Origin of the sequence: Terrabacter lapilli (assembly GCF_039531305.1) — a bacterium.
In the GTDB taxonomy this organism is placed as follows: domain Bacteria; phylum Actinomycetota; class Actinomycetes; order Actinomycetales; family Dermatophilaceae; genus Terrabacter; species Terrabacter lapilli.
The window spans coordinates 140439-251416 of record NZ_BAAAPU010000008.1 but is presented as its reverse complement, the minus strand read 5'-3'; the positions used below and the strand labels follow the sequence as shown (position 1 = coordinate 251416).

Sequence of the window (110978 nt, the reverse complement as noted above, 5' to 3'; positions counted from 1 at the left end):
GATCCACGCTGCTGGCGCGCTCGGCGGGCGCGGAGGCGGAGCGCGACGTGCTCCGCGAGCGGGTGGCCGACCTCGAGGCCGCACGCGAGGTGGACGACGCGACAGCGAGTCTCCTCGCTCCCCTGCGCGACACGATCGGGCGCGTGGAGCGACAGGTCGGGGCGCTCGAGCGCGACCGCTCGCTGCAGTTCGGCCAGCTCGGCGAGCGCCTGACCGAGGTGAGCCGCTCCACCGAGTCGCTGCGGTCCGAGACGGCCACTCTCGCGAGCGCCCTCAACGCCTCGACGGTGCGCGGCGCCTGGGGCGAGGTGCAGCTGCGACGGGTGCTCGAGCTGTCCGGGCTGCTGGCCCGCTGCGACTTCGACGAGCAGGTCAGCGGCGTGAGCCGTCACGGCGCCGGCGTGCGTCCCGACGCCGTCATCAATCTGCCCGGGGGGCGTCACGTCGTCGTCGACTCCAAGGCGCCGATGGCCCACTTCCTCCAGGCCCACGGCGACACGGTCTCCGAGCTCGAGCGGGCCGAGCTCCTCGCGGCGCACGCGACGTCGCTGCGCCGGCACGTCGAGGGCCTGGCCGCCAAGGCGTACTGGACTGCCTTCACCCGCTCCCCCGAGGTCGTCATCTGCTTCGTCCCGGGCGAGGCGATCCTCGCCACGGCACTGTCCGACGACCCGGGTCTCTACGAGCACGCCCTGTCCCGCAAGGTCGTCCTCGCCTCGCCGGGCACCCTCTTCGCGGTGCTCCGCACCATCGGCGCCGTCTGGCAGCAGGACGCCCTCGAGCAGAACGCGCGTGAGCTGCTCGCCATCGGCCAGGAGCTCTACGCCCGGCTCACCACGCTCGGCGGTCACGTGACCACGATGGGCCAGTCCCTGTCGCGCTCGGTGGAGCAGTACAACAAGTTCGTCGGCACCCTCGAGTCGCGGGTGCTCGTCACGGCGCGGCGCATGCACGAGCTGCAGTTGGCGAGCGAGCAGCCGGCGGCGCTCGTCCCGCTCGAGGTCGCCCCGCGGTCGCTGAGCGCCGCCGAGCTGACCGACGACCTGGGGCGCACGGCGCGGGACGAGGCCTACCTCGATCGCGAGGCGGCCCACCGGCTTCCCGGCGCCGGGGAGGCGTCCGCCTGACTCGGCGGGGGCCGCCGCACCGGACGAGGTGCGAGCGGGTCGAGGCTGGCCGAGGGTGCGCCACGGCGCGGTTACAGGCTCCCGCCGGCCCCCGACCCCGGCCGAAAGTGCGCCACGGCGCGGTTCCAGGTTCCTGCCGGCCCCGACCCCGGCCGAAAGTGCGCCACGGCGCGGTTCCGGTCGGGCCTGGCGGTCAGGTCAGTGGAGCGAGCCGGACTCCTCGAAGGCGGCGTCGTGCCGCACCGTCCCGGCGTCCGAGCCGTCACGGGCCTTGAGGTCGCGGCGCAGCTCGCGGGGCAGCGAGAACAGCAGCGACTCCTCCGCGGCGACCACGGGCTCGACCTCGCCGTAGCCGCGCTCGGCGAGCCAGGCCAGGACGTCGCGGACGAGCACCTCGGGCACGCTGGCGCCGGAGGTCACGCCCACCGTGGAGACGCCCTCGAGCCACTCGGGCTGGATCTCGTCGGCGAAGTCGACGAGATGTCCGGCGCGAGCGCCGTGCTCGAGCGCCACCTCGACGAGGCGTACGGAGTTGGAGCTGTTGCGCGAGCCGACGACGATCATCAGGTCGGTGTCCTTGGCCATCTGCTTGACCGCCAGCTGGCGGTTCTGCGTGGCGTAGCAGATGTCGTCGGACGGGGGGCTCTGCAGCGCCGGGAACTTCTCCTTCAGGCGCGCGACGGTCTCCATCGTCTCGTCCACCGACAGCGTGGTCTGCGACAGCCAGACGACCTTCTCCGGGTCGCGCACGGTGACGTTGTCGACGTCGTCCGGGCCGTCGACGAGCGTGATGTGCTCAGGCGCCTCACCGGAGGTGCCGACGACCTCCTCGTGCCCCTCGTGCCCGATGAGCAGGATGTCGAAGTCGTCGTCGGCGAAGCGGACGGCCTCGCGGTGCACCTTCGTGACCAGCGGGCACGTGGCGTCGATCGTCTTGAGGCTGCGGGCCCGCGCCTCGTCGTGCACGACGGGGGCCACACCATGAGCGGAGAAGATGACGGTCGCGCCCTCGGGCACCTCGTCGGTCTCGTCGACGAAGATGGCGCCGCGCTTCTCGAGCGTCGTCACGACGTGCTTGTTGTGCACGATCTGCTTGCGGACGTAGACGGGCGGCCCGTAGAGCTCCAAGGCCTTCTCGACCGTCACGACGGCCCGGTCCACGCCGGCGCAGTAGCCGCGTGGCGCCGCGAGGAGGACCTTCTTGGCGGACGTCTGGTCGGCGGTCTGGCTCATGCAGCCATCGTACGGGGAGTGTCCCCGCCTGCCCGATTCGCCGCCTGTCACCCCCCCGCGACGCGGTGGTCCGGCCCCGCCGTGGGCGCAGACCCTTAGGGTGGCGCGGGTGAGCATGACGAGCCCGCTGCCCGACAAGGCCGCCGACACCACGGCCGAGCAGCCGTGGCCGGTGCGGGTGCTCAGCCTGAAGATCTCCGACTACGTCGACCGCATGAGCCAGCTCTGGGTCGAGGGCCAGGTCGTGCAGTTCAACCCGCGCGGCGCCACCGCGTTCCTGACGCTGCGCGACCCCGACGTCGACATGTCCCTGTCGGTCTCCGTCCCGATGAACGCCGTCAACGCGATGCCCATCCCCCTGGCCCAGGGCGCGCGGGTCGTGCTGCAGGCCAAGCCGACCTTCTGGACCAAGCGCGGCACCCTCCAGCTCGAGGCGCGCCAGATCCGGCCCGTGGGCATCGGCGACCTGCTGGCCCGGGTCGAGATCCTCAAGCGGACACTCGCGGCCGAGGGCGTCTTCGATGCCGACCGGAAGCGGCCCATCCCCTTCCTCCCGCACCGCGTCGGGCTGATCACCGGCCGCAACTCGGCGGCGGAGAAGGACGTCGTCGAGAACGCGCGGCGGCGTTGGCCTGCCGTCGCGTTCGAGATCCGCGAGGTCGCGGTCCAGGGCACCACCGCCGTCACCGAGGTCGTCGAGGCCCTGCGGGAGCTCGACGCGATCACGGCCGTCGACGTCATCGTCATCGCGCGCGGCGGTGGGGCCCTCGAGGAGCTGCTCCCCTTCTCCAACGAGGCGATGATCCGCGCGGTCGCACAGGCCCGCACCCCGGTCATCAGCGCCATCGGCCACGACGTGGACCAGCCACTGCTCGACCTCGTCGCCGACTGGCGCGCCTCCACGCCGACCGACGCCGGCAAGAAGGTCGTCCCGGACGCGGCGCACGAGCGCGCCCTCGTCGAGACCGCCCGCGACCGCGTCCGCCGGGCCCTCGTCCGGCGCGTCGAGGCCGAACGCTCAGGCCTGCGGTCGCTGGTCTCCCGACCGGTCATGGCCGACCCCGTGGCGCTCGTCCGGGCGCGGCGCCAGGAGATCGCCGCCCTGCGCGGGCGGGCGACCACCCGCATGGAGGCACGCCTCCACCGTGCCGGCGACCAGGTCGAGCACCTGCGCCGCCAGGTCGTCGCCCTCTCCCCGCAGTCGACGCTCGAGCGGGGGTATGCCGTCGTGCAGCACCGCGACGGGCGGATCGTCATGGACCAGGACGACGTCGGCGTCGGCGAGCTCCTGCGGGTCCGCGTGGCCCGCGGTGACTTCGGGGTCCGGCCGGTCGGCGCCGGCACCGACGAGGCACCGGCCACGGCATCGAAGGCGACCGCATCGAAGGCAACCGCATCGAAGGCGACCGCATCGAGGGCGACCGCATCGAGGGCGACCGCATCGGAGCCCCGGAAGACCCGCGCGGCCGGCGGCTCGACGGCTGACACCGCTGACGGCGCGGGGTCATAGGGTGTCGCCCATGGCTGACGCGACGACGACCGACGGCTCGTTCCCCGACATCGCCGGGATGCGCTACGAGGACGCCCGCGAGGAGCTCATCGCCATCGTGGCCAAGCTCGAGGCCGGGCAGGCGCCGCTCGAGGACTCGATGCAGCTCTGGCGCCGCGGCGAGGCGCTCGCCGCGCACTGCGCCACCTGGCTCGACGGCGCGCAGGCCGAGATCGAGCGCGCCACGCGCCCGGCCCCCGGCGGCGGCGAGCTGCACGCCGACGACGAGATCTTCGACGAGGACGAGTCCTGACCCAGGACGACCCCTGACCGGAGTCGGGCTCAGCCCGCGGTCGTCGGTGCTGGCGCCGGCTTGACACCGGCTGCGGGCTTCACGGGCGCCAGCGCCGCCACGAAGGCCTTGAGCTCGTCCTCGGGCGCGGTGCCGCTCGCCACGACGGTGACCGCCTTGACCCCGGATCCCTTGGCCACGTAGGCGATCTGGTTCACGCTGCTCGCAACGTACTTGTCGAACGAGCGACCGGAGACCGTGACCCGACCCGCGGCCTGCCCGTCGTTGACGGACCGGCTGAGCCAGCCCTGGGTCGCGCCCGCCGCCTGCTTGAGGGCGATGTCGGCGCCGCTCGGCGTGGTCCATACGGTGGTGAAGGTCGCCACCTGGTCGGTACCCGGCGCATACGTCGCGACGGTGGGCACCCAGCCCTGACCGAGTCCCTGGGGAACGAGCACCGGCCACGAGGTCTGCGCGGCGACCTGGGCGGCCTTGCCGGCCGCGTCGACCGCCGGACGCTGGACCCCCGTGATGCGCGGGACGATCGCCACGAGGGCGAGCACGAAGAGGCCGATGACGACCATCGAGCGGATCATGTTCGGGAAGGTGCCGAGGGAGTAGCGGCTCCGCGGCGCTGCCGGTGCGGCTGCCTGCTCGCCGCCCCGCTCCTGCGGTCGTGCCGGCTCGACCGCCGCGGCCTGCTCCGCGGACGGGGCGGGAGCCGCGTCAGGGGTGGGAGGGGCGCTCTCGGACGACGGCGTCGACGGTGTCGACGGGGTGCTCATGTCTCTCATCGTCCCCGACTCCGCGACGCGGTCCAAACCGGGGCCTGCCCACCGATAGGCTGGCGCCGACTCGTTCTGCGCCGACGGAGGACCACCTGATGAAGCACAGCCAGCCCGATCGCAACCTCGCTCTCGAGCTGGTCAGGGTGACCGAGGCAGCAGCCATGGCCGGAGGCCGCTGGGTCGGCCGCGGCGAGAAGAACAAGGCCGACGGCGCCGCCGTCGAGGCGATGCGCGCGATGATCTCGACCGTCAGCATGCGCGGCGTCGTCGTCATCGGCGAGGGTGAGAAGGACAACGCACCGATGCTCTTCAACGGTGAGGAGGTCGGTGACGGGACGGGCCCCGAGGTGGACGTCGCCGTCGACCCGATCGACGGGACGACCCTGACGGCCAAGGGCATGAACAACGCCGTCGCCGTCATGGCGGTCGCCAACAGGGGTGCGATGTACGACCCCTCCGCCGTCTTCTACATGGACAAGATCGCGACCGGTCCCGAGGCCGCCGACGTCGTCGACATCCGCCTCCCGGTAGCCGAGAACATCCGCCGAATCGCCAAGGCCAAGAGGGAGACTCCGGCCGACGTCACGGTCGTGATGCTGGATCGCCCACGCCACCAGGGGCTCGCCGAGGAGATCCGCACCACGGGCGCGCGCATCCGTTACATCGTCGACGGCGACGTCGCGGGCGCAGTGATGGCGGCCCGGCCGGGCACCGGTGTCGACCTGCTCCTCGGCATCGGTGGCACCCCCGAGGGCATCATCGCGGCGTGCGCCATCAAGTGCACCGGCGGCGTCATCCAGGGCCGGCTGTGGCCGCGGGACGACGAGGAGCGCCAGAAGGCCATCGACGCCGGTCACGACCTCGATCGCGTGCTGTCCACCGACGACCTCGTGACCGGCGAGTGCTTCTTCGTCGCCACCGGCATCACCGACGGCGAGCTGCTGCGGGGCGTCCGCTACGGCGCGAAGTCGGCGCGCACCAACTCCCTCGTCATGCGCTCCCGCAGCGGCACGATCCGCACCATCCACAGCGAGCACCGTTTCGACCGGCCCGGCTGGTTCGGCAGCGCCGAGATGATCGACGCGTGAGCGGCCCGGCTGCGATGGAGTCCGTCGACCCCGTGCGCACGCTGGTCGTCGGGGAGGCCCTCGTCGACGCCGTGACCACCTCGGCCGGGGCGACCCTCGAGCACGTGGGCGGCAGCCCCGCCAACGTCGCCTTCGGGCTCGCGGCGCTCGACCACCCCGTCGACCTGGCGACGTGGATCGCCACCGACGAGCGGGGCCGACGGATCGAGGAGGTATGCCGTCAGCGGGGGGTCGCCCTCACCCCCGGATCGCAGGGAGCCGCGTTCACGTCGGTCGCCCACGCCACGCTCGACGCGGACGGCGCCGCGACGTACGTGTTCGACCTCGAGTGGCAGCTGGCGTCGGTCCCCGGGCTCGCGGCATACGGCCACGTCCACACCGGCAGCATCGGTGCGGTGCTGCCGCCCGGGGGCGAGCAGGTGCGCGAGATCCTCGCCGAGGCCCGCAGGTTCGGTGCGACCGTGTCGTACGACCCCAATGCGCGCCCGTCTCTCATGGGACGGCCCGAGCAGGCCCGACACACCGTCGAGAGCAACGTCGCCCTCTCCGACGTCGTCAAGCTGAGCGACGAGGACGTCGCCTGGCTGTGCCCCGGCGAGTCCCTCGACGAGGTCACTCGGGCGTGGGGTGAGCTCGGCCCCGCGCTGGTCGTCGTGACCCGCGGCGGTGAGGGCGCGGTCGTCCGGGTCACCCGCACCCGTGAGCAGCAGGCTCTGCCTGCCCCCGTGGTGCAGGTCGTCGACACGGTCGGGGCGGGCGACTCCTTCATGGCCGGCCTGGTGTCGGGGCTCATCGACGCAGGGCTGCTCGGTGGGCCGGACGCACGGGCTCGTCTGCGGCAGGCGACGATCGATGACGTCCTCCCCGCGGTGGAGCGCGCGCTGCGCACCGGAGCACTCACCGTCGAGCGCGCCGGCGCACACGCGCCGACGCGAATCGACTTGCCCTGAGGACAAATCGGGCATTCGACAGAAGGTCGATGCCTGGGGCACCATGCTGGGCGACCTGCCGGTGACATCGGCCGCAGGTCCGGCTGGCGCCCCAGAGTCGGGGCGCCCTCCAGTGAGGAACACCTCGTGCCCGACCCCACCCCTCCACAACGACGAATCGGTCCCTACGAGCAGAGCCTGATCGAGAGCCGCGCCAGACGCGAGGCCCGCCAGGCCCAGCTCGCCGAGCGGGCTGCTCGCCGGCGTAGTCGCGTCATCGCCACTGCCGTCGCGCTCCTGCTACTGGCAGCGGGAGTCGTCGGCGGCCTCGCCTGGCGCAACGCCCGCGGGGCCGACTCGCCGACCGGCGCCTCGCCGAGCGCGGCAGCGTGCCCCACTCGCTCCACCGTGTCCCTGTGGGTGTCGCAGGCGGCACAGCCCGCCCTCGCCGCTGTCGCCAAGGAGTACGAGGCCGAGCCCGCCTCCGGCTGCGTCCACTTCGCCGTCACCGCCAAGTCCCCGGTGGAGGCCATGATCGGGCTCGGTCCCGGGCAGCCCGGTCGCCCGGACGGCTGGGTGCCCGACTCGGAGCAGTGGGTGCAGCGCGCCAAGGCCACGGCCAAGCTCGCCGCCAAGCCGGCCGCCCCCTTCGCCAAGAGCCCTCTCGTCATCGCGATGGACCCCCAGCAGGCGGGTCGGCTCAGCGCCCAGCCCTCGTGGCGCGACCTCGTCGCCGGCGACGGCGCTCTTCGGATGAGCGACCCGCGGTCCACCACGGCGGGGATGCTGACCCTCGCCTCGGCCCTGCCGGGGCTCTCCCAGGAACAGGACCGCACTGCCCTCCCCGCGCTCGCGAGGACCACCGCCGCGTCGGTCGACGAGCTCTTCCGCGCGCACGACGCCGACCCGGCCCAGGCTCCGGCGTTCCCGGTGGCCGAGGCCGACCTCCTCCAGCACAACCGCGTGTCCCCCAGCCACCCCATGGTCTCCGTCACGCCGCGCGAGGGCACGCCGCCGTTCGAGTTCTCGCTCGTCGACGTCGCGACCGACCCGGCCCGGGCCCGGCTCGTCGAGCAGCTCCGGGCCCACCTCGCGACACCGGCGGCCGCCACGGTGCTCGCCCAGTACGGCCTGCGGTCCACCGCCCACCCGGTCGCCGTCGCGTCCCCGAAGGGCAGCGTCGGGACGGTGACCGTCGGCGCGAGCGTCGACCCGGCCTCCGTCACCGCAGCCACCGACGCGTGGCAGGCCGTCACCGCCGACTTCTCGCTCCTGTCGGTGTTCGACGTGTCGGGGTCGATGAAGCAGAAGGTGGGCGCGACCACCCGCATGGGCGTCACGCAGGAGGCCGCGGGCATCGCCTTGGCGACGCTGCCCCCCTCGACCAAGCTGGGACTGTGGATGTTCTCCACCGACCTCGGGGTCAACGGCGTCGACTACCGCGAGCTGGCCCCGATCGGTCGCCTCGACGACGCCCAGCACCGCCAGGCCGTGGCCCAGGCCCTCGGGAGCCTCTCGAGCCACATCGGAGGCGGCACCGGCCTCTACGACACCATCTGGGCCGCCTACCAGCAGGCGCAGCAGGACTACGACCCCGACCGCGTCAACGCCGTCGTCATCCTCACCGACGGTCGCAACGACGACCCCAACGGCATGACCCTGCAGCAGCTCGAGGCCAGGCTCCAGGCCGCGTGGGACCCGGAGCGTCCGGTCGCCGTCACCACCATCGGGGTCGGACCCGATGTCGACCCCGCCGCGCTGTCGCAGATCTCGACCATGACGCACTCGAAGTTCTACGCGGCGCCCTCCGCGGGCGACATGAAGACCGTGCTGGCGCGAGCCCTGTTCGACCACAGCTGCAAGAACGGCCGCTGCGTCTAGCTGCATCACCGACACGACGAAGGGTCGTGGCCCCGGGCGGGGCCACGACCCTTCGTCGTGCGGGAGGTCTCGGCGCGGACGTCAGCCCTTGACCGCACCCGAGGTCATGCCGCGGATGAAGTACCGCTGCAGCGACAGGAACACGATGATCGGCACGATGATCGTGATGTAGCCCGCGGCGGGGATGAGCTCACGACCCGCGCCGGTCTGGCCCTGCAGACCCTGCAGGGCCACGGTCGCGACGGTGTTGTCACCGCGGCCGAGGAAGATCAGCGCCACGAGCAGGTCGTTCCAGACCCAGAGGAACTGGAAGATCGCGAAGGACGCCAGGGCCGGCATCGACATCGGCATGATGAGCCGCCAGAACGTCGTGAAGTGGCTGGCTCCGTCGATCTTCGCCGACTCGATGACCGCCGTGGGCAGGCCGGACATGTAGGTGCGCAGGATGTAGATGGCGAGCGGCATGCCGAAGCCGATGTGGGCGAGCCAGACCGCGATGAAGGTGCCGTTGAGCCCGAGGGCCGAGTAGAGCTTGACCAGCGGGACGAACGCCACCGCATTCGGCACGACCAGTAGCCCGACGATGATGACGAAGACGACGTCGCGGCCCCGCCACTGCATGAACGTGAACGCGTAGGCGGCGAAGGCTGCGATGAGGATCGGGATCACCGTCGCCGGCACCGCAACGATGAGGCTGTTGAGGAACGCCTGTGCCATCGGGATGCCGGCCGCGTCGGACGTCAGCACGGTCGTGTAGTTCTGGAGCGTCCACGAGGATCCGAAGGGGTTGAAGAACGCCGTCCACCAGCCCGAGGCGAACTGCTCGTCACGCGGACGGAACGAGTTCACGAGCATGCCGAGCGCCGGGATCATCCACGTGATGCAGAGGATGATCAGCCCGATGCGCACCGGCCAGTTGGCCGATCCAGAGCCCGAACCGGGCCTGCTCTGCCGGATGATCTGCGGCTCTTCGGCCGGCGTGCCCGTGCCCGGCTGGACCGTGGTGGTCATCGTGCTGCCTCCTCGGCCTTGAAGTGGCGGACCTGGTAGATCAGGATCGGGATGACGGCGAGGAGCAGGATGACGACGATCGCGGACGCGATGCCGTTGTTGCCCTGCGTGTAGAGCTCGTCGTAGAAGCGGCGCACGATGACGTCGGTGTTGTAGGCGCCGTTGGTCGTGACGTAGACGACGTCGAAGACCTTCATGACGCCGATGAGGACGGTGATGAAGACCGTGATCACGGTCGGCCAGATCTGGGGAACGATGATGCTGAAGAAGATCCGCCGCTCACCGGCCCCGTCGATCCGACCCGCCTCCACGGTGTCCTCGGGAACGCCCTTGATCGCGGCCGACAGCAGCACCATCGAGTAGCCGACCTGCGTCCAGATCAGGATGATCATCAGGAGCAGGCTGTTGAGGTGCAGGGTGCTCTGGCCGTACCAGAAGACCGGGGCCTTCCCGAAGAAGCCGAGGATCGCGTTGAGGATGCCGGTCTGCGGGGCACCCTCGGGCTGGTAGTCGTAGACGGTGCGCCAGATCGTGGCGGCACCGACCATGCTGATCGCCATCGGCAGGAAGATGAAGGTCTTCGTCGTCTTCTCACCGCGGGCGCGGAGCCGGTCGGCGAGCACGGCGACGCCGAGACCCAGGACGACCGTCAGGGCCGGGACGATGATGATCCACAGGACGTTGTTGAAGATCACCTTCAGGAACGTGCTGTCGGTCAGGATGTCCACGTAGTTCTTGAAACCGACGTACGCCGTGGAGTCCTCGTTGGCGAAGCTGTACTGGATCGTCACGATGGCCGGGTAGATCAGGTAGACGGCGATAGCGAGGATCGCCGGCCCCGCGAACATCCACGGTTTGACCCGGTCCTCCCAACGGCCCTTGAGCGACTCGGCCAGCTTGTTGAGGATCCAGAAGATGATGATGGCGCCGCCGATGCCGCCGAGGATCGCGATCACTGCGTTGGCGATCTTGATGGCCATGGCACTTCCTCTCTCGAGTGGAGAATGCGCTGTCGACCGCGAGGGCGACCTACCGGTCACCCTCGCGGTCAGGCGGCGTCAGCTGCTGGACTTGGGGAAGCTGTCGTCGATGTTGTTGAGGGTGGTGTCGAGGTCCTGCTGACCCGAGAGCCACTTGACCGGCTCGGTCCAGAAGGTGCCGGCACCGACCTTGGCGGGCATGGCGTCGGAGCCGTCGAAGCGCGCCACCGACGCCTTGTAGAGAACCTCGCTGGCGATGGTCTGGAGCGTCTTGTTCGGGAGGAGCGACACGTCGGCCGTCTTGTGCGGCGAGAACGCACCGTTCTTCGCCTGCTGCGTGCCGTTCTCCTTGCTCGCGATGAAGTTGCGCAGCTTGATCGAGGTGGGGTCGTTGTTGAACGTCGACACCAGGTCACCGGCGACGAGCACCGCGTTGTTGCCCGCCGTCTTCGCGGGGAACGGCATCGGCTGGGTCTCGCTGTCGAGCTTGGAGATGATCGAGTCGGGGAAGCCGCCCTTGTTCGCGACGAACGTGGCCTGCTTGAACAGGTAGCAGCCGGGGGGCTGGGTGAACATGGCGTTGCCACCGGTCTGGAAGTTGGTCGCCGGGATGGACTTGGTGCCGCCGCGGACCCAGCCGTCGGTGAAGGCGATCTTCTGGAAGTACTCCCACGCGGGCTTGATCTCGGGGCTGTTGAACTTCAGCTGGCCCTTGACCCACTTGTCGTAGTTGTCCGGGCCCGCGATGCGCAGGACGAGGTCCTCGATCCAGTCGGTGATGGGCCAGCCGGTCGCCTGCCCGGACTCGGCCGCGATGCACCACGGGGTCTTGCCGTCGGCCTTGATCTTCGCCGAGAGAGCCAGCAGGTCGTCGAGGGTCCTGGGCACGGTGTAGCCGCCGGCCTTGAACGCCGGGGCGTCGGTCCAGATGATGCTCTTGACGCTCACCTCGTTGGGCAGGCCGTAGACCTTGCCGTCGGCGCACGTGCCGGCCTCGGCGAAGCCGGGGACGAGCGTCGCCTTGTCGGTGGTCACCGTGGCGTCGTCGAACGGCACGAGCTTCTTCTGCTTGGCCAGGTCGCACATGAGGCCCGGCTGCGGGAAGAGCCCGACGTCAGGCGGGTTGCCGCCCTGGACGCGGGTGCGGATCTCGGTGTCCCACGAGGCCGACTTCGTGAACTTGACGGTGATGCCGTTCTTCGCCGCCCACGCGGACACGTCGGCCTTGAAGCCCGGCTCGGTGTCCGGCCCCAGGCCGTACATGACCTCGACCGTGGTCTTGCCCGGCCCGCTGGCGGCCGAACCGTTGGAGGCGCTGCCACCAGAGTTGGACGACAGACACCCCGCTGCCAGACCGGCGACACCGATCCCCACCAACGCTGTCACGGTAGCCCTGCGATTGATCATGCCTGCTCCTCCTCGGAGGGTTGGGGGCTCCATCGGCCCCAAAGCTGACCGGTCACGTCTCATGCCGGTTCCAAACAGGTGTGCCCGGCGTCACCGCCGGACGGTGGTGCTGACGGTCGGCGCCGTCCATCTAGAGCAGAGTTCGCGTAGTCACACTGAACACCAACCAGAGTGACACTCGCCACACCCTCAACAGGGTTTTGCCATGCTGTTACTACCCGAATCGTGATGTGACCACGCGACGAGGCTCTCCCAGAGCCGGATTCCTCGCACTTCGGGCTCACCCCGGACGGTCGAGACCACCTGAGGCCCGGCGGGGGCGACCGATTAGGCTCGCAGACGGCGTCGTGCCTTGGGCGGCGCAGGAGCGCGAGCGACGAGGTCGGCTCCGAGGAACGACATCGAGGACACGTGAGTGATGGCTGAGTTCGCCTACGAGGACCTGCTGCCCATCGGCGCCGACGAGACGCCGTACCGACTGCTGACGACCGAGGGCGTGCGCGCCGTCGACGGGCCGGGAGGACGCACGTTCCTCGAGGTGGATCCCGAGGCCCTGCGGCTGCTCACCGAGACCGCGATGCACGACATCGCGCACTACCTGCGGCCTGGCCACCTGCAGCAGCTGCGCAACATCCTCGAGGACCCCGAGGCGAGCAACAACGACAAGTTCGTCGCCCTCGACCTGCTCAAGAACGCCAACATCGCCGCCGGCGGCGTGCTGCCCATGTGCCAGGACACCGGCACCGCCATCGTCATGGGCAAACGGGGCCAGCACGTGCTGACCCAGGGCACCGACGAGCGCGCGATCAGCCAAGGCGTCTACGACGCCTACACCCGGCTCAACCTGCGCTACTCCCAGATGGCACCGATCACGACGTGGGAGGAGAGGAACACCGGCTCCAACCTCCCCGCGCAGGTGGAGATCTACGCGGACACGGCGCCGGGCCACGAGGCGGCATACAAGTTCCTGTTCATGGCCAAGGGTGGCGGTTCGGCCAACAAGAGCTACCTCTACCAGGAGACGAAGGCGATCCTCAACGAGGAGGCGATGATGCGCTTCCTCGACGAGAAGCTGCGCTCGCTCGGCACGGCTGCGTGCCCGCCCTACCACCTGGCCATCGTGATCGGCGGCACGAGCGCCGAGTTCGCCCTGAAGACCGCGAAGTACGCGTCGGCGAAGTACCTCGACACGCTGCCCAAGTCGGGCGACCCGGTCACGGCCCACGGCTTCCGCGACACCGAGCTCGAGGAGCGGGTCCTCGAGCTGACCCGGCAGTTCGGCATCGGCGCCCAGTTCGGCGGCAAGTACTTCTGCCACGACGTGCGCGTCGTGCGCCTCCCCCGCCACGGCGCGAGCCTGCCGGTGGCCATTGCCGTCTCGTGCTCGGCCGACCGCCAGGTCCTCGGCAAGATCACCGCCGACGGCGTCTTTCTCGAGCAGCTCGAGACCGACCCGGCCCGCTTCCTGCCCGACACCGGTGCCGTCGACCTCGGCGAGCACGAGGACGACGCCATCGGCGTCAGCTCGACGAGCCGCAACGTCGTCGTCAAGGTCGACCTGACGCAGCCGATGGACGACATCCTCGCCGAGCTGTCCAGGCACCCGGTCAAGACGCGGCTCTCGCTGACCGGGCCGCTGGTCGTGGCCCGCGACATCGCGCACGCCAAGATCAAGGAACGCCTCGACGCCGGCGAGCCGATGCCGCAGTACCTCAAGGACCACCCGGTCTACTACGCCGGCCCCGCCAAGACGCCGGAGGGTATGCCGTCCGGCTCGTTCGGGCCGACCACCGCCGGACGCATGGACTCCTACGTCGACCAGTTCCAGGCCGCCGGCGGCAGCAAGGTGATGCTCGCGAAGGGCAACCGGAGCAAGCAGGTCACCGACGCCTGCGCCGCGCACGGCGGCTTCTACCTCGGCTCGATCGGCGGCCCCGCGGCACGCCTGGCCCAGGACTGCATCAAGCACGTCGAGGTCCTCGAGTACCCCGAGCTCGGCATGGAGGCGGTGTGGAAGATCGAGGTCGAGGACTTCCCGGCCTTCATCGTCGTCGACGACAAGGGCAACGACTTCTTCGCCGAGGTGAGCAAGCCGATGGCGTTCACCATCTCCAGGCGACCCGGTCTCCAGTAAGTCACGAGAGAGGACACAGATGAGCGAGAACGCTTCTGCCGGCAAGGGGTTCGACGACCTGCTCGCCGCCAACCGTGCCTATGCGGACGCCTTCGAGATGGCGGGGTTCGACGGCATCGCCCGCGCGGGCGTCGCGATCGTCACGTGCATGGACTCCCGCATCGACCCCCTCGGGCTGGTGGGCCTGAAGCCGGGCGACGCGAAGATCTTCCGCAACCCTGGCGGCCGCGTGGGCTCGTCGGCGCTCGAGGCGCTGGTCCTGGCGACGCACCTGCTGGGCGTCGAGCGCATCCTCGTCGTCCCGCACACCCGCTGCGCGATGGCCTCCAACAGCGAGGCCGAGCTGCGCGAGCGGGTGGGGACCAGTGCCGGCAAGGACGCGTCCTGGATGACGTTCCACGCGATCGAGGACCAGAAGCGCGCGCTGCGTGAGGACCTCGCCAAGGTGCGCAGCCACCCGCTCATCGCCGAGGGCACGCTGGTCGGGGGCTTCGTCTACGACGTCGACTCCGGTCTGCTCGAGCCCGTCGACTGACCGGCCTGCCGTGAGCCGGTGCCCACTCGACGTCACCACGTCGAGTGGGCACTTCTCCACGTCGGGTGGGCACCTTCAGGCGCCGGCCGGTCCACCCCGGACCGCGCGCCCCACACGTGGTGCGCCACCGCACCCGCCAGCAGCAGGCCCGCCGTCAGCACGGTGAGGCCGACCGGCGGTCCCGCGACCGCCACGAGCACCGCGAGGGCGCCCGTGGCGGCGCCGAACCGGGTCTGCGCCCGCGGCGCCCCTGCCATGGAGTGCATGAGGGTCACGCACCAGACGAACACCGCGACCGCGCCGGCGAGCGCGATGCCGATGGCGCGGGCCGAACCCTGCGCCTCGCCCTGCACGGCGTCGATGGCGGCCCCGAGCGCAGCGCCTGTCGCCGCCACCGACGCGAACACCAGGTAGTGCCCGTAGCCAGTCAGGAACGTGCTGCGGATGCCGCCCTCGAACAGCCCCGCGTGCTCCCGCTTGAAGTAGAGCCACCACATCGAGAAGACGATGAGCAGCCCCCCGACCACCAGCGGGAGCAGGCCCTTCTCGGCGCCCTGTCCCAGCGCCCCCTGCACGGCCTGGACGGAGGCGAGGATGACCTCGCCGAGGACGATCAGCGTCAGCAGGGCGTAGCGCTCGGCGATGTGGTGCGGGTGGAACGGGGTGATGCCACGACGCTCGGCGACCACGGGGACCATGAGCTCGAGGACGACGAGCAGGAAGAACGACGCGAGAAGCTGCGTGTGCCCTTCGAGGAGCAGCCGGGCGATCCACAGCACCTGCACGACGGCGATCCCGGCGGCATACGTCAGCGCGGTGCGCCGCCCCCGGGGGTCGCTGGCGGCTGCCCGCAACCACATGGCCACCATCGCGAAGCGCATGACCGCGTAGCCGCTCACGACGAGCGCCGACTGCCCGGTGTCGAACAGGTCGGGAATGCCGGCCGCGAGCATGAGCGAACCCGCCATGATCGTGAAGGTCAGCAGCCGGTAGGGCACGTCGTCGCAGTCGTAGGACGACGCGAACCACGTGTAGTTCATCCACGCCCACCAGATGGCGAAGAAGACCATGACGAAGTTGACGAGGTCACCGAGGTGTCCCCCGGCCAGGCCGTGGTGCCACTGGGCCGCAGCGCCGGCCACTGCGACGACGAAGACGAGGTCGAAGAACAGCTCGAGAGGGGTGGCGACGCGGTGCGCCTCGTGGGGGTCTCGAGGTCTCATCCGCCTCGGTCGGGACACGGCGTCGACGTGGCTCACGGACCAAGTGTGACAGCCACCTCCGGCCCCTCCCCTGCCTCGTCCTCAGGATCGGCGAGGGCGTATGCCGTCCGGCCGGCCCAGCCGGCGGGCGTCAGAGGGAGAGCTCGGCCTTGACGACCCCGACCAGCCGGTCGGCGAGGCTGCGGGCCTGGTCGCCGTCGGCGGCCTCGACCATGACGCGCACCACCGGCTCGGTGCCGGACTTGCGCAGCAGCACGCGCCCGTTGTGGCCGAGCTCGCCCTCGGCCAGCCGCACCGCGTCGGCCACGGCGGGGTTCGCCTCGAGGGCGGACTTGTCGACGTCCTTGACGTTGACGAGCACCTGCGGGAAGTGCGTCATGACGCCGGCGAGGTCGGCGAGCGTGCGGCCGGTGGCGGCCACGCGCGACGCCAGCATCAGGCCCGTCAGCGTCCCGTCGCCGGTCGTGCCGTGGTCGAGCATGACGACGTGGCCCGACTGCTCGCCACCGAGGGAGTAGCCGCCCGTCTTCATCTCCTCGAGCACGTAGCGGTCGCCGACGGCCGTGTGCACGACCTTGATGCCGGCGCCGGCGAGAGCCTGGGTCATGCCGAGGTTGGACATGACGGTGGCCACGAGCGTGTCGCCACGCAGGACGCCCTGCTCCTTCATCGCCAGGGCCAGGATCGCCATGATCTGGTCGCCGTCGACCTCCTGCCCGGCCGCGTCGACGGCGAGGCAGCGGTCGGCGTCCCCGTCGAGCGCGATGCCGAAGTCGGCGCCCTCGGCGACGACCGCCTCCTTGAGGTGCTGGAGGTGGGTCGAGCCATAGCCGTCGTTGATGTTCAGGCCGTCGGGCTCGCCACCGATCACCGTCACCCGGGCGCCGGCTTCGCGGAAGGCCCGGGGAGCCACCTCGAAGGCGGCCCCGTGGGCGGTGTCGATGACGACGTGCAGGCCGTCGAGACGGTGCGGCAGCACCGAGAGCAGGTGCGCGACGTAGCGGTCGGCGCCGTCGGCCAGCGGGACGATGCGCCCGACCTTCCCACCGGTCGGGCGGTCCCAGTCCTCCCGCAGGCGGGCCTCGATGCGGTCCTCGAGCTCGTCGGCGAGCTTGTGCCCGCCGCGGGCGAAGAACTTGATGCCGTTGTCGGGCATCGGGTTGTGCGAGGCCGAGAGCATCGCGCCGAGATCGGCGTCCTGCTCCGAGACGAGGTAGGCGATCGCCGGCGTCGGCAGCACGCCTGCGTCACGCACGTCGACCCCGGAGGACGCGAGCCCTGCCACGGTGGCGGCCGCCAGGAACTCGCCGGAGGCGCGAGGGTCACGGCCCACCACGGCGACGGGCCGGTGGCCGCTGAACGCGCCGACCTCCCCCAGGACGTGCGCCGCAGCGACGGAGAGGTCCACCGCCAGCTCTGCCGTGATGTCCTTGTTCGCCACACCACGGACGCCGTCCGTGCCGAAGAGTCGCCCCACTCGATCTGCCTTCCCGGTGCGTGGCCGGGTCGGCCACCTGATGCTGTGCTCGGACGACGATACCCCCACATCTTGTCGTCGCCCGCCTCGCGGCGGTCAGGCGCCTCCCGGCCGCAGGCGCGCCAACCACACGCCGTCATCATGACTGATGACATCGGTCAGCCGGGCCAAGTCCGGCGACACGGGGCCCGAGCGCTCGTCAGCCACGATCCACCGCACGCCCCGGGTGCGGTACGCCGCCTCGAGACCTGCCGCGTCGGGAGCCCGGACGAGCGCCAGCTCGGCCTCGAGGCGCGGCTGGTCCCAGAACGGGGCGGTCGCGTAGGACGCTCCCTTGGCCAGGCGCTCGAGCAGACGCGGCGCGTAGCCATACCCTCCGACGTCGGTGCGCAGCCCCGACAGGGCCGACACGGAGAAGTCGCGGTTGTCCGGGAACCCCGCCGGAGTGACGCCGTTCCACACTCGGTTGGTCGCCACGACGTCTCCGGGCGCGGCGTGGGCCCGGAGGTACTGACCCGCCGCGAAGAGTGCTGGTGTGACGGCGGGCCGGTGCTGGGGGTCCGTCGCCGTGGTGGCGCTGCGAGGGGTCCCCGGGTCAGTCGTCAGGTCGAGGGTGTGCACGAGGGGCCGGACCCCCGCCCCCGCCACGGCGAGCACGAGGAGGATCATCCAGGTGCCGCGGAGCAGGGAGCCGGGCGAGCGCCGGTCGGCGTACCGCACAAGGAACCAGGCCGCAGTGACGAGCACGGTGAGCAGGGCCAGGGCCACCAGGGACGGCGCCAGCCAGGCGCGGGCGACCGCGGCGTACGCCGTCACGTCGGCCGCGCCCTCGGGTCGCGCTCCCCCCGAGGGAAGCAGCCGCCGCACCGACAGCACGACGCCCACCCCTGCAGCAGCCGCTCCAACGAGGGCAAGCGCCGGTCCGCCGCGAGCAGCAGGCTGCAGCCGGGCGTCGGCCTCGAACCGGGCGGCGTCCTTGCCGCGACGAGCCAGCATGGCCTGCATGCCGGATGCGACCGCCGCCCCGGACAGCGCGTAGCCGATGGGCAGGGCCGCCACCGGGAAGTACAGCTGGCTGCCGCTGGGGTGTGTCAGCACGAGGGCGGCCAGGACCCCGGTGACCACCGCGCCGATGCCGATCCACCCCGCGGGGTCGGACGGTCGGCGTACGACGAGGACGAGGAGGCCCAGCGCCGGGAGCACGGTCGGGACCCACCGGTGCACGAGCGCGACGAGCATCGCCAGGATCTCCGCGCCCTGCGCCGGGACCGGGTGACCGTAGACCACACGGGTCTGGTCCGTCGGCCAGAAGCTCGGGTCGAGGCGGAGCCCGTAGGAACCCGGGTAGAGGAACAGCAGTGCCAGCACCATGACGACGAGGAGGATGCCGAGGCACGAGGCGTAGCGCAATGCCAACGCCCTCAGCGAGGCTGCGGCGCACCGCCGGCGACGCCACTCCGCGACGAGGACCGCGACCGCCGCGAGGGCCACTCCCGCGAAGATCACCGGTAGCTGCGCCGACTTGGCGCCCGCGGCACCGACGGCGAAAGCGGGAAGAAGCCGAGTCGGAGCGCGCGCATCGTCCGGATGGCGCCGCAGCACGCCGACCAGGCAGCCGACGACGGCCAGACCGAACACCCAGCCCAGGGTCGCCGTGGGACTCAGCTGCCAGTAGGACGGCAGCGGGCTCATTCCCGGCTCGACCCAGTTGTCGGCGAACAGCGGACGTACGAGGGCGATGCCGATGGCGGCCCCCAGGGCCCCACTCCAGTCACCGGTCACCTGCCGGCCCACCGCAGCGCCGAGCAGGAGCAGGATGACCACGAGAGTTGCCGGAAGCAGGCGCGCGACGACGTCCAGGTCGTCGGACCCCGTCCCGCTGAGCTGCGCCGCGACCGCGTGGAAGAACCAGTGGTAGCCGAGCGGCTCACCGTTGACCATCGGGTACTCGGGCACGAGGCTGCGGCGAGCCTCACCCGTCAGCGCGGTCTGGTACAGCAGGTCCTGGTAGTAGATCTGGAAGCCCGCGGTGGGGCGAGGCGCCACGTTCGCGAGACCGCCCACCCACATCAACCGCACGGCTGCCAGCACCGTGGTCGTGAGGGCGGCCCACCCCCACCAGGGACAGCGGTCACCGTCGTCCGGGGGACGGGCGAGAGCTCGACGGCGGGTGCTGGGGACCAGCAGCAGAACCGCTGCGACGACGGGGCCGACGACGAGGGTCGGCAGCGAGTGGCCGACGAGGTGCCCCACCAGCCAGGTGGCCAGGGTCAGGGCCAGACCGACGGGCCCGGACCAGCCGAGGTCAGTGGCGCTGACACCCCCCGCCCGCAGGCAGCGCGTCAGCACCCAGCCGGGTGTGAGCACGCCGAGGAGGACGACACAGAGCCACCAGAGCACGAGGCCCGGCTGCGATCCTGTGGAGATCCAGGCGGCTGACAGCGCCGCGCCCGCCAGGACCAGCAGGCACGCCTGGCGCAGGATCCCCTTGCGCATGGCGCAAGCGTGTCACGCGACGTTCGAGCTGGACTGGTATCCGCCTGAACGGACCCGGTCCGGCAAAGCGGCTCGGCGTAGGACGACCGACGCCCCCGAGCGATGCTCGGGGGCGTCGGTTGATCGCCGTCAGCGCGACTGGAGCCAAGCGGTGATGCTCGGCGCCAGCCGAAGCATCAGCGCGACTGGAGCCAAGCGGTGAGCCTGGCTTGCCAGGATCAGCGCTTGGAGTACTGCGGGGCCTTGCGGGCCTTCTTGAGACCGGCCTTCTTGCGCTCGGGAACGCGCGGGTCGCGCGTGAGGAAGCCGGCCTTCTTGAGGGCGGGACGGTTCAGCTCCTCGTCGACGCCGTTGAGCGAGCGGGCCACGCCGAGGCGCACCGCGCCGGCCTGGCCGGAGGGGCCACCGCCGTGCACGCGGACCAGCACGTCGTACGAGCCGTCGAGCTCGAGGAGCGTCAGCGGCTCCTTGACGATCTGCTGGTGCACCTTGTTGGGGAAGTACGCGTCGAGCGTGCGGCCGTTGATCTTCCACTCACCGGTGCCGGGGACGATGCGCACGCGGGCGATGGCCTGCTTGCGGCGGCCGGTGGCAGCGCCGGGGGTCGAGACCTGGCGGGCGCGGCGCGGCTCGCCGAGGGCAGAGTCGGTCGCCGAGGACTCGCTGGTGTACTCGGTCAGCTCGGGCTCGTCGGTGTCGAGGACGTCCTCGTTCACGATGTCAGTCACGTGTCTTGTCGCTTTCTACGCAGCAGCCGGGGGCTTACTGCGCAACCTGGGTGATCTCGAAGGGGACGGGCTGCTGGGCCGCGTGCGGGTGCTCGGCACCGCGGTAGACCTTGAGCTTGGAGAGCTGCTGGCGGGCCAGCGAGTTCTTCGGGAGCATGCCGCGGATGGCCTTCTCGACGGCCTTCTCGGGGCTCTTGGCGAGCAGCTCGGTGTAGGAGGTCGACCGCAGACCACCCGGGAAGCCGGAGTGGCGGTAGGCCTTCTTCTGCTCGAGCTTGGCGCCGGTGAGGGCGACCTTGTCGGCGTTGACGATGATGACGAAGTCACCGGTGTCGACGTGCGGCGCGAACTGCGGCTTGTGCTTGCCCCGGAGCAGGACAGCGGCCTGGCTCGCGAGACGGCCGAGCACGACGTCGGTCGCGTCGATGACGTGCCACGTGCGAGTGACCTCGCCGGGCTTCGGGGTGTACGTGCGCAATGGAGTCTGCCTTCGCTTGAAATGGTGGAGCAGTGTGAATGCCGCTGGGCTCGGTCCGCGTCGCCCGCTCGCCCCCTGAAGCGGTGAGCTGGGTTCGCCTGACGGCCCGGTGCACAACTTCATCCATGTTACGGGGTCGTGATCCCCTCCCCAAATCGCGGCAGAAAGCACCGTACATGCGGTCTGACCTGCGGAAACATGGTGCGCAGTGTCGCGTAGGCATCCGTTGTGCAAACAGATTGTGCAAAGGTAGTGTGCACACTATGGCTGCACCTGCACCTGCACCTGCACCCGCCAACCCGCCCCCTGACCACAACGGCGCGTTCACCCCGGAGAGCCTGCGCGTGCTCGCCCATCCCCTGCGTTCCCGCCTGCTGGGGCTCCTGCGGCGGCACGGCCCGTCGACGGCCACCCAGCTCGCAACCCTGCTCGGGACGAACTCCGGCGCCACGAGCTACCACCTGCGCAAGCTCGAGTCGGTCGGGCTCGTCTCGGACACGGGCGAGGGCGCGGGCAGGCGGCGGCTCTGGCAGGCGAGCGCGGAGTACCACCCCTGGCAGCCGAGCGATGTCGAGGGCGACGAGGACGCCGAGACTGCCCTCAACTGGCTGACCCGCGACTACGCCCGACACTTCGGCGAGCAGTACGACAGGTGGCTCGACGTCTCGACGACGTGGCCCACGGCCTGGCAGGACGCCTGCGGCTCGAGCGATGCCTCGGTCCTCGTCACGCCCGAGGTGCTCGAGGCCATGCGCGATGAGATGAGGGACCTGATCGAGCGCTACCGTCGTGTCGGCCAGGGCAACCCCCGTGCCCGTCGTGTCGCGGTCTACGCCTTCGCCTACCCCCTCGACCTCGACCGGCCACCGGCCGACAGCAGATCCCGCGGCCGACCTTGACGCACGCTGGGTTCCTGTCGCCACCGGGCACCGAGGCAAGCCGGCCATTTGCACTTTTCGATGGCATACGCGTCACTAGAATTCGACGGCCCCAACGACAAGAAGGCTGTCAGCAGATGCAGGACCACCGCGCTCCCGTCACCCCCCGGCGGCAGGCGAGCCACCCCCAACGCCGCGACATCCAGGGAATGCGTGCCATCGCGGTCCTGCTCGTCATCGCCTACCACCTGTGGCCGGATCTGGTGCCCGGGGGTTTCGTCGGGGTCGATGTGTTCTTCGTCATCTCCGGCTTCCTGATCATCGGGATGCTGGCCCGGGAGCTGCGGGCCACGGGCACGGTCAAGCTCTTCGCCTTCTACGCCAAACGCATCCGGCGACTCCTGCCGGCGGCGCTCCTCGTGCTGCTGGTGACGGCCGCCCTGACGCTGCTCGTGCTTCCGGTGGCCCAGTGGCCACAGGTCATGCGCGATGTCGTCGCCTCGGCGCTCGACGTCCAGAACTGGTCACAGGCCTACCTCGCGGGCGGCTACGCCGAGGCCACCGCAGACGTGTCGCCGCTGCAGCACTACTGGTCCCTCGCCGTCGAGGAGCAGTTCTACCTCGTCGTCCCGGTCGCGATGATCGTCGGCGGCCTGGTCGCTCGCCGCCGACGCTGGACCGAGGCCCACGGGGCGGTCGTCGTGATCACCGCCATCACGCTCTCGTCGTTGGCGTGCTCGGTCATCTGGAGCAACGTCAGCCCGTCGACGGCGTACTTCGTCACCCCGACCCGCATGTGGGAGCTCGGGGTCGGAGGGCTCGCGGCCCTCGGGGCTCCTCGGCTGCGGATGACCACACGACACCGAGTCTTCCTCGGCTGGGCAGGGGTGCTGGCGGTGGCGGTCGCCGCAGGCACCTTCTCCACGTCGATGGCCTTCCCGGGCTGGGTGGCCCTGCTTCCGGTGGCGGGCAGCGCCGCCATGCTGCTGGCGGGGGACCTCCCGAGCGGCACCGCGCCGGCTCGCGCGGAGACCGCCCACTGGCTCGCCCTGCGCCCGATGCGCTACGTCGGTGACATCTCCTACAGCCTCTACCTCTGGCACTGGCCGGTGCTCGTGTTCGTCCTGGCGCGCTCCGCGACCGGCGAGCTCGGGACCGTGGAGGCCGTGACGATGCTGGCGCTGTCGCTGGCGCTGGCGGCGCTGACGAAACGCTTCGTCGAGGACACCTTCCGCGCCCGCCGAAAGGTCGGCCGCCACTCCGTCCCGCGTGCGCCCCGTGCCGAGGCCCGCCCCGTCTTCCTCACCGCAGCCATCGCCATCGTGCTCACGTGTGGCGCGACCATCGTGCCCTGGCACATCGGCCAGGTCGAGGCTGACCAGCTGGTCGCCGCGGCGATCGATGCCAAGCACCCCGGCGCGATGGCCTTCGACGGGGCACACCCGATGAGGGTGGTCCCCGGCGTGGCGCTGCAGCCCGACCCGTCCATCGCGTTCAAGGACCGTTCCTTCACCGGCGGTCCCGGATGTGACGTCTACGACTACAAGAACCTGCCTCTCAGCGGGCCGGACTGCGTGCTCGGCAACCCCTCCGCGCCCCACACGATCGTGCTCCTCGGCGACTCGCATGCAGCGCAGTTCTCCACACCGCTGCAGCAGTGGGTGAGCACTCACCCCGAGTGGAAGGTCAAGGTCGCCGTGCGCTTCGGCTGCCCCTTCACCCTGGCCGCCCCGCGCAACTCCTCGGGACCGTTGACCATGTGCTCCGACCAGAACCGTGCCGTGCTCGACGAGGTCGTGGCTCTGCACCCGGACCTCGTGGTCACCTCCGCGATGTCGCCCGAGTCCTACGCCAGGGACCTCAAGTGGACCTGGAGCGACCGCGCTGCACTGGTGGCCGGCTATCGCGACGCCCTTGCGCCCTTGGCGCGCGCCGGTATTCGTACGGTGGTCCTGCGAGACGTGCCGCGGATGGCCCAGGCGGCGCCGGCTTGCCTGCGCAAGCACGAGGACGAGCGCGAGCAGTGCGACACGCCCTCCGACGTCGCGCTGCCCGCGGCCGGCGATCCTCTCGTCGAGGCAGCCGAGGACGTCGACGGCGTCGAGGTCCTGGACCTGACTCCCTGGCTGTGTCGGCACGGCAGCTGCCCGGCCGTCATCGGCAACGTCGTGGTCTATCGCGACAACCACCTGACCAACACGTTCGTGCGGACGCTGTCGCCCATTCTCATCGAGAAGCTGCGACTGGCCTGAGTCCGCCCCGCTCGGTCGGCCGGGTGCGGCTAGGAGGCGGCGACGGTGATGTCGTCGAGCTCGGCGAGGTCGTCGGCGCTCGGCTCCCACAGACCTGCCTGGACGTTCTCGACGACCTGCTCGGCACGCGTGGCACCGGCGATGACCGAGGCCACCGCCGGCTGCGCGGCCAGGCCGCCGATCGCCACGTCGATGGGACGCAGGTCGCGCTGGGCGGCATACGCCTCCAGGCGCTCGATGGTGTCCCAGTCGGCAGCGGCCAGCCGGTCGGCCATGCCCGCGAGCCGGGTGCCCGCGGGCGCCGCCTCGCCCCGGCGGTACTTCCCGGTGAGCAGGCCGGACGCGAGGGGGAAGAAGGGAAGCAGGCCGACCCCGACGTGCTCGCAGGCGGGCACGAGCTCGTCCTCGACGTCGCGCTCGAGCAGCGAGTACTCGTTCTGCGCCGAGATGAACCGCGACGTCCCCGCGGCGCGGGCGGTCCAGTCGGCGTCCACGACCTGCCAGCCGGTGAAGTTGCTGCTGCCGAGGTAGCGCACCTTGCCCTCGCGGACCAGCTCGTCGAGCGCGGCGAGCGTCTCCTCGATCGGCGTCTGCGGGTCGGGACGGTGCAGCTGGTAGAGGTCGATCCAGTCGGTGCCGAGGCGCCGCAGGCTCGCCTCGACCGCCTTGCGGATGTAGCGGCGCGACCCGCGAACTCCCCAGTCGGGGCCATTGGCGCCCTGCATGTCCATGCCGAACTTCGTTGCCACCACGACGTTCTCGCGCTCGGAGCCGAGCGCGAGACCCAGGATCTCCTCGCTCGCGCCCTGCCCGTAGATGTCCGCGGTGTCGAAGAGGGTGATGCCGCTGTCGAGCGCCTGTCGCACGACCGCGTTGGTCCCCTCCTGGTCGAGTCTCCGGCCGAAGTTGTTGCAGCCGAGCCCCACGGTCGAGACGGTCAGGCCACTGTCGCCGAGCTGGCGGTAGGTCATGTCAGGAGTCGTCGTCACCCGCCCAACGTATGCCGCCCTCCCGCCTCGCGACAGACCGGGTCGGACACAGACGAACGGCCGGTCCCCGCCGCTCGGGGACCGGCCGTTCGGGACGGCGTGTGTCAGTTCGGCTGGACGAAGACCGCCACCGTGCGCGCGGGCACCGAGAACGAGCCCGTGGCGCCGTCGTATGCCGCCTGCTTGACGACGCTGTCCGAGCCGTTGGCCTGCACCGGGCTCAGCTCCACCGGCCCCGTGATGCCAGGGACCTTCTGGCTGACGGCGCCTGGCGTCGCGTTGAAGACGACGACCGCTCCGCGCAGCGCCGGGTCGACGTCGGCGCCCACCGTGTCGTCGATGCGCATCACGATGACACCCTGCTTCGCGTCGGCCGTGCCGGACACCGGGAAAGTGACCTTGGCGTTGATGGCGTCGGCGCTGCCCAGACGGAACAGCTTGGTGCTGAAGCGAAGTCGCAGCAGGTCCTGCGCCATCGCGTCGGCGCTGTGCACGTCGGCGGCGGTCGGCTTGAGCGCCGGGTTGGCGAGCAGCGGCTTCATGTAGGGCCACTTGGCCGAGTTCTGCGCCTCGGGCGGCAGGCCGTGTCCGAAGCCGTTGTCGGCGCCCGTCCAGTCGAGCCGGTTGAACCAGTCCCCGCTGTCGTAGGAGTCGCGGTTCAGCGACTTGCTGCGCAGCAGGTCGGCGCCGGCGTGCCAGAACGAGGGCGTCTGCGCGAGCGCGGTGGTCGAAAGGGACAACGTGTTCATGCGCACCCGGTCCTGCATGGAGGTGGCAACCGGCAGCTTGTACGTCAGCGAGTCGAAGAGCGTCTCGTTGTCGTGCGCGTCGACGTAGCTGACGACCTCGTCCGGCTGGTCGGCGTATCCGGCCGGCGAGCCGTTGTAGTCGACCTGTGTCCCCTTGACGACGGCGCCGCTCCTCTGGCTGCGGAACGTGAACGACTTGAGGTTGCCGGCGAGGCCCAGCTCGACCAGGTCGGTGTCGCTCGCCAGGCGGCTCGCGGCGTCGGCGTTCACGGCTGCGCCGTTGGGGTCCGTCGCCTCGCCGGAGCCGAAGCCCTGGCGCCGCGGGTCCTCGTCGAAGGGGCCGCCACCGCGGACGGCGTCACGCAGCCGGTCGGAGAAGGTGCCGATGCCGGTACCGCCGAGCTGGCCCTGGGTCGCCTGGACGAACAGCTTGTTGTCGGCGACCTCCCCGAAGTTCCAGCCCTCGCCGTAGAGGTACATCGACTTGCCGTCGACGCCGTCCTTCTGCAGCGTCAGCGCGTCGAGGGCGGCACGCACGGCGAGCATGTTGGCGCGGCTGGCGTGACCCATGAGGTCGAAGCGGAAGCCGTCGACGTGGTAGTTCCGCGCCCACGACACGACCGAGTCCACCATCAGCTTCTCGGCCATCGCGTGCTCGGTGGCGACGTTCTGGCAGCACGTCGAGGTCTCGACGGCGCCACTGGCGTTGAGGCGCTGGTAGTAGCCGGGAACGATCTTGTCGAGCACCGACTTGTCGGCCTGTCCCGATGCCGCGGTGTGGTTGAACACCTGGTCGAGCACGACGCGCAGGCCGTCCTGGTGCAGCGCGCCCACCATGGTGCGGAACTCGGCCACTCGCGCGCCACCGTCAGCGGTCTTGGCGCTCGAGGCGTACGACCCGTCGGGGGCGCTCCAGTGGTAGGGGTCGTAGCCCCAGTTGAAGGCGTCCTTCGACGCGACCGCGGTGACGCACTTCTGCTGCTCCTCGCTGTCGGGTGCGTACGAGGCGAGGTCGCACCTGGGCGTCTCCTGCCTGGCAGGGTCCTCCTCGATGGAGGCGATGTCGAAGCTCGGGAGCAGGTGGACGGTGTTGAGGCCGGCCTTGGCGAGCGCCTTGAGGTGCGCGCGTCCGTCGCCGTCGGCGGCGAAGGCGAGGTAGCTGCCACGCAGGGCCGCCGGCAGCTTGGTGTCGGACATGGAGTAGTCGCGGATGTGCAGCTCGTAGATCGTCGAGTCGACGTCCTGGGCGAGCTTCGGCGTGGGCGTGGTGCGCCAGGCCGTCGGCATGAAGGCCGGGTCGCTCAGGTCGACGGCCACCGAGCGGGTCGAGTTCAGCGTCAGGGCCACGGAGCTCGGGTCGGTCACCACGTTGGTCTCGACCTTGCCGGTGGTCGGCGCCCAGACCTTCACCTCGTAGAGGTAGCGGGCCCCGCGCGCCGACGCGCCGAGCGAGGCGCTCCACGCCCCTGCTCCGTCCCGGGTCATCGTCGTGCGGCGAGCGGTGTCGACCGGCTGGTCGGCGCTGCCCGCCGGCCACGTCAGCAGGGTCACCTGCTGGGCGGTGGGCGCCCACAGGCGGAAGCCGACCTGGCCGGAGCCGGAGAAGCTGACGCCGTAGGAGCGGGTCCGCGCGGACGCGGCATACAGGGCGTCGAGGGCGATGGCCGTCTGCGCGCCGGTGGCGTCGAGCAGCGAGCCGGTGGAGTCGTACATCGCGACGGCGACCTGACCCTGGAGGATCTCGGGCATCTTCCTGGCCGTGGCCTTGTCCAGGCGCAGGGCGACGTAGCCCTTGAGCTCGGGATGGTCGGCCACGAGCGTGGCCGGCAGCCCGGCCGGGTCACGGGTGAGGCCGGCCACCGAGCCTCCGGTCACCGCCTCGGCGTCGAGCCCGAGGCCGCCGGTGGACGACCAGTGCAGACGCCACGAGAGGGTCGCCGGGTCGGTGCCGGCCGGCAGCGAGGAGGCCGGCCAGGCGACGAGGTCGGGGCCCACGACGTAGGCCTTGGACTTCGCCAGGTCGGGCGCTGCGCCGGCGCGGCTGGTCTTGACCGAGATCGCGTGCGTGGACAGCACGTAGGTGATCGTGGTCAGCACCCCGTCCGCGGGGACGCTGAAGGCCACGTTCGCACCGCCGGGAGCACCGCCGGCCCCGTAGTTCTCGTCCCAGCTCAGGCCGTGCGCGACCTTGAACTCGTAGTTGCCTGCAGGGATCCGGTCGGTGGTGAAGGTGTAGGTGCCGTCACCGTCGGGGTCCTCCAGCCAGGAGCGCATGCAGTCGGGCGCCCAGTCGCCGGGGCAGCCGAGCTTGCTCTGGAAGCTGCCGGGTGCCGTGATGATCGGGGCCTGGGCGTCGCTGGTGGCCCAGTGCGTGCGGTGGTCGTAGTAGAAGGTGACCCGCTTGCCCGCCGGGGCGGTGTAGGCGATGTTGCCGCCGCCCTTGGCGGCACCGGCGCCGTAGTTCTCGTCCCAGGACTTGTTGATCGCCGCCTTGTACTCGTAGTCACCCGCGGGGATGGAGTCGTAGGAGCCCTTCCAGATCTCGTCCTTGGGGTCGAGCGCCAGCTGCGCCTGCGTGCAGTCCGGCTGCCAGTCACCGGGGCAGCCCATCTCGGAGTTGTGGTTGCCCGGGACGCTGACGTTGGCGGGCTGCGTGACGGGACCGACCCCGCCCGTGCCGGCGCTGCTGCCGGAGCTCGCCGGCTGACCCACGATGCCGTAGGTGGAGGTGGCGGAGACGTGCCCGGCGATGTCCTTGGCCACCATGCGGTACTCGAGGAGCGTGCCCTTGGCGACGCCCGAGACGTCGTGGAAGACGCGGTAGGGGGCGTTGTCGTCGGTGCCGATCGGCGTCCAGGCCGACGTCCCGACCGGGCGCTGGAGGAAGGTCACCTCGGCGAAGGTGTTGCCGGGCAGGGCGGCGCCGATCTCGGCCCGGCCACCCACGACGCCGCCGGCGCTGGGGGACGTCGGGTAGATGGCGGGCGCCGACTTCGGCTGGGCCATGGTGTCGTTGGCGCGGTAGACCGCCACGGACAGCGGCGGCACCGTCACCGTGACGCGACCGTCGGCGGCGACGCGCAGGTCGGAGGTGGCGCCGAGGAGCGGCACGAGCTTCGAGCCGGCCGAGTAGGTGGAGAAGGTCGCCGTCCTGGCGGTCGTGGCGTTGTTGGCGACCACGACGTACTCGCGCTTGGAGGCCTTGTCGATGCGGCTGATGGCGTAGATGCCGGCCGCGTCGGAGGCGTAGCGGTGCACCTGCGCGCCGTCGGCGAGCGCCGGGTTGGCGGCCCTCAGGGCCGAGAGCTGCTGGATCTGGCGGTAGAGGGGGGCAGAGGTGTCGTAGTGCGCCGCCGTGCCCTCGGGCTTGTCGCTGCCGACGACGACGTCGTCCTGGTAGATCGGCGTCTGGGTGGCGAACATGTCCTGGCGCGCCCGCTTGTCGCCGAAGTCGCTCGTCGGCCCGGTGAAGCCCTGCTCGTCGCCGTAGTAGACGACCGGCTGGCCGCGGGTGAGGAACATCAGCGAGGTCGCGAGCTGGTCGCGGGCGAGCAGGTCGGTGCCCTTGGCGCCGCCGGCGAGGAGCATCGCCCCGATGCGGCCCATGTCGTGGTTGCCGAGGAAGGTGGGCAGCTCGTAGGCGTTGGAGTCGGTGTCGGTGTAGTAGTCGTCGCCGGCGAAGAGGTCGCGCATCCCGGTCGTCGCCTTGCCCTGGGCGAAGCCGAGCGCCGCGCCCTGGAAGCCGAAGTCGAGGGTGGCCGGCAGCTTGCCCTGCGTCGTGAACTGGCTCGTGTAGCTCGGGTTGCCGTCGTACACCTCGCCGAACATGAAGAAGTTCTTCTTGCCCGTCGCCGCCGCGTGGCTGAGGATCGCCGGCGAGAACGACTGCCAGAACTGCATGTTCACGTGCTTGACGGTGTCGATGCGGAAGCCGTCGACGCCGAAGTCGACCCAGGACTTGTAGATGTCCTCCATCCCGGAGACGACCTTGGGGTTCTCGGTGAAGAGGTCGTCGAGGCCGGAGAAGTCACCGTAGGTGGCGGACTCGCCGGCATACGTCGAGTCACCGCGGTTGTGGTAGAGCGTCGGGTCGTTGAGCCACGCCGGCACCTTGACGTCCTTGTCGGCGTCGGCGACCTTCGGGACGTAGGGGAACGACGTGGCGGCCGACATCGCCGGGAAGCAGTCGGGGACCGTGGCCAACCCGGTGCACGCGGGCTTGCCGGCGACCGCGGCGTCGTCGAACACGTTGCCCTGCGCGTCCTTGTACGGCTTCGTCGCCTTGCTGACGTAGGTGTAGGTGCCACCGTCGTAGGAGATGACGTCGGCGGTGTGGTTGGTGATGATGTCGAAGTAGACCTTCATCCCCTTGGCGTGCGCCGCCGCGATGAGCGCCTTCATGTCGCCGTTCGTGCCCAGGTGGGGGTCGATCTGCGTGAAGTCGGTGATCCAGTAGCCGTGGTAGCCGGCGCTGGCGTCCGAGCCGCTGCCCTGGACCGGGCGGTTCTTGAAGGAGGGCGTCAGCCAGATCGCCGTGGTGCCGAGGCCCTTGATGTAGTCGAGCTTGCCGGTCAGGCCCTTGAGGTCGCCGCCGTGGTAGAAGCCCTCGTTGGTCGGGTCGAACCCGGTCGTCATCGGTCCGCCGGTGAGGCCGCCGCGGTCGTTGGCCGTGTCGCCGTTGGCGAAGCGGTCGGCCATGACGAAGTAGAAGCGCTCCCGCGTCGAGAGGTTGCGCAGAGACGGCTCGGCGAGCTTGGCATCGGCCGCCGTCGCGGCGCCCGGGAGGTCGGTCGGTGCGACGCCGACGGCGTGCGTCGTGTCGTCGTAGGTGAAGCGGAGGGTGGCGGGACCGGCGAGCACGAGCGGCACGTTGCCGCCGTCCTGGCCGTAGCTCTCGCCCCACGAGTGGTTGATCGCGACCTTCAGCTCGTAGCTGCCCGCCGGCACTCGGAACTCGGCGGCATACGTCGTCGTGCCGGGCTGGAGCGTGAGGTCGGTCTTGGTGCAGTCGGGCTGCCAGTCACCGCTGCAGCCGAGCTCGTCCTGGAGCGAGCCGACGAGGGTGGCCGTGCGAGGCCCCTCCGCCCGGGCTGCGGGTGCCGCTGTCAGCGGGACGACCAGTCCGGCCATGACGAGGGCCGAGATGCTGGCGACGGACAGGGCCGGGCGACGGCGCATGCGCACTCCTTTGTGGGCTCGGTCGCACCCGCCCGCGTCTGGACGCTCGACCACCGGAGGAGAACGTAGCGCCCAGATCGGACAAAGCGCCAGACGTACGCTGCAACTTTTTGCATTCGAGCTCAGAAAGTTGCGCGATTCTTTCTCGGCACGTCAGGGTCGCCGGCCCGCGGCCCGCCCGGCACGAGCGCTCAGCGACTCAGCCCCCCGGGGCTCGAGACCAGCGTGCGCACCGCGGTGGTGAAGTCGGCCACCCGCGTCAGGGTCACCGGACCGTCGGGGAGCTCGATGCCCTCGGACCACCCGGGACCGCCGATGACCACCTCGAGGGGCCAGTCCACGACGGCGAGGTGCTGCCAGAAGGCCTCGGTCCGCTGCCGGGGCAGCGACGCCCAGAGGAAGACCGCCCGCGGGCGCGTCTCCCGCAGGGTCGACACGAGCGCCTCGGCGGGAACGCGCGGGCCGAGGAACAGGCTGGCGACACCGTTGCGGGCCAGCTCGGCCTCGAGAGCGAGCAGGGGCAGGTGGTGCTGTTCGTCGTCGGCGCCCGCCAGCACCACCGGCGAGCCGGCCACCCGGAGTCGGTTGGCACGGACGACGGCGCGCAGCTCCGACTGCAGCAGCTCGCTCGTCAGGTGCTCGGCCTGCACCCCGAGCCGACCCTCCTGCCAGAGGTCGCCCACCCGGCGCAGCGCAGGCGCGAAGACCTCGACCCAGGCCCTGCCGACGTCGGAGCGGCGCATCACCTGGCGGTAGAGCTGGGCCATCGTGCGAGGGTCGAGGGCGCGCGCGGCTGCGACGATCGCCTCGACGAGCGCGGCGGAGTCCTCGAGCGCGGGCGCCCCGCCGGTCCCGCCGGCTCCTCGCGCCCCGATCGTCCGGTTCGAGTCGGGCGTCCCGGAGGCCGGCCCGGGGGACGACTCCAGGTGCTCGACGATGGCGGCCGCGTCCATCGACAGGACGGAGTCGGCCGCGCTCTGCGCGGGCACCCCCTGGGCCGTGAGCCGGGCCATCAGCCGGACGCGGCTGATGTCGAGCTCGGTGTAGCGGCGGTGGTTGCCGCTCGTGCGCAGGCTGGGACCGACACCGTGGCGCCGGTCCCAGGAGCGCAGCGTCGGCGCCGCGATGCCCAGGCGCTCGGAGACGACGCCGACGGGCCAGCCGAGCCGGGGCACCGGGTCGGCGTCGAACTCCGTCGCCGAGGGCGTGGCTGCAGGGGGCTGGGTCATCTCGTTCATCACCGTCCGGGTTGGGTCCCGACTGGGCGGAGCGGTCCGAGATTCCCGTCATGGACCGCTCCGACCCCCATCGGGCACTGCGATCATAAACTTATGCACGCCTCTTGTGCAATGCGTAGGTTTTTGCGTAAGTTCTGCATCAGATCGCTTCACACGCACACTCCGCCGCCCACCGGGAGGAAGCCATGACCGTCACCCGCCTACCGCGCCCCACCTACTCCTCGTACGAGTGGCAGGAGCAGGGTCGATGCCGCACCAAGCACGTGGAGCAGTTCTTCACGGACGACCAGGAGCTCGACCAGCGCGAGCGCCGGGAGAAGACCGAGGCCGCGCGCATGGTCTGCGGCGGCTGCCCGGTGCGCCAGCAGTGCCTCGACCACGCGCTGCGGGTCCCCGAGACGTTCGGCATCTGGGGCGGCACGACGCCGACCGAGCGCGCCCAGATGCTCTGGGACGTCGCCGGCTGAGCCCGCTGTCGATCAGCGGATCGCGAGCGGGATCACCTCGGCGGTCGGCAGGCCGGCGAGGTCCGCACCGTCGAGCAGCAGCTTCGCACCGCGTAGACCCGCCCCGACCACCACGAGCCCGGCGGCCGCGACCGCCTCGTCGACGAGCACCGGCCAGTCCGCCGGCAGCCCGACCGGCGTGATGCCGCCCTGCTCCATCCCCGTGGCCTCCTGCGCCAGGGACTGGTCGGCGAACGAGATCTTGCGCGCCCCGAGGTGCCGTCGCACCACCCGGTTGATGTCGGCCCGGTCGGTCGCGAGCACCATCACTGCGGCATGTGTCGTCGTCTCGCCCCGGCGCGCCTCGACGACGACGCAGTTGGCGGAGGCCTCCGGCGCCACGTCGTAGGCCTCGCAGAACGCTGCCGTGTCGGCGAGCGAGGCGTCGATGGGCGCGACGCGAGCCCCCGGCACGTGCTCGAGCGCTGCCGCCACCGGCGGCGCCAGCAGGTCGGGCCGCTCCAAGGCGGCCACCCAGGTCAGGTTCCCTTCGGCACTCGGCATGCGCAGAGCGTATGCCGCCCCCTCCCCCAAGCGCGCAGGTGACCCTGCGCCGTCGACCTCAGCGTGCGAGCTCGGCGACCACCGTCGCCGCCGGCACCGGTCGAGCGCTGCGCCACCCCGTTCCGGCCCAGAGCGCGAGCAGGTCCGGCCGGTCGGCGGCGGCCGATGCGCGTCGCAGTGGGGCGGTCACGTGGTGCACCTCGGGGTAGGCGGCCGGGGCGTGACCGTCGTGCCGCCGGAGGAAGTCGGTCTCGAGACCGCGGGCCAGGCGCCCCGAGTAGGCCCGCGTGACCGCGGTGCGCTCGTGGGCCGGGTCCGTCAGGGCACGCCGGTAGGCCAGGCCCGTGCCCGCCTCCGGAGTCAGCAGCAGCGCCGTGCCGACCTGGACCGCGTCGGCACCCGCCGCGCGCACCGCCGCGGCGCGCTCGGCCGTGGAGATGCCGCCTGCGGCGGCGATCGGCACGTCGGTCTCGGCCCGCACGGCCGCGACGAGCTCGACCAGGTCGGCATCGCCCGGCTCCTTGACCGGGTCGAGCGTGCCGCGGTGTCCGCCGGCGTCGGTCCCCTGGACGCAGAGCGCGTCGACGCCCGCGTCGAGGGCGGCGCGCGCCTCCGTGACGTCCGTGACGGTCATCAGGGTCTCGATCCCGGCCCTCCTCAGCTCGCCGAGCACCGCGGAGCTGGGCAGCCCGAACGTGAACGACACCACCGGGACGCGCTCGCGCACGACCAGGTCGAGCTTGCGCTCCCAGTCGTCGTCGTCGCCCGGCCGCGGCTCACCCGGCTCGGCGCCGACGGAGCGAGCCTCCGGCGCCAGGGTCTCCCGGTAGGCCGCCACGGCGTCCGCCCGTTCGTGCCCGTTCAGCTCGCCCGGACCCACGGCATACGCGTTGGCCTGCGCGGGCACGAAGAGGTTGACCCCGAAGGGACGGGTCGTGGCGTCCCAGACCTCGGCGATGGCCGCGGCGAGCTGGGGAGCGCTGAGGTAGCCGCCGGCGAGGAAGCCGAGACCGCCCGCCTCCCCCACCGCGGCGACGAGCTCGGGCGTCGTCGGTCCCCCGGCCATCGGGGCGCCGACGACACCCGTCTCCACCGAACGCAGCAGCATGCCCCGACGCTACTACCGTCAGCGGGGACGGACGACCCGCCCCTCGTCCCACACCGGCTCGGCCGACTCGTAGACGCGCCCGTCGGCACCGAAGACCAGGAAGCGGTCGAAGCCGCGCGCGAACCACCGGTCGTGGGTCACCGCGACGACGGTCCCCTCGAAGGCCTCGAGCCCCTCCTCCAGGGCCTCGGCCGACTGGAGGTCGAGGTTGTCGGTCGGCTCGTCGAGCAGCAGCATGGTGGCACCGGACAGCTCGAGCAGCAGGATCTGGAACCGCGCCTGCTGGCCACCCGACAGGGACTCGAACCGCTGCTCCCCCGACCGCGCCAGCTCGTAGCGGTCGAGCGCCCGGGCCGCCGGCTCCCTCGGCATCCCGTCCCGGTGCTCGTCGCCGCGGTGGAGGATCTCGAGGAGCGTGCGGCCCACCAGGGAGGGGTGCTCGTGGGTCTGGGCGAACCATCCGGGCCGCACCCGTGACCCCAGGCGCACCACCCCGGAGTGCTCCACCGGGACCGGCCGCACGTCACCGACCGGCTGGTGCTCGCGCTCGGGGTCGGTGCCGCCACAGGCGAGCAGCCGCAGGAAGTGCGACTTGCCCGACCCGTTGCTGCCGAGGATGGCGACGCGCTCGCCGTACCAGACCTCGAGGTCGAACGGCTTCATCAGGCCGGTCAGCTCCAGGCCCGTGGCGACGACGGCGCGCTTGGCCGTGCGGCCGCCGGTGAGACGCATCCTCACCGACTGCGTCATCGGCGTCTCCTCGGGCGGGCCCGCCTCCTCGAACTTCGCCAGGCGCGTCTGTGCCGCCTGGTAGCGCGAGGCCATGCCGTCGTTGAACTTGGCCTTGACCTTGAGGGTCTGCACGAGCGCCTTGAGCTTGACGTGCTCCTCGTCCCAGCGCCGGCGCAGCTCCTCGAGGCGGGCGTTGCGGTCGGCGCGGGCCTGCGCGTAGGTCGCGAAGCGTCCGGGGTGCACCCACAGCGTGGCGCCGGCAGGGCCCGGCTCGAGCGTGGCCACGCGGGTGGCCACCCGGTCGAGGAGCTCGCGGTCGTGGCTGATGAACAGGACCGTCTTCGGTGATGCGACGAGGGCCTCCTCGAGCCACCGCTTCGTCGGGACGTCGAGGTAGTTGTCGGGCTCGTCGAGCAGCAGCACCTCCTCGGGGCCGCGCAGCAGCGCCTCGAGCACCAGCCGCTTCTGCTCGCCACCGGAGAGGGTCGTGACCTTGCGCCACTGCGCCTTCTCGTAGGGCACCCCGAGGGCGGCGACGGTGCACTTGTCCCAGAGGGTCTCCTGCTCGTAGCCGCCGGCCTCGCCCCACTCGACGAGGGCGTGGGCGTACGCCATCTGGTCGGCCTCGGAGTCGCGCTCCATCATGAGCAGCTCGGTGCGGTCGACCTCCTCGGCGGCGGCCCGGAGCCGCTCGGGGGCGACCGAGACGAGCAGGTCGCGCACGGTCGTGTCGTCGCGGACCTTGCCGATGAACTGGCGCATGACGCCGAGCCCACCGGACCGCGTCACCGCGCCCTCGTGCGGCGCGAGGTCCCCCGCGACGATCCGGGTCAGGGTGGTCTTGCCCGTGCCGTTCGGCCCGATGAGCGCGATCTTGGCGCCCTCCCCGACGCGCAGGGAGACGTCGTTGAGCAGCGGCCTGCCGTCGGGCAGGCTGAAGGAGACGGAGTTGACATCGACGTGGCCCACGAGAGCCAAGCCTGTCGTATGCCGTGTGCCCTCGTCACGCGGGTTACGTGCCCGCGCGCTGGGCCTCCTCCGCGGGCGCCTCCGCTGCGGGCGCCTCCGCTGCGGGCGCGTCCTCTGCGGGCGCCTCATCGGCGGGCGCCGCCCCGGCAGACGGGCGGCCCTCGGACGGTTGTCGCCGGGCCCGCGTCATCTCTGCCCTGGCGGCGAGGTCGGCGTCGTCCGGGTAGACGACCTCCTCGAGGGACAGGCCGTGCGGGGGCATCACGTGCAGGCCGGAGCCGCGTTCGGCCCGCTCGAGCACGGACCGGGGCCACCCCCGGTCACGTCGCCCCTCCCCCACCGGGACGACCGCGCCCACGAGCGAGCGCACCATCGAGTGGCAGAAGGCGTCGGCGCGCACCGTCGCCTCGAGCACGCCGTCTGGCAGCCGCGTCCACGAGAAGTCGAGCAGGGTCCGGATCGTCGTGGCGCCCTCGCGCTGCTTGCAGAAGGCGGCGAAGTCGCGCAGGCCGACGAGGGCCCGGGACGCCTCGTCCATCGCGTCGACGTCGAGCGGACGGCGCCACCACACGGTGTCGTGCCGCCGCAGCGGGTCACGCAGGGCGTCCGTGTCGGCGAGGCGGTAGAGGTAGCGCCGCTCCACCGCCGAGAAGCGGGCGTCGAAGCCGGGCGGCGCGAGGGCGGCCCGGCGCACGACGATGTCGTGGGGCAGGACGCCGCCGAGGCGGCTGACGAGGGCCCGGCCCGGCTCACGGTCCGACCGGCCCGGTAGCGCGGCCCACGCGGACGGGTCGAGGTCGACGTGGGCGACCTGGCCCCGGGCGTGCACGCCCGCGTCGGTGCGCCCGGCCACCGTGACGCGTACGGGCTGGGGGCTGCGCAGCACGGTGGCGAGGCCGGCCGAGAGCTCGCCCTGCACGGTGCGGAGGGCGGGCTGCGCGGCCCATCCGGAGAAGTCGGTGCCGTCGTAGGCCAGGTCCAGCCGCACCCGCAGCAGGGCCGCGTCGGACGCGCTGGGCTCGGTCATGGCGTCCGAGCCTACCGAGCGCCGCAGCTCCGACTGCCACCGCGGCCGCGTTTCCCCCGTACGAGCCGGGCGGGGCACCGACCGGGCGCATGCTGGAGGTGGACGCCGGGCAACGGTGCCCGGCTCTCTAGAGAGGGGCACCTACCCATGCACGCCATCCCGCGACGCCGCCTCGCGGCCGTCGCCATCGCCGTGAGCCTCACGGCGCCGCTCGCCCTCTCGGTCGGGGGCGCTGCCGCCGGCGCGGCCACCGGCTCGGCGACCAGCCCGGTCTCCAGCACGGCACCCTTCTGCGGCATCACCTGGGGCTCGCTGCCCAAGGCCACCAGCCCGGACCTGCACTGGACCGGCAACGTGGTCCGCACGCGCTACGGACAGCACACCTGCTACGACCGCCTCGTCTTCGACATCGCCCCGGGCCACGGAGCGGTCGGCTACAACGTGCGCTACGTCAACCAGGTGACCGGTCCCGGGAGCGGGCTGCCGGTGCCCGTCGCGGGCGGCGCGAGGATCCAGATCACCATCAACGCCCCGTCGACGCTCGCCGGGACCACGACGAACTTCGTGGGCTGGCGCACCTTCCGCCAGCTCAAGGGCCTGGGCAGCTTCGAGGGCTACACCGACTACGGCCTCGGGGTGCGCGCGCGACTGCCGATGCGCGTCCTGGTGCTGACCGACGCCGACGGAGGCCGACGCCTCGTCGTCGACGTCGCGCACCGCTGGTAGCACCACGAGAAGGAGCAGCCCGCCCCTCAGGGACGGACTGCTCCTTCTGCGATACCGCGGGTGGTGCCGGGTGAGGCTCAGGCCTCGGACTTCTCCGCGCCGGCGTCCTCGGTCGACTCGCTCGACTCGGTCGCGGCGGCGTCCTCGGTCGGCTCGGCAGCCGCGTCCTCGACAGCGGCGTCCTCGGCCGGCGTCTCGTCGGCCGGCTTGGCCTCGCTCTGCTTGGCGGCGCGCTTCGTGGCGGCCTCCGCCTCCTTGACCGTCGCCTTCTTGGCCGACAGCGGCTCGCGGACGAGCTCGATGACGACCATGGGGGCGTTGTCACCCTTGCGGGCGCCGATCTTCGTGATGCGGGTGTAACCACCCTCGCGAGCCGCCATGTCGGGGGCGATCTCGGCGAAGAGGCGGTGGACGACACCCTTGTCGCGCACGACGGTGAGGACGCGACGACGGGCGTGCAGGTCACCGCGCTTGGCGAAGGTGATCAGGCGCTCGGCGAGCGGGCGCAGGCGCTTGGCCTTGGCCTCGGTCGTGGTGATCCTGTCGTTCTCGAAGAGCGACGTCGCGAGGTTGGCCAGGATCAGCCGCTCGTGGGCGGGGCCGCCACCGACGCGGGGACCCTTGGTGGGGGTGGGCATTTCGTTTCTCCTAGAAGTCCGACCAGGCCGTTCTCGAGCAGGGCGTCGAGGGCTCGGTCAAGAAGCGGTTGGTCAGAGACGCTCGTCCTCGACGAACGACTGGTCGTCGTCGTCGCTGTAGTCATCGTCGCCGTAGCCGTCGACCAGGGCCGACGGGTCGAACCCGGGCGGGCTGTCCTTGAGGGCCAGACCCATGCCGACGAGCTTGGCCTTGACCTCGTCGATCGACTTCGCACCGAAGTTGCGGATGTCGAGCAGGTCGGCCTCGCTGCGGCCCACGAGCTCACCCACGGTGTGGATGCCCTCGCGCTTGAGGCAGTTGTAGGAACGAACGGTGAGGTCCAGGTCCTCGATCGGCAGGGCGAGGTCCGCGGCGAGCGCGGCGTCCGTCGGCGACGGGCCCATGTCGATGCCCTCGGCCTCGACGTTGAGCTCACGGGCCAGACCGAAGAGCTCGACCAGCGTCTTGCCGGCCGAGGCCATGGCGTCGCGCGGGGTCATCGAGTTCTTCGTCTCGACGTCGACGATGAGCTTGTCGAAGTCGGTGCGCTGCTCGACACGGGTCGCCTCGACCTTGTAGGTCACGGTGAGCACCGGGCTGTAGATCGAGTCGACCGGGATGCGGCCGATCTCCTGGTCACCGGACTTGTTCTGCTGCGCCGAGACGTAGCCACGGCCACGCTCCACGGTCAGCTCCATCTCGAGCTTGCCCTTGTCGTTCAGCGTCGCGATGTGCAGGTCGGGGTTGTGCACCTCGACACCAGCCGGCGGCGTGATGTCGGCGGCGGTGACCGCACCCGGGCCCTGCTTGCGCAGGTACATGACGACCGGCTCGTCGTGCTCCGAGGAGACGACGAGGCCCTTGATGTTGAGGATCATCTCGGTGACGTCCTCCTTCACGCCCGGAACGGTCGTGAACTCGTGGAGCACGCCGTCGATGCGGATGGAGGTGACCGCCGCGCCCGGGATGCTCGAGAGCAGGGTGCGACGGAGGGAGTTGCCGAGCGTGTAGCCGAAGCCGGGCTCGAGCGGCTCGATGGTGAAGCGGCTGCGGTTGCCCGCGACGACCTCTTCGGAGAGCACGGGACGCTGTGCGATGAGCACTGTTCATTTCCTTCCCACGGGCGACCGCCATATGACGCCTCGTGAAACTGCCCGGTCGTGACCCGGGCGGGCCGGCTCGCCTCTGTCTGCGAACACGACCCCTTGATCCCTGATGGGCACAAGGGGGGCGTATGCCGTCCGGCGCACCGGACGGCATACGCCGCCTTGCATCAGTTCTTCGAGTAGAGCTCGACGATGAGCTGCTCGGTGAGCTGCGAGTCGATCTGCGCGCGCACCGGGAGCTGGTGGATGAGGATCTGCAGCGAGCCCTCGACGACCTGCATCCAGGCCGGGACGGGACGCTCGCCGAACGTCTGGCGGGCCAGCTCGAACGGGAAGCTCTCGACGGACTGCTTGCGGACCGTGATGATGTCGTACTGCTCGACGCGGTAGGACGGGACGTCGACGCGCACGCCGTTGACCTCGAAGTGGCCGTGCGTCACGAGCTGACGGGCGTGACGACGCGTGCGGGCCAGGCCCGCGCGGTAGACCACGTTGTCGAGGCGCGACTCGAGGATGGTGAGCAGGTTCTCACCGGTCTTGCCGGGGCGGCGGGCCGCCTCCTGGTAGTACCGGACGAACTGCTTCTCCATGACGCCGTAGGTGAAGCGCGCACGCTGCTTCTCCTGCAGCTGCGTCAGGTACTCCTTCTCCTGGATCCGGCGACGGCCGTGCTGGCCGGGCGGGAAGGGACGGAGCTCGAAGTTCTTGTCGCCGCCGACGAGGTCCATCTTGAGGCGGCGGGACTTCTTGGTGATCGGGCCGGTGTAACGAGCCATGTTCTAGTTCTCTCTCTCGCTCAGGGCCGGATCAGACGCGACGGCGCTTGGGCGGGCGGACACCGTTGTGCGGCGTGGGCGTGACGTCGCTGATCGCGCCGACCTCGAGGCCGGTGGCCGTGAGGGAGCGGATCGCCGTCTCGCGGCCCGAGCCGGGGCCCTTGACGAAGACGTCGACCTTGCGCATGCCGTGCTCCATGGCGCGGCGGGCAGCAGCCTCCGCTGCCATCTGCGCGGCGAACGGGGTGGACTTGCGCGAGCCCTTGAAGCCGACCTGGCCGGCAGAGGCCCACGAGATCACGGCGCCCGTGGGGTCCGTGATCGAGATGATCGTGTTGTTGAACGTGCTCTTGATGTGAGCGTGCCCGTGGGCGACGTTCTTCTTCTCCTTGCGACGAACCTTCGTCACGCGAGCCTTGGGAGGCATTTTTCTCCTACGTCAGAACTGAATGTCGGTGAGACGTGATCGCGGTGCGATCAACGTCAGCGGGCCTTCTTCTTGCCGGCCACGGTGCGCTTCGGGCCCTTGCGGGTGCGCGCGTTGGTCTTGGTGCGCTGACCGCGCACGGGCAGACCACGACGGTGACGAAGACCCTCGTAGGAACCGATCTCGACCTTGCGGCGGATGTCGGCCTGCACCTCACGGCGAAGGTCACCCTCGAGGCGGTAGTTGCCCTCGAGGAAGTCACGAAGCGCAACGAGCTCGGCCTCACCGAGGTCCTTGACGCGGGTGTTGGGGTTGACGCCGGTGGCAACCAGCGCCTCCTTGGAACGGGTGCGACCGACACCGAAGATGTAGGTCAGTGCGACCTCGACGCGCTTCTCGCGCGGAAGGTCGACTCCAACAAGACGAGCCATGTTGGGTTGTCTCCTGATTTCTGTTTCGCGGAGGTCTGGAGCAGTCACCGATCCGGGGTCACGGCCCGCCACTCAGAAGGACGGGCCACCGGTCCCCGGCCTCCGTGCCGGGGGTGACGTCCTGCGCCGACACGACGGTCGGTCATCAGGGGCCGGGTGCTGCTTTCATTCACTTTTTCGCGTGCTGTCGAAAGTCTGTCGACGGCGAGGTGGTGGCTCTGCTCAGCCCTGGCGCTGCTTGTGGCGCAGGTTCTCGCAGATCACCATGACCCGACCGTTGCGGCGGATCACCTTGCACTTGTCGCAGATCTTCTTGACGCTCGGCTGAACCTTCATCTGCCTGCTGTCTTCAGATCGCGCACCTGTTCCCCGCGTGCCGGAGGGCACGTGACGGCCAGGAGCTTGGTTGGGTAATCGGGAGTTGGTGCCTCGCACTCGTCCCGGCCCGGGCGCCCGCTCGCGCGGGCCACGTGTGGGCCGGACCTGGTGCTCAGCGGTAGCGGAAGACGATCCGACCGCGGGTCAGGTCATAGGGCGAGAGCTCCACCACGACACGGTCCTCGGGGAGGATCCGGATGTAGTGCTGTCGCATCTTGCCCGAGATGTGTGCGAGCACCTTGTGACCGTTGGAGAGCTCCACCCGGAACATCGCGTTCGGGAGAGCCTCGACGATCGTGCCCTCGATCTCGATGACACCGTCCTTCTTGGCCATATCCTCCGTCTAACTGTTGGTGGCCGACCCGGAATGAGCCGGCCTTGTGACGTGCCTGGTGACCGTGCTGGAGGCACGACCGTGCATCGGGCGTCGTGGCACGCGACACCCAACGGTCAAGGTTACGCCAGATGGCGCCGTTCCCGAAATCGGTCGAGGGCCTCAGCCCGGTTCCCCCTCGAGCTCGGCCCGACGGAGCCGGACGAGCCGCTCCACGACCCCGTCCGGCAGGGGCTGACCGGGGGTGAACCGGATCGTGCCCTTGCTGAGCGAGAAGCCGTCGAGCTCGCCCGCGACGGCGTCGACGACCGCGGGGCTGAACGGGAAGACGGACAGGTGCTTCGCGGAGGCACGCACCCCCAGGAGCGGGCGCCCGTCGAGGCGCAGCGCCGGCATCCCGTAGCTCGTGCCCTCGTCGGCGTCGGGCGCGGCGCGGACCGCGTCGTCGACCACGCGCTGCAGCGCCTCCCGCTGCTCGGCCGGGAGGCCGGAGAGGTAGTCCCCGATGGTGCCCATGCACCGAGGGTCCCACCGGGCGGCCCGGGCCGGACTCGTATGCCGTGTGCCGGGTGCCACTGGACCGCGCCGGGGCCCGCATTCCGCAGCCGACGCGAGAACGGCCGCGACGGCATACTGACGTGATGACCCAGACAGGCACCGACGCCCCCGAACCGCCCACCCCGCCGGCAGCGGAGGCGCCCGAGGACCACACCGACGTGGTCAGCGCCCCACCTGCCGAGGCCGAGGACGTCGAGGCGTACTACGCGCGCATCGCGGCCGCGGCCGGCGCCGACGGGCGGCTGCCCGTGGCCGTCGAGGAGATGCCGGGCTGGGACATCTACCCCTACGAGATCGAGAGCCTGCGCCTCAAGCCCGTGCAGCCGCCGGCCGACGACGAGCCGGCACGCCGCGGCGAGGACCCGTCCGAGTGCTGGTGCGTGAGCACCCCAGAGGAGGGAGCCGGCGAGGGGCCGGAGGTCGTCTGGTCCAACGCGCGGTGGCGGCTCACCCTCTCCGGCGAGACCGGCCTGCCGGTGATGCTGATGCTGCAGCCGCTGGAGCACCACGACCTCACCTCGCTTCCCAATGACCTCGCCGCAGAGCTGGGGCAGCTGCTCGTGGCCGTCTCCGACGCCGTCGAGCACGTGCCGAGCGTCGGGCGGGTGCACGTGGCCAAGTGGGGCGACGGCGGCGCGCACCTGCACCTGTTCTTCCTCGGCCGGCCGGCGCGGATGCTGCAGTTCCGTGGGTCCCCGCTCGTCGACTGGGAGGAGAACCTGCCGCGCGTCCCCCTCGATGTGCTGCGGGCCAACGCCCGGGTCGTCGCCGAGCGCATGGTCGTGCACGTCGGCGGCCGCGCCGGAGCCCTCGGCCGCTGAACCGCCTGGCCCGGCTGGGCGCGGGTGAGTGGGCCGAGTCGGTGCGACGAGGTCAGGACCAGCGCGTCGAGAGCCAGAGCGGGTCGGGCCCGGTGAGCGGCACCATGCGCCAGGTCAGGTCGGCGTCGCCGCTGCGCAGCCGCGCCTCGACCCCGAAGCGGTGCGGCGACTCGATCACGATGACCTCCGCGCGGAACACGTCCTCGTCGACCCAGCCGCCGCTGGCCACGACCGGCACCGTCGCTCCCCCGCCGACGAGCTGGCCCTCGCGCCACACACCGCGGCCGACGGGGACCCGCAGCCACTCTCCTCGCCGCTCGAGGCCCAGCACGTGGTCGTTGCCGTCGCGGGTCACCGAGACGGCTGTGTAGCCGGAGGCCAGGTCGGACGCTGATGACCTGGACAGCTCGGCGTGGTCGGGTCCGAGCGCCTCGCCCGACAGCGCCGGGATCTCGAGCGACGCGAGCCGCTGCGCGAGCTGCTCGTCCGCACCCTGCGAGCCGTTGCCCTCGAGGGCGGGCAGCACGTGCGCCCAGAGCAGGTCGAGGGTCGACTGCATCCGCTCCTGCTCGGCCGTGATCGCCACGACCGCGTCCTGCTCGGGCAGCACGATGAGGAACTGCCCGAAGGCTCCGTCACCGCGGAAGCCGTGCAGCTGCATCCAGAAGGAGTAGCCGTAGCCGCGCCGCCAGTCCTCCTCGGCGCCGGGGTCCTCGTTGAGGGGCCCGAACGCGCGCGTCGCCTCCTCCACCCACGCCTCGGACAGCAGCTGCCGACCGTCCCACCGCCCGCGGTCGAGGTAGAGCTGGGCGATCGAGGCGATGCCCTCCGTCGTCAGGTGGGAGCCGGTGAAGCCGAGCTCGCGGCCCAGCGGGTCGCGGTGCCAGGGGATGTCCGGCAGGCCGAGAGGGTCGAGCAGCCGCGGGCGCAGGAACTCGGCCACGCCGACCCCGGCGACGCGGCGCACGATGACGGCGAGCAGGTAGGTGGCGACCTGGTTGTACGCGAAGACGGTGCCCGGCTCGCGGGTCGGTCGGGTCGCGAAGACCCTGGGCACCCAGTCCCCCTCGTCGCCGAAGTCGCTGCCGCTCATCCGGTCGAAGACGTGGCCCCACGCGTCCTCCTCGTGGCCCACCGTCATCGACAGGCAGTGCCTCACGCGCACCTGCTGCCAGCCCTCGGCGACGGCGCTGCGGTCGAGGTCCGGGAAGTGGTCGAGGACAGGGTCGTCGAGGGAGAGGCGGCCCTCCTGCACGAGGAAGCCGACGGCCGTGGCGGTCACCGTCTTCGACAGGGAGTACGCGAGGTGGACGCGGCTCGCGGCATACGGCGCCCACCACCCCTCCGCGACGACGTGGCCGTGGCGCACGACCATGAGGCTGTGCAGGCCGAGGTCGCCGCGCTCCGCGGCGTCGACGAACGCGAGGACGCCGGCGGCGTCGACGCCCTGATCTGACGGGGTGCTGCGAGGGAGGCTCATGGACGCGAGGCTACGCACCCCCACCGCGCGGGCGGGAGACCGGGGCCGACGGCCGGCTCAGACGGCCGCGTCGAGGGGGGCGTATGCCGCCCCGACCGCCTCGAGGGCGGCCTTGCCACCGTCGATGGCCGTGAGCACCCACAGCCCGTCCTCGCGGACGGCCACGGAGTGCTCCCAGTGGGCGGCCCGGGTGCCGTCGGTCGTGACGACGGTCCAGTCGTCGGCAAGCACCTTCGTGTCGGTGCCGCCGAGCGTGACCATGGGCTCGATCGCGCCGGTGAAGCCGTCGACGAGCTTCGGCCCGGTCTCGCGAACCGCGTAGTTGGGGATCTGCGGGTCCATGTGCATCTGCGTGCCGATGCCGTGGCCGACGTACTCGTCGATGACGCCGTAGGTCAGGCCGTCCCGCCCGGCCGCCGCCTCGATGCTGGCCTCGACGGCGTCGCCGACGGCATACAGCCGCCCACCCACCTGCATGGCCGCGATGCCGGCGTAGAGGCTGGCCTCCGTGGCGTCGATGAGCGCGAGGTCCTCGGGACGTGCCGCCTCGCGGCCGCCGACGACCGCCGTGAAGGCGGCATCACCGTTCCAGCCCCGGACCTCGGCCCCGCAGTCGACCGAGACGACGTCGCCGGCCTCGAGCACGCGCGGGCCGGGGATGCCGTGCACGACCTCGTCGTTGACGCTGGTGCAGAGGGTGTGGCTGTAGCCCGGCACGAGCTGGAAGTTCGGGATGCCGCCGTGGCCGCGGATGAACTCCTCGGCGAGCCGGTCGAGCTCGAGCGTGGTCATGCCCGGGCGCAGCTCGCGCGCCAGCAGCTCGAGCGTCCGCCCGACGAGCAGGCCCGCCTCACGCATGAGGAGGAGCTGCTCGTCGGTGCGGCCCTGGAGCCGGTTCCGGCGTCCGAACATCGGGGGTCCTTCTGGGTTGGTACTCGTGGGGCCGCGGTCGGTGGCCCGGAGGTCGGCGCGGAGGTCGGCGCGGCTGCGCTCAGGCGTGCTGCGGCAGGGCGGCCATGACGCGGTCGGTGACCTCGTCGACCTCGCCCATGCCGTCCACCTTCACGAGCAGGCCGACGAGCTCGTAGTGCTGCGCCAACGGCGCCGTCTCCTTGCGGTAGATCGCCTGGCGCTCGCGGATGACGTCCTCGGTGTCGTCGACGCGCCCCTCGGTCTCGGCGCGCTTGAGCAGCCGCTGCACGATGGCGTCCTCGTCGACCTCGAGCTCGAGGACGGCGTCGAGGGCGTGCCCGTGCCGGGCGAGCATCGCGTCGAGCGCCTCGACCTGGCCGGAGGTGCGGGGGTAGCCGTCGAGCAGGAACCCGCCCGCCGCGTCGTCCCAGGACAGGCGGTCCTCGACGATCTCGTTGGTGATGTCGTCGGAGACGTAGCCCCCGGACTTGATGATCTCGTCGACCTTGACGCCGAGCGGGGTCCGGTCCTTGATGTTCGCGCGGAAGATGTCGCCCGTGGAGATGGCGGGGATGCCCAACCGCTCGGCGATGCGGGCGGCCTGCGTGCCCTTACCGGCGCCGGGCGGGCCGAGGATGATCAGTCGCGTCAACGGAGGAACCCTTCGTAGTGGCGCTGCTGCAGCTGCGCCTCGATCTGCTTGACCGTCTCGAGGCCCACACCCACCACGATGAGGATCGAGGTGCCACCGAACGGGAAGTTCTGGTTGGCCCCCACCAGCACGAGGGCGATGAGCGGGATCAGGGAGACAATGGCGAGGTAGATGGCGCCCGGCACGGTGATTCGGGTCAGCACGTAGTTGAGGTACTCGGCCGTGGGTCGCCCGGCCCGGATACCCGGGATGAAGCCGCCGTACTTCTTCATGTTCTCCGCGACCTCGGTCGGGTTGAACGTGATGGACACGTAGAAGAAGGTGAAGAACAGGATCAGGGCGACGTAGGTGATCATGTAGATCGGGTGGTCACCCTTGACGAGGTTGGCCTGCACCCAGTCGACCCAGGCGGGGTTGTCGCCGTTGGCGTGGGTGTTGAACTGTGCCACGAGGCCCGGCAGGGCCAGCAGGGAGCTGGCGAAGATGACCGGGATGACGCCGGCCATGTTGACCTTGAGCGGGATGTAGGTCGACGTCCCGCCGTACATCCGGCGGCCCACCATGCGCTTCGCGTACTGCACCGGGATGCGGCGCTGCGACTGCTCGACGAAGACGACGGCCGCGATGACGAAGATGCCGAGGAGCAGGATCGCGAGGAACGTGCCCCAGCCCTTGTTGTTCTTGATGCTCCACAGCGAGGCCGGGAAGCCGGCCGCGATCGAGGTGAAGATCATCAGGGACATGCCGTTGCCGACGCCCTTGTCGGTGATGAGCTCGCCGAACCACATGATCAGGCCGGTGCCCGCCGTCATGGTCAGGACCATGATGAGGATCGTGACGGGCGACTGGTCGACCATGATCGTGTCGCAGGAGCCACCGAAGAGGCTGGACGGGTTGCGGGCGAACGTCACCAGCGTGGCCGACTGCAGGATGGCCAGGCCGATCGTCAGGTAACGGGTGTACTGGGTCAGCTTGCTCTGACCCGACTGCCCCTCCTCCTTGAGCGCCTCGAAGCGCGGGATGACGACCGTCAGCAGCTGGATGATGATGCTCGCCGTGATGTACGGCATGATCCCGAGCGCGAAGACCGACAGCTGCAGCAGCGCTCCGCCACTGAAGAGGTTGGCGAGGTTGAGGAACCCGCTCTGGTCGCTACCGCCGGCGGCCTTGCCGGCCTGCAGGCACTGCTGCACGAGGCTGTAGCTGATGCCCGGCGTCGGTACGTGTGATCCGAGCCGGAACAACACGATGATGCCGAGCGTGAAGAGCAGCTTCTTGCGCAGGTCCGGGGTTCGGAACGCGCGTACGAAAGCGGCGAGCACTGGGTCCTCCTGGGGGCCGCACGGGTGGCGCGGCGTAAGTCATGCAATCCGTGGAAGGTTAACGCAAAGGCGCAGCGCCCCGGGCTCCCTCCCGCGGTTACCGACGTCACGTCGGCTTGCGGTGGGCGCCCGGGGCGCTGGTCACACGAGGTGTGTGGTGGTCACTCGAGGTCTGCTCGCGGCTTCTCGGAGCGTCTCGGGGACCGGTCGATCAGCCCGCGAGGGCCGTGACCGTGCCGCCGGCTGCCTCGATCTTCTCCTTGGCGGAGGCAGAGAACTTGTGCGCCTCCACCTCGACCTTCACGGAGATCTCGCCCGTGCCGAGGACCTTCACCGGGAAGCCGTCACGGACGGCACCCTTGGCGACGAGGTCGGCGACGGACACCTGACCACCCTCGGGGAAGAGCAGCTGCAGGCGGTCGAGGTTCACGACCTGGTACTCGGTGCGGAACGGGTTCTTGAAGCCGCGCAGCTTCGGCAGACGCATGTGCATCGGCATCGAGCCACCCTCGAAGCGCTCCGGAACCTGGTAGCGGGCGCTGGTGCCCTTGGTGCCACGACCGGCGGTCTTGCCCTTGGAGCCCTCACCACGACCGACACGGGTCTTGGCGGTCTTGGCTCCGGGGGCCGGACGCAGGTGGTGGACCTTGAGGGCGGACTCGCCCGACTTCTTGGCGTTGTCGGCCATGGTCAGTCAACCTCCTCGACGGTCACGAGGTGCGTGACCGTCTTGACCATCCCGCGGATCTCGGGACGGTCCTCCTTGACGACGACGTCGCCAATGCGCTTCAGACCGAGGCTGCGCAGCGTGTCACGCTGGTTCTGCTTGCCACCGATCTCGGAACGGGTCTGGGTCACCTTCAGACGAGCCATCACACACCAGCCTTCGCAGCCTGGGCCTCGGCGATGCCGGCAGCACGGGCCTTGAGCATGGCGGCCGGGGCCACCTCCTCGAGGGTCTTGCCACGGCGGGCAGCGACCGACTCGGGACGCTCGAGCTCGCGCAGGGCCTGGGCCGTCGCGTGCACGATGTTGATGGCGTTGTCGGAGCCCAGCGACTTGCTGAGGACGTCGTGGATGCCGGCGCACTCGAGCACCGCACGCACCGGGCCACCGGCGATGACACCGGTACCGGGAGCGGCGGGACGCAGCATGACCACACCGGCAGCCGCCTCACCTTGGACGGGGTGCGGGATGGTGCCCTGGATGCGCGGGACCTTGAAGAAGTTCTTCTTGGCCTCCTCGACACCCTTGGCGATGGCCGCGGGAACTTCCTTGGCCTTGCCGTAGCCGACACCCACGGTGCCGTCACCGTCACCGACGACGACGAGGGCGGTGAAGCTGAAGCGACGACCACCCTTGACGACCTTGGCGACACGGTTGATGGTCACGACGCGCTCGACGTACTGGTTCTTGTCGTCACGGCTGTCGCGGTTGTCGCGGCCACCGCGGTTGTCGCGGCGGTCTCCGCGCTCGGTGCGCTCGCCGCCACCGGCGGGGCCGGTGCCTCGACGCTGCTGTCCGGGCATCAGATGTTCCTCATCTCAACGGTTGCGTTCACGAAGTTGCTCACAGGGCCAGACCGCCCTCGCGGGCGCCCTCGGCGATCGCCGCGACCCGGCCGTGGTACTTGTTGCCACCACGGTCGAACACGACGGCCTCGATGCCGGCGTCCTTGGCACGGGCGGCGACGAGCTCGCCGACCCGCTTGGCCTTGGCCGTCTTGTCGCCGTCGAAGGCGCGCAGGTCGGCCTCCATCGTCGAGGCCGAGGCGACGGTCTTGCCGACGGTGTCGTCGACGACCTGCACGAAGAGGTGACGGCTGGACCGCGACACGACGAGGCGGGGACGGGCCGCGGTGCCGGCGATCTTCTTGCGACCGCGCACCTGGCGACGGATGCGGGCGGCAGCCTTGGACTTGCCGCGCTTGATGATCATTGCCATGGCTTACTTACCGGCCTTTCCAACCTTGCGACGGATCTGCTCGCCCGCGTAGCGAACGCCCTTGCCCTTGTACGGGTCGGGCTTGCGCAGCTTGCGGATGTTGGCCGCGACCTCACCGACGAGCTGCTTGTCGATGCCCTGCACCGAGAAGCGGGTCGGGTTCTCGACGGCGAAGCTGATGCCGGCGGGAGCCTGGATGAGGATCGGGTGCGAGTATCCGAGCGAGAACTCGAGGTCCGAGCCCTTCGCCGCGACACGGTAACCCGTGCCGTGGATCTCCATCTTCTTCTCGTAGCCCTCGGTGACACCGAGGACCATGTTGTTGATGAGCGACCGGGTCAGGCCGTGGCGCGAGCGCGAGTCACGCTCGTCGTTGGGGCGCTTGACCTCGAGGTTGCCCTCGGCCAGCTCGACGGTGATCGGCTGCACGACGGTCAGCGAGAGCTCACCCTTGGGGCCCTTGACCGTGACGTCCTGGCCCTCGACCTTGATGTCCACACCCGAGGGGATGGAGACCGGGAGTCGTCCGATTCGCGACATGTCAGTGTCTCCTTACCAGACGTAGGCGAGGACTTCCCCACCCACGCCCTTCTCGTGTGCCTGGCGGTCGGTCAGCAGACCGTTCGACGTCGACAGGATCGCCACGCCGAGGCCACCGAGAACCCGCGGGAGGTTCGTGGACTTGGCGTAGACGCGCAGGCCGGGCTTGCTCACGCGGCGCACCCCGGCGATGGAGCGCTCACGGTTGGGGCCGTACTTGAGGTCGATGGTCAGCGTCTGGCCGACCTCGGCCTCCTCGACCCGCCACGAGGCGATGTAGCCCTCGGCCTGCAGGATCTCGGCGATGTTCTTCTTCAGCTTCGAGTACGGCATGGAGACGACGTCGTGGTGCGCCGAGTTGGCGTTCCGGACGCGGGTCAGCATGTCCGCAATCGGGTCAGTCATGGTCATTGTGGGCTCTCCGCCCTTCCTCACCGGGGTTTCGACCTTCGGCAGTGGTGCCGTTCGGCGTGTGCCGTGGGGCCGACCTACGGTGTCAGAGGTGTGTTGGTCTTGGGGTTGCTACTGCGTTACCAGCGGCTCGGGAGCCGTTACCAGGAGCTCTTGGTCACGCCCGGCAGCTCGCCCGCGTGAGCCATCTCGCGAAGGCAGATGCGGCAGAGGCCGAACTTGCGGTACACCGAGTGCGGACGACCGCACTTCTGGCAGCGGGTGTACGCGCGGACCTTGAACTTCGGCTTCCGGTTCGCCTTGTTGATCAGCGCGGTCTTGGCCATGTCAGTTCTCCTTGAAGGGGAAGCCGAGCTGCTTGAGCAGCGCGCGACCCTCGTCATCGTTGGTCGCCGTGGTGACCACGGTGATGTCCATGCCCCGGACGCGGTCGATCTTGTCCTGGTCGATCTCGTGGAACATCGACTGCTCGTTCAGACCGAAGGTGTAGTTGCCCCGACCGTCGAACTGCTTGGGCGAGAGGCCGCGGAAGTCGCGGATGCGCGGGAGGGCGATCGTCACGAGACGGTCGAGGAACTCCCACATGCGGTCGCCGCGCAGCGTGGTGTGCGCACCGATCGGCATGCCCTCGCGCAGCTTGAACTGCGCGATGGACTTGCGGGCCTTGGTCACGACCGGCTTCTGGCCGGTGATGGCGGTGAGGTCACGGACGGCGCCCTCGATGAGCTTGCTGTCCTTGGCCGCGTCGCCGACACCCATGTTGACGACGACCTTGACGACGCCGGGGACCTGCATGACGTTGGCGTGGCCGAACTCCTGCTGCAGGGCGCCCTTGATCTCGTCCTGGTAGCGCTGCTTGAGGCGCGGCTTGACCCGGCCCGACGGAGCGGTGGTCTCGGTGATGGTTTCGGTCATTCTCAGAGGTCCTTGTCCGACTTGACCGCGACACGGACGCGGGCCGCCTTCTGGCGGCCATTGCGCTCGACGGTCTCGACACGCGTCTTCACGCGGGTCGGCTTCTTCGACTCCGGGTCGACGATCGCGACGTTGCTCACGTGGATCGCGGCCTCGGTGTGGGTCAGGCCACCGGTGCGGGTGCCACGGGCGGTCGCGCCGGCCTTGACGTGCTTGGTGACGCGGTTGATGCCCTCGACGAGCACGCGCTGGGTCTCGGGGTAGACCGCGATGACCTTGCCCTGCTTGCCACGGTCGCCGCCGTTCTTCTGGCTGCGGCCCGAGATGACCTGGACGAGGTCACCCTTCTTGATCTTCATCTTTGCCTTCGCCATGTTCACAGCACCTCCGGCGCGAGAGAGATGATCTTCATGAACTTCTTCTCGCGCAGCTCACGACCCACCGGGCCGAAGATGCGGGTGCCACGCGGGTCGCCGTCGGCCTTGAGGATCACCGCGGCGTTCTCGTCGAACTTGATGTAGGAACCGTCGGCGCGGCGACGCTCCTTGACGGTGCGGACGATGACGGCCTTGACGACGTCACCCTTCTTCACGTTGCCGCCTGGGATCGCGTCCTTGACGGTGGCGACGATGGTGTCGCCGATGCCGGCGTACCGACGGCCCGAACCGCCGAGAACACGGATGCAAAGGAGCTCCTTGGCACCGGTGTTGTCGGCGACGCGCAGCCGCGACTCCTGCTGAATCACTGTCTAACTCCTGTCGTCGTGCTGGTTCTTCACCGAGCGGGTGAAGCCTTGCCGAACGGATGGGGGGCACACAGGGGGCGAGCCCCCGGTGGGTTGCTTACTTGGCCTTCTCGAGGATCTCGACGACACGCCAGCGCTTCGTCGCGGAGAGCGGACGCGTCTCCATGATCAGGACGCGGTCACCGACGCCGGCAGCGTTCTGCTCGTCGTGCGCCTTGACCTTGCTCGTGCGGCGGATGACCTTGCTGTAGAGGGCGTGCTTGACGCGGTCCTCGACCTCGACGACGACGGTCTTGTCCATCTTGTCGCTCACCACGTAGCCCTGGCGGGTCTTGCGGTAGTTGCGCTCACTCGTCTGGTCGCTCACGACCTGCTCCTGCTCGCTCATGCGTCAGCCTCCTGCGCCTCGTCAGCCTTCTTGGCCTTCTTCTCGGCCTTGTCAGCCTTCTCGGACTTCTCGGCCTTCTTGTCGGCCTTGGCAGCCTTCTTGTCGGCCTTCTCCTCCGCCTTGGGGGCGGCGGGGGCCGAGCCGATGCCGAGCTCGCGCTCGCGCATCTCGGTGTAGATCCGCGCGATGTCCTTCTTGACCGCGCGCAGACGGCCGTGGTTGTCCAGCTGGCCGGTGGCCGACTGGAAACGCAGGTTGAACAGCTCTTCCTTGGCCTTCTTCAGCTCGTCCGCGAGCTTCGTGTCGTCGAGACCACGCAGCTGCTCGGGAGCCAGGTCCTTGGTTCCGACTGCCATCAGATGTCACCACCCTCTCGCTGGACGAAGCGGCACTTCATGGGGAGCTTGTGCATCGCGAGGCGCATGGCCTCCCGCGCCACCGGCTCTGCCACGCCCGAGATCTCGAACATGACGCGGCCCGGCTTGACGTTGGCGATCCACCACTCGGGGGAACCCTTACCGGAACCCATGCGGGTCTCGGCGGGCTTCTTGGTGAGCGGACGGTCGGGGTAGATGTTGATCCACACCTTGCCGCCACGCTTCATGTAGCGGGTCATCGCGATACGAGCGGACTCGATCTGGCGGTTGGTCACGTAGGCCGGCTCGAGAGCCTGGATGCCGTAGTCACCGAACGCGATCGTGGTGCCACCCTTGGCCGCACCGTGGCGGTTCGGGTGGTGCTGCTTGCGGTGCTTGACTCGACGGGGAATCAACATGGTCAGGCCTGCTCATTCTCGGTGCTGGCCGCGGCGGGGGCCTCGGCAGCAGCGGTCTCGTTCACTGCCGGGGCAGCGGCGGTCTCGTTGCGGTCACCACGACGGGCGCGGTTCGGACGGTCACCGCCGTCACGGCGCGGGCCACGCGACGGGCGCGGGGCGGCGGCCTGCTGGGCAGCGAGCTCCTTGGCCGTCATGTCGCCCTTGTAGATCCACACCTTGACGCCGATGCGACCGAAGGTGGTGCGGGCCTCGTAGAAGCCGTAGTCGATCTGCGCACGCAGGGTGTGCAGCGGGACGCGACCCTCGCGGTAGAACTCGGTGCGGCTCATCTCGGCGCCGTTGAGGCGGCCGGAGACCTGCACGCGGATGCCCTTGGCACCGGCGCGCTGGGCGGACTGCATGCCCTTGCGCATGGCGCGACGGAAGGACACACGCGCCGAGAGCTGCTCGGCGATGCCCTGGGCGACCAGCTGGGCGTCGACCTCGGGGTTCTTGACCTCGAGGATGTTCAGCTGGACCTGCTTGCCCGTCAGCTTCTCGAGCTCGCCGCGGATGCGGTCGGCCTCGGCGCCGCGGCGACCGATGACGATGCCGGGGCGCGCGGTGTGGATGTCGACGCGGACGCGGTCACGGGTGCGCTCGATCTCGACCTTGGCGATGCCGGCGCGCTCCATGCCCTTCTCCATCAGGCGACGGATCGAGACATCTTCCTTGACGTAGTCGCGGTAGCGCTGGCCCGACTTCGTCGAGTCGGCGAACCAGCGGCTCTTGTGGTCCGTCGTGATGCCGAGACGGAAGCCATGGGGGTTGACCTTCTGACCCATCAGCGGGCTCCCTTCTTGTTCTCCGGCTGCGTGACGACCACGGTGATGTGGCTCGTGCGCTTGTTGATGCGACCGGCGCGGCCCTGGGCACGCGGCCGGAAGCGCTTCATCGTCGGGCCCTCGTCGACGAACGCGGCCGAGATGACCAGGTTGCGCTCGTCGAAGGCGACCGACTCACGGTCGGCCTTGACGCGGGCGTTCGCGATGGCGCTCTCGAGCACCTTCTTGACCGGCTCGGAGGCCGACTGCGGGGCGAAGGTGAGCACCGTGACGGCGTCGGTGGCGGCCTTGCCGCGGATGAGGTCCACGACACGGCGAGCCTTCTGCGGGCTGACACGGACGTGCCGCGCCGAAGCCTTGGCTTCCATGACTTCTTCCTTGGATTCGATGGCCATCAGCGACGACGACCCTTCTTGTCGTCCTTCACGTGACCCTTGAAGGTGCGGGTCGGTGCGAACTCGCCGAGCTTGTGGCCGACCATCGACTCGGTGACGAACACCGGGACGTGCTTGCGGCCGTCGTGGACGGCGAAGGTGTGACCGAGCATGTCCGGGCTGATGACCGAACGACGCGACCAGGTCTTGATGACGTTCTTGGTGCCCGCTTCGTTCTGGGCGTCCACCTTCTTCTGAAGGTGGTCGTCGATGAAGGGGCCCTTCTTCAGGCTACGAGGCATTCCAAAGGCTCCTTATCAGCGCTTCTTGCCAGTACGACGGCGACGCACGATGAGCTTGTCGCTTTCCTTGTGTCCCTTGCGGGTGCGGCCCTCGGCCTGGCCCCAGGGGCTGACGGGGTGACGTCCACCGGACGTCTTGCCCTCACCACCACCGTGCGGGTGGTCGACCGGGTTCATGGCGACACCACGGACGGTGGGGCGCTTGCCCTTCCAGCGCATGCGGCCGGCCTTGCCCCAGTTGATGTTGCTCTGCTCGGCGTTGCCCACCTCGCCGACGGTGGCGCGGCAGCGCGCGTCGACGTTGCGGATCTCGCCGGACGGCATACGCAGCTGGGCGTAGGGGCCGTCCTTGGCGACGAGCTGGACGCGAGCACCGGCGGAGCGGGCGATCTTGGCGCCGCCACCCGGCTTGAGCTCGATCGCGTGCACGACGGTACCGACCGGGATGTTGCGCAGCGGGAGGCTGTTGCCCGGCTTGATGTCGGCCGCGGGGCCGTTCTCGATCGGGTCGCCCTGCTTGAGGCGGTTCGGCGCCAGGATGTAGCGCTTCTCGCCGTCGGCGTACTGGACGAGCGCGATGCGCGCGGTGCGGTTGGGGTCGTACTCGATGTGAGCGACCTTGGCCGGCACGCCGTCCTTGTCGTGGCGACGGAAGTCGATGACGCGGTAGGCACGCTTGTGGCCGCCACCGATGTGGCGCGTGGTGATGCGGCCGGCGTTGTTGCGGCCACCCGTCTTGGACAGGGGGCGAACGAGCGACTTCTCGGGAGTCGAACGCGTGATCTCGACGAAGTCGGCGACCGACGAGCCACGACGGCCCGGCGTGGTCGGCTTGTACTTACGGATACCCATGTTGGCTCAGTCCTTGTTCTTCGTCGATCTCAGGCGCCGGCACCGAAGATGTCGATCGAGCCCTCGCGGAGGGAGACGATCGCACGCTTGGTGTCCTTGCGCTTGCCGAGGCCGAATCGGGTGCGACGGGTCTTGCCCTGACGGTTCAGGGTGTGGACCTTGTCGACCTTGACGTTGAAGATCTGCTCGATGGCGATCTTGATCTCCGTCTTGTTCGCACGGGGGTCGACGATGAAGGTGTACTTGCCCTCGTCGAGCAGCCCGTAGGACTTCTCGGAGACGACCGGTGCGATCAGGATGTCGCGGGGGTCCTTGGTGTGGATGCTCACTTGGTGGCCTCCTTGTCGGCCTTGTCGGCCTTCACGGGGCCGGCGACGAACGCGTCGAGAGCGGCCTGGGTGAAGACGATGTCGTCGGCGCACAGGACGTCGTACGTGTTGAGCTGGTCGGCGACCAGGACGTGGACGTTCTGCAGGTTGCGGACCGACTTGAACGACACCTCGTCACCGCGCTCGAGCACGACGAGCAGGTTGCGGCGCTCGGTCAGGCCGGCGAGCAGCGCGGCGGCGTCCTTCGCCGAGGGCACCTCGCCCGAGACGATGGAGTCGACGACGTGGATGCGGTCGAAGCGGGCCCGGTCGGAGAGGGCACCGCGCAGGGCGGCGGCCTTCATCTTCTTGGGGGTGCGCTGCGCGTAGTCACGCGGCTGCGGGCCGTGGACGGTGCCACCGCCGGCGAACTGCGGTGCGCGGGTCGAGCCCTGACGGGCGCGGCCGGTGCCCTTCTGGCGGTACGGCTTGGCGCCACCGCCGCGGACCTCACCGCGCGTCTTCGTCGAGTGAGTGCCCTGGCGGGCGGCCGCGAGCTGGGCCACCACGACCTGGTGGATCAGCGGGACGTTGGTCTGCACGTCGAAGATCTCGGCAGGCAGGTTGGGGGTCTTCGTGGCCATCTGGATCATGCACCCTTCGCAGCCGTGCGGATCAGGACGATGCCACCGCGGGGACCGGGGACGGCACCCTTGATGAGCAGCAGACCCTTCTCGGCGTCAACGGCGTGGATCTGGAGGTTCTGGGTCGTCTGGCGAACGCCACCCATGCGACCGGCCATGCGCATGCCCTTGAAGACACGGCCCGGGGTGGAGCAGCCGCCGATGGAGCCCGGCTTGCGGTGGTTGCGGTGCGCACCGTGCGAGGAGGAGACGCCGGCGAAGCCGTGGCGCTTCATGACACCGGCGAAGCCCTTGCCCTTGGTCGTGCCGGTCGCGTCGACGCGCTGGCCCGCCTCGAAGGACTCGGCCGTGATCTCCTGGCCGAGCTCGTAGCTGGCGGCGTCGGCCGTGCGCAGCTCGACGAGGTGACGGCGCGGCGTGACGCCGGCCTTCTCGAAGTGGCCGGTCATCGGCTTGTTCACCTTGCGCGGGTCGATCGCACCGAAGGCGATCTGGACCGCGGAGTAGCCGTCGGTCTCGTCGGCGCGCACCTGCGTGACGACGCAGGGGCCGGCCTTGACGACGGTGACGGGGACGAGCTTGTTGTCGGCGTCCCAGACCTGGGTCATGCCGAGCTTCTCGCCGAGCACGCCCTTGATGGTCTTGCCGGAGGTCGTGGTTGCAACAGTCATGATCAACCGCCTCAGAGCTTGATCTCGATGTTGACGTCCGCCGGCAGGTCGAGACGCATCAGCGAGTCGACGGCCTTGGGCGTCGGGTCGATGATGTCGATGAGGCGCTTGTGCGTGCGCATCTCGAAGTGCTCGCGGCTGTCCTTGTACTTGTGGGGCGACCGGATGACGACGAACACGTTCTTCTCCGTCGGCAGCGGGACCGGGCCCACCACGGTCGCGCCGGCGCGCGTCACTGTGTCAACGATCTTCCGGGCCGAGTTGTCGATGACCTCGTGGTCGTACGACTTCAGCCGGATGCGGATCTTCTGTCCCGCCATCTGATGAACGTCTCTCTCTCGCTTCTGACTACCGGTTCCCTTGGCCATCCGACCCCCGAGGTCGGGCGTGTCGCGCCCGCTCCGCGGTGAAAGGTGCACGCCTCAGTGCCACTCTCGTGTGGATTGCCCGGCCGAACCGGGTGGCTTGCGCTTCCCTCGGGCCTCCGAGAGGAGTCCGGGCGAGTCCCCGTCAGGAGGCTCTCAAGGGGCGGCGCCACCGACATGGGTCAGCGACGCGCGTCAAGCAACCTGAACAGTGTGCCAGAGCCCGCACCGCACTATCAAATCGAGGCGGAGTGCCCCGACACGTCCGGAGAAGCGGCGCGTCGCCCGCCGGGCGGGGTGCCAGGTCTGTCCGGGAACGCCCGAGGACGTATGCCGTCGGCCACCTGCGCGATCCGCCCTCCCCCGCTCTCCAGCGGGAACTCCACCACCGCAAGGGCGCTCAGGCCGGCGCGAGGAAGGCGCTCAGCGCGGCGGCATACATCGCCGGGTCCTCGGCGCCCATGAGCTCGCGCGTGCTGTGCATCGAGAGCAACGCCGCGCCGAAGTCGACCGTCGTCGCGCCCGTCAGCGACGAGGTGACCGGGCCGACGGTGGACCCGCACGGCAGGTCGCTGCGCGTGACGAAGGTCTGCATCGGCACGCCCGCCTGCTCGCAAGCCAGGCGGAACGCCGCCGCACCGACGGAGTCGGTCGCGTAGCGCAGGTTGGTGTTGACCTTCAGCACCGGGCCGCCGTTGACGCTGATCTGGTGCATCGGCTCGTGGCGCTCGGCGTAGTTGGGGTGCGTCGCGTGCCCCATGTCGCCCGAGGCGATGACCGTCGCGGCGAGGGCACGCCAGTAGTCGTCACGCGTGCCGCCACCGGCCGCGACGATGCGCTCGAGCACCGACGGGAGCAGCGTCGAGGTCGCGCCGCGCTCCGAGGTGCTGCCGATCTCCTCGTGGTCGAACAGCACGAGCACCGGCACGTGGGACGGCTCGGTGGCCACGGCGTCGAGCAGGGCCCGCACCCCGGCATACGACGTCGCGAGGTTGTCGAGCCGCGGTGCGGCGATCAGCTCGCGGGAGCGGCCCAGCCGCGCCGACGGCTGCACCGGGTGCGTCATGACGTCCCACGAGAGGACGTCCTCGTGGTCGACGCCGACCTGCTCGGCGAGGTAGCCGACAAAGTCGCCGGGCTCGTCGCCGAGGCCCCACAGCGGCTCCATGTGGGCCTGCTTGTTGAGGGTCAGCCCGTCGTTCTGGCTGCGGTCCAGGTGGATGGCCAGCTGCGCCACCCGCAGCAGGGCCTCCCGCCCGTGGAAGGTGCGCGACTCCACCCCGCCGGCCCCGCGGACGGCGACGCGGCCGGCCAGGCCGAGGTCGCGGTCGAGCCAGGAGCTGAGGATCAGGCCGCCGTAGGACTCGACGCCGAGCAGCTGCCAGCCGACCCGCGAGTGGTCGGGGTTGGGCTTGATCCGCAGGTTGGGGCTGTCGGTGTGCGCCCCCACGACCCGGAAGCCGGCCGCCGGGCCCGAGCCGGCACCGTGCGCACCGGTGGTGTCCCAGGCGATGAGCGACCCGCCGCGCACGAGGTAGTGGCGACCGGGCTCCGTGGGCCAGGCCTGCGCCTCGACCACCTCGGTGAAGCCCTCCGCCGCGAGCCGCGCCGCCGCCTGCTCGCACGCGTGGAACGGGGTGGGCGAGGCGTCGACGTAGTCGATCAGGCCCTGGGCTTCGGTCTCGGTGTCGAACGAGTGCGCCATGGCTCCCGACCCTACTGGGCGGCTCGGCAGACCAGCGCATCGGCCACACGCGCCGAGCCACCGCCCTCGACCTGTCGTCCACGCGGCAGGATCGGGACATGGCGATGAGTCGAGGAGATGCCCGGTGAGCCGGGCGGTGAAGGTCGGGGTGCAGCTCCCCGAGGTCGAGCGCCGGGTCGAGTGGCCGGAGCTCGTGACGATGGCACGTACCGCGGAGGACGTCGGTCTCGACTCCGTCTGGCTCGGCGACCACCTGCTCTACGACCTGCCCGGTGGTGTCGCACGAGGCCCCTGGGAGGCCTGGACGTCCCTGGCCGCGCTCGCCGCCGTCACCACCCGGGTGGAGCTCGGACCGCTCGTCGCGTCGACGAGCTTCCACGCACCGGCCATGCTCGCCAAGATGGCTGCCACCGTCGACGCGATCTCCGGTGGACGGCTCGTGCTCGGGCTCGGCGCCGGCTGGAACGAGCGCGAGTACGCCGCCTACGGCTTCCCCTTCGACCACCGGGTCGGCCGCTTCGAGGAGGCGTTCGCCATCATCCGCAGCCTCGTGCGCGAGGGTCGGGCCGACGCCCACGGCAGCTACTACGACGTCACCGACTGCGTCCTCGACCCCGGGCCGGTGCGACCGGGTGGGATGCCGCTCATGCTCGGGTCGACGAGCCCGCGGATGATGCGCATCGGGCTGCCGCACGTCGACCTCTGGAACACGTGGTGGAGCGACTACGCCAACTCCCCCGCCGAGTTCGCGCGGCTCAAGGCCAAGGTCGACGCGGCGACGGCCGCGGCGGGACGGGACGCGGGAGACGTCGGCGCCACCGCCGCCGTGTACGTCCAGTTCCCCGGCGGAGCAGGCCGGGTCATGGGCGACTCCGGGTATGCCGCCTCGGTCGTCCCGGTCCACGGCGAGCCCGCGGCCATCGCCGAGCACCTCCACGCCATGGCCGAGGCGGGAGCCGTCCACGTCCAGCTCGTCCTCGACCCCATCACCGTCGACACCATCGCCCAGGTCGGCCGCGCCGCAGCCCTCCTCGACTGACCGCGCACGGGTGAGAGGATCGCCGCCATGCCCGACACGCTGCGCGACCTGGTCGACGACCTCGCCTCCCCCGACCCGGTGGTTCGCGACGAGCGGGCGTATGCCGGCCTGGTCCAGCTCGTGGGCAGCGCTGACCTGAGAGCGCACGACCGCACCTGGCTGGCCGCCGCCATGCTCGAGCGCCTGCGCCACGCACGCATCGAGGCCCGCGCCTTCGCCCCGCTCGTCCTCGCCGCGCTCGTGCAGGCCGGCGACTTCGAAGCCGCCTGGGTCCCCGCGGTGGCCGCGTGGTACGTCGAGGAGCAGGACCTGCGCGGCCACGACCCAGAGCTGGGCTGGCTCCACGCCGTCGCCCACGGCGCCGACTTCTTCGGCACCTGCGGGGCCGCCGGCGTCGCCGACCCGTCCGCCCTGCTCGACGCCCTCGCGGGTCGCCTGGTCGCGTCGACCGACTTCGTGTGGCGCGACCAGGAGGACGACCGGGTCGCCCACGCCCTGGCCCTGGTGCTGACCCACCCCGACGTCGACGAGACCACCGCCACCAACTGGCTGCACCACATCCGTCGCCTCTTCGCCTCCGGCTCCCCCGGTCCCGTCCCGCCCGAGGCGAGCAACACGATGCGGACCCTGCGTTCCCTGCACGTCGCCCTGAGCCAGCAGCCCCTTCACCGAGGCGAGCCCGTGACCGTCGCGCACACCGACCTCGTACGCGAGGAGATCGCCACCGTCCTCCACGAAGTCACCCCCTGGTCCTGGCGCCCCCTCCCTCGTCGCGCCTAGGCGAGTCCCGGGGCCGTGCGCACTTCTGGGGGCCAGGTTCCCGAAGACCCCTCACGCCCGCGCCGGTGGGAGCCAGCCGCATACGACAAGGAGCGAGGGGCCTGACGGCGGGAGCGGCATCGGCGGCGGCCAGGTGTCGCTGGGAGGCCACGCGACCGCATACGGCCGCCGACGCTCCACGCCGCGAGCGTCGGCGGGCGCGTCGCGACGGCCCAGCGCAACGGCCCCGCGAACATGCGGCAGGGCCCGCCCCGCCGAAGCGGAACGGGCCCTGCCGGTACTGCTGGTGCTGCAGGTGCAGCGTCAGATCACTTGAGGATCTTGGTGACGCGACCGGCGCCGACCGTGCGGCCACCCTCACGGATGGCGAACTTGAGGCCGTCCTCCATGGCGATGGGCTGGATCAGCTCGACGCGCATGTCGGTGTTGTCGCCGGGCATGACCATCTCGGTGCCCTCGGGCAGGTGGACGACACCCGTCACGTCCGTGGTGCGGAAGTAGAACTGCGGGCGGTAGTTGTCGTAGAACGGCGTGTGACGGCCGCCCTCGTCCTTGGACAGGATGTAGACCTGAGCCTCGAACTCCGTGTGCGGGGTGATCGAGCCGGGCTTGACGACGACCTGGCCGCGCTCGACGTCCTCGCGCTTGGTGCCACGAAGGAGCAGGCCGACGTTCTCACCGGCGCGACCCTCGTCGAGGAGCTTGCGGAACATCTCGACACCGGTGACGGTGGTCTTGGCCGGCGGGCCGGTGTGGATGCCGACGATCTCGACCTCCTCGTTGACCTTGAGGACACCGCGCTCGATACGGCCGGTGACGACCGTGCCACGACCGGTGATCGTGAAGACGTCCTCGACGGGCATGAGGAACGGCTTGTCGATGTCACGCTCGGGCTCCGGGATGGAGGTGTCGACGGCGTCCATGAGGTCGAGGACCGACTGGCCCCACTTCTCGTCGCCCTCGAGCGCCTTCAGCGCCGAGACCTGGACGACCGGCAGGTCGTCACCCGGGAACTCGTACTGCGACAGGAGCTCACGGACCTCCATCTCGACGAGCTCGAGGATCTCCTCGTCGTCGACCATGTCGGCCTTGTTGAGCGCCACGACGATGTAGGGAACGCCGACCTGGCGGGCCAGGAGGACGTGCTCCTTCGTCTGCGGCATGGGGCCGTCGGTGGCGGCGACCACGAGGATCGCACCGTCCATCTGGGCCGCACCCGTGATCATGTTCTTCACGTAGTCAGCGTGGCCGGGGCAGTCGACGTGGGCGTAGTGGCGGCCCTCCGTCTGGTACTCGATGTGCGCGATGGAGATGGTGATACCGCGCTGGCGCTCCTCGGGAGCCTTGTCGATGTCCTCGAACGCGAACTGGGGGTTCAGGTCCGGGTACTTGTCGTGCAGAACCTTGGAAATCGCAGCCGTCAGCGTCGTCTTGCCGTGGTCGATGTGACCGATGGTGCCGATGTTGACGTGCGGCTTGGTCCGCTCGAACTTTGCCTTCGCCACTGTGGTCCTCCTCAGGACTTTCTAGTGTTACGCCGTACGACCAGGGCAGGACGTGGCGCGATGGGGTGGATTCCGATGGAAGAGACTACGGGATGGCCCGCAGTCACTCCCCGCGGGTCTTCTTGATGATCTCCTCGGCAACGGCCTTGGGGACCTCTGCGTAGGAGTCGAACTCCATGGAGAAGCTCGCGCGGCCCTGCGTCTTGGAGCGCAGGTCGCCGACGTAGCCGAACATCTCGGACAGCGGGACGAGGCCCTTGACGACCTTGGCGCCGCTGATGTCCTCCATGCCCTGGATCTGGCCACGGCGGGAGTTGATGTCACCGATGACGTCGCCCATGTAGTCCTCGGGCGTACGGACCTCGACGGCCATCATCGGCTCGAGCAGGACCGGGTCCGCCTTCTTGATGGCCTCCTTGAAGACCATCGAGCCGGCGATCTTGAACGCCATCTCCGAGGAGTCGACGTCGTGGTACGCGCCGTCGACGAGCGTCGCCTTGATGCCCACGAGCGGGTAGCCGGCGAGCACGCCGTACTGCATCGCGTCCTGGATACCGGCGTCGACCGACGGGATGTACTCGCGCGGCACGCGACCACCGGTGACGGCGTTGACGAACTCGTACAGCGAGCCGTCCTCGGTCTCGCCCAGGGGCTCGAAGGTGACCTGCACCTTCGCGAACTGGCCGGAACCACCGGTCTGCTTCTTGTGGGTGTAGTCGTACTTCTCGACCGCGCGACGGATCGTCTCACGGTAGGCCACCTGCGGCTTGCCGACGTTGGCCTCGACCTTGAACTCGCGCTTCATGCGGTCGACCAGGATGTCGAGGTGCAGCTCGCCCATGCCGGCGATGATCGTCTGGCCCGTGTCCTCGTCGAGGTGCACCTGGAAGGTGGGGTCCTCGGCGGAGAGCTTCTGGATGGCCGTGGAGAGCTTCTCCTGGTCACCCTTGGTCTTGGGCTCGATGGCGACCTGGATGACCGGGTCGGGGAAGGTCATCGACTCGAGGACGATCTGGTCGTTGGCGTCCGACAGCGTGTCGCCGGTCGTCGTGTCCTTGAGGCCGATGGCCGCGTAGATGTGGCCGGCCTGGGCGTCCTCGACCGGGTTCTCCTTGTTGGCGTGCATCTGGAAGAGCTTGCCGATGCGCTCCTTCTTGCCCTTGGTCGAGTTGATGACCTGGGTGCCGGCGGAGACGTGCCCGGAGTAGACGCGGATGAAGGTCAGCGTGCCGAAGAACGGGTGCGCGGCGACCTTGAAGGCCAGGGCCGAGAACGGCTCGTCCTTGCTGGGCGCACGGGTCAGCTCGACCTCCTCGTTGCCCGGCTTGTGGCCGATCATCGGGGGGACGTCGAGCGGCGACGGGAGGTAGTCGACGACGGCGTCGAGCATCGGCTGCACGCCGCGGTTCTTGAACGCGGAGCCGCAGAACACCGGGTAGATCTCGGAGTTCACGGTCAGCTTGCGGATGCCGGCCTTGAGCTCGTCGACGGTGAGCTCCTCGCCGCCGAGGTACTTCTCCATGAGCTCGTCGTCGGACTCGGCGACGCGCTCGACGAGGGCCATGCGGTACTCCTCGGCCTTCTCCTGCAGGTCGGCCGGGATCTCCTGGATCTCGTACTTGGCGCCCATGGTCACGTCGCCCTTGGCGTCGCCGGGCCACACGAGGGCGCGCTTGTAGACGAGGTCGATGACGCCGACGAAGTCGTTCTCGGCACCGATCGGGAGCTGCATGACGAGGGGCTCCGCACCGAGGCGGTCCTTGATCGTCTGCACGGTGAAGTAGAAGTCGGCGCCGAGCTTGTCCATCTTGTTGACGAAGCAGATGCGCGGCACGTCGTACTTGTCGGCCTGACGCCACACCGTCTCGGACTGCGGCTCGACACCCTCCTTGCCGTCGAACACGGCGACGGCACCGTCGAGGACGCGCAGCGAGCGCTCGACCTCGACCGTGAAGTCCACGTGTCCGGGGGTGTCGATGATGTTGATCTGGGTGCCCTCCCAGAAGGAGGTCACGGCGGCAGACGTGATCGTGATGCCGCGCTCCTTCTCCTGCTCCATCCAGTCGGTCGTCGACGCACCGTCGTGGGTCTCACCGATCTTGCGGTTGACACCGGTGTAGAAGAGGATGCGCTCCGTCACCGTGGTCTTGCCAGCGTCGATGTGCGCCATGATGCCGATGTTGCGGACCTTCTTGAGGTCCGTCAGGACGTCGAGTGCCACGTCAGGTTTCTCGTCTCATTCGTCGAAAGTGAATCTCGGGGCGCCGGGCCTCGTCGCAGGGACGGGCGGGCGCGTGCCCGGTCGGTATGCCGTGGAGCGGGCTCCCCGGCATACCGACCGGACCGCTGGTCACCAGCGGTAGTGCGCGAAGGCCTTGTTGGACTCGGCCATCTTGTGGGTGTCCTCGCGGCGCTTGACAGCGGCACCGAGGCCGTTGCTCGCGTCGAGGATCTCGTTCATGAGGCGCTCGGTCATCGTCTTCTCGCGGCGCTGGCGCGAGTAGCCGACGAGCCAGCGCAGGGCGAGCGTGGTCGAGCGGTTGGGCTTGACCTCGATCGGCACCTGGTAGGTCGCGCCACCGACGCGACGGCTCTTGACCTCCATGGCCGGCTTGACGTTGTCGAGCGCACGCTTGAGCGTGGCGACGGGGTCGGTGCCGGTCTTCTGGCGGCAGCCCTCGAGGGCGCCGTAGACGATCGTCTCGGCGATCGACTTCTTGCCGTCGAGGAGGATCTTGTTGACGAGCTGCGTGACGAGCGGGCTGGAGTAGACCGGGTCGACGACGAGCGGGCGCTTCGGAGCGGGTCCCTTACGAGGCATCAGCTCTTCTCCTTCTTCGCGCCGTAACGGCTACGAGCCTGCTTGCGGTTCTTGACACCCTGGGTGTCGAGCGTGCCGCGGACGATCTTGTAACGCACACCCGGGAGGTCCTTCACACGACCGCCACGCACGAGCACGATCGAGTGCTCCTGCAGGTTGTGGCCGACGCCGGGGATGTAGGCCGTGACCTCGATGCCGGAGCTGAGGCGCACACGGGCGACCTTGCGCAGGGCGGAGTTCGGCTTCTTGGGGGTGGTGGTGTACACGCGGGTGCACACGCCGCGGCGCTGGGGCGAGCCCTTCAGCGCCGGGGTCTTGGCCTTGCTGGCCTTGTCCTGGCGGCCCTTGCGGACCAGCTGGTTGATGGTAGGCAACCTGGTTACTCCATAACGGTGGTTGTCGGTCGTCCCGGAGGACGGCTCCTTGGCTGTTCGGCGCCTCGACCCCCGAGGTCGGGTGTGTCGGTACCGGTTCTCTCCCCTGCACTCCCCTCCCTCACGTCCGCCGCACGGCGTTCGGTCAGGAAGGTTGCCCGGCGAGAGGGGTGCTCTGGACCGCAGTGATGCCACGCCCACCGGAGGTGGTCGAACAGGGCACCGAGGCCGTCATCGCGCATGCCTGAGTACATGTCTCAGACACAGTGTTCAAGCGTACCGGGGCGCGGCACGCCGACCAAATCGGTAAGAGTGGCCAATGCCGCCCTGGTGCGGTATGCCGGTTTGCCGCCGTGCCTGCAGGTCAGCCCAGGCGCCAGTCGCCGGCATACATGTGCAGCACCGGCACCCCGAGCGTCTCGCGGGCCTTGGAGGCCCAGTCGGTGTGGAAGGTGTCCTCGACGGCGTGCGGCTCGGTCACGACGACGACCTCGCGGGCGCCGAGCCGGGCCACCTCCTCGACGAGGGTGGGCATCGGGTCGTCGCCGGTGATCTCGCCGGTGACGACGACGTTGTGCCGCTGGAACTCCGCCATCGACTCGGAGAGGGCGGTGCTGGCGTCGGCGTGGGCCTCGTCGCGGTCGACGGGCTTGAGCGCGTCGAGCGCCTCCCGCATCTCGAACAGGCTCAGGTGGTCGAGGAACGAGCTCAGCAGGTTGCGGTCGGTGTCGGCCGGCACGAGGACCCGGTAGGACGGGGCCTCCTCCTGGTGCAGGGTGACGATCTTGTCGACGTCGACCGGCTTGAGGGCCTCTTCCGTGAGCACGAGGATCGTCGGGGCGGGGCCGCTCTCGGCGTCCTGCACACCCGCCGGGACGGTCTCGTCGTCCGAGGGAGCGGGTTCGACGTCCGGGGAGGCGGGCTCGGTCGCGTTCGGCGCAGCGGCCGTGGGCTCGGTCATGCCGCCACCCTACCGAGGCCGTCGTCACGACGCTCCGGCGGCAGGTGGCCCGAGAAGGCCGAGGGCCGGCTCCCCTGTCGGGGAGCCGGCCCGGCGGCATACGTGGTGGTCACCGGCGGCCGCTCGCGCGGCCACCGGGAACCGGTCAGAACTGGTCGAGACCGAGAGCCTCGTCGTCGAGGCGGATGGCCTCGCCGGTGCCCGAGCCGAAGCCTGCATAGTCGTAGGCGTCGTAGCTCGGCAGCGAGTACATCGCGGCCTTGGCCTCCTCGGTGGGCTCGACCTTGACGTTCCGGTAGCGGGGCAGGCCCGTGCCGGCAGGGATGAGCTTTCCGAGGATGACGTTCTCCTTGAGGCCGAGCAGCGGGTCGGACTTGGCCTCCATGGCGGCCTGCGTGAGCACGCGGGTCGTCTCCTGGAAGGACGCGGCCGACAGCCACGACTCGGTCGCCAGCGAGGCCTTGGTGATGCCCATGAGCTCGGGACGACCGGCAGCCGGGCGGCCACCCTCTGCCATGACGCGACGGTTCTCGTCCTCGAAGCGACCCCGCTCGGCGAGCTCGCCGGGCAGCAGGTCGGCGTCGCCGGCCTCGATGATCGTCACGCGACGCAGCATCTGGCGCACGATGACCTCGATGTGCTTGTCGTGGATCGACACACCCTGCTGGCGGTACACGCGCTGGACCTCGTCCACCAGGTGCTTCTGCGCAGCGCGCGGGCCGAGGATGCGAAGGACCTGCTTGGGGTCGATCGCGCCCTGGACCAGCTTGGTGCCGACCTCGACGTGGTCGCCGTCACCGACGAGCAGGCGCGAACGCTTGCTGACCGGGTACGCGTGCTGCTCGGAGCCGTCGTCGGGCGTGAGCAGGATGCGACGGGCCTTGTCGGTGTCCTCGATCTCGATGCGGCCGGTGGCCTCGGCGATCGGGGCCACACCCTTGGGGGTGCGGGCCTCGAACAGCTCGACCACACGCGGGAGACCCTGCGTGATGTCGTCGGCCGCCGCGGCGCCACCGGTGTGGAAGGTACGCATCGTCAGCTGCGTGCCGGGCTCACCGATCGACTGTGCCGCAATGATGCCGACGGCCTCACCGATGTCGACGAGCTTGCCGGTCGCCAGCGAACGGCCGTAGCACTTCGCGCACGTGCCGACCTTGCTGTCGCAGGTCAGGACCGAGCGGACCCGGACCTCGTCGACGCCGGCGGCGTAGAGCGCGCCGATGACGACGTCACCGAGGTCGATGCCGGCCTCGGCCAGGACGGTGCCGTCGGGGCCGACGACGTCCTCGGCGAGCGTGCGGGCGTAGACCGAGGCCTCGACGACCTCGCTCAGCGTGCGCGTGCCCGTGGTCTCGTTGACCTGGGCGATCGGCAGCTTGAGGCCACGCTCGGTGCCACAGTCGTCCTCACGGATGATGACGTCCTGCGACACGTCGACGAGACGACGCGTCAGGTAGCCCGAGTCGGCGGTACGAAGCGCCGTGTCGGCCAGACCCTTGCGGGCACCGTGCGTCGAGATGAAGAACTCGAGCACCGTGAGGCCCTCACGGAAGTTCGCCTTGATCGGGCGCGGGATGATCTCGCCCTTCGGGTTGGCCATCAGGCCTCGCATACCGGCGATCTGGCGGATCTGGAACCAGTTACCACCAGCACCCGAGGACACCATCCGGTAGATGGGGTTCGTGCGCGGGAAGTTGGTCTCCATCTCCTTGGCGACCTGGTTGGACGCCTGCGTCCAGATCTCGACGAGCTCCTGGCGACGCTCGTCGTCGGTGATGAGGCCTCGCTCGTACTGGGTCTGGACCTTGGCGGCCTTGGTCTCGTAGCCCTCGAGGATGTTCGTCTTGTTGTCCGGCGTCGTGACGTCGGAGATCGCGACGGTGCAGCCCGAGCGGGTGGACCAGTGGAAACCGGCCTCCTTCAGGGCGTCGAGGGACGCGGCCACCTGGACCTTGGAGTAGCGCTCCGCGAGGTCGTTGACGATCGCCGACAGGCGCTTGCGGTCGACCGGCCGGTTCTCGAACGGGTAGTCGACCGGCAGCGTGTCGTTGAAGATCGCGCGGCCGAGCGTCGTCTCGAGCGTGAGGCTCGGGACGAGGCCACGCTCGTCGGCCTCGACACCCTCGGGCAGCTCGTAGCCGGCCGGGGGCACCGCGTCCGTCAGGCGCAGCTTGATCGCCGAGCCGAGCAGGATCTCGCCACGGTCGAAAGCCATGCGGGCCTCGGACGGGGACGAGAACGCGCGACCCGCACCCGGGCCGCCGCCGTCGACGGCGTCGGTCAGGTGGTAGATGCCGGTGATCATGTCCTGGGTCGGCATGGTCACGGGGCGACCGTCGGCCGGCTTCAGGATGTTGTTGCTCGAGAGCATGAGGATGCGGGCCTCGGCCTGCGCCTCAGCCGACAGCGGCACGTGGACGGCCATCTGGTCACCGTCGAAGTCGGCGTTGAAGGCCGAGCAGACGAGCGGGTGGATCTGGATGGCCTTGCCCTCGACGAGCTGCGGCTCGAACGCCTGGATGCCGAGACGGTGCAGCGTGGGTGCGCGGTTGAGCAGCACCGGGTGCTCGGTGATGACCTCTTCGAGGACGTCCCACACGACCGGGCGGGCACGCTCGACCATGCGCTTGGCCGACTTGATGTTCTGCGCGTGGTCGAGGTCGACCAGGCGCTTCATCACGAACGGCTTGAACAGCTCGAGCGCCATCTGCTTGGGCAGGCCGCACTGGTGCAGCTTCAGCTGCGGGCCGACGACGATGACCGAACGGCCGGAGTAGTCGACACGCTTGCCGAGCAGGTTCTGGCGGAACCGGCCCTGCTTGCCCTTGAGCATGTCGGACAGCGACTTGAGCGGACGGTTGCCGGGACCCGTGACCGGGCGACCACGACGGCCGTTGTCGAAGAGGCTGTCGACGGCCTCCTGGAGCATGCGCTTCTCGTTGTTGACGATGATCTCGGGGGCACCGAGGTCGAGCAGGCGCTTCAGGCGGTTGTTGCGGTTGATGACGCGACGGTAGAGGTCGTTGAGGTCCGAGGTCGCGAAGCGGCCACCGTCGAGCTGCACCATCGGGCGCAGGTCCGGCGGGATGACCGGGATCGCGTCGAGGACCATGCCCGACGGGTGGTTCGTCGTCATCTGGAAGGCGTTGACGACCTTGAGGCGCTTGATGGCGCGGGTCTTCTTCTGGCCCTTGCCGGTGGCGATGATCTCCTGGAGGAGCTCGGCCTCGGCGTCGAGGTCGAAGGACTCGAGGCGCTTCTGGATCGCCGCGGCGCCCATGCCGCCCTCGAAGTACAGACCGAAGCGGTCACGCATCTCGCGGTAGAGGATCTCGTCGCCCTCGAGGTCCTGGACCTTGAGGTTCTTGAACCGGTCCCAGACCTGCTCGAGGCGCTCGACCTGCTGGTCGGCACGCTTGCGGATGTTGTTCATCTCGCGCTCGGCCTGGTCGCGGACCTTGCGCTTGGCGTCGGCCTTGGCACCCTCGGCCTCGAGCTCGGCGATGTTGCGCTCGAGCAGCTGCGCACGCGACTCGACGTCGGCGTCGCGGCGGTTCTCGATCTCCTTCTTCTCGACCTGGATCTGCGCCTCGAGCGACGGCAGGTCGGCGTGACGCTGGTCCTCGTCGACGGAGGTGATCATGTAGGCCGCGAAGTAGATGACCTTCTCGAGGTCCTTCGGGGCGAGGTCGAGCAGGTACCCGAGGCGCGACGGGACGCCCTTGAAGTACCAGATGTGGGTGACGGGGGCGGCGAGCTCGATGTGGCCCATCCGCTCACGGCGCACCTTGGCGCGCGTGACCTCGACGCCACAGCGCTCACAGATGATGCCCTTGAAGCGGACGCGCTTGTACTTGCCGCAGTTGCACTCCCAGTCCCGGGTCGGGCCGAAGATGCGCTCGCAGAACAGGCCCTCCTTCTCCGGCTTGAGGGTGCGGTAGTTGATGGTCTCGGGCTTCTTGACCTCACCGTGGCTCCACTGGCGGATGGAGTCGGCGGTGGCGAGGCCGATACGCAGCTCGTCAAAGAAGTTGACGTCGAGCACGTGGTTCCTTCTCTCGTAACTCTCGTTGAGTCTTTGGTCTGAGTGGTTTCGGGGGACGGGGGGTGGCGTATGCCGTCAGGCGGGCCTCACGGCATACGCCCCCTTCGTCGGGTGGGGCCTTCTCAGACCTCTTCGACGCTGGACGGCTCGCGCCGGCTCAGGTCGATGCCGAGCTCCTCCGCTGCGCGGAAGACCTCCTCGTCGGACTCCTTCATCTCGATCGTGGTGCCGTCGCTGCTCAGGACCTCGACGTTGAGACACAGCGACTGCATCTCCTTGAGGAGGACCTTGAACGACTCCGGGATGCCCGAGTCGGGGATGTTCTCGCCCTTGACGATGGCCTCGTAGACCTTCACGCGGCCGGGGACGTCGTCCGACTTGATCGTCAGCAGCTCCTGGAGCGTGTAGGCGGCGCCGTACGCCTCGAGGGCCCAGACCTCCATCTCACCGAAGCGCTGGCCACCGAACTGGGCCTTACCGCCGAGCGGCTGCTGGGTGATCATCGAGTACGGACCGGTCGAGCGAGCGTGGATCTTGTCGTCGACGAGGTGGTGGAGCTTGAGGATGTACATGTAGCCGACGGCCACCGGCTCGGGGAACGGCTCGCCGGAGCGGCCGTCGAACAGGCGCGTCTTGCCCGAGGCGTCGATGAGGCGGACCCCGTCGCGCGTCTTGAGCGTCGAGTCGAGCAGACCCGTGACCACGTCCTCGGAGGCGCCGTCGAAGACCGGCGTCGCCACGCGCGAGCCCGCAGGGGCCTCGTGCGCGTCGGGCGCGATCTCCTTGGCCCACTCCGGGTTGCCCTCGATCTTCCAGCCGCGCGAGGCGGCCCAGCCGAGGTGCAGCTCGAGGATCTGGCCGAGGTTCATACGACGCGGCACACCGTGCGGGTTGAGCACGACGTCGACCGGGGTGCCGTCCTCGAGGAAGGGCATGTCCTCGACCGGGAGGATCTTGGAGATGACGCCCTTGTTGCCGTGCCGGCCGGCGAGCTTGTCACCGTCGGTGATCTTGCGCTTGTTGGCCACGTAGACGCGAACGAGCTGGTTGACGCCCGGCGGCAGGTCGTCACCGAGGTCGGCGCGGAACTCCTTGACGCCGATGACCGTGCCGGTCTCGCCGTGCGGCACCTTCAGGGAGGTGTCGCGGACCTCGCGGGCCTTCTCACCGAAGATGGCGCGCAGCAGGCGCTCCTCCGGCGTCAGCTCGGTCTCGCCCTTGGGCGTGACCTTGCCGACGAGCAGGTCGCCGTCGCGGACCTCGGCGCCGACGCGGATGATGCCGCGCTCGTCGAGGTCGGCCAGGACCTCCTCGGAGACGTTCGGGATGTCCCGGGTGATCTCCTCGGGGCCGAGCTTGGTGTCACGGGCGTCGACCTCGTGCTCCTCGATGTGGATCGAGGAGAGGACGTCGTCCTGGACCAGGCGCTGGCTGAGGATGATCGCGTCCTCGTAGTTGTGGCCCTCCCACGACATGAACGCCACGAGCAGGTTGCGCCCGAGCGCCATCTCGCCACCGTCGGTCGCCGGACCGTCGGCGATGACGCCGCCGGCCTCGAGCCGGTCGCCCTCGTTGACGACGACGACCTGGTTGTAGCTCGTGCCCTGGTTGGAGCGCGCGAACTTGGCGATGCGGTACGTCTGGTAGGTGCCGTCGTCGTTGGCGACGGTGACGAGGTCAGCCGACACCTCCTGCACGACACCGGCCTTCTCGGCCCGGACGACGTCGCCCGAATCGAGCGCGGCGCGGAACTCCATGCCGGTGCCGACGATCGGCGCCTCGCTCTTGACGAGCGGGACGGCCTGACGCTGCATGTTGGCGCCCATGAGCGCACGGTTGGCGTCGTCGTGCTCGAGGAAGGGGATCATCGCGGTCGCGGCAGACACCATCTGGCGCGGCGAGACGTCCATGTAGTCGACCTCGTCGGCCGGGACGAGCTCGACCTCTCCACCCTTGGTGCGCACGAGCACGCGCTCCTCGGTGAAGTTGTTCTCCTTGTCGAGCGGCGCGTTGGCCTGGGCGACGACGTAGCGGTCCTCCTCGTCGGCGGACAGGTAGACGATGTCGTCGGTGACGTGCCCACCCTCGACCTTGCGGTACGGCGTCTCGATGAAGCCGAACGCGTTGATGCGGCCGTAGGACGCGAGCGAGCCGATGAGGCCGATGTTCGGGCCTTCCGGCGTCTCGATCGGACACATGCGGCCGTAGTGCGACGGGTGGACGTCGCGGACCTCCATCTGGGCGCGGTCACGGGAGATACCACCCGGGCCGAGCGCGGACAGGCGACGCTTGTGCGTCAGACCCGCGAGCGGGTTGTTCTGGTCCATGAACTGGGACAGCTGCGAGGTCCCGAAGAACTCCTTGATCGAGGCCACCACGGGGCGGATGTTGATCAGGGTCTGCGGGGTGATCGCCTCGACGTCCTGCGTGGTCATGCGCTCGCGGACGACGCGCTCCATGCGGGACAGGCCGGTGCGGACCTGGTTCTGGATCAGCTCGCCGACGGAGCGGAGGCGACGGTTGCCGAAGTGGTCGATGTCGTCGACCTCGACGCGGACGTCGATCTCCTCGCCGTTCTTGACGCCCTTCATCGAGTCCTGGCCGTCGTGCAGCGTGACGATGAACTTGATCGTCTTGACGATGTCGTCGATCGACAGGGTCGAGTCGTTGATCGAGGCGTCGAGACCGAGCTTCTTGTTGACCTTGTAGCGGCCGACCTTGGCGAGGTCGTAGCGCTTGCCGTTGAAGTAGAGGTTGTCGAGCAGGGTCTGCGCGGCCTCCTTCGTCGGCGGCTCGCCCGGGCGCAGCTTGCGGTAGATGTCGAGCAGCGCGTCGTCCTGGCCCTGCGTGTGGTCCTTCTCGAGCGTCAGGCGCATCGACTCGAACTCGCCGAACTCCTCGAGGATCTGGGCCTCGGTCCAGCCGAGGGCCTTGAGGAGCACGGTGACCGACTGCTTGCGCTTGCGGTCGACGCGGACGCCGACCATGTCGCGCTTGTCGATCTCGAACTCGAGCCAGGCACCGCGGCTCGGGATGATCTTGGCCGTGTAGATGTCCTTGTCGGACGTCTTGTCGGGCGTGCGCTCGAAGTAGACGCCCGGGCTGCGGACGAGCTGCGAGACGACGACACGCTCGGTGCCGTTGATGATGAAGGTGCCACGCTCGGTCATGAGCGGGAAGTCGCCCATGAAGACCGTCTGGCTCTTGATCTCGCCCGTCTGGGCGTTCATGAACTCAGCGGTGACGAAGAGCGGTGCGTCGTACGTCTGGTCGCGCTCCTTGCACGACTCGATCGTCTTGCGGGTCTCCTCGAAGCGGTGGTCGCGGAACGACAGCGACATGGAGCCGCTGAAGTCCTCGATCGGGGAGATCTCCTCGAAGATCTCCTCGAGCCCGGACCGGTCGGGGACGTCGGTACGCCCCTCGGCCTTGGCCGCGGCGACGCGAGCCTGCCAGCGCTCGTTGCCGAGCAGCCAGTCGAAGCTCTCCGTCTGAAGGGCCAGGAGGTCGGGGACCTCGAGTGGTTCGCGAATCTTCGCGAAGGACAGACGCCCCGAAGGGGTCTGTGCGGTGGACATGTTCGTCGCAGTACGCGAGGCAGCCAAGGAGGGTCCTTCCACGGGCCTTTTTCGAATCTTCAGATCCGCGTTGCCGCATGGCTCCGCTCACGGGTCCCGGGGTCGTACCGGATGCCGGGTGGCACGGTGGGTGGTCAACCGAGGTCGTGAAGGGTGGGCATGGGCAGCGCAAAGGCTTAGCCTACCCCCAAAGGGCAGGAGTGTCCAGCCGGGTCAAGGGGCGGAATTCGTCGGCCGAGGTGCTCACGCGGCCTGGAAGGCCGCGGCCCCTCGGCGTGACCTGCCACGCCCCCCGGACCGGGGGCTCGCGATGCGAACGCGACGAATATGGCCCTCTGCGCGCTTCGCGTCAAGACCTGCCCGTCCGCGGCGCGTCGCCGAGGCCCTGGGCAGGGGGCGTCGGAACCCCGCTGACCTGCGAGAACAGGCCGCCGCACGGCGGCGTGTGCCACGCCACGGGACGGTGACGCCGACCTAGCATGGGGAGCACCGACGATCCGCACGCTCCTTCCGAGAGGGATGCCATGTCCGATCAGAACCCGCCCGAGCAGCCGTCCTTCAACCGGCCTGTGGGTAGCGACCCCACGACGCCGATGCCGAGCAGCCAGTCCGGCACGCCGGGACCTCCCGGTGCGCCGGGCACGCCGGGGACCACCGGTGCCGGGACGGGCGCCACGCCTCCTCCCCCGCCGCCCGTCACCCCGGCTGGTGGCACGGGCGGGTCCGGCGGCATGTCGAGCGTCCCCGAGCCGGCGCAGGAGGGCGCCGGCTTCTTCACGGCGCTCTTCGACTTCAGCTTCAACAACTTCGTGACGCCGATCCTCGTCCGCATCGTCTACGTGCTGGCGACGGTCGCCCTGGGGGCGATGTGGCTCGTCTTCCTCATCGCCGGCTTCGCCAGCAGCCTGGCCTCCGGGCTCGTGGTGCTCGTGCTCGGACCGATCCTGCTCGTCATCTACCTGGCCATCGTGCGCATGACCCTCGAGTTCTACCTCTCGGTGGTCCGCATGAGCCAGGACATCCACAAGCGCCTCCCGCACGCCTGAGACACCTGCCGCCGAGGCCGAGCAGGCCCCGACGACAGCAGGGCCCCACCACACCGTCGAGTGGGCACGTCCGGTTGCGGAGGTGCGCACCCGAGGCGTGTCCGGGCGGGACCTCAGAGAGCCGGCTGCTGCTGGGTGATGCAGTGGATGCCGCCGCCGCGGTCGAACAGCGGGCGGGCGTCCACCCCCACGACCCGACGGCCGGGGTACGCGTCGGCGAGCACCCCGAGGGACGCGTCGTCCTGCTCGTCCCCGAAGGTGCAGGCGATGACGCCGTCGTTGACGACGAGGTGGTTGATGTACGACCAGTCCACCGGCCCCTCGGCGTCCGCCAGTGTCCGCGGCGCCGGCACGCCGACCACCTCGAAGCGCTGCCCCCTCGCGTCCCGTGCGTCCTCGAGCAGCTCACGCAGCTGCCGTGAGACGGCGTGGTCGGGGTGGGAGGCGTCCTGCTGGTCGTGCAGCAGCACCACGCCGGGGCTCGGGATGGTCGCGACGATGTCGACGTGACCGCGGGTCCCGAACTCGTCGTAGTCGCGGGTCAGGCCCCGCGGCAGCCAGATGCACGTCGTCGCGCCGATGGTCCGGGCGAGCTCGGCCTCGACGTCGGCGCGGATGAGACCCGGGTTGCGGCCCGGGTCGAGCTGGACGGTCTCGGTCAGCAGCACCGTGCCGAGGCCGTCGACGTGGATGCCCCCGCCCTCGTTGACGAGGGCGGAGCCGATGGCGTCGGCGCCGGTGGCCTGCGTGACGAACGCGCCGATGCGGGAGTCGTGCTCCCATGACGCCCAGGACTGGGCGCCCCAGCCGTTGAACACCCAGTCGACGGCCCCGAGACGGGCTCCGTCGCGGGAGCGGACGAACGTCGGGCCGATGTCGCGCATCCAGGCGTCGTCGAGCTCGGCCTCGAGCAGCTCGACGTCCGGGTGCAGGTGCTGCCGCGCGACCGGGACGTCCGCGGGGACCACCACCATGCGCACCGGCTCGAACTCGATCACCGCGTTGGCGACCGCGGCCCAGGTGCGCCGAGCCGCGGCCACCTCCTCGGGGGTGTCGCCGAGGGTGTAGCCGGCGCTCGGCCACGCCATCCAGGTGCATTCATGGCGGTCGGTCTCCGAGGGCATGAGCCAGCCGCCGGCCGACGACGCGTCAGCCCCCTCGGCCGTCCCGGCCCGCCCGGGAGCCGGTGCCGGGTCGGTCACTCCACCACCTCGCGACGGTGCTCCTCGCGCACGGGGGCCGTCAGGGCGGCATACGAGTCGGGTCGGCGCGTCTCGAGGAAGGGGAAGAGCTCGAGCCAGTCGCCCCGCTGCGAGAGGTCGAGATCCGCGACGAGGACGGCCGCCTCGTCACGTGGCGCCTGCACGAGGATGCGGCCGTAGGGGTCGGAGATGAAGGAGCTGCCGTAGAAGGTGATGAGGCCCTCGGTGCCGAAGCGGTTGGGCACCACCATGAACAGGCCGTTGGCGATGCCGTTGCCGACGATCACCTGCTGCCACAGCGGCTGGGTGTCGAAGCCGGGGTGGTCGGGCTCGGAGCCGATGGCCGTCGGGTAGCAGAGCACCTCGGCGCCGGCGAGCGAGTAGAGCCGCGCGACCTCCGGGAACCACTCGTCCCAGCACGTCGGCAGCCCCAGCCTGAGCGAGGGGTCGTCGAGCGTGACGAGGGGGTACGCGTCGTCGGCGGGTCCGGGGCGGAAGTACTTGTCCTCGTAGTAGCCGGCCGTGACGGGGATGTGGGTCTTGCGCGTGCGGGCCACCACCTGCCCGCTCGGGGCGACGACGACCGCGGTGTTGAAGCCGAGCCCGTCGCCCTGCTCCGCACGCTCGTAGAGCGAGGCGTGGACGAACACGCCGAAGTCGCGCGCCGCCTCCCGGGCGAAGGTCACCGTCGGCCCGGTCTCGAGGTCCTCGGCAGTGGCCGACGGGGTGCCCTGCGGCAGCGTGTCGGCCGGGTAGCGCGAGAGGGTCAGCTCGGGCAGGAACACGATGCGCGCGCCGGCCTCGGCGGCGGTGCGGATGCCGTCACGCAGCGTCTCGACGAGAGCCTCGGGGTCGTCGACCCACTCGTGCTGGACGAGGGCCACCCGCACGGGCGGCGTCTTCGGCTCGCGGACGCGGGCGAGGGACTCGGGGACACCATTGGCCTGAATGAGCTTCACAACGTGAAGTATGCCAACCCCCTGAGCCGGTCGAGTGGGCACTTCCCGCACGCCTGCGTCGGAGAGTGCCCACTCGACGGTGGGGGTGGGGGTGGGGTCAGTAGGCGGACAGGTCGCTGACGAGCCAGCGGTCGCCGGTCTTGCGCATCGTGGCGATCACGCGGTTCTGGTCGATGGCCGGTGCCGGCTGCGCCTTCGTGGTGGTGGCCTGGTTGACGAAGGCCATGACACGCACCGTCGTGCCCTCGCCGCCGTCGCCGGACGCGTCCATGACGCCGGCCTCGTAGACCTTGGCCTGCACCGTGGCCTCGTTCTTGACCGCCATCGGCTTGATGTCCGTGGCCGCCACCTTGGTGAACTGGTCCTTGAAGGGCGAGGCCAGCTGCGGCAGCACCTCGTCGACGTGCTTGTCGAAGGAGGCGCCGCTGTAGCTGAGCAGGGTCTCAAGGGTCGTCCGAGCCGATCCGACGGCAGCGGTCCGGTCGGCGTCGGACACCGTCGGGCGCAGGGCGTAGACCAGCGCGGCGGCGATCAGGGCGAGCGCCGTCGCGACGGCGACGGCAGGGATCCAGAGCCGACGTGACCGGCGCGCGGTCGCGTGCTCGGCGACCTCACCTGGTGACTCCTGCTCGGCGGTCTCGTCCGCGAGGGCCGGCCCGGCGCCGAGGTCGGCGGCGTCCGGTCGGGGCTCCGTGTCGAGTGCCGGGTGGACAGCGGGTCGCTCGAGCGTGGCCGTCGCCGTGGCCGCGCCACCCGACGCCGTCGAGGTGCCGGCAGGCGCCGTCGGCGCGGCGGGTCGAACGGGGGTGGACGCCGCAGTGGGCGCAGAGCCGGGCCCGGAGGTCGGTGTCTGGCCGGGCTGGAGCCGCCGGCGGGCACCGGCGACGCGCTTGCGCGGGTTGGCCTGGGCCGGGGCGGCCCGGCGGGGGTCAGCTGACGAAGTCAAGGGTGCTCACCTTCCACGCGTCGCCGACCTTCACCAGGTCGAGGCGGAGCCGGTACGTCTTCTTCTCGGGTTTGGGCGTCGAGGCGTTGGAGGTCGGGGCGACCACCCCGACGATGACCTTCGCCGAGTCCTGGTCCCCGGACACCAGCGCGGCCTCCGCCCGCTCCACCGTGGAGACGGTCTTGTTGGCGGTCACGACCGGCTTGAGCTGCGCCAGCGTGGACGCGTACTCCTTCGCGAACGTGCCGGTCGCCTCGTCGAGGACCCGCTTGGTGTCGGCGTCGAAGGTCGAGGCGCTCATCGTCACGAAGTTGACCGCGATCTGGCGCCCGGCGGCCAGGGCGGCCGCGCGCGCGTCCTCGTCACGCTGCTGCTGCCACGTCGCGCGCCCGGCAGTGGCGGTCACGGCGACCGCCGCGGCGACCAGGAGGGCCGCCAGGACCCAGAGCAGGCGGGCCGAGGGCCGCCACGTGCGGACTCCCCTGAGCCCCGCACGTGGCGTGTCTGTGGGTCCCGCGCGGTCCGGCACCGCCTCGGGCGCCTCGGCGTCGGGGGCGCTCAGCTCGGGGTCGTCGGGCGTCTCCGCCGTCCGCGGGGGCCGCTCGGTGTGCGAGCGGGTGGGGGCCATCGTCATCGAGGGGTTCCTTCCGTCACCGGCTAGCGGAGCGCCTCCTGCATCATCCAGAGCCAGCTCGTGCCGTTGTCGGTCCGTCCGTCGCCGCCGGTCGGGGCGACCGGCGACTGGACTGACAACGAGGCAGGGCGCCCGGAGGTCACGGCCGGGTTGCCCAAGGCGACCGGCGTCGCCCCGAAGGCCATGGGATAGCTGCGCCCACCCTGGGCGCCCGGCGTGGGCTTCGGGGCGTTCTGGGCGCCGCGGACGTTCACCCCGGAACCGCGGGCGGCGGCGCAGTGGGCGTCGCGGTTGAGCGGCGGCAGACCGGTCGTGCGGTTGGGGTCGACCTTCGTCGTGCCCTCGTAGCCGACCTCGCAGGCCTTGGGGTCGTCGGCGTTGAGCACGAGACCGAAGTGCGCGGTGCCGTCTCCCGGAACGACGGTGAACCCGCCGGTCACGACGTCCGGGTAGGTGACGAGGAGCTGCTCGATGCCGTCGAGCCGGGCCGTCGTGACGTTGCCGACGGTGATGAAGTTGGCCAGCAGCGCTGCCAGGCTCTGCTTGTTCTCGGTGATGAGCGCATCGAGCTGCGAGGTCGCGACCGAGCCCCGGTCGAGCACCACCCGCAGGTCGGGGTCGGCCTGGCGCAGCGCGTCGGCCACGTCGGCGAAGCCGGAGACGCTCCGGCGTATGTCCGCGCCGCTCTTGACCTGGGTGTCGAGGACGATCCGCCCGTCGTCGATGAGCCGGGTCGTCTGCGGCAGCGCCTCGGACGCGGCCGCCGTCAGCGCGTTGCCCGAGTCGACCAGTCGCTGCAGGTCCGTGCCACCGCCCTGGAAGGCCTTGGCCAGCTCGTCGACGGTCGTCACGAGCGACTCCCGGGGCACGGACGCGACCGTGTCGTCGACGTGCTGCAGCAGCTGGTCGATCCGGATCGGGTAGGCGGTGCGGTCGCGCGGGATGACGTCGCCGGCCGCGAGGAACGGGGCACTCGACGTGCGCGGCTGCAGGTCGAGGTACTGCTCCCCCACCGCCGACCGGTTCTCGACGACCGCCCTGGTGTCCTTGGGGACCTGGGTGCCGCGGTCGAGCCTCGCGTCAACCGCGACACCGTTGCCGGACAGCCGCAGGGCCTCGACCTTGCCCACGGTGACGCCGCGGTAGGTCACCTCGGCACCGACGAAGATGCCGCCGGACTGCGCGAGGTCGGCCGAGACGAGGTAGCTGCCCCCGGCGATCTTGTCGGTGAGCCCGACGTAGTTGGCCGACAGGATCGCGACGAGGGTCACCGACAGCAGGGCGAAGGCGGCCAGCTGCAGCCGGACGGTCCTGGTGATCATCGGGAACCTCCCGTGGGGAAGAGGGTGGACCACGACGCCGCCTCGGAGGAGCCCGGTCCCGAGGCCGCGGAGCCGGTCAGGCCACCCGGCAGCGTCGTCGGCAGCGGAACGCCGCTCACCGTCGGCACGGGGACCTTCGGCAAGGGCACCGACGGGAGGGGCACGGAGGGCACGGGGACCGAGGGCAGCGGCACCGACGGGAGCGGCCCGTTGGGCACCTGCGGCAGGCGGCCGACGCCGAGGTTGCCGGCGATCGTGCCCAGGTTGGTGTCGAGCGTCGCCCACAGGTTCGTGTAGTCGCCCTTGACGGTGTTCTGCGCGTTGTTGGGGAAGGGATACGTCAGCAGCAGCTGGTAGCTCTTGGGCAGGTCGTCGCCGGCCTTGTTGAGCTGGCGCAGGATCGGGCTGATCGCGCGAAGGTTGGCCTCGAGATCGGCCCGCGAGCCGCGGATGACGCGCGTGCCGACCTCGCCCAGGTTGCTCAGGGCGGTCAGCATCGCGGTCAGCTGACGCCGCTGGTCGGCGAGGATCTTCAGGCCCTTGGGCAGCTCGTCCAGCGCGGCGGCGATCTTGGCCTGGTTGTCCGCGAGCGTCTTGGACAGCCGGTCGATGCTGTCGATCGCTCGGACGATCTCGGCCTTCTGGCTGTCGAGGCCCCCCACGAACGTGCCCAGCTGCGTGACGAGGTCCCTGATGTCACCGGTGCGTCCGCGCATGGCGTTGTTGAGCTCGGTCTCGATGGTCTTCAGCTGGGCGACCCCGCCGCCGTTGAGCAGCAGCGACATCGCGCCGAGGACCTCCTCGACCTCGGGGTTGCGGCTGGTCCTCGACAGGGGGATGCGGTCCCCCTCCGCGAGGCGTCCCTCGGGTGCCACGTCGGTGGGAGCCGCGAGCGCGACGTACTTCTCGCCGAGCAGCGAGGTCTGCTTGAGCTCCGCCGTGGCGTTGTCGGGCAGGACCACGCTGCGGGGCAGCCGCAGGCGCACCGTCGCGGTCCAGCCGGTGACCTGGATGTCCTCGACGGTGCCCACCGTCACCTGGTTCACCTTGACCGACGACTGCGGCACGAGGTCGAGCACGTCGGCGAACTCCGCCGTCACCGTGTAGGAGTCGTCGCCCGTGCCGGCACCGCCGGGGAGCGGCAGGTCGTAGGCGCTGCAGCCGCCGAGGGCGAGCGCCGCGAGCGACACCAGCGTGACACCGGTGGAGGCGCGTCGGGGAAAGGAGCGGACGGCATACGTCATCGGGAGCCTCCCAGGAGTCCGCCGAGCGTGGGGTCGGCCCCACGCAGGTTGACCAGGCCGCTCGGCTGCGGGGTGCCCTGCAGGGCAGAGCCGCTCGGCAGCGAGGGCAGCGTGGGCAGGAGCGGCAGCACCCCCTTCTTGAGGGCGTTGCACAGCTGCGTGTTGCCGGTGTTGGTCGGCCCGGTCAGGATCGAGCAGACCAGCAGCAGCGGGTCGTCGAGGCCCTTGGCGTTGTTGCGGGTGTCCAGGGTGCCGGTCTGCGGGTGGTAGGCGTTCTGCAGGTTGGAGAGCGCGACGGGGGCGTTCTCGAGCACCTGGGCGAGCGCCTGGCGGTTCTTCGCGAGGGCGTCGGTGACGGTGACGGCACGGTCGAGGTTGCTCTTGAGCAGGGCCCGGTTGTCGGAAACGAAGGTGGAGACCTCGTCGACCGCCACCCCGAGGCTCTGCAGCGACGCCTTGAGGTCCTCACGCTCCTCGCTCAGCTGGTCGGCCACGGTCGCCATGTCGGAGTTCAGCCGGCGCACCTGCGCGTTGTTGTCGGCGAGCATCGAGGTGAAGGACTGGAGGTTCTTCACGGTCCCGAAGAGGTCGTCCCGGCTGCCCGAGAGGGTCGACAGGGCCGTGGACAGGTCGTGGACCGTGCCGTTGAGCTTGTCGCCGTTGCCGCCGAGGTTGGCCGCCGACGTGCGCAGCAGCTCGTTGAGGGCGCCGTTCTTGTTGGCGCCGTCGGGGCCCAGCGCCACCATGAGGTCGTCGAGGCTCTGGGAGACGCGGTCGAGCTCGACGGGAACCGCCGTGCGGTCCAAGGGGATCCGCGTGCCCGCGGCGAGCGCCGGGCCGGACTGGTAGACCGGCAGCAGCTGGACGTAGCGGTCCGAGACGAGCGAGGGGGCGATGATCGCGGCCTTGGCCGAGGCGGGCACGCGGTACTTGTCGTCGTAGCTGAAGGTGACGTGCACGTGGTCGCCCTCGGGGGTCACACTGTCGACCTGACCGACCTTGACGCCGAGGATGCGCACGTCGGAGCCCGGGTAGAGGCCGACGGCCCGCGTGAAGTCGGCGCTGACGGTCGTCTGTCCCTGGCTCGGCCAGAACGCGACGGCGGCCGCGACGAGCGCGACGACGACGAGGCCTGCGACCACCTTGCCGAGCACGGTCACGGGAGCGTGCAGGCGGCCGAACGCCATACGGGACGGCTGGGGCGCGCGCATCAGCGACCACCTCCGGAGGTGCCGGGGAGGAGCAGGTCGGGCAGCTTCGTCCCGGGCAGCGCCAGACCGGGCGTGCCCACCGGGACGACGAGGTTGGAGACCCACGTGTCGAACCAGCGCCCGGTCCCGAGCGTGTTGGCGTAGACGCGCGTGAACGGCGCCATGGCCTGGATCGTCTTCTGCAGGTCGGTGTCGTGCTTCTGGAGCAGCGCGAGCGTCCTGTCGAGCTCGGCGAGCGCGGGCCCCAGCTGGGCCCGGTTGTCGCGGGCCAGCCCGGTGAGCTGCTGCGCCAGCGCCGAGGTGTTGCGGAAAAGCGTGCGGATGTCGTCGCGGCGCTTGACGAGCTCGACCATGAGCAGGTCGGCGTCGCGGATGAGCGTGCTCACCTGCTGGTTGCGGCTGCGCACCAGGCCGCTCACGCTGTTGGCACGCTTGAGCAGCGAGCCGAGCTCGGCGTCGCGGCTGGCGACCGTGCGCGAGAGGCGTGAGAGGCCGTCGAGGGTGGCCCGGACGTACTGCGGGCTGTCCTTGAACTCCGAGGCGATGACGGTCAGGGACTTGGCGAGCTCGTCGGTGTCGATGCGCTCGGTCGTCGTGGTGAGGTCCTGGAAGGCGTTGATGACGTCGTAGGAGCTCACCGTGCGCGACACGGGGATCTGGCTGTCGGCGTCGAGCTGGCCCTGGCCCTTGGGGTCGAGCGCGAGGTACTTCTGTCCGAGGATCGTCTTCATGCGGATGGAGGCGCCGGTCTGCGGGCCGAAGCTCGCGTCCTCGGTGATGGTGAAGTCGACGCGGACGTGCCCGTCCTCGAGGTCGACGCCCGTGACCTTGCCGACCTTGACACCCGCGATGCGGACGTCGTCGTCGGGCTTGATGCCGCCCGCCTCCGTGAACGCCGCGCTGTATGCCGTGCCGCCGCCGATGAGCGGGAGGTTCGCGGCGTTGAACGCCAGGTAGAGCAGGACCGCGATGACGAGCAGGCCCACGGCGCCGATGGGCACCGGGTTGCGCTCTCGGAAGGGGATGCTCATGATTTGCACCTCGCGGACGCGACGTCGTAGGTGGGGCTGACACCAGGCAGGATCGGGCTCTTCGTGTCGAACTTGCAGAGGTAGAAGTTGAACCACGAGCCGTAGGTCGCCGTGCGTGTCAGCGTGTCGATGCGGCCCGGCGCGTTGCTGATGAAGGCCTCGAACTCCTTGACGTTCGCCGCCTTGTTGAGCGTCGTCGCGAGGGTGCGCAGCTGGGCGACGTCGTCCTTGATGAGCGGCCGCGTCGACACGAGCAGGTCGGCGGTCTCGGCCGAGAGTGTATTGATGCCGGACAGGGAGCGGCCGATGGTCTCGCGGTCGGCGGCCAGGCCGCTGGTGAAGCGCTGGAGCTGGTCGATGAGGGAGAGCAGCTGCTGGTCGTGGGCGTCCACCGTGCCGAGCACCGCGTTGAGGTTGTCGATGGTGCGCCCGATGACGGCGTCGCGGTCGGCGATGGCCGAGGTGAGGCTGGCCGTCTTGGCGAGCAGCGTGTTCACGTTGCCGCCCTCGCCCTGCAGGGTCTGGATGAGCAGGCCCGACAGCTCGTTGACGTCGCTCGGCGAGAGCGCTGCGAAGAGCGGTTTGAAGCCGTTGAACAGGACGGTCAGGTCGAGGGCCGGGTGCGTGCGCGAGAGGGGGATCGTCGCGCCGTCGGGCAGCGCCGTCGGGGCGCCGGCGCCCTGGGTGAGCGCGAGGTAGCGCTGGCCGACGAGGTTGCGGTACTTCACGGTCACCTCGGTGCCCTGCGTGAGGACCGAGCTCTTCAGGACCGAGAAGTCGATCTCGGCGGTGGCCCCCTGCGAGGTCGCGTCGTGGGCCACCCGCACGTCCTCGACCTCGCCGACGCGGACGCCGGCGATGCGCACGTCCTGGCCGGCCATGACGCCCGTGGCGTCGCTGAGCACGGCGGTGTACGTCGCCTTCGAGCCGAGCTGGATGTTGGCGATCGTCAGCGCCAGGATGCTCGTGGCGAAGAGTGTGACCGCCGCGAAGATGATGAGCTTGACGAGGGATCCCTTGACCTTCACCGGGTGCTCACCACCGTTCCGCGCATCATGGGTCCCGCGAGGAGAGCCTGGATGCCGCTGCCTCCCGACGAGGCCTGCTGGCCGTCGCCGCCCAGCAGGGCACCGATGACCTGCTGCTCCTCGGCCGTGCCGGCCGTGCCGGAGTCTGCGGCCGAGGCGTTGCCGAGCAGCGCCGAGGGGATGTCGGAGAAGGGCGGCGCGTTGCTGGCCGGCTTGGTGCCGTCCTGGAAGTGGTTGCCGGTGAAGGGGTTGGCCTGCGATCCGCCGGGGGTCGGCAGCCCGTAGCAGTGCGGTCCGCGCCGGTCCTCCCACCGCGGTTCCTCCCCCGGCCGGTAGGGCTGGCGGGGCGGCACGACCTCGAGCGTGATGTGGAAGGTGCCACCGGAGAAGGCGGCGTTGGCGCGCGGGAGCCAGTTGACGAGGCCCGAGGCGACGCAGGGGTAGATCGGCGAGTACTCGGCGAGCAGCTGCAGGGTGGGCCGACTGACCCGCCCCACCTGGATGATCCGCTGCTCGTTGTCGCGCAGGAAACCGGCGGTGTCGTTGGCGAACCCGGCCGTGCCCACCAGGAAGGCGGCGAGCTGCTGGTCCTTCTCGACGACCGTCTTGTTCGTCACGCGTAGCGACTCGGTGAGCCGGAAGAAGTCGGGGGCCATGCCGTTGTAGAGGTCGGCGGTGTCGGCGAGCAGGGAGATGTCCTGCTTGATCGTCGGCATGCTGGGGTTGAGCGCCTTGAAGTAGCGGTCGACGAGCGTCAGGTTGCGGCCGATCTGGTCGCCCCTGCCCTCGAGCGTGGTCGACAGGGCGCCGAGGGTCGTGGCGAGCTTGGCCGGCTGGACGGTGCGCAGCAGCGGGTAGAGGTTGTCGAGCACGGTCTCGAGCTCGATGGAGACCTTGCTGCGGTCCTGCGGGATGACGTCCCCGGCACGGATCGGGCGCGCGGAGGCACCGGTAGTCTCGAGGTCGACGTAGCGCTCGCCGAAGAGCGTCTTGGGCAGCAGCCGCGCCACGACGTTGGACGGGATCTTGGCGACCTCGTCGGGCTGCAGCGCCAGCTCGAGACGCGCCCCTGTGGGCGTGGCCTCGACGTGGCGCACCTCGCCGACGAGCAGCCCGCGCAGCTTGACGTCGGAGCTCTCCTGCAGCTGGCTGCCGAGGCGGTCGGTCTCGAGCGTCACCATCACGACGGGGGTGAAGCGCTTCTGGAACGAGGCGATCGCGAGGCCGAGGAGCAGGGCCAGCACGACGAGGAAGACGAGGCCGTATGCCTTCTGTCCCAGCCGCTTTCGCGTGTGCTGGGTGATCGGCCCGGGCGTCGCGTCGGTGCTGACGTCGGTGACGGGCTCGGCGGGAGTGGTGCTCATCCGGCGATCCTCACGCTCGTCGTCGCGCCCCAGATGGCAAGGGAGAGGAAGAAGTCGACGATGTTGATCGCCACGATCGAGGTCCGCACTGCGGTGCCGACGGCCACGCCGACGCCGGCCGGGCCGCCCGACGCGGTGTAGCCGTAGTAGCAGTGGATGAGGATGATGACGACCGCGAACACCATCACCTTGGCGAAGGACCAGAACACGTCGCCGGGTGGCAGGAACAGGTGGAAGTAGTGGTCGTAGGTGCCCTCGGACTGGCCGAAGTACGCCGTCGAGATGAAGCGCGTCGCGGCATACGAGCTGAGCAGGCCCAGCACGTAGAGCGGGATGACGGCGATGAAGCCCGCGATCATGCGCGTCGTGACAAGGAAGGGCAGTGACGGGATGCCCATGACCTCAAGCGCGTCCACCTCCTCGGAGATGCGCATCGCGCCGAGCTGGGCGGTGAAGCCGCAGCCGACCGTGGCCGCGAGCGCCAGGCCGGCGACCAGCGGGGCGATCTCGCGGGTGTTGAGGTAGGCGGAGAAGAAGCCGGTGAACGCGCCTGTGCCCAGCTGCTCGAGGGAGGAGTAGCCCTGCAGACCGACCTCGGTGCCGGTGAAGAAGGCGAGGAAGGCGATGACGCCGACCGTGCCGCCGATCACCGACAGCGCACCGGTGCCGAGCGAGACCTCGGCCAGCAGGCGCACGACCTCCTTCTTGTAGCGCCGCAGCGTGCGCCCGCTCCAGGCGAGGGATCGCACGTAGAAGCGCATCTGCTCACCGAGCGAGTCGAGGGCCCGGGAGGGACGGCTCGCGAGGTCGAGCAGCCGCTCGGCGCTGGCACTGCGAGCGCGGTCCTGGGTGTTGGTCGCCATCGTCGCCTCCTCAGATCTTCTGCGGGACGACTTGGAAGTAGACGGCCGTGATGACGAAGTTGACGACGAACAGGAGCATGAAGGTGATGACCACGCTCTGGTTCACCGCGTCCCCGACACCCTTGGGGCCGCCCCCGGCGTTCAGGCCCTTGAAGGCCGCGACGATGGCGGCGATGGCGCCGAAGATCAGGGCCTTGATCTCGGCGGTCCACAGGTCGGGCAGCTGCGCCAGGGCCGTGAAGCTGGCGATGTAGGCGCCGGGCGTGCCGCCCTGCACGATGACGTTGAAGACGTAGCCGCCCACGACGCCGACGACCGACACGAGTCCGTTGAGCAGCAGGCCGATGAGCATCGAGGCGAGCACCCGTGGGACGACGAGGCGCTGGATGGGGCTGATGCCGAGCACCTCCATCGCGTCGATCTCCTCGCGGATCTTGCGGGAGCCGAGGTCGGCGCAGATGGCGGAGCCACCGGCCCCGGCGATGAGCAGCGCCGTCACGATGGGGCTGGCCTCGCGCAGGACTGCCAGGACGCTGGCGGCTCCCGTGTAGGACTGGGCCCCGAGCTGACGGGTCAGGGTGCCGAGCTGCAGGGCGATCACGGCCCCGAACGGGATGGAGACCAGGGCTGTCGGCAGGATCGTGACGCTGGCGATGAACCACGCCTGCTGGATGAACTCCTTGACCTGGAACGGGCGCTTCGGCAGCGCCCGCATGACGTCGAGGGCGAGGGCGAACAGCGAGCCCGACTGCCGCAGGGCGCCGGTGAGGGGTGCGGCCACGTCAGCTCACCTCGCCGACGAGCTCGGACGAGTCCGCCGTGGAGCCGTTCGAGCCGTTGGAGCCGTTCGAGTCGTTGGAGCCGTTCGAGCCGGTGGACGGCTCGGCCTGCGAGACGGAGGGCGCCTCCGCGGGCGGCTGGTGGCGTACCCCGGGCACCCCGGCCTTGTCCGACAGGAACGAGCCGGGCGGCGGGGTGACGCCGTTGGCGCGGCACCAGTCGCCGGCCGGGCGCTCGGCGCGACGGGGCGAGCCGTCGCTCGTGCCCAGCTGCAGGGCGATCGGAGGCAGCGGCGGGAGCTCCTGTCCCTGCTCGGCCGCCAGCTCGTCGGCGTCCTTCTCCTCCGACATGCCGATCGGCCCGACCGTCTGCGCGTTGAGGAACTGGCGCACGACCGGCTCCTCCGAGCTGAGCAGCATCTCGCGGGGACCGAACATCGCGAGGTGCTTGTGGTAGAGCAGGCCGATGTTGTCGGGCACGGTGCGCGCCGTGTTGATGTCGTGCGTGACGATCAGGAACGTCGCGTCGATCTGCGCGTTGAGGTCGATGAAGAGCTGGTTGATGTAGGAGGTGCGCACCGGGTCGAGGCCAGAGTCGGGCTCGTCGATCAGCAGGATCTCAGGGTCGAGCACGAGGGCACGGGCGAGGCCGGCACGCTTGCGCATCCCGCCCGAGATCTCACCGGGGAGCTTGCCCTCGGCGCCGGAGAGGCCGACGAGGTCCATCTTCTCGGTGACGATGCGCTTGATCTCGGACTCGGTCTTCTTCGTGTGCTCGCGCAGCGGGAAGGCGACGTTGTCGTAGAGGTTCATCGACCCGAAGAGCGCACCGTCCTGGAAGAGGACCCCGAACAGCTTGCGCACCTCGTAGAGGTCGGCCTCGCGCAGGCGCGTGAGGTCGCGGCCGTTGATGACGATGGACCCGGCGTCCGGCTTGAGCAGGCCGACCAGCGTCTTGAGGAACACGGACTTGCCGGTGCCCGAGGGCCCGAGCATGACCGAGATCTCGCCGGCGGGAAGCGTGAGGGTCACGTCCCGCCAGATCGTCTGCGAACCGAAGGTCTTCGTCAGACCCTTGACCGCGATCTCCACACCCATGTGGTCTCCACCATGACTTTCCGCCGTCTCGACTCGGCTACGGGGGAAACGACGGTGGGAGCCGGAAGTTACGCGCGGGTTCGGGCTGGTTCGACACCCGGGCGAGAGAGTGGCCGCGCCGCTACCCTGTGGGAACCCGCGCGACAGGAGGGTCCATGCGTGCAGAGCTCACGGCGTCACAGGTGGCGCCCGGCGCCGTGCTCGAGCTCGAGGGCCTGCCCTTCACGGTCGTCGGCACCCTGCACTTCGACATGGACGGCGTGCGTTGGACCGAGCACTGCATCGAGAGCGAGTCCGGTCGCCCCGAGTGGCTCTCGATCCGTCCGCGCGGCGGCGTGACCGTCGTGCACTGGACCTCTCGCAACGACCTCGACGGCGCACCCGGAGGTGAGCTGCTCGAGCTGGACGGCCGCACGTGGGAGCGCTCGGGCTCCGGGACGGTCGGCTACACGGCGCGGGGTCACACGGGCACCGGCCGCAGCGGCAGCTGCGACTTCGTCGAGTACGCCGACCGCGACGGGCTGCTCGTCTTCGAGAGCTTCGACGGCGGGGTCTGGGAGACCAGCGTCGGCCGGCTGGTCGACCGTGCCCTCGTGCGCAGCTACCGCGAGGTGGCCGGGGGCTGAAAGCCCAAGCAGGGCAGGTGATTCGGCCGCTGGTGCTCAGGCGTGCGTGGCGGTCACCTCGTGGGTCACCGTGTCTCCCTCGACCCGGACCGTCACGGCGGCCACGCGCCCGGTCTCCCCGAGCGGGGCGAGACGACCCAGTGCCTGCGCGAGGCGGTCGAACGTCTCCGGTGTCGGCACCGGCGGCTGTCCGTCCGCGTTGCCGGAGAGCCCGGTCAGCCGATGTTCCGGGTCGACCGTGAGCACGGCGGTGAGGCGCTCCACGCGGGCGCCGCGCTGGTCCTCCACACCCTCGCGCAGCGTGTGCGCCAGCTCGTCGAGCACGTCCGACAGGCCCGAGGACGTATGCCGCTCGGCCCCCTGGTCGTCCGGCTGCCCGGCCCTGTCGTCCGCCTGCTGCGCCTCCGGCGTGGGCTCGCGGCCGGACTGCGCCGCGGGACGCGGAGCGTGGCCCTCGCTGAGGAACCCGGTCGCAGCGAACTCGATCTTGCCGAAGTCGACCTCGGGGTCGCGTGCCAGCGAGTTGTCGATGACGTAGGCGAGGTTGACGGCAAGGTCTGTCATGCCCGGGTGCAGCTGCTGCCCGACGAAGCGGGCACACAGGAGCATCGCGTGCACCCGCACCATGGTGCGGCCCTTGCGGTCCTGGACCCGCTGCTCGGCGTCCACGCGGCCGAGGTCGAAGCCCTCAGCGGGATAGAAGTGCAGCGGCCGCTCGAGCACGAAGAGCGAGTAGTCGGGACGGTCCGAGCCGGGCATGAGCCGGTAGAGCTCGCCGTTGAGCGGCAGCTGCCACTCGAGCTCGGTTGGGGCGACGTCGAACCGGGTCACGCTGACGAGTGGACCGTAGCGGCCGACCGGGCTCGAGGGACCGGACGTCGGCACCTGCTGCGGCATCTGCTGGCCCTGCGGCGCCGTCGCGGGGACGGTCGCGGCCTCCGGCTCGGCATGGGGCTCCGCATCGGGCTCGGCATGGGGCTCGGCATGGGGCTCGGCATGGGGCTGGGCCTGGACCCCTCCTCCGGGAGCGGCTGGGACCGGCGGCTCGTCCGCGGGGGTGCCGTGCTGGGCAGGGTCGGTGCTCGGAGCAGCGGGCCTGAAGGTGCGCGACAGCCATCCCATGGCGGTCAACCTACCGGCAGCGCCGGCCGATCCGGCGCTGCCGGCGTCGCGACGTGACGCGGGGACGGTGCACCCGGCATACGCCCATCCGCCGGCCCGGAGCGCGTGGGACGGAGGTCGTCGTTACGGTGTTCCGGTGACGACACTGAGCAAGGACGCTCCCGACCTCCAGGACGTCGAGGCACTCGCGGGATCCCTGACCCCCGGCGCGCTGCTGACCGAGCGCGAGAGCGTCGCGGCGTACCGCTTCGACTACACCGCCGACGCCAGCGCCGGCATGCCGCTCGCCGTGGTCCGCGCGACCTGCGCGGCCGACGTGCAGGCCGCCGTGCGGTGGGCCGGCGAGCACCGCGTCACGATCGTGCCGCGCGGGGCCGGCAGCGGGCTCTCCGGCGGCGCGAACGCCGTCGACGGCTGCTTGGTGATCAGCACGGAGCGGATGCGAGCCGTCGAGATCGACCCGGCCACGCGCACGGCCGTGGTGGAGGCCGGGGCGCTCAACGTCGAGGTCAAGCAGGCCGCCGCCGAGCACGGCCTCTGGTACCCGCCCGACCCGTCGTCCTTCGAGATCTGCTCGATCGGCGGCAACGTCGCCACCAATGCCGGCGGCCTGTGCTGCGTGAAGTACGGCGTCACCACCGACTACGTGCTCGGGCTGGACGTCGTGCTGGCGGACGGCACGCTCGTGCACCTGGGTGGGCAGCGCGTCAAGGACACCGCGGGGCTCTCGCTCGTCAAGCTCTTCGTCGGCAGCGAGGGCACCCTGGGGATCGTGACCGGGGTGACCCTGCGGCTCGTCCCGGCCCAGGCACCCCCGGCGACGCTCGTCGCCACCTTCGACACGGTCGAGGACGCAGCCCGCGTCGTCGTCGCCATCGGCAACACCCTGCGCGCCTCGATGATGGAGCTGATGGACTCGGCCTCCATCAACGCCGTCGAGGACCACCGCAGCATGGGTCTCGACCGTGAGGCGGGCGCGATGCTGCTCGCGCAGTCCGACGCACCGGGCGCGGCCCGCGGCGAGGAGATCGCGGCCATGGAGCGCCTCTGCCAGGACGGCGGCGCCCGCGAGTGCTTCACGACGACAGACCCCGCCGAGGGCGAGATGTTCGTCGCCGCGCGCCGGGCCGCCATCGTCGCCATCGAGCGGCGCGGCGCGATCATGCTCGAGGACGTCGGCGTGCCCGTGCCGCGCCTGCCCGACCTGCTGACCGGCATCGCGGAGATCTCGCGCCGGCACGACGTCGAGATCCCCGTCGTGGCCCACGCCGGTGACGGCAACACCCATCCCGTCATCGTCTACCCCGCCGGGGACGCCGCGGTGACGGAGCGCGCCGCCCGGGCGTTCTCGGAGGTGATGAGCCTGGCCATCGCCCTCGGGGGCACCATCACCGGCGAGCACGGCATCGGCCGGCTCAAGCGCGCCGCCCTGCCCGAGCAGCTCGGCCCGGACGTCATGGCCCTGACCCACCGCATCAAGAACGCCCTCGACCCCCAGGGCATCCTCAACCCCGGAGCCGGCTTCTGACACCGCCTCGTTCGAGGTGATTGGCGACCGTATGCAGTCGCTCAATACCTCGATTCGACGGTTGCCCCCGAGGTATGCCGCTGCGCCCGCGACCCGACCCAGCCCAGCACAAGCAAAGGCGGGCCCGACCAGATGGTCGGACCCGCCTTCGCGGTGGTGCTTGAGGAGCCCCGGACTAGCCGGGACGGCTCACTTGAGCTCGACGGTGGCGCCGGCGCCCTCGAGCTGCTCCTTGGCCTTGTCGGCCGCAGCCTTGTCGACACCCTCGAGAACGGGCTTGGGAGCGCCGTCGACGAGGTCCTTGGCCTCCTTGAGGCCGAGGCTCGTGAGCGCGCGGACCTCCTTGATGACCTGGATCTTCTTGTCACCGGCGGCGACGAGAACGACGTCGAACGAGTCCTTCTCCTCCTCCTCGGCGGGGGCAGCGGCGCCGCCACCGGCCGCGGGAGCGGCGGCAACGGGGGCAGCAGCGGTGACCTCGAAGGTCTCCTCGAACTGCTTCACGAACTCGGAGAGCTCGATGAGGGTCATCTCCTTGAAAGCGTCAAGGAGCTCGTCGGTGCTGAGCTTCGCCATGGTGGCTTCCTTCCTAGATAGTGCCGTGAGTGGCGTGTTGTGAATTGAGCTGGTGCGCAGGAGCGCTCAGCTCTCGTCGCCACCCTCGGCGACGTCGGTGGTTGCCTCGTCGGCCGCAGCGGCCGGCGTGGCGGGGCCCTGCTCCTCGATCTTCTGGCGCAGGGCGTCGACCACGCGGGCCGTCTGCGACAGAGGAGCGACGAAGAGGTAGGCGGCCTTGGTGAGGGAGCCCTTCATGGCGCCCGCAAGCTTGGCCAGCAGAACCTCGCGGGACTCGAGGTCCGCGAGCTTCGTGATGTCCTCGGGAGCCAAGGGCTTGCCGTCGAGGACGCCAGCCTTGATCACGAGGAGGGGGTGTGCCTTGGCGAAGTCACGCAGACCCTTGGCCGCCTCGACCGGGTCACCGGTGATGAAGGCGATGGCCGACGGGCCCTGGAGGTGCCCGTCGAAGGCCGTGATACCGGCCTCCTTCGCGGCGCGCTCCGTGAGCGTGTTCTTGACCACGGCGTAGGTGGCGTGTTCCCGGATCGAGGTGCGCAGCTGCGAGAGCTGGGCCACGGTCAGACCGCGGTACTCGGTGAGAACGGCCGCACCGGACTCGCGGAACTTGTCCGCGATCTCGGCAATGGCTGCGCTCTTCTCGGCGTTCGCCATCTGGGCCTCCTTCCCTTGCGTGGTGCCGCCGGTGGAAGGAGCCCGGAGGGCCTGCACGAGAAGAGCCCCGGCGCAGGGCGCTCGGGGCTCGCAGCAGCATACGATCGCGTATGCCGTGAGGCTGAGTGTCCTGCGCTGGCTGCCCGCATCGTGCGGGACCTTCGGGAGATCGTGGTTGCCCACGCCTCCAACCGGCGGTCATTGGTCGTGGACCACAGTACGGTCCCGACCCGTCCTCGGCCAAATCGGCCCCAAGGACGGCCGCCCCGCGGCGCGGGCTCCCGCGCAGCGCCGGGTAGGTGCCCTAGCGTGAAACGCATGGCGACGAGCGCGCGAGCAGGCCGCCCGACCCCGGCGCAGGGGCGGGTGATCCGCCGCCGGCGTTCGTGGGCGGCGCTCGCGGTCGTGCTCTGCATCGCGGCCGACGGCTGGTCTGTGTGGTCGTCGGTCTCCCCGGCGAGCGCGCGCGAACCGCTGGCCGACCGCCCGCCGCACGCCTCCGCGGCGCCGACCCCACGGGTGACGCCGACCGACGAGGCGGAGCTGGTGCCCGACGCCGCGACCGACTCGCAGGTCAGCGGGAGCACGCCGGGCGCATCCGACGGCCCCGGACGGACGGCAAGCCCGAAGGACGCCGTGGGCGATGGCAAGGACAGCAAGGGCGCCGTCGTCGAGTCCGGGTCGGGCCGCTTCACGGTCGTGACGATGCCCGCCTCGGCACTGCGACCCGAGCCGCCGCGAGGGCGCACGGTCCGCTACACCGTCGAGGTCGAGGGCGGCATCGATGTCTCCGGAACCGACTTCGCCACGACGGTCGGCTCCGTGCTGACGGACCCGCGCGGCTGGCAGTCGAAGGACGGGGTCCGGTTCGTCGACGTGGCACCGGCCGACGCCGCGAAGGGCGCTCAGGTGGACCTGAGGATCACGCTCGCCAGCCCTTCGACGACTGACAAGCTGTGCGCGCCCCTCGAGACCCGCGGCCAGGTCAGCTGCCACAACGGCGGCCGGGTGGTACTCAACCTGCGCCGCTGGGTCCTCGGCGCCGACGCCTACGGCAAGGACGTCGCCGCGTACCGCACCTACCTGGTGAACCACGAGGTGGGGCACGGCATCGGCCACCCGCACGAGTACTGCGGCGGCCAGGGCCAGGTGGCTCCGGTGATGATGCAGCAGACGTACGGCCTCAAGGGCTGCACCGCTTGGCCGTGGCCCACCGCCAAGCCGGCCTAGCGTCGACGCCGCCGGCTGCGCACCGGACGTAGCGAAGTGCCCACCCGACCTGCCGGTCGAGTGGGCACTTCGCTGCCTGGTCGAGGAGCCGGTCAGCGCTTCGGGTGGACCACCATCGCCGAGCCACCACCGCGGCGGGTCGGCTCGGCGGCCGCCTCGAACCGGTCGTTGCCGAGGCTGCGGATCGCTGTCACGGCACCGATCTCACCGGCGTCGGACAGCGTGTGCCCCAGAGCCTTCAGACCTGCCGCGACAGGGCTCGCGAGAAGCGCCGGCTCGGCACCCTCGGACGAGCCGTTGCGCGAGGACAGGCGCGGGGCCGCGATCGCGTCGACGAGCGAGAGGTCACGGTCGAGGTAGCCGAGGACCGTCTGCGACACCGACGTGATGATCGTGGCACCACCGGGCGAGCCGACGGCGAGGAACGGCTTGCCGTCCCGCATGAGGATCGTCGGGCTCATCGACGAACGCGGCCGCTTGCCGGGGCCCGGCAGGTTCGGGTCGGGCACACCGGGCGTCAGCGGCGTGAAGTTGAAGTCGGTCAGCTCGTTGTTGAGCAGGAAGCCCCAGCCCGGCACGGTGATGCCCGAGCCACCGGTCTGCTCGATCGTCAGCGTGTAGGAGGCGACGTTGCCCCAGCGGTCGGTGGCCGTCAGGTGCGTGGTCGACAGGCCTTCGTAGGGCTCCTTCTGCGCGGTCGTGCCCGGTGCGCAGGAGGTGTAGCTGCCGTCCGGCTCGCCGAACGGGATGGGCCGCGGCTGCGCCTTGGCGGGGTCGAAGAGGCAGGCACGCTCCGCCGCGAAGGCCGGGCTGACGAGCTCGGAGACCGGGACGTTCGGCACGTCGCCGACGTAGCGGTTGCGGTCGGCGAACGCGGTCGCCGACGCCTCGGAGAACCGGTGGAGGTACTGCACGTCGGAGACCTGCGAGGTCGCCGTGCCGGTGCGCTGCTCGTAGGCCTTCATCAGGTTGAGGATCTCGGCGACCGCGATGCCGCCGGAGCTCGGCACCGGCATGCCGTAGACGTCGAGCCCCTTGTACGTCGAGTGGATCGGCGCCTTCGTCAGGGCGCGGTAGGCCGCGAGGTCGCGCAGGGTCATCTGCCCGCCCATGACGCTGACGCCGGGGGCGGTGTGCGGCGCGTTGGACTCGCGGACGATGGCCTCGCCCAGCTTGCCGCGGTAGAGGACGTCCACGCCCTGGGTCCGCAACGTCCGGTACGCCTTGGCCATGTCAGGGTTGGTGAACACCGACCCGACGGCGGGAGCCTGACCGTCGCGCAGGAACACGCGGGCCGTCTCGGGAAACTTCTTGAACCTGTCCGCGTTCGATGCGGTCTGGTCGTGGAACGTCTGGTCCACGACGAAGCCCTTCGCCGCGAGCCGCTCCGCCGGTTTCAGCGCCTCGTTCCACGAGAGCGTGCCGTAGTCACGCAGCGCCTTGGCCCACAGGGCGGGGGTGCCCGGCACCCCGATCGAGAGGCCGGAGTTGACGACCGTGGTGAAGTTCATGGCCGACCCGTCCGGGTTGCGGAAGGTGTTCTCGGTGAAGGTTGCGGGCGCCGTCTCGCGCCCGTCGATGGTGGAGACCTTCTTGGTGCGAGCGTCGTAGTAGACCAGGAACCCGCCGCCGCCGATGCCGGCGCTGTAGGGCTCCGTGACGCCCAGGGCAGCGGCGGTGGCGACGGCGGCGTCGGCCGCGTTGCCGCCCCGGGCCAGCACGTCGATGCCGACCTGCGAGGCATCCCGGTCGACGGAGCTGACTGCTCCACCGGACCCGGTCATCACCGGGACCTTGGGCAGCGTGCCCGGCTTGCCGTGCCAGCCCTGGTCGCGCGCCGGCGCGCTCGAGGGAGCACCGGAGGTCTGCGCCCCGGCCGTGGCCGGCAGCAGGGAGAGTGGGAGTCCGACGACGAGAGCGCCGAGGACCCAGCGTGAACGTGTCGTTGTGCGTGCGCTGTGACGGCTCATCGTTCGACCGTACTCGGGCATTCAAGACCCTGCTCGTCGAAGCCCCCGCCCGGATTCGGGCGTCGAGCGCGACACCAGCAACCCCCAACAACCAGCGCCGGGGCGCCGCTGACCGGCACCGGGAGAGGCGAGAGCCCGCCACCCCTCAAGGGGTGACGGGCTCTCGGAACTGCTGTGCCAGGCTCAGGCCTGCTCCTCCTCGAGGAGGTTGCGGGTCTTGGAGAAGTCGAGCGGGATGCCCGGGCCCATCGTCGTGGAGACGGTGGCCTTCTCGATGTAGCGGCCCTTGGAGCTGGACGGCTTGAGACGCAGGATCTCCTCCAGAGCGGCGGCGTAGTTCTCGACGAGCTTGGTCTCGTCGAAGGAGGCCTTGCCGATGATGAAGTGGAGGTTCGCGTGCTTGTCGACGCGGAACTCGATCTTGCCGCCCTTGATGTCGGCGACGGCCTTGGCGACGTCCATCGTCACGGTGCCGGTCTTCGGGTTGGGCATGAGGCCACGCGGGCCGAGCACCTTGCCGAGACGACCGACCTTGCCCATGAGGTCGGGGGTCGCGACGACGGCGTCGAAGTCGAGCCAGCCGCCCTGGACCTTCTCGAGCATGTCGTCGGAGCCGACGTAGTCGGCGCCGGCCTCACGAGCCGCCTCGGCCTTGTCGCCGTTGGCGAAGACGAGGACCTTGGCGGTCTTGCCCGTGCCGTGCGGCAGGTTGACCGTGCCGCGGACGGCCTGGTCGGCCTTGCGGGGGTCGACACCGAGGCGCATGGCGACCTCGACGGTCTCGTCGTACTTGGCCTTGGCGGTCTGCTTGGCGACGCGGACGGCCTCGAGCGGGGCGTAGACCTTGCCGGGCTGGACGAGCTCGGCGGCTGCGCGGTAGTTCTTGCTGCGCTTCATGGAACTGCTCCTTGTGTGGTGGTGGAGTCGTGGTGCGGGCCAGCGCTGGCCCTCCCACGTGGCGCACGGCATACGGTCCGTATGCCGTGTCGCCGGGGTGACGCTCGAGCGAAGAGCTGGGCTCAGCGCTCGGTGTCGATGCCCATCGAGCGAGCGGTGCCGGCGATGATGCGCGCCGCCATCTCCTCGTCGTTGGCGTTGAGGTCTTCCATCTTCTGGCGGGCGATCTCGAGGACCTGCTCGCGGGAGAGCTTGGCGACCTTGGTCTTGTGCGGCTCACCGGAGCCCTTGGGGACGCCCGCAGCCTTCTTGATGAGCTCGGCGGCCGGCGGCGTCTTGGTGACGAAGGTGAACGAGCGGTCCTCGTAGACCGTGATCTCGACCGGGATGACGTTGCCGCGCTGGGCCTCCGTCGCGGCGTTGTACGCCTTGACGAACTCCATGATGTTGACGCCGTGCTGGCCGAGGGCCGGGCCGACGGGCGGGGCGGGCGTGGCCTGACCGGCCTGGATTTGCAGCTTGATGAAGCCGGAGACCTTCTTCTTGGGGGGCATGGGTGCCTACCTTCTGTGTTGCTGGGCCGACGCCAGTGGTTCTGGATGGGCGATGACCCGGTTGCATGTCCTCGCGCGGTCAGCCGCACGAGGTCCTACGACCTTCGTCAGATCTTGGCGACCTGGCCGAAGGAGAGCTCGACCGGGGTCTCCCGGCCGAAGATCGAGACGAGCACCTTGAGCTTCTGCGTGTCGGTGTTGATCTCGGAGATCGTGGCGGGAAGGGTCTCGAACGGCCCTTCCATGACGGTGACGGACTCGCCGATCTCGAAGTCGACGACGCGCACGTCACGCGGCGCGGTGGACTTGGCGCCGGCGCCGGCACCCTCGGCAGCGGCTGCGGCCTCGAAGTTCGGGGCGAGCATCGTGAAGACCTCGTCGATCGACAGCGGCACGGGCTGGTGCGCGTTGCCGACGAACCCGGTGACGCCGGGCGTGTGGCGCACGGCCCCCCAGCTCTCGTCGGTCAGGTCCATGCGGACGAGGACGTATCCGGGCATCCGGACGCGACGGACCTGCTTCTTCTGGCCGTTCTTGATCTCGGTGACCTCCTCCATGGGGACCTCGATCTCGAAGATGAAGTCCTCCATGTTGAGGGTCTGGATGCGGGTCTCGAGGTTGGCCTTCACGCGGTTCTCGTAGCCGGCGTAGGAGTGGATGACGTACCAGTCACCCTCCTTCATGCGCAGCTCGCGCTTGAAGTCCGCGACGGGGTCGCTGCTGGCCTCGGCAGCCGGGGCCTCGCCGTCCTCGCCGTCCTCGGTGGGCTCGGTGGGCTCGGTGGTCTCGGCGGCGACGTCGGCGCCCTCTGCTGCGTCGGCGTCGGCGGCGGTGTCCCCAGCACCCGACTCGACGTCGGACGCCGAGACCTCGTCGGTCTCGACCGTGGGGTCGACGACGTCAGTCTCGGTGCTCTCGCCGTTCGGGGCGCCCTCGTGGGCGAACTGCTCGGACACGCTCTGACCTACTTCCTTGCTCGTGGACCAGCCGGTCGCGGCTGGCGGTGTCATCCCGTGACGGGCGCGGTGGCCGTCAGGTGGTGGAACCGGTGAAGGCCCAGGAGATCAGCCGGGTCAGACCGAAGTCGAGCACCGAGACGAGCGCCATCATGATGACGACGAAGACGACCACGACGGTCGTGTAGCGCACGAGCTCGGGGCCGGTGGGCCGCACGACCTTGCGCAGCTCGTCGAGGATCTGGCGCACGAAGAGGCTGACCGCGCTGAAGAAGCGCGACACCGGGTTGCCGCCGCGAGCCTTGTCGGCACGCCCGGACCCGCGCTTGGCGCTCGTCTCCGTCACGATTCCTTCTTTCTGCCTGGGTATCGGCCCGCGGCAGGCGCCCGACCGTGGAGAGCCACGTCAGGGCAGAAGCCGCGTGCCGCCTTGCACGACGACCACATCACCGGGATGCGCAGGGCAAGAGGGACTCGAACCCCCAACCGCTGGTTTTGGAGACCAGTGCTCTACCAATTGAGCTATTGCCCTTCGCCGCAGGTGTTGGGTGCCTGCGGCGGGACGGCATGCGTCAGCATGGCCAGCGAAGCCGTCCGAGCGTCGATCATACGGGACGGATGCACCCCAAGGCGAACCGACGAGCGACGGGCCGTGCCGGGCGCCTGCGCGGTCTCCCGCAGCGCTCGGATCGGCAGGCTCCCGACGGGCCCACCGGCATACGGACGGGGCCGCCCGGGCGGCGAGGGGCAGTGGCAGGATCGACACGTGACGAACCCGCGTAGTCCCCTCGCGTCCCTGTCCGACGACGATCTGGCCGGCTTCCTCGCCGAGCAGCGCTCAGCGTACGCGTCGCTGCAGTCGCGCGGCCTCAAGCTCGACCTGACCCGCGGCAAGCCCTCGTCGGCGCAGCTCGACCTGGCCGATGACCTGCTGCGCCTGCCGACGACCACGAAGGACCGCGCCGGCGTCGACGTGCGCAACTACGGCGGCCTCGAGGGCCTGGCCGAGCTGCGGGAGATCTTCGCCGAGCTGCTGTCGGTGGAGCCCTCGCAGGTCGTCGCGGGTGGCAACTCGAGCCTGTCGATGATGTACAGCACGATCGTCGACTTCCTGCTCTTCGGCGGCCTCGAGTCCCCGCGGCCCTGGAGCCAGGAGGAGAAGGTCCGCTTCATCTGCCCCGTGCCCGGCTACGACCGTCACTTCTCCATGCTCGCGTCGTTCGGCATCGAGATGGTCACGGTGGACATGCACCCGGACGGCCCCGACATGCCGGCCGTCGAGGCGCTCGTCAAGGACGACCCGAGCATCAAGGGGATCTGGATCGTCCCGACCTACGCCAACCCGACCGGTGCGGTCGTGTCGCAGGAGGTCGCCGCGCGGCTCGCGGCCATGCCGACCGCGGCCCCCGACTTCACGATCTTCTGGGACAACGCGTACGCCTTCCACCACCTGACCGAGGACGAGGCCAAGAGCGCCGACATCCTCAGCCTCTGCGCCGCCTCCGGACACCCGAACCGCCCGATCATGTACGCGTCGACGTCCAAGATCACCTACGCCGGCGCCGGCGTCGCGGTCCTCGCGGCGAGCCAGGCGAACGTCAAGTGGTACCTCGGGCACCTCGCGATGGGCTCGATCGGCCCGGACAAGGTCAACCACCTGCGCCACGTCGAGTTCTTCGGCGACGCCGACGGGGTCCGCGCCCACATGCGCCGCCACCGCGAGATCATCGCCCCGAAGTTCGCCGCCGTCGACGAGGCGCTGACCGCCGGGCTCGACGGCTTGGGGATCGCGCAGTGGAGCCACCCGACCGGTGGCTACTTCGTCAACCTCGACGTGCTCGACGGCACGGCCTCGCGGGTCGTGGCCCTGGCCAAGGAGGCCGGGATCGCGCTCACCCCGGCGGGCGCGTCCTACCCGCACGGGCACGACCCGCGCGACCGCAACATCCGCCTCGCGCCCACCTTCCCGGTGCTCGACGAGGTCCGCACGGCGATGGCGGGCGTCGCCACCTGCGTGGCCCTGGCCGCTGCCGAGAAGCTGACGCAGGATCGGGCCGGTCGGGTAGGGGCACAGGGCGACGGCTCCGAGCCGTCGGCACAGGACGCCCCGACTTCCGCCACCGAAGGAGCTTCGCGATGAGCGACACCGGTCCCAACGAGAACATCGACACCGACCTGACGAGCTACAGCGTCGACGACGAGGACCAGCTCCAGCCCGAGGACACGCTCGACGACCGCGACCTCGAGGACGTGCTCGACCGCGGCTACTCCCCCAATGACCGGCCGCAGGGTGTCACCGCCCACGGCACGACCGCCTACGAGGAGTCCGTCGACGAGACCATCGACGAGCGCATCCGCCAGGAGGTGCCCGACCCCAACTCGGCCTACGGCGCGCCCGACGACGAGAGCGGCCTCGACGACCGGGTCGGCGGCGACGACCCCGACTCCATCGACGCCGAGGACGACTGGCTGGGCGACAACGAGGTGGGCGACGCCCGCGCCGGCCGCCTCGTCGCGGACGACGAGGGCGCCCACGAGGACGACGAGAAGCAGGTCTGGGCCAGCGACGTGGGCGTCGACGGCGCCGGCGCATCGGCCGAGGAGGCCGCCATGCACGTCGTCGACGAGATCGCCGACGAGCCCGACGAGGTCTGAGCCTCCTCCCTTCACTGCAACGGGGCGCCCGGGATCCCGGGCGCCCCGACGCATGTCCGCGACGGGGCGGTCGGCCCCCGAGGACGTATGCCGTCCCCGTCCAGCGTGTGCGCCGGTCCCGGCGCGTGGTGACACACTGACCGGCATGACGCGCGCGGTCGAGGACCTCCCGAAGGCGCACCTGCACCTGCACTTCACCGGCTCGATGCGCATCGACACGGTGCGCGAGCTCGCAGACCGGCACGGCCTCCGCCTGCCCGACTCGCTCTTGGCGGACTGGCCGCCGCGGCTCGCACGGGCCACCGACGAGCGTGGCTGGTTCCGTTTCCAGCGCCTCTACGACTCCGCGAGAGCCTGCGTGCGCGGCGAGGACGACATGCGTCGGGTCGTCCGCGAGGCGGCGCACGACGACGCAGCCGAGGGCTCGCGCTGGCTCGAGCTGCAGGTCGACCCGACCTCCTACGCACCCTTCGTCGGTGGCATCACCCCGGCGCTGGAGATCGTGCTGGACGAGGCCCGGGCCGTGTCGACGCAGGGTGACATCGGCGTCGGCGTGGTCGTGGCCGCCAGCCGGATGCGCCACCCGCTCGAGGCGCGCACGCTGGCCCGGCTGGCCGCCAGGCACGCGGGTGAGGAGGCCGGCGACGTCGTCGGCTTCGGCCTGTCCAACGACGAGCGGCGCGGGCTGGTGGCCGACTTCGCGCCGGCGTTCGACATCGCGCGTCGAGCTGGTCTCGCGCTCGTCCCCCACGGCGGCGAGCTGCTGGGGGCGCAGTCCGTGATGGAGACGCTCGAGCACCTGGGGCCTGACCGCATCGGCCACGGCGTGCGGTCCGTGGAGGACCCCCAGGCGCTCGACGCGGTGGCCGAGGCCGGGGTGACCCTCGAGGTGTGCCCGGGCAGCAACGTGGCCCTCGGCGTCTATCCCGAGGCCCGGGAGGTGCCGTTGCGGACGATCGTGGAGGCAGGCATCCCCGTCGCGCTCGGGGCCGACGACCCGCTGCTCTTCGGGTCCCGGCTCGCCGCCCAGTACGAGGCGGCCCGCCGGCTCGGCTTCGACGACGCCGAGCTGGCGGAGCTGGCGCGGTCGTCGCTGCGGGGCAGCCGGATGCCGGACCGGTTGCGCAAGGCCGCGCTCGCCGACGTCGACCGCTGGCTCGAGGCAGGCCCCGTGACACCGGACACACCACCAACCGGGACATAGCGGGCGGGAGCGACGCACGACCGACGGCTCTAGAGGGCCCGCGTGCACGGTCCGGCGGTCGGGCGAGTTTGCTCGGGGTCGGGGCCGCCGGTCATGCTGGGCGGGCCATGAAGACTTCTCCCGCCGCCCCCGCACGCCCGCTCACCGCCCCCCGAGCCCGCCTGTGGCGCCTCGCCGCCGTCGGTCTCGTGGCTCCTGTCGTCGCGCTCGGGGCGTGCAGCGCCGAGTCCCCGGTGACGGCCGGAGCGACGGCGCCCGCGACGAGCGGCACCCCCTCAGCCACCAGTACCGCCGCCACTCCGACGACCTCCACGCCGGCGGACGCGGTCCCGGTGGACAAGCGGGTCGGTCGCGACATCAGAGCCGTCATCACCGATCCCGACCTCGGACACACGATCACCGCCACGAGTGTCATCAGGCACATCGAGTGGCCGACTGGGCGCCCGGTCAGCGCCAAGCAGTTCGAGATCGTCGGCGTGTCGGTGACCCTGTCCGCGGGGTCGCGCTACTCGGCGTCCATCGATCCGTCCATGCTGTCGCTCGTCGCAGCCAGCCCCAGCCAGACGATCAAGCCGACATCCGAGTTCAACGGGCTCTGGGGAGCGCCCGTGCTGAAGTCCGCCGGTCGCTCGCAGACGACCCGCGGGTGGGTGTTCTTCAAGGTCGACCGTGGCACCACGAGCTCGCTGAAGCTGGCGTTCAACCGGCCGGCGTACGAGGTGAGCACGACGGGCAAGAACATCCCGGCCAAGACCTTCACCGCCGTCCTGGCGAAGTAGGCGCCCACGACCCGGGCCTAGAACTCGGGCGACGGCCGGGGTGGTCAGAGGCGTTCGCCGACCAGGACCGGCTCGTTGACGAGGGTGACGCCGAAGGCGTCGCGGACGCCGTCGCGCACCTGCCGCGCGAGCGCCAGCACGTCGGAGGTGGAGGCCCCACCCCGGTTGGTGACCGCGAGCGTGTGCTTGGTGGACAGTGCCGCGGGGGCCGGAAGCCCGAAGCCCTTGTCGAAGCCGGCGTGCTCGATGAGCCACGCAGCGCTGGTCTTGACGCGCCCGTCGGCCTCGGGGAAGCGCGGGGGCGTGGGGCCCTCCCAGCCGAGCCGCTCCCCCACCCGCTCGACGAGCGCGTCGAACTCGTGGTGGCTGAGGATCGGGTTGGTGAAGAACGAGCCGCACGACCACGTGTCGGGGTCGGTGTCGTCGAGGACCATGCCGCGGGCCCGGCGCTGCTCGAGGACCGCCTCGCGGGCGTCTGCGAGGGGGACGCGCGTGCCGAGGGGGACGCCCAGACCCTTCGCCAGGGCGGCATACGCGATCGGTCGGCTGAGGTCGGCGACCTCGAACTGGAACAGCACGTCGAGCACGACGTAGCGTGAGTGGCCCTTGAACCGCGAGTGGCGGTAGGTGAAGGCGCAGTCGGCGTTCATGAACGTGCGCACGGCCTGCTCCTGGCGGTCCCAGGTGCGCACCTGCGCGATGGTCTGCGAGACGTCCTGGCCGTAGGCGCCGACGTTCTGGATGGGCGTGGCCCCCGTGAGCCCGGGTATGCCGCTCAGCCCCTCCACGCCGGCCCAGCCCTCGGCCACCGCGCGCGCCACGACGTCGTCCCAGACCTCGCCTGCCGCGACGCGCACGACGGCGCCGCCGCAGTAGTCGGCCGACTCGGGCGTGATGCCGGAGGTCGCGACCCGGACCACGGTGCCGGGGAAGCCCTCGTCGGACACGACGAGGTTGGAGCCGCCCGAGACCACGAGCAGCGGCTCGTCGGCGTCGTCGACCTCACGGACCGCGTCGACGAGCTCGTCGGTGGTCGTGGCGGTGACGACCCGGGAGGCAGGGCCGCCCACGCGCATCGTCGTCAGGCTGGACAGCGGGACGTCGGACTGCTCGAGCACGCAACGAACCCGATCAGGCCAGGACGGCGACGGCCTGGGCGCGGCCGAGGACCTTCTCGCCGCCTGCCGTGGCCGTCAGCTCCACGGTGACGCGCCGGGTGTCGGGGTCGACCGCCTTGACCACGCCGGTGACCTCGATGTCGGCGCCGCCCTCGTAGGGCACGACGACGGGCCTGGTGAAGCGCACGCCGTACTCGACCACGCGGCCGGCGTCGCCGACCCAGTCGGTCACGATCGTGACGGCGGAGCCCATGGTGAACATCCCGTGGGCGATGACGTCGGGCAGCCCCACCTGCTTGGCGAACCGCTCGTCCCAGTGGATCGGGTTGCGGTCGAGGGAGGCACCGGCGTACTGGACGAGGCGGGCCCGGTCGACGTGGACGGTCAGCGGCGGGAGGGTGTCGCCGACGGCGATCCCGTCGAAGGACCGGACGCCGGCGGCGCTGCTCGACTGGACGCTCATCACTCTGCTCCTCGGATGACGATGGTCGAGGTGGCGGTGCAGACGGGCTCGCCCGCCTCCGTGGCCAGCTCGGTGCGGGTGGTCACCATCGAGTGGCCGCCCGCCTCCCGCACGGTGTCGACGTGCAGGGTCCCGACGACGGCGTCGCCGGCGGTCAGCGGACGGTGGTGGACGAACCGCTGCTCGCCGTGCACGACGCGGGAGAAGTCGATGCCGGCCTCGGGGTCGCGGACCAGCTGCGCGTCGCACTGCTGGGCGATGAGGACCGCGAACGTGGGCGGCGCGATGACGTCGGCGTAGCCGCGCGACCTGGCGACGTCGGCGTCGACGTGCACGGGGTCGGACGAGCCGACCGCCTCGGCGAACTCGCGGATCTTGGCGGCACTGACCCGGTAGGTCTCGGTGGGCGGGTAGACCCGGCCCTGGAAGTCTGCGTTCACCGGCATACGCGCACCCTACCGAGATGCACCGACGACGGCCGCGCGGCCCGAGGGGCGGCCCGCACCGAGAGGGCCGGGAACGAGAACGCTCCCCCGGCCCTGAGGGCCGAGGGAGCGGTCGCGACGTGCGTCGGTGCCCTGCGAGAGCTCAGCGGGTCTCGCGGTGCTCCGTGTGGTGGCCGCACTTCGGGCAGAACTTGTTCATCGCGAGGCGGTCGGGGTTGTTCCGACGGTTCTTCTTCGTGATGTAGTTGCGGTCCTTGCAGTCCACGCACGCCATCGTGATCTTGGGACGGACGTCGGTGCTCTTGCTGGCCACGGCAACCTGCTCTTTCGGGAACGTACTCGGGTGTTCTGTCGTCTTGCGACGGGCGTCGCGCGCGTCACGCGTCCCGAGGGCTGCCCGGGTGACATGCAGGCGCGACGTCCTAGGTTACGCGACGCACCGACCGATCCGGAAATCGGCGTGGGTGCGCGCGGAAGTGGTAGCGGGAGCGGGACTCGATCCCGCGACCTCACGATTATGAGTCGTGCGCTCTAACCAGCTGAGCTACCCCGCCAAGGCTGCCGTTCCCGGCCCCGCCGCGAGCGCGACGGGGAACCGGGGACCGGCTGACCAGAGCCCCAATAGGGAATCGAACCCTAGACCTTTTCCTTACCATGGAAACGCTCTGCCGACTGAGCTATTGGGGCACGGCCGACGTGGTGGAGCCGTCGTGAGAAGGCTTCCGTCGACCTGTTGTGCGACGGTGACACTACACGGTCGGCGGCGCTGATACGAAATCGGGCAGCGGGCCCGGCCGCGCCCGCTGCTCGCGCGTCAGCCCCGGCCCTCGGGGTCGCGCTGGTCGCGGTCGTGGGCGTCGAGCGCCGACTGCGCGGCGGCCTCCTCCTGCTCGCGCCGGTCACGTATGCGGCCTGCCTCGTCGAGCTCGCCCGTGACCTTCTCGAGCCGGGCACGTGCCGCCGCCAGCCGGCGCTCGAGGTCGGCGACGCCCTCGACGACCTCCTCGTGGCGCGCCGTCAGCACGGCGACCTGCCGGTCGGCGGAGCGCAGCTCGGACCGGGCCGCCTCCAGGGCGCCCTGCAGGCGCGTCCTCTCCGCGGCGCGGCGTGCGCGACGCCGCTCCTCGAGGTCCACCGTCTCGCCGCCCCCGCCGGGCAGCACCGAGAGCGCGGGACGCGCACCCGCGTCACGGTCGTCGGCCGCGCCGTCGTCGAGCGCCACGGCGTCCGCCACGTCCACGGAGCCGAAGCCGGAGTAGCTGAGCGCCTTGACGAGCGAACCGGTGAGCACCGAGGCCTCCGCGTCCTCGTCGGCGATGAGCGCCGTGAGCGTGTCGCGCACCTCCTGCGCGGCGCCGGCCCCGAGGCGCTGCCCCTCGCCGGCCGCCACCTCGGCGACACGGTCGGCGACGGCGTCGACCCGCTTGGCCCGTTCGCGCCCGAGGACACGGAGCTGGTCGGCGTCGAGGGTGCGCTGCGCCTCGCGGAGCAGCTCCGCGAAGGACCGCAGCTCGTCGAGCTCGTCGCGGTGCTCGCGCACGAAGTGGTTGACCGCCCAGGCGGCCACCGTGGGCTTGCGCAGCGCCCCGATGGAGGCGGCGAGCTTCTTGTCGCCCGCCGACCTCGCCTCGGCCACCAGCTCGGAACGCAGCGGCGTGAAGCGGGCTGGCGCGACGGCATACAGCTGCTCGACGGCGGCGCGCAGGTGCAGGATCACGCCAGCATCCTCGCGCAGAAACGGTGGCGCGGCCCGCTGCCGACCGGCAGGCTGGGCCCGTGATCTGGATCTGCGAGACCTGTGGGGTCGAGACCGCCGACCTGCCGGAGCCGCCGGAAGCGTGTGAGATCTGCGAGGACGAGCGCCAGTGGGTTCCCGAGGACGGGCAGCACTGGACGACGCTGGACCGGCTTCGTGACGCCGGGACGCGGATCACCGTCACCGAGGTCGAGCCCGACCTGTGGGGACTGCGGGCCGAGCCCTCGGTGGGCATCGGCCAGCAGACCATGGTGGTGCGCGTGCCGGAGGGGGTGCTGCTCTTCGACTGCGTCGGCTACCTCGACGACGCCACCGTCGAGCAGGTGCGAGCGCTCGGCCCGACCCTGGCCGTCGCCGCCAGCCACCCGCACATGTACGGCGTGCAGACCGAGTGGGCGCGTGCGCTCGGCGACGTGCCCGTGCTGCTCGCGTCGCCGGACGCCGAGTGGGTGCGCCGCCGCGACCCGCTCGTCGAGCTCTACGACGAGCGGCGCGAGGTCGCGCCGGGTCTGACGCTGCACCGGGTGGGCGGGCACTTCCGCGGGCAGGCGGTGGTCGCGTGGACGGCCGGCGCCGAGGGGCGGGGCGTGCTCCTTGCCGGGGACGCCGTCTTCCCCAACCCGGACCGCCGGTCGGTCAGCTTCATGCGCAGCTATCCGAACCGGATCCCCCTGTCGGGCAACGTGGTCCAGCGCATCGCAGATCAGCTCGAGGGCCTGCACTACGACCGGCTCTACAACAACTTCGGCGCCGTGGTGCCGGATTCTGCCAAGGCGGTCGTTCGGGCGTCCGCGGACCGGCACGCCGCGTGGACGCGGGGCGACTTCGACCACCTCACCTGAGGCGCCCCGGCCGCGTCGGGCGGTCGCCAGGCGCCCCGCCCGCGTCGGGCGGTCGGCCCGATCAGCGGGCGTCGAGCGAGGACTCCTTGTGCGCGGCCTTGGCGCCGGTCTTGCTCGACTCGACGATCCAGTACGGCTCGTCCTTCGAGGCGTTGAACTTCTGCCCCTCGAAGGTGAACGCGGACTCCCGCTTCTCGACCGCCTTGCCGGTGGTGCGGCCCTGCGACGTGTTCCAGTGGACGGTGTCACCCTTGGAGATCCCCATGGCCCGATCACAACACGGTTCGGCGTGTCGTGCCAGCGGCGCACCGACCGGGTAGGACCACCTCGACGGTCGCCGTCCGGCGTCGTCCGACATCGCGTGAGGAGAAGCCATGAGCGACACCCCGATCGACCCCGTGGGCGAGTCCACCAGCGACGACCCGCTGACCGAGGGCCCCGCGGACGGCGGCGCCGACACCAGCAGCCACGACGGTGGCGCCGACGGCGGCGCTGACTCCGGCGGCGGCGAGGGCCCGGCAGACGGCGGGGCGGACATCGGCAGCCACGACGGCGGCGCGGACTCCGGCGCTGACTCCGGCGGCGAGGGCCCGGCAGACGGCGGAGCCGACGTCGGCACCGAGGACGGCGGCGCCGACGGTGGGGCCGGGGTGGACCCGACGAACGCGATCTGATGACCGCTGGCACGACCGACCGAGTGCCCACGCACCAGCGTGGGCACTCGGCCCTGGAACGGCTCGTCCCCTTCGGCCGCGAGGAGTTCGCCCGCGACCACTGGTCACACACGCCCGTGGTCACCCGTGCCGCGGACCTGCCCGGCGGCATCCTCGACCTGTTCGGCGAGGACTCCGTCGACGAACTCGTGTCCCGTCGCGGCCTGCGGGCCCCATTCCTGCGGGTCGCCCGCGACGGCCGCACCCTCGGCGACCGGGAGTTCACCGCGGCCGGCGGGGTGGGAGCCTCCGTCGCCGACCAGGTGAGCGACGACAAGCTGCTCGCCCACTTCGCCGGCGGGGCGACCATCGTGCTGCAGGGCCTGCACCGCACGTGGGGCCCGCTCATCGACTTCACCCAGCAACTGGCCGAGGAGCTCGGCCACCCGGTCCAGGCCAATGCGTACGTCACCCCGAGCCAGAACACGGGCTTCAGCGACCACTACGACGTGCACGACGTCTTCGTGCTGCAGATGGGCGGCGAGAAGCGCTGGCGCGTGCGCCCTCCCGTCCACGAGTCGCCCCTGCGCGACCAGCCGTGGACCGACCACCGGGCGGCCGTGCAGGACGCGGCGCGGCGGGCCCCCGAGCACGAGTTCACGCTCCGGCCGGGCGACGTGCTCTACCTCCCGCGCGGCTGGCTGCACTCGGCGACCGCCCTGGGCGGCGTCAGCACGCACCTGACTCTCGGGGTCCACGTGTGGACCCGCAGGCACCTCGCCGACGAGATGGTCTCGATGGCCCTGGCGCAGGCGAGCCGCGACGTACGCGTGCGCGAGTCCCTGGGCGTGGCGCCCGACGGTTTCGACCGCGCGTTCCTCACCCCCGACGTCGAGCTCGTGCGCTCGGCCCTCGTGCGCGCCCTGCACGAGATCGAACCGGCCGCCGTGGTCGACGCGCTCGAGGCGCGCGCCCGGGTGGCGCAGCGCCCGGCACCCGTCAGCCCGCTGTCGCAGGTGGCCGCTGCAGAGGCGCTGGAGGCCGGCACGGTGCTCCGCTTGCGCGGGCACGCGTCCGCCCGCCTCGTGCCCGCCGACGACGGCTCGGCGACCCTGCGCAGCCGGCTCCCCGACTTCCCGGTCGAGCCGCACGACGTCGGCACCTTCGTCGCCCTCGTGGACGGCGGTGAGCTGCGGGCCGACATGGTCGGCCTCGACCTGGCCCGACGGCTGATGCTGGCCGGCCTGCTCGTCGTGGCCGACTGACGGGCACTCCTGGCCTCTCGACGCGGGAGCACCGGCCATTCGTGGCCTCTCGACAGTGGGACACCGGCCATTCGTGGCCTCTCGACAGTGGGACACCGGC

General features: G+C 70.5%; 111 protein-coding genes and 3 tRNA genes (1 of these 114 only partly in view). 26 read left to right on the top strand and 88 right to left on the bottom strand.

Annotated features, from left to right (window positions below; all coding sequences use genetic code 11):
• Window positions 1-1127 carry the 3' portion of a DNA recombination protein RmuC gene (locus ABD241_RS14910; protein WP_344064160.1) on the top strand. Its footprint begins 76 nt before the window's first position, so 1127 of the gene's 1203 nt are visible here — the last part of the coding sequence; the start codon falls outside the window, past its left edge; its stop codon occupies window positions 1125-1127.
• A 198-nt stretch (window positions 1128-1325) separates the two neighbouring features.
• Here ABD241_RS14910 and ABD241_RS14905 read toward each other — a convergent pair whose 3' ends face one another.
• Entirely contained in the window at window positions 1326-2360 is a 1035-nt protein-coding gene (locus tag ABD241_RS14905) for a 4-hydroxy-3-methylbut-2-enyl diphosphate reductase (RefSeq protein WP_344064157.1), read from the bottom strand.
• A gap of 115 nt (window positions 2361-2475) precedes the next feature.
• Between ABD241_RS14905 and xseA the strand changes: the two genes are divergently transcribed.
• Complete coding sequence (gene xseA, locus ABD241_RS14900; protein ID WP_344064223.1) at window positions 2476-3870, top strand: exodeoxyribonuclease VII large subunit; 1395 nt, start codon at window positions 2476-2478, stop codon at window positions 3868-3870.
• A 10-nt stretch (window positions 3871-3880) separates the two neighbouring features.
• Window positions 3881-4162, top strand: a complete 282-nt coding sequence (locus ABD241_RS14895; protein ID WP_344064154.1) for an exodeoxyribonuclease VII small subunit — start codon at window positions 3881-3883, stop codon at window positions 4160-4162.
• A 29-nt stretch (window positions 4163-4191) separates the two neighbouring features.
• Here the strand turns inward: ABD241_RS14895 and ABD241_RS14890 are convergent, their stop codons facing one another.
• Complete coding sequence (locus ABD241_RS14890) at window positions 4192-4926, bottom strand: DUF4245 domain-containing protein (protein WP_344064151.1); 735 nt, start codon at window positions 4924-4926, stop codon at window positions 4192-4194.
• A gap of 98 nt (window positions 4927-5024) precedes the next feature.
• On the opposite strand from ABD241_RS14890, the gene glpX reads away from it, so the two are divergent.
• The 3 genes from glpX to ABD241_RS14875 all read left to right on the top strand — a co-directional run bounded on the left by glpX (window position 5025) and on the right by ABD241_RS14875 (window position 8827).
• Window positions 5025-6017 carry a class II fructose-bisphosphatase gene (glpX, locus tag ABD241_RS14885; protein ID WP_344064148.1) on the top strand — a complete coding sequence of 331 codons (993 nt, stop codon included), beginning with the start codon at window positions 5025-5027 and terminating at the stop codon, window positions 6015-6017.
• Complete coding sequence (locus tag ABD241_RS14880) at window positions 6014-6967, top strand: carbohydrate kinase family protein (RefSeq protein WP_344064145.1); 954 nt, start codon at window positions 6014-6016, stop codon at window positions 6965-6967. Before glpX ends, ABD241_RS14880 begins: the two co-directional genes overlap by 4 nt.
• Before the next feature lie 126 nt (window positions 6968-7093).
• On the top strand, window positions 7094-8827 hold the full coding sequence (locus ABD241_RS14875) for a substrate-binding domain-containing protein (RefSeq protein WP_344064142.1): 1734 nt from the start codon (window positions 7094-7096) through the stop codon (window positions 8825-8827).
• A gap of 81 nt (window positions 8828-8908) precedes the next feature.
• Here ABD241_RS14875 and ABD241_RS14870 read toward each other — a convergent pair whose 3' ends face one another.
• From ABD241_RS14870 to ABD241_RS14860, 3 genes are all read right to left on the bottom strand, one after another.
• Window positions 8909-9838 carry a carbohydrate ABC transporter permease gene (locus tag ABD241_RS14870; RefSeq protein WP_344064138.1) on the bottom strand — a complete coding sequence of 310 codons (930 nt, stop codon included), beginning with the start codon at window positions 9836-9838 and terminating at the stop codon, window positions 8909-8911.
• Window positions 9835-10818, bottom strand: coding sequence for a carbohydrate ABC transporter permease (locus ABD241_RS14865; protein ID WP_344064135.1), 984 nt, complete (start codon window positions 10816-10818; stop codon window positions 9835-9837). Before ABD241_RS14865 ends, ABD241_RS14870 begins: the two co-directional genes overlap by 4 nt.
• 78 nt (window positions 10819-10896) lie before the next feature.
• Window positions 10897-12225, bottom strand: a complete 1329-nt coding sequence (locus ABD241_RS14860) for an ABC transporter substrate-binding protein (RefSeq protein WP_344064131.1) — start codon at window positions 12223-12225, stop codon at window positions 10897-10899.
• A 418-nt stretch (window positions 12226-12643) separates the two neighbouring features.
• Between ABD241_RS14860 and ABD241_RS14855 the strand changes: the two genes are divergently transcribed.
• Together ABD241_RS14855 and ABD241_RS14850 are read left to right on the top strand one after the other, a co-directional pair.
• Window positions 12644-14359: a fumarate hydratase gene (locus tag ABD241_RS14855; RefSeq protein ID WP_344064128.1), complete on the top strand. Its 1716-nt coding sequence runs from the start codon at window positions 12644-12646 to the stop codon at window positions 14357-14359.
• A 19-nt stretch (window positions 14360-14378) separates the two neighbouring features.
• On the top strand, window positions 14379-14894 hold the full coding sequence (locus ABD241_RS14850) for a beta-class carbonic anhydrase (RefSeq protein ID WP_344064125.1): 516 nt from the start codon (window positions 14379-14381) through the stop codon (window positions 14892-14894).
• A 32-nt stretch (window positions 14895-14926) separates the two neighbouring features.
• Here the strand turns inward: ABD241_RS14850 and ABD241_RS14845 are convergent, their stop codons facing one another.
• The 5 genes from ABD241_RS14845 to rplM all read right to left on the bottom strand — a co-directional run bounded on the left by ABD241_RS14845 (window position 14927) and on the right by rplM (window position 21296).
• Window positions 14927-16153: a low temperature requirement protein A gene (locus tag ABD241_RS14845; protein WP_344064122.1), complete on the bottom strand. Its 1227-nt coding sequence runs from the start codon at window positions 16151-16153 to the stop codon at window positions 14927-14929.
• A gap of 94 nt (window positions 16154-16247) precedes the next feature.
• Entirely contained in the window at window positions 16248-17594 is a 1347-nt protein-coding gene (gene glmM / locus ABD241_RS14840) for a phosphoglucosamine mutase (RefSeq protein WP_344064120.1), read from the bottom strand.
• A gap of 96 nt (window positions 17595-17690) precedes the next feature.
• Window positions 17691-20090 (bottom strand): hypothetical protein, encoded by a 2400-nt coding sequence (locus ABD241_RS14835; protein ID WP_344064117.1) that lies wholly within the window; start codon window positions 20088-20090, stop codon window positions 17691-17693.
• A gap of 218 nt (window positions 20091-20308) precedes the next feature.
• Window positions 20309-20818 (bottom strand): 30S ribosomal protein S9, encoded by a 510-nt coding sequence (gene rpsI, locus ABD241_RS14830; RefSeq protein WP_344064114.1) that lies wholly within the window; start codon window positions 20816-20818, stop codon window positions 20309-20311.
• A 34-nt stretch (window positions 20819-20852) separates the two neighbouring features.
• The gene (gene rplM, locus ABD241_RS14825) at window positions 20853-21296 is read right to left on the bottom strand and encodes a 50S ribosomal protein L13 (protein ID WP_142181460.1); all 444 of its coding nucleotides are present in this window, start codon (window positions 21294-21296) and stop codon (window positions 20853-20855) included.
• A 263-nt stretch (window positions 21297-21559) separates the two neighbouring features.
• Between rplM and ABD241_RS14820 the strand changes: the two genes are divergently transcribed.
• A complete protein-coding gene (locus ABD241_RS14820; RefSeq protein ID WP_344064111.1) occupies window positions 21560-22195 on the top strand; it encodes a winged helix-turn-helix domain-containing protein in 636 nt (211 codons plus the stop codon).
• Between the two features lie 116 nt (window positions 22196-22311).
• Entirely contained in the window at window positions 22312-24426 is a 2115-nt protein-coding gene (locus ABD241_RS14815; RefSeq protein ID WP_344064108.1) for an acyltransferase family protein, read from the top strand.
• A 29-nt stretch (window positions 24427-24455) separates the two neighbouring features.
• Here the strand turns inward: ABD241_RS14815 and ABD241_RS14810 are convergent, their stop codons facing one another.
• The 3 genes from ABD241_RS14810 to ABD241_RS14800 form a co-directional block, all read right to left on the bottom strand.
• On the bottom strand, window positions 24456-25397 hold the full coding sequence (locus tag ABD241_RS14810) for an aldo/keto reductase (RefSeq protein WP_344064220.1): 942 nt from the start codon (window positions 25395-25397) through the stop codon (window positions 24456-24458).
• A 122-nt stretch (window positions 25398-25519) separates the two neighbouring features.
• Window positions 25520-31342 (bottom strand): pullulanase-type alpha-1,6-glucosidase, encoded by a 5823-nt coding sequence (pulA, locus tag ABD241_RS14805; RefSeq protein WP_344064105.1) that lies wholly within the window; start codon window positions 31340-31342, stop codon window positions 25520-25522.
• A 191-nt stretch (window positions 31343-31533) separates the two neighbouring features.
• Window positions 31534-32571: a MerR family transcriptional regulator gene (locus ABD241_RS14800; protein WP_344064102.1), complete on the bottom strand. Its 1038-nt coding sequence runs from the start codon at window positions 32569-32571 to the stop codon at window positions 31534-31536.
• Between the two features lie 194 nt (window positions 32572-32765).
• Here ABD241_RS14800 and ABD241_RS14795 point away from each other — a divergent pair, with 194 nt between their 5' ends.
• Window positions 32766-33047 carry a WhiB family transcriptional regulator gene (locus ABD241_RS14795; RefSeq protein ID WP_142181449.1) on the top strand — a complete coding sequence of 94 codons (282 nt, stop codon included), beginning with the start codon at window positions 32766-32768 and terminating at the stop codon, window positions 33045-33047.
• 12 nt (window positions 33048-33059) lie between these two features.
• On the opposite strand, the gene ABD241_RS14790 is transcribed toward ABD241_RS14795, so the two are convergent.
• Genes ABD241_RS14790 through truA form a run of 4 tightly spaced genes read right to left on the bottom strand, consistent with a single transcriptional unit; the run spans window position 33060 to window position 37426 of the window.
• Window positions 33060-33590 carry a YbaK/EbsC family protein gene (locus ABD241_RS14790; RefSeq protein ID WP_344064099.1) on the bottom strand — a complete coding sequence of 177 codons (531 nt, stop codon included), beginning with the start codon at window positions 33588-33590 and terminating at the stop codon, window positions 33060-33062.
• A gap of 58 nt (window positions 33591-33648) precedes the next feature.
• Window positions 33649-34698: a nitronate monooxygenase gene (locus ABD241_RS14785; protein ID WP_344064096.1), complete on the bottom strand. Its 1050-nt coding sequence runs from the start codon at window positions 34696-34698 to the stop codon at window positions 33649-33651.
• A gap of 18 nt (window positions 34699-34716) precedes the next feature.
• Window positions 34717-36399: an ABC-F family ATP-binding cassette domain-containing protein gene (locus ABD241_RS14780; RefSeq protein ID WP_344064093.1), complete on the bottom strand. Its 1683-nt coding sequence runs from the start codon at window positions 36397-36399 to the stop codon at window positions 34717-34719.
• A gap of 43 nt (window positions 36400-36442) precedes the next feature.
• Window positions 36443-37426 (bottom strand): tRNA pseudouridine(38-40) synthase TruA, encoded by a 984-nt coding sequence (gene truA / locus ABD241_RS14775; RefSeq protein WP_344064090.1) that lies wholly within the window; start codon window positions 37424-37426, stop codon window positions 36443-36445.
• A gap of 147 nt (window positions 37427-37573) precedes the next feature.
• On the opposite strand from truA, the gene ABD241_RS14770 reads away from it, so the two are divergent.
• Entirely contained in the window at window positions 37574-38152 is a 579-nt protein-coding gene (locus tag ABD241_RS14770; RefSeq protein WP_344064086.1) for an AMIN-like domain-containing (lipo)protein, read from the top strand.
• 77 nt (window positions 38153-38229) lie between these two features.
• Here the strand turns inward: ABD241_RS14770 and rplQ are convergent, their stop codons facing one another.
• The 8 genes from rplQ to ABD241_RS14730 all read right to left on the bottom strand — a co-directional run bounded on the left by rplQ (window position 38230) and on the right by ABD241_RS14730 (window position 42759).
• Window positions 38230-38790 carry a 50S ribosomal protein L17 gene (gene rplQ, locus ABD241_RS14765; RefSeq protein WP_344064083.1) on the bottom strand — a complete coding sequence of 187 codons (561 nt, stop codon included), beginning with the start codon at window positions 38788-38790 and terminating at the stop codon, window positions 38230-38232.
• Window positions 38791-38862: 72 nt separating this feature from the next.
• Window positions 38863-39894, bottom strand: a complete 1032-nt coding sequence (locus ABD241_RS14760; protein ID WP_142181438.1) for a DNA-directed RNA polymerase subunit alpha — start codon at window positions 39892-39894, stop codon at window positions 38863-38865.
• A gap of 170 nt (window positions 39895-40064) precedes the next feature.
• Complete coding sequence (rpsD, locus tag ABD241_RS14755; protein WP_142221267.1) at window positions 40065-40673, bottom strand: 30S ribosomal protein S4; 609 nt, start codon at window positions 40671-40673, stop codon at window positions 40065-40067.
• A 31-nt stretch (window positions 40674-40704) separates the two neighbouring features.
• Complete coding sequence (gene rpsK, locus ABD241_RS14750) at window positions 40705-41100, bottom strand: 30S ribosomal protein S11 (RefSeq protein ID WP_034801606.1); 396 nt, start codon at window positions 41098-41100, stop codon at window positions 40705-40707.
• A gap of 56 nt (window positions 41101-41156) precedes the next feature.
• Window positions 41157-41531 carry a 30S ribosomal protein S13 gene (gene rpsM / locus ABD241_RS14745; RefSeq protein ID WP_142181434.1) on the bottom strand — a complete coding sequence of 125 codons (375 nt, stop codon included), beginning with the start codon at window positions 41529-41531 and terminating at the stop codon, window positions 41157-41159.
• Between the two features lie 222 nt (window positions 41532-41753).
• Window positions 41754-41867, bottom strand: a complete 114-nt coding sequence (rpmJ, locus tag ABD241_RS14740) for a 50S ribosomal protein L36 (RefSeq protein ID WP_006592630.1) — start codon at window positions 41865-41867, stop codon at window positions 41754-41756.
• Between the two features lie 154 nt (window positions 41868-42021).
• On the bottom strand, window positions 42022-42243 hold the full coding sequence (gene infA / locus ABD241_RS14735) for a translation initiation factor IF-1 (RefSeq protein WP_013493543.1): 222 nt from the start codon (window positions 42241-42243) through the stop codon (window positions 42022-42024).
• Window positions 42244-42405: 162 nt separating this feature from the next.
• Window positions 42406-42759 carry an iron chaperone gene (locus ABD241_RS14730; protein WP_344064076.1) on the bottom strand — a complete coding sequence of 118 codons (354 nt, stop codon included), beginning with the start codon at window positions 42757-42759 and terminating at the stop codon, window positions 42406-42408.
• Between the two features lie 125 nt (window positions 42760-42884).
• On the opposite strand from ABD241_RS14730, the gene ABD241_RS14725 reads away from it, so the two are divergent.
• Window positions 42885-43622 carry a hypothetical protein gene (locus ABD241_RS14725; RefSeq protein WP_344064073.1) on the top strand — a complete coding sequence of 246 codons (738 nt, stop codon included), beginning with the start codon at window positions 42885-42887 and terminating at the stop codon, window positions 43620-43622.
• 52 nt (window positions 43623-43674) lie between these two features.
• Here the strand turns inward: ABD241_RS14725 and ABD241_RS14720 are convergent, their stop codons facing one another.
• The 26 genes from ABD241_RS14720 to ABD241_RS14595 form a co-directional block, all read right to left on the bottom strand.
• Entirely contained in the window at window positions 43675-45102 is a 1428-nt protein-coding gene (locus tag ABD241_RS14720) for a serine hydrolase domain-containing protein (protein WP_344064070.1), read from the bottom strand.
• 57 nt (window positions 45103-45159) lie between these two features.
• Window positions 45160-46014 carry a type I methionyl aminopeptidase gene (gene map, locus ABD241_RS14715; protein ID WP_344064067.1) on the bottom strand — a complete coding sequence of 285 codons (855 nt, stop codon included), beginning with the start codon at window positions 46012-46014 and terminating at the stop codon, window positions 45160-45162.
• A gap of 79 nt (window positions 46015-46093) precedes the next feature.
• Window positions 46094-46666: an adenylate kinase gene (locus tag ABD241_RS14710; RefSeq protein ID WP_344064064.1), complete on the bottom strand. Its 573-nt coding sequence runs from the start codon at window positions 46664-46666 to the stop codon at window positions 46094-46096.
• Window positions 46663-47988 carry a preprotein translocase subunit SecY gene (secY, locus tag ABD241_RS14705; RefSeq protein WP_344064061.1) on the bottom strand — a complete coding sequence of 442 codons (1326 nt, stop codon included), beginning with the start codon at window positions 47986-47988 and terminating at the stop codon, window positions 46663-46665. Before secY ends, ABD241_RS14710 begins: the two co-directional genes overlap by 4 nt.
• A 211-nt stretch (window positions 47989-48199) precedes the next feature.
• A complete protein-coding gene (gene rplO, locus ABD241_RS14700) occupies window positions 48200-48676 on the bottom strand; it encodes a 50S ribosomal protein L15 (RefSeq protein WP_142181420.1) in 477 nt (158 codons plus the stop codon).
• Between the two features lie 2 nt (window positions 48677-48678).
• Window positions 48679-48861 carry a 50S ribosomal protein L30 gene (gene rpmD, locus ABD241_RS14695; RefSeq protein ID WP_045191891.1) on the bottom strand — a complete coding sequence of 61 codons (183 nt, stop codon included), beginning with the start codon at window positions 48859-48861 and terminating at the stop codon, window positions 48679-48681.
• Complete coding sequence (rpsE, locus tag ABD241_RS14690; RefSeq protein ID WP_142181418.1) at window positions 48861-49517, bottom strand: 30S ribosomal protein S5; 657 nt, start codon at window positions 49515-49517, stop codon at window positions 48861-48863. The genes rpmD and rpsE overlap by 1 nt, the downstream gene beginning before the upstream one ends.
• Before the next feature lie 40 nt (window positions 49518-49557).
• Window positions 49558-49932: a 50S ribosomal protein L18 gene (gene rplR / locus ABD241_RS14685; RefSeq protein ID WP_142181416.1), complete on the bottom strand. Its 375-nt coding sequence runs from the start codon at window positions 49930-49932 to the stop codon at window positions 49558-49560.
• Between the two features lie 3 nt (window positions 49933-49935).
• On the bottom strand, window positions 49936-50472 hold the full coding sequence (rplF, locus tag ABD241_RS14680; protein ID WP_142181414.1) for a 50S ribosomal protein L6: 537 nt from the start codon (window positions 50470-50472) through the stop codon (window positions 49936-49938).
• Window positions 50473-50484: 12 nt separating this feature from the next.
• Window positions 50485-50883 (bottom strand): 30S ribosomal protein S8, encoded by a 399-nt coding sequence (gene rpsH, locus ABD241_RS14675; protein ID WP_142181412.1) that lies wholly within the window; start codon window positions 50881-50883, stop codon window positions 50485-50487.
• Between the two features lie 140 nt (window positions 50884-51023).
• Window positions 51024-51209: a type Z 30S ribosomal protein S14 gene (locus ABD241_RS14670; protein ID WP_013493557.1), complete on the bottom strand. Its 186-nt coding sequence runs from the start codon at window positions 51207-51209 to the stop codon at window positions 51024-51026.
• A gap of 1 nt (window position 51210) precedes the next feature.
• The gene (gene rplE / locus ABD241_RS14665) at window positions 51211-51798 is read right to left on the bottom strand and encodes a 50S ribosomal protein L5 (protein ID WP_344064054.1); all 588 of its coding nucleotides are present in this window, start codon (window positions 51796-51798) and stop codon (window positions 51211-51213) included.
• A gap of 2 nt (window positions 51799-51800) precedes the next feature.
• Complete coding sequence (gene rplX / locus ABD241_RS14660) at window positions 51801-52172, bottom strand: 50S ribosomal protein L24 (protein ID WP_142181407.1); 372 nt, start codon at window positions 52170-52172, stop codon at window positions 51801-51803.
• A 2-nt stretch (window positions 52173-52174) separates the two neighbouring features.
• Window positions 52175-52543, bottom strand: coding sequence for a 50S ribosomal protein L14 (gene rplN, locus ABD241_RS14655; RefSeq protein ID WP_142181405.1), 369 nt, complete (start codon window positions 52541-52543; stop codon window positions 52175-52177).
• A gap of 97 nt (window positions 52544-52640) precedes the next feature.
• Window positions 52641-52931, bottom strand: coding sequence for a 30S ribosomal protein S17 (rpsQ, locus tag ABD241_RS14650; RefSeq protein WP_142181403.1), 291 nt, complete (start codon window positions 52929-52931; stop codon window positions 52641-52643).
• Entirely contained in the window at window positions 52928-53287 is a 360-nt protein-coding gene (gene rpmC, locus ABD241_RS14645; RefSeq protein ID WP_142181401.1) for a 50S ribosomal protein L29, read from the bottom strand. The genes rpsQ and rpmC overlap by 4 nt, the downstream gene beginning before the upstream one ends.
• Complete coding sequence (rplP, locus tag ABD241_RS14640; RefSeq protein ID WP_020143237.1) at window positions 53287-53706, bottom strand: 50S ribosomal protein L16; 420 nt, start codon at window positions 53704-53706, stop codon at window positions 53287-53289. Before rplP ends, rpmC begins: the two co-directional genes overlap by 1 nt.
• A 2-nt stretch (window positions 53707-53708) precedes the next feature.
• Window positions 53709-54533 (bottom strand): 30S ribosomal protein S3, encoded by an 825-nt coding sequence (gene rpsC / locus ABD241_RS14635; protein ID WP_142181399.1) that lies wholly within the window; start codon window positions 54531-54533, stop codon window positions 53709-53711.
• Window positions 54533-54901, bottom strand: a complete 369-nt coding sequence (rplV, locus tag ABD241_RS14630; RefSeq protein ID WP_142181397.1) for a 50S ribosomal protein L22 — start codon at window positions 54899-54901, stop codon at window positions 54533-54535. Before rplV ends, rpsC begins: the two co-directional genes overlap by 1 nt.
• Window positions 54902-54927: 26 nt before the next feature.
• The gene (rpsS, locus tag ABD241_RS14625) at window positions 54928-55209 is read right to left on the bottom strand and encodes a 30S ribosomal protein S19 (protein ID WP_026864141.1); all 282 of its coding nucleotides are present in this window, start codon (window positions 55207-55209) and stop codon (window positions 54928-54930) included.
• Window positions 55210-55224: 15 nt separating this feature from the next.
• Window positions 55225-56061, bottom strand: a complete 837-nt coding sequence (rplB, locus tag ABD241_RS14620; protein WP_142204302.1) for a 50S ribosomal protein L2 — start codon at window positions 56059-56061, stop codon at window positions 55225-55227.
• Window positions 56062-56090: 29 nt separating this feature from the next.
• Window positions 56091-56390 carry a 50S ribosomal protein L23 gene (gene rplW, locus ABD241_RS14615; RefSeq protein ID WP_020143242.1) on the bottom strand — a complete coding sequence of 100 codons (300 nt, stop codon included), beginning with the start codon at window positions 56388-56390 and terminating at the stop codon, window positions 56091-56093.
• Window positions 56387-57022, bottom strand: a complete 636-nt coding sequence (gene rplD, locus ABD241_RS14610) for a 50S ribosomal protein L4 (protein WP_344064046.1) — start codon at window positions 57020-57022, stop codon at window positions 56387-56389. Before rplD ends, rplW begins: the two co-directional genes overlap by 4 nt.
• Window positions 57019-57684, bottom strand: a complete 666-nt coding sequence (gene rplC / locus ABD241_RS14605; protein ID WP_185742480.1) for a 50S ribosomal protein L3 — start codon at window positions 57682-57684, stop codon at window positions 57019-57021. Before rplC ends, rplD begins: the two co-directional genes overlap by 4 nt.
• Before the next feature lie 11 nt (window positions 57685-57695).
• On the bottom strand, window positions 57696-58004 hold the full coding sequence (gene rpsJ / locus ABD241_RS14600; protein ID WP_009775966.1) for a 30S ribosomal protein S10: 309 nt from the start codon (window positions 58002-58004) through the stop codon (window positions 57696-57698).
• A 445-nt stretch (window positions 58005-58449) separates the two neighbouring features.
• The gene (locus tag ABD241_RS14595) at window positions 58450-59754 is read right to left on the bottom strand and encodes a M18 family aminopeptidase (RefSeq protein ID WP_344064040.1); all 1305 of its coding nucleotides are present in this window, start codon (window positions 59752-59754) and stop codon (window positions 58450-58452) included.
• Window positions 59755-59878: 124 nt separating this feature from the next.
• Here ABD241_RS14595 and ABD241_RS14590 point away from each other — a divergent pair, with 124 nt between their 5' ends.
• Entirely contained in the window at window positions 59879-60793 is a 915-nt protein-coding gene (locus ABD241_RS14590; protein WP_344064037.1) for an LLM class flavin-dependent oxidoreductase, read from the top strand.
• 27 nt (window positions 60794-60820) lie between these two features.
• Window positions 60821-61573, top strand: coding sequence for a DUF2785 domain-containing protein (locus ABD241_RS14585; protein ID WP_344064034.1), 753 nt, complete (start codon window positions 60821-60823; stop codon window positions 61571-61573).
• Between the two features lie 308 nt (window positions 61574-61881).
• Here the strand turns inward: ABD241_RS14585 and tuf are convergent, their stop codons facing one another.
• From tuf to rpoB, 7 genes are all read right to left on the bottom strand, one after another.
• Entirely contained in the window at window positions 61882-63078 is a 1197-nt protein-coding gene (gene tuf / locus ABD241_RS14580; RefSeq protein WP_142181385.1) for an elongation factor Tu, read from the bottom strand.
• Between the two features lie 103 nt (window positions 63079-63181).
• Window positions 63182-65299, bottom strand: a complete 2118-nt coding sequence (fusA, locus tag ABD241_RS14575) for an elongation factor G (RefSeq protein WP_344064030.1) — start codon at window positions 65297-65299, stop codon at window positions 63182-63184.
• 129 nt (window positions 65300-65428) lie between these two features.
• On the bottom strand, window positions 65429-65899 hold the full coding sequence (rpsG, locus tag ABD241_RS14570; protein ID WP_030194180.1) for a 30S ribosomal protein S7: 471 nt from the start codon (window positions 65897-65899) through the stop codon (window positions 65429-65431).
• Window positions 65899-66273: a 30S ribosomal protein S12 gene (gene rpsL, locus ABD241_RS14565; RefSeq protein WP_020143255.1), complete on the bottom strand. Its 375-nt coding sequence runs from the start codon at window positions 66271-66273 to the stop codon at window positions 65899-65901. The genes rpsG and rpsL overlap by 1 nt, the downstream gene beginning before the upstream one ends.
• A 364-nt stretch (window positions 66274-66637) precedes the next feature.
• Window positions 66638-67234, bottom strand: coding sequence for a hypothetical protein (locus ABD241_RS14560; RefSeq protein WP_344064027.1), 597 nt, complete (start codon window positions 67232-67234; stop codon window positions 66638-66640).
• A 145-nt stretch (window positions 67235-67379) separates the two neighbouring features.
• The gene (locus ABD241_RS14555; protein WP_344064024.1) at window positions 67380-71279 is read right to left on the bottom strand and encodes a DNA-directed RNA polymerase subunit beta'; all 3900 of its coding nucleotides are present in this window, start codon (window positions 71277-71279) and stop codon (window positions 67380-67382) included.
• A gap of 122 nt (window positions 71280-71401) precedes the next feature.
• A complete protein-coding gene (rpoB, locus tag ABD241_RS14550) occupies window positions 71402-74884 on the bottom strand; it encodes a DNA-directed RNA polymerase subunit beta (protein ID WP_425580789.1) in 3483 nt (1160 codons plus the stop codon).
• A gap of 497 nt (window positions 74885-75381) precedes the next feature.
• Between rpoB and ABD241_RS14545 the strand changes: the two genes are divergently transcribed.
• The gene (locus ABD241_RS14545; protein ID WP_344064018.1) at window positions 75382-75903 is read left to right on the top strand and encodes a DUF4282 domain-containing protein; all 522 of its coding nucleotides are present in this window, start codon (window positions 75382-75384) and stop codon (window positions 75901-75903) included.
• Window positions 75904-76016: 113 nt separating this feature from the next.
• Here the strand turns inward: ABD241_RS14545 and ABD241_RS14540 are convergent, their stop codons facing one another.
• The 13 genes from ABD241_RS14540 to ABD241_RS14480 form a co-directional block, all read right to left on the bottom strand.
• The gene (locus ABD241_RS14540; protein WP_344064217.1) at window positions 76017-77027 is read right to left on the bottom strand and encodes an agmatine deiminase family protein; all 1011 of its coding nucleotides are present in this window, start codon (window positions 77025-77027) and stop codon (window positions 76017-76019) included.
• 74 nt (window positions 77028-77101) lie between these two features.
• On the bottom strand, window positions 77102-78064 hold the full coding sequence (locus ABD241_RS14535; RefSeq protein WP_344064016.1) for a nitrilase-related carbon-nitrogen hydrolase: 963 nt from the start codon (window positions 78062-78064) through the stop codon (window positions 77102-77104).
• A gap of 97 nt (window positions 78065-78161) precedes the next feature.
• The gene (locus ABD241_RS14530) at window positions 78162-79010 is read right to left on the bottom strand and encodes a hypothetical protein (protein ID WP_344064013.1); all 849 of its coding nucleotides are present in this window, start codon (window positions 79008-79010) and stop codon (window positions 78162-78164) included.
• A complete protein-coding gene (locus ABD241_RS14525; RefSeq protein WP_344064011.1) occupies window positions 78994-79644 on the bottom strand; it encodes a hypothetical protein in 651 nt (216 codons plus the stop codon). Before ABD241_RS14525 ends, ABD241_RS14530 begins: the two co-directional genes overlap by 17 nt.
• A 23-nt stretch (window positions 79645-79667) precedes the next feature.
• Complete coding sequence (locus tag ABD241_RS14520) at window positions 79668-80966, bottom strand: MCE family protein (RefSeq protein WP_344064008.1); 1299 nt, start codon at window positions 80964-80966, stop codon at window positions 79668-79670.
• Entirely contained in the window at window positions 80963-82210 is a 1248-nt protein-coding gene (locus tag ABD241_RS14515) for an MCE family protein (protein WP_344064005.1), read from the bottom strand. The genes ABD241_RS14520 and ABD241_RS14515 overlap by 4 nt, the downstream gene beginning before the upstream one ends.
• Window positions 82207-83421, bottom strand: coding sequence for an MCE family protein (locus ABD241_RS14510; protein ID WP_344064002.1), 1215 nt, complete (start codon window positions 83419-83421; stop codon window positions 82207-82209). The genes ABD241_RS14515 and ABD241_RS14510 overlap by 4 nt, the downstream gene beginning before the upstream one ends.
• Window positions 83421-84452: an MCE family protein gene (locus ABD241_RS14505; protein WP_344064000.1), complete on the bottom strand. Its 1032-nt coding sequence runs from the start codon at window positions 84450-84452 to the stop codon at window positions 83421-83423. The genes ABD241_RS14510 and ABD241_RS14505 overlap by 1 nt, the downstream gene beginning before the upstream one ends.
• Entirely contained in the window at window positions 84449-85480 is a 1032-nt protein-coding gene (locus tag ABD241_RS14500; protein ID WP_344063997.1) for an MCE family protein, read from the bottom strand. The genes ABD241_RS14505 and ABD241_RS14500 overlap by 4 nt, the downstream gene beginning before the upstream one ends.
• Window positions 85477-86844, bottom strand: a complete 1368-nt coding sequence (locus ABD241_RS14495) for an MCE family protein (protein WP_344063994.1) — start codon at window positions 86842-86844, stop codon at window positions 85477-85479. The genes ABD241_RS14500 and ABD241_RS14495 overlap by 4 nt, the downstream gene beginning before the upstream one ends.
• Window positions 86841-87707 (bottom strand): MlaE family ABC transporter permease, encoded by an 867-nt coding sequence (locus tag ABD241_RS14490; protein WP_425580788.1) that lies wholly within the window; start codon window positions 87705-87707, stop codon window positions 86841-86843. The genes ABD241_RS14495 and ABD241_RS14490 overlap by 4 nt, the downstream gene beginning before the upstream one ends.
• Before the next feature lie 10 nt (window positions 87708-87717).
• Window positions 87718-88488, bottom strand: coding sequence for an MlaE family ABC transporter permease (locus ABD241_RS14485; RefSeq protein ID WP_425580787.1), 771 nt, complete (start codon window positions 88486-88488; stop codon window positions 87718-87720).
• Between the two features lies 1 nt (window position 88489).
• Entirely contained in the window at window positions 88490-89584 is a 1095-nt protein-coding gene (locus ABD241_RS14480) for an ABC transporter ATP-binding protein (protein ID WP_344063991.1), read from the bottom strand.
• Window positions 89585-89739: 155 nt separating this feature from the next.
• Here ABD241_RS14480 and ABD241_RS14475 point away from each other — a divergent pair, with 155 nt between their 5' ends.
• Window positions 89740-90210 carry a DUF4178 domain-containing protein gene (locus tag ABD241_RS14475; protein ID WP_344063988.1) on the top strand — a complete coding sequence of 157 codons (471 nt, stop codon included), beginning with the start codon at window positions 89740-89742 and terminating at the stop codon, window positions 90208-90210.
• Between the two features lie 36 nt (window positions 90211-90246).
• Here the strand turns inward: ABD241_RS14475 and ABD241_RS14470 are convergent, their stop codons facing one another.
• Window positions 90247-91332 carry a hypothetical protein gene (locus ABD241_RS14470; protein ID WP_344063985.1) on the bottom strand — a complete coding sequence of 362 codons (1086 nt, stop codon included), beginning with the start codon at window positions 91330-91332 and terminating at the stop codon, window positions 90247-90249.
• Between the two features lie 136 nt (window positions 91333-91468).
• Between ABD241_RS14470 and ABD241_RS14465 the strand changes: the two genes are divergently transcribed.
• On the top strand, window positions 91469-92860 hold the full coding sequence (locus tag ABD241_RS14465; protein WP_344063982.1) for an FAD-binding oxidoreductase: 1392 nt from the start codon (window positions 91469-91471) through the stop codon (window positions 92858-92860).
• A 189-nt stretch (window positions 92861-93049) separates the two neighbouring features.
• On the opposite strand, the gene rplL is transcribed toward ABD241_RS14465, so the two are convergent.
• Together rplL and rplJ are read right to left on the bottom strand one after the other, a co-directional pair.
• Window positions 93050-93436: a 50S ribosomal protein L7/L12 gene (gene rplL / locus ABD241_RS14460; RefSeq protein WP_142181367.1), complete on the bottom strand. Its 387-nt coding sequence runs from the start codon at window positions 93434-93436 to the stop codon at window positions 93050-93052.
• Between the two features lie 66 nt (window positions 93437-93502).
• On the bottom strand, window positions 93503-94090 hold the full coding sequence (gene rplJ, locus ABD241_RS14455; RefSeq protein ID WP_142181366.1) for a 50S ribosomal protein L10: 588 nt from the start codon (window positions 94088-94090) through the stop codon (window positions 93503-93505).
• Window positions 94091-94408: 318 nt separating this feature from the next.
• On the opposite strand from rplJ, the gene ABD241_RS14450 reads away from it, so the two are divergent.
• The gene (locus tag ABD241_RS14450; RefSeq protein ID WP_344063978.1) at window positions 94409-95320 is read left to right on the top strand and encodes a DUF3152 domain-containing protein; all 912 of its coding nucleotides are present in this window, start codon (window positions 94409-94411) and stop codon (window positions 95318-95320) included.
• Between the two features lie 92 nt (window positions 95321-95412).
• Here the strand turns inward: ABD241_RS14450 and ggt are convergent, their stop codons facing one another.
• The 6 genes from ggt to ABD241_RS14420 all read right to left on the bottom strand — a co-directional run bounded on the left by ggt (window position 95413) and on the right by ABD241_RS14420 (window position 100229).
• Complete coding sequence (gene ggt, locus ABD241_RS14445) at window positions 95413-97290, bottom strand: gamma-glutamyltransferase (RefSeq protein WP_344063975.1); 1878 nt, start codon at window positions 97288-97290, stop codon at window positions 95413-95415.
• A 183-nt stretch (window positions 97291-97473) separates the two neighbouring features.
• Window positions 97474-98187, bottom strand: a complete 714-nt coding sequence (gene rplA / locus ABD241_RS14440) for a 50S ribosomal protein L1 (RefSeq protein ID WP_344063972.1) — start codon at window positions 98185-98187, stop codon at window positions 97474-97476.
• Between the two features lie 122 nt (window positions 98188-98309).
• Window positions 98310-98741, bottom strand: coding sequence for a 50S ribosomal protein L11 (gene rplK, locus ABD241_RS14435; protein WP_344063969.1), 432 nt, complete (start codon window positions 98739-98741; stop codon window positions 98310-98312).
• Window positions 98742-98848: 107 nt separating this feature from the next.
• Window positions 98849-99697 carry a transcription termination/antitermination protein NusG gene (gene nusG, locus ABD241_RS14430; protein ID WP_344063966.1) on the bottom strand — a complete coding sequence of 283 codons (849 nt, stop codon included), beginning with the start codon at window positions 99695-99697 and terminating at the stop codon, window positions 98849-98851.
• Window positions 99698-99773: 76 nt separating this feature from the next.
• On the bottom strand, window positions 99774-100043 hold the full coding sequence (secE, locus tag ABD241_RS14425) for a preprotein translocase subunit SecE (protein WP_142221298.1): 270 nt from the start codon (window positions 100041-100043) through the stop codon (window positions 99774-99776).
• A gap of 113 nt (window positions 100044-100156) precedes the next feature.
• A tRNA-Trp gene (locus ABD241_RS14420) sits at window positions 100157-100229 on the bottom strand.
• A 234-nt stretch (window positions 100230-100463) separates the two neighbouring features.
• Here ABD241_RS14420 and ABD241_RS14415 point away from each other — a divergent pair.
• From ABD241_RS14415 to ABD241_RS14400, 4 genes are all read left to right on the top strand, one after another.
• Window positions 100464-101837 carry an aspartate aminotransferase type Ic gene (locus ABD241_RS14415; protein WP_344063961.1) on the top strand — a complete coding sequence of 458 codons (1374 nt, stop codon included), beginning with the start codon at window positions 100464-100466 and terminating at the stop codon, window positions 101835-101837.
• A complete protein-coding gene (locus tag ABD241_RS14410; protein WP_344063958.1) occupies window positions 101834-102352 on the top strand; it encodes a DUF5709 domain-containing protein in 519 nt (172 codons plus the stop codon). Before ABD241_RS14415 ends, ABD241_RS14410 begins: the two co-directional genes overlap by 4 nt.
• A 145-nt stretch (window positions 102353-102497) precedes the next feature.
• On the top strand, window positions 102498-103556 hold the full coding sequence (locus tag ABD241_RS14405) for an adenosine deaminase (RefSeq protein WP_344063955.1): 1059 nt from the start codon (window positions 102498-102500) through the stop codon (window positions 103554-103556).
• Between the two features lie 107 nt (window positions 103557-103663).
• On the top strand, window positions 103664-104335 hold the full coding sequence (locus tag ABD241_RS14400; protein WP_344063952.1) for a hypothetical protein: 672 nt from the start codon (window positions 103664-103666) through the stop codon (window positions 104333-104335).
• Window positions 104336-104379: 44 nt separating this feature from the next.
• Here the strand turns inward: ABD241_RS14400 and ABD241_RS14395 are convergent, their stop codons facing one another.
• From ABD241_RS14395 to ABD241_RS14365, 7 genes are all read right to left on the bottom strand, one after another.
• The gene (locus ABD241_RS14395; RefSeq protein ID WP_344063949.1) at window positions 104380-105453 is read right to left on the bottom strand and encodes a UDP-N-acetylmuramate dehydrogenase; all 1074 of its coding nucleotides are present in this window, start codon (window positions 105451-105453) and stop codon (window positions 104380-104382) included.
• 13 nt (window positions 105454-105466) lie between these two features.
• On the bottom strand, window positions 105467-105916 hold the full coding sequence (locus ABD241_RS14390; RefSeq protein WP_344063945.1) for a MaoC/PaaZ C-terminal domain-containing protein: 450 nt from the start codon (window positions 105914-105916) through the stop codon (window positions 105467-105469).
• Window positions 105916-106362 (bottom strand): FAS1-like dehydratase domain-containing protein, encoded by a 447-nt coding sequence (locus tag ABD241_RS14385; protein ID WP_142181355.1) that lies wholly within the window; start codon window positions 106360-106362, stop codon window positions 105916-105918. The genes ABD241_RS14390 and ABD241_RS14385 overlap by 1 nt, the downstream gene beginning before the upstream one ends.
• Before the next feature lie 142 nt (window positions 106363-106504).
• Complete coding sequence (gene rpmG, locus ABD241_RS14380; RefSeq protein WP_142181354.1) at window positions 106505-106675, bottom strand: 50S ribosomal protein L33; 171 nt, start codon at window positions 106673-106675, stop codon at window positions 106505-106507.
• A 164-nt stretch (window positions 106676-106839) separates the two neighbouring features.
• Window positions 106840-106916: transfer RNA gene (locus tag ABD241_RS14375), tRNA-Met, on the bottom strand.
• Window positions 106917-106976: 60 nt separating this feature from the next.
• Window positions 106977-107049: transfer RNA gene (locus tag ABD241_RS14370), tRNA-Thr, on the bottom strand.
• Window positions 107050-107176: 127 nt separating this feature from the next.
• Window positions 107177-108079 carry a hypothetical protein gene (locus ABD241_RS14365; protein WP_344063941.1) on the bottom strand — a complete coding sequence of 301 codons (903 nt, stop codon included), beginning with the start codon at window positions 108077-108079 and terminating at the stop codon, window positions 107177-107179.
• A 59-nt stretch (window positions 108080-108138) separates the two neighbouring features.
• Here ABD241_RS14365 and ABD241_RS14360 point away from each other — a divergent pair, with 59 nt between their 5' ends.
• Window positions 108139-108960 carry a hydrolase gene (locus ABD241_RS14360; protein ID WP_344063938.1) on the top strand — a complete coding sequence of 274 codons (822 nt, stop codon included), beginning with the start codon at window positions 108139-108141 and terminating at the stop codon, window positions 108958-108960.
• A gap of 61 nt (window positions 108961-109021) precedes the next feature.
• Here ABD241_RS14360 and ABD241_RS14355 read toward each other — a convergent pair whose 3' ends face one another.
• Window positions 109022-109225: an HVA1 family protein gene (locus ABD241_RS14355; protein ID WP_142181351.1), complete on the bottom strand. Its 204-nt coding sequence runs from the start codon at window positions 109223-109225 to the stop codon at window positions 109022-109024.
• Between the two features lie 109 nt (window positions 109226-109334).
• On the opposite strand from ABD241_RS14355, the gene ABD241_RS14350 reads away from it, so the two are divergent.
• Window positions 109335-109634: a BatC protein gene (locus tag ABD241_RS14350; protein WP_344063933.1), complete on the top strand. Its 300-nt coding sequence runs from the start codon at window positions 109335-109337 to the stop codon at window positions 109632-109634.
• Entirely contained in the window at window positions 109634-110878 is a 1245-nt protein-coding gene (locus tag ABD241_RS14345) for a cupin domain-containing protein (protein ID WP_344063930.1), read from the top strand. Before ABD241_RS14350 ends, ABD241_RS14345 begins: the two co-directional genes overlap by 1 nt.
• Window positions 110879-110978: the final 100 nt, after the last annotated feature.

What these genes read in the sequence shown, in the direction of transcription:
- ABD241_RS14855 (WP_344064128.1), top strand. Translation starts at nt 12,644, where the DNA reads ATGGCTGAGTTCGCCTACGAGGACCTGCTGCCCATCGGCGCCGACGAG.
- rpsC (WP_142181399.1), bottom strand. Translation starts at nt 54,533, where the DNA reads ATGGGTCAGAAGGTCAACCCCCATGGCTTCCGTCTCGGCATCACGACG.
- rpsG (WP_030194180.1), bottom strand. Translation starts at nt 65,899, where the DNA reads ATGCCTCGTAAGGGACCCGCTCCGAAGCGCCCGCTCGTCGTCGACCCG.
- infA (WP_013493543.1), bottom strand. Translation starts at nt 42,243, where the DNA reads ATGGCCAAGAAGGACGGTGTCATCGAGATCGAGGGCACGATCGTCGAG.
- map (WP_344064067.1), bottom strand. Translation starts at nt 46,014, where the DNA reads ATGTTCGGACGCCGGAACCGGCTCCAGGGCCGCACCGACGAGCAGCTC.
- rpsS (WP_026864141.1), bottom strand. Translation starts at nt 55,209, where the DNA reads ATGCCTCGTAGCCTGAAGAAGGGCCCCTTCATCGACGACCACCTTCAG.
- ABD241_RS14835 (WP_344064117.1), bottom strand. Translation starts at nt 20,090, where the DNA reads ATGCGCAAGGGGATCCTGCGCCAGGCGTGCCTGCTGGTCCTGGCGGGC.
- ABD241_RS14895 (WP_344064154.1), top strand. Translation starts at nt 3,881, where the DNA reads ATGGCTGACGCGACGACGACCGACGGCTCGTTCCCCGACATCGCCGGG.
- ABD241_RS14355 (WP_142181351.1), bottom strand. Translation starts at nt 109,225, where the DNA reads ATGGGGATCTCCAAGGGTGACACCGTCCACTGGAACACGTCGCAGGGC.
- ABD241_RS14405 (WP_344063955.1), top strand. Translation starts at nt 102,498, where the DNA reads ATGACGCGCGCGGTCGAGGACCTCCCGAAGGCGCACCTGCACCTGCAC.
- rplL (WP_142181367.1), bottom strand. Translation starts at nt 93,436, where the DNA reads ATGGCGAAGCTCAGCACCGACGAGCTCCTTGACGCTTTCAAGGAGATG.
- ABD241_RS14350 (WP_344063933.1), top strand. Translation starts at nt 109,335, where the DNA reads ATGAGCGACACCCCGATCGACCCCGTGGGCGAGTCCACCAGCGACGAC.
- rplR (WP_142181416.1), bottom strand. Translation starts at nt 49,932, where the DNA reads ATGGCAATGATCATCAAGCGCGGCAAGTCCAAGGCTGCCGCCCGCATC.
- ABD241_RS14890 (WP_344064151.1), bottom strand. Translation starts at nt 4,926, where the DNA reads ATGAGCACCCCGTCGACACCGTCGACGCCGTCGTCCGAGAGCGCCCCT.
- ABD241_RS14505 (WP_344064000.1), bottom strand. Translation starts at nt 84,452, where the DNA reads ATGAGCATCCCCTTCCGAGAGCGCAACCCGGTGCCCATCGGCGCCGTG.
- ABD241_RS14540 (WP_344064217.1), bottom strand. Translation starts at nt 77,027, where the DNA reads ATGCCCTCGGAGACCGACCGCCATGAATGCACCTGGATGGCGTGGCCG.
- ABD241_RS14475 (WP_344063988.1), top strand. Translation starts at nt 89,740, where the DNA reads ATGCGTGCAGAGCTCACGGCGTCACAGGTGGCGCCCGGCGCCGTGCTC.
- ABD241_RS14385 (WP_142181355.1), bottom strand. Translation starts at nt 106,362, where the DNA reads ATGCCGGTGAACGCAGACTTCCAGGGCCGGGTCTACCCGCCCACCGAG.
- ABD241_RS14670 (WP_013493557.1), bottom strand. Translation starts at nt 51,209, where the DNA reads ATGGCCAAGACCGCGCTGATCAACAAGGCGAACCGGAAGCCGAAGTTC.
- ABD241_RS14490 (WP_425580788.1), bottom strand. Translation starts at nt 87,707, where the DNA reads ATGGCGACCAACACCCAGGACCGCGCTCGCAGTGCCAGCGCCGAGCGG.
- rplX (WP_142181407.1), bottom strand. Translation starts at nt 52,172, where the DNA reads ATGGCGAAGGCAAAGATGAAGATCAAGAAGGGTGACCTCGTCCAGGTC.
- ABD241_RS14905 (WP_344064157.1), bottom strand. Translation starts at nt 2,360, where the DNA reads ATGAGCCAGACCGCCGACCAGACGTCCGCCAAGAAGGTCCTCCTCGCG.
- ABD241_RS14785 (WP_344064096.1), bottom strand. Translation starts at nt 34,698, where the DNA reads ATGCTGCTGCGTTCGGTGGAGACGGGTGTCGTCGGCGCCCCGATGGCC.
- rplO (WP_142181420.1), bottom strand. Translation starts at nt 48,676, where the DNA reads ATGGCCGACAACGCCAAGAAGTCGGGCGAGTCCGCCCTCAAGGTCCAC.
- ABD241_RS14410 (WP_344063958.1), top strand. Translation starts at nt 101,834, where the DNA reads ATGAGCGACACCGGTCCCAACGAGAACATCGACACCGACCTGACGAGC.
- rpsD (WP_142221267.1), bottom strand. Translation starts at nt 40,673, where the DNA reads ATGGCTCGTTACACCGGCCCGATCACCAAGAAGTCCCGCCGCCTCAAG.
- ABD241_RS14860 (WP_344064131.1), bottom strand. Translation starts at nt 12,225, where the DNA reads ATGATCAATCGCAGGGCTACCGTGACAGCGTTGGTGGGGATCGGTGTC.
- rpsQ (WP_142181403.1), bottom strand. Translation starts at nt 52,931, where the DNA reads ATGAGCGAGCAGGAGCAGGTCGTGAGCGACCAGACGAGTGAGCGCAAC.
- ABD241_RS14865 (WP_344064135.1), bottom strand. Translation starts at nt 10,818, where the DNA reads ATGGCCATCAAGATCGCCAACGCAGTGATCGCGATCCTCGGCGGCATC.
- rplQ (WP_344064083.1), bottom strand. Translation starts at nt 38,790, where the DNA reads ATGCCCACCCCCACCAAGGGTCCCCGCGTCGGTGGCGGCCCCGCCCAC.
- ABD241_RS14790 (WP_344064099.1), bottom strand. Translation starts at nt 33,590, where the DNA reads ATGCCGAGTGCCGAAGGGAACCTGACCTGGGTGGCCGCCTTGGAGCGG.
- glpX (WP_344064148.1), top strand. Translation starts at nt 5,025, where the DNA reads ATGAAGCACAGCCAGCCCGATCGCAACCTCGCTCTCGAGCTGGTCAGG.
- ABD241_RS14390 (WP_344063945.1), bottom strand. Translation starts at nt 105,916, where the DNA reads ATGAGCGTCCAGTCGAGCAGCGCCGCCGGCGTCCGGTCCTTCGACGGG.
- ABD241_RS14795 (WP_142181449.1), top strand. Translation starts at nt 32,766, where the DNA reads ATGACCGTCACCCGCCTACCGCGCCCCACCTACTCCTCGTACGAGTGG.
- rpsM (WP_142181434.1), bottom strand. Translation starts at nt 41,531, where the DNA reads ATGGCTCGTCTTGTTGGAGTCGACCTTCCGCGCGAGAAGCGCGTCGAG.
- rplC (WP_185742480.1), bottom strand. Translation starts at nt 57,684, where the DNA reads ATGACTGTTGCAACCACGACCTCCGGCAAGACCATCAAGGGCGTGCTC.
- ABD241_RS14770 (WP_344064086.1), top strand. Translation starts at nt 37,574, where the DNA reads ATGCACGCCATCCCGCGACGCCGCCTCGCGGCCGTCGCCATCGCCGTG.
- rplB (WP_142204302.1), bottom strand. Translation starts at nt 56,061, where the DNA reads ATGGGTATCCGTAAGTACAAGCCGACCACGCCGGGCCGTCGTGGCTCG.
- pulA (WP_344064105.1), bottom strand. Translation starts at nt 31,342, where the DNA reads ATGCGCCGTCGCCCGGCCCTGTCCGTCGCCAGCATCTCGGCCCTCGTC.
- rplP (WP_020143237.1), bottom strand. Translation starts at nt 53,706, where the DNA reads ATGTTGATTCCCCGTCGAGTCAAGCACCGCAAGCAGCACCACCCGAAC.
- ABD241_RS14525 (WP_344064011.1), bottom strand. Translation starts at nt 79,644, where the DNA reads ATGACGATGGCCCCCACCCGCTCGCACACCGAGCGGCCCCCGCGGACG.
- ABD241_RS14545 (WP_344064018.1), top strand. Translation starts at nt 75,382, where the DNA reads ATGTCCGATCAGAACCCGCCCGAGCAGCCGTCCTTCAACCGGCCTGTG.
- rpsK (WP_034801606.1), bottom strand. Translation starts at nt 41,100, where the DNA reads ATGCCTCCCAAGGCTCGCGTGACGAAGGTTCGTCGCAAGGAGAAGAAG.
- rpsJ (WP_009775966.1), bottom strand. Translation starts at nt 58,004, where the DNA reads ATGGCGGGACAGAAGATCCGCATCCGGCTGAAGTCGTACGACCACGAG.
- ABD241_RS14480 (WP_344063991.1), bottom strand. Translation starts at nt 89,584, where the DNA reads ATGGGTGTGGAGATCGCGGTCAAGGGTCTGACGAAGACCTTCGGTTCG.
- ABD241_RS14345 (WP_344063930.1), top strand. Translation starts at nt 109,634, where the DNA reads ATGACCGCTGGCACGACCGACCGAGTGCCCACGCACCAGCGTGGGCAC.
- ABD241_RS14820 (WP_344064111.1), top strand. Translation starts at nt 21,560, where the DNA reads ATGGCTGCACCTGCACCTGCACCTGCACCCGCCAACCCGCCCCCTGAC.
- rpsH (WP_142181412.1), bottom strand. Translation starts at nt 50,883, where the DNA reads ATGACCATGACTGACCCGATTGCGGACATGCTGACCCGCGTCCGGAAC.
- rplK (WP_344063969.1), bottom strand. Translation starts at nt 98,741, where the DNA reads ATGCCCCCCAAGAAGAAGGTCTCCGGCTTCATCAAGCTGCAAATCCAG.
- rplF (WP_142181414.1), bottom strand. Translation starts at nt 50,472, where the DNA reads ATGTCGCGAATCGGACGACTCCCGGTCTCCATCCCCTCGGGTGTGGAC.
- rplE (WP_344064054.1), bottom strand. Translation starts at nt 51,798, where the DNA reads ATGACCGAAACCATCACCGAGACCACCGCTCCGTCGGGCCGGGTCAAG.
- rpmJ (WP_006592630.1), bottom strand. Translation starts at nt 41,867, where the DNA reads ATGAAGGTTCAGCCGAGCGTCAAGAAGATCTGCGACAAGTGCAAGGTG.
- rpmD (WP_045191891.1), bottom strand. Translation starts at nt 48,861, where the DNA reads ATGGCTCGTCTGAAGGTGACCCAGACCCGTTCCGAGATCGGTGGCAAG.
- ABD241_RS14450 (WP_344063978.1), top strand. Translation starts at nt 94,409, where the DNA reads ATGGCGACGAGCGCGCGAGCAGGCCGCCCGACCCCGGCGCAGGGGCGG.
- ABD241_RS14850 (WP_344064125.1), top strand. Translation starts at nt 14,379, where the DNA reads ATGAGCGAGAACGCTTCTGCCGGCAAGGGGTTCGACGACCTGCTCGCC.
- ABD241_RS14800 (WP_344064102.1), bottom strand. Translation starts at nt 32,571, where the DNA reads ATGACCCAGCCCCCTGCAGCCACGCCCTCGGCGACGGAGTTCGACGCC.
- rplD (WP_344064046.1), bottom strand. Translation starts at nt 57,022, where the DNA reads ATGATCCAGATGGCCACGAAGACCCCCAACCTGCCTGCCGAGATCTTC.
- ABD241_RS14515 (WP_344064005.1), bottom strand. Translation starts at nt 82,210, where the DNA reads ATGACGTATGCCGTCCGCTCCTTTCCCCGACGCGCCTCCACCGGTGTC.
- ABD241_RS14730 (WP_344064076.1), bottom strand. Translation starts at nt 42,759, where the DNA reads ATGGGCACCATCGGGGACTACCTCTCCGGCCTCCCGGCCGAGCAGCGG.
- ABD241_RS14520 (WP_344064008.1), bottom strand. Translation starts at nt 80,966, where the DNA reads ATGATCACCAGGACCGTCCGGCTGCAGCTGGCCGCCTTCGCCCTGCTG.
- ABD241_RS14585 (WP_344064034.1), top strand. Translation starts at nt 60,821, where the DNA reads ATGCCCGACACGCTGCGCGACCTGGTCGACGACCTCGCCTCCCCCGAC.
- ABD241_RS14815 (WP_344064108.1), top strand. Translation starts at nt 22,312, where the DNA reads ATGCAGGACCACCGCGCTCCCGTCACCCCCCGGCGGCAGGCGAGCCAC.
- ABD241_RS14870 (WP_344064138.1), bottom strand. Translation starts at nt 9,838, where the DNA reads ATGACCACCACGGTCCAGCCGGGCACGGGCACGCCGGCCGAAGAGCCG.
- rpmC (WP_142181401.1), bottom strand. Translation starts at nt 53,287, where the DNA reads ATGGCAGTCGGAACCAAGGACCTGGCTCCCGAGCAGCTGCGTGGTCTC.
- ABD241_RS14400 (WP_344063952.1), top strand. Translation starts at nt 103,664, where the DNA reads ATGAAGACTTCTCCCGCCGCCCCCGCACGCCCGCTCACCGCCCCCCGA.
- ABD241_RS14470 (WP_344063985.1), bottom strand. Translation starts at nt 91,332, where the DNA reads ATGGGATGGCTGTCGCGCACCTTCAGGCCCGCTGCTCCGAGCACCGAC.
- ABD241_RS14510 (WP_344064002.1), bottom strand. Translation starts at nt 83,421, where the DNA reads ATGCGCGCGCCCCAGCCGTCCCGTATGGCGTTCGGCCGCCTGCACGCT.
- rpsE (WP_142181418.1), bottom strand. Translation starts at nt 49,517, where the DNA reads ATGCCCGGACAGCAGCGTCGAGGCACCGGCCCCGCCGGTGGCGGCGAG.
- ABD241_RS14595 (WP_344064040.1), bottom strand. Translation starts at nt 59,754, where the DNA reads ATGGCGCACTCGTTCGACACCGAGACCGAAGCCCAGGGCCTGATCGAC.
- ABD241_RS14720 (WP_344064070.1), bottom strand. Translation starts at nt 45,102, where the DNA reads ATGAGCCTCCCTCGCAGCACCCCGTCAGATCAGGGCGTCGACGCCGCC.
- ABD241_RS14495 (WP_344063994.1), bottom strand. Translation starts at nt 86,844, where the DNA reads ATGAGCACCACTCCCGCCGAGCCCGTCACCGACGTCAGCACCGACGCG.
- truA (WP_344064090.1), bottom strand. Translation starts at nt 37,426, where the DNA reads ATGACCGAGCCCAGCGCGTCCGACGCGGCCCTGCTGCGGGTGCGGCTG.
- ABD241_RS14810 (WP_344064220.1), bottom strand. Translation starts at nt 25,397, where the DNA reads ATGACCTACCGCCAGCTCGGCGACAGTGGCCTGACCGTCTCGACCGTG.
- ABD241_RS14725 (WP_344064073.1), top strand. Translation starts at nt 42,885, where the DNA reads ATGACCCAGACAGGCACCGACGCCCCCGAACCGCCCACCCCGCCGGCA.
- ABD241_RS14560 (WP_344064027.1), bottom strand. Translation starts at nt 67,234, where the DNA reads ATGACCGAGCCCACGGCCGCTGCGCCGAACGCGACCGAGCCCGCCTCC.
- rplA (WP_344063972.1), bottom strand. Translation starts at nt 98,187, where the DNA reads ATGAAGCGCAGCAAGAACTACCGCGCAGCCGCCGAGCTCGTCCAGCCC.
- rplV (WP_142181397.1), bottom strand. Translation starts at nt 54,901, where the DNA reads ATGGAAGCCAAGGCTTCGGCGCGGCACGTCCGTGTCAGCCCGCAGAAG.
- rplJ (WP_142181366.1), bottom strand. Translation starts at nt 94,090, where the DNA reads ATGGCGAACGCCGAGAAGAGCGCAGCCATTGCCGAGATCGCGGACAAG.
- xseA (WP_344064223.1), top strand. Translation starts at nt 2,476, where the DNA reads ATGACGAGCCCGCTGCCCGACAAGGCCGCCGACACCACGGCCGAGCAG.
- ggt (WP_344063975.1), bottom strand. Translation starts at nt 97,290, where the DNA reads ATGAGCCGTCACAGCGCACGCACAACGACACGTTCACGCTGGGTCCTC.